The sequence below is a fragment of the Thiobacter subterraneus genome, assembly GCF_055379455.1.
On record NZ_AP042402.1, the window covers coordinates 1,137,219 to 1,246,816 of the forward strand.

General features: G+C 67.9%; 109 protein-coding genes, 1 tRNA gene and 1 pseudogene (2 of these 111 cut by a window edge). 32 read left to right on the plus strand and 79 right to left on the minus strand.

The window, feature by feature from the left end; genetic code table 11:
* Positions 1-902, plus strand: partial view of a penicillin-binding protein 1C gene (pbpC, locus tag ACZ42P_RS05680; RefSeq protein ID WP_464899112.1) — the 3' portion only. Its footprint begins 1,450 nt before the window's first position; 902 of the gene's 2,352 nt are visible here — the last part of the coding sequence; its start codon lies beyond the left edge, outside the window; the stop codon is at positions 900-902.
* A gap of 101 nt (positions 903-1,003) precedes the next feature.
* On the opposite strand, the gene ACZ42P_RS05685 is transcribed toward pbpC, so the two are convergent.
* Positions 1,004-1,351, minus strand: a complete 348-nt coding sequence (locus ACZ42P_RS05685; RefSeq protein WP_464899113.1) for a DUF3135 domain-containing protein — start codon at positions 1,349-1,351, stop codon at positions 1,004-1,006.
* Between the two features lie 194 nt (positions 1,352-1,545).
* Complete coding sequence (locus ACZ42P_RS05690) at positions 1,546-2,721, minus strand: GNAT family N-acetyltransferase (protein ID WP_464899114.1); 1,176 nt, start codon at positions 2,719-2,721, stop codon at positions 1,546-1,548.
* Between the two features lie 55 nt (positions 2,722-2,776).
* Between ACZ42P_RS05690 and sucC the strand changes: the two genes are divergently transcribed.
* Positions 2,777-3,943: an ADP-forming succinate--CoA ligase subunit beta gene (sucC, locus tag ACZ42P_RS05695; RefSeq protein WP_464899115.1), complete on the plus strand. Its 1,167-nt coding sequence runs from the start codon at positions 2,777-2,779 to the stop codon at positions 3,941-3,943.
* On the opposite strand, the gene ACZ42P_RS05700 is transcribed toward sucC, so the two are convergent.
* The gene (locus ACZ42P_RS05700) at positions 3,933-6,227 is read right to left on the minus strand and encodes a Tex family protein (protein ID WP_464899116.1); all 2,295 of its coding nucleotides are present in this window, start codon (positions 6,225-6,227) and stop codon (positions 3,933-3,935) included. The two genes, sucC and ACZ42P_RS05700, sit on opposite strands and share 11 nt — an antisense overlap.
* A 92-nt stretch (positions 6,228-6,319) precedes the next feature.
* On the minus strand, positions 6,320-7,624 hold the full coding sequence (locus ACZ42P_RS05705; RefSeq protein ID WP_464899117.1) for an MFS transporter: 1,305 nt from the start codon (positions 7,622-7,624) through the stop codon (positions 6,320-6,322).
* Between the two features lie 272 nt (positions 7,625-7,896).
* Here ACZ42P_RS05705 and ACZ42P_RS05710 point away from each other — a divergent pair, with 272 nt between their 5' ends.
* The 4 genes from ACZ42P_RS05710 to ACZ42P_RS05725 are packed head-to-tail and all read left to right on the plus strand — an operon-like array spanning position 7,897 to position 12,187.
* Complete coding sequence (locus ACZ42P_RS05710; RefSeq protein ID WP_464899118.1) at positions 7,897-9,102, plus strand: efflux RND transporter periplasmic adaptor subunit; 1,206 nt, start codon at positions 7,897-7,899, stop codon at positions 9,100-9,102.
* Positions 9,103-9,155: 53 nt separating this feature from the next.
* Entirely contained in the window at positions 9,156-9,851 is a 696-nt protein-coding gene (locus ACZ42P_RS05715; RefSeq protein WP_464899119.1) for an ABC transporter ATP-binding protein, read from the plus strand.
* Between the two features lie 3 nt (positions 9,852-9,854).
* On the plus strand, positions 9,855-11,009 hold the full coding sequence (locus tag ACZ42P_RS05720) for an ABC transporter permease (protein ID WP_464899120.1): 1,155 nt from the start codon (positions 9,855-9,857) through the stop codon (positions 11,007-11,009).
* Positions 11,009-12,187, plus strand: a complete 1,179-nt coding sequence (locus ACZ42P_RS05725; protein WP_464899121.1) for an ABC transporter permease — start codon at positions 11,009-11,011, stop codon at positions 12,185-12,187. The genes ACZ42P_RS05720 and ACZ42P_RS05725 overlap by 1 nt, the downstream gene beginning before the upstream one ends.
* A gap of 1 nt (position 12,188) precedes the next feature.
* Here ACZ42P_RS05725 and ACZ42P_RS05730 read toward each other — a convergent pair whose 3' ends face one another.
* Entirely contained in the window at positions 12,189-12,527 is a 339-nt protein-coding gene (locus ACZ42P_RS05730) for a hypothetical protein (protein ID WP_464899122.1), read from the minus strand.
* Entirely contained in the window at positions 12,514-12,876 is a 363-nt protein-coding gene (locus ACZ42P_RS05735; protein WP_464899123.1) for a hypothetical protein, read from the minus strand. The genes ACZ42P_RS05730 and ACZ42P_RS05735 overlap by 14 nt, the downstream gene beginning before the upstream one ends.
* Positions 12,877-13,022: 146 nt before the next feature.
* Between ACZ42P_RS05735 and ACZ42P_RS05740 the strand changes: the two genes are divergently transcribed.
* Complete coding sequence (locus ACZ42P_RS05740) at positions 13,023-13,283, plus strand: hypothetical protein (protein ID WP_464899124.1); 261 nt, start codon at positions 13,023-13,025, stop codon at positions 13,281-13,283.
* Between the two features lie 28 nt (positions 13,284-13,311).
* On the opposite strand, the gene ACZ42P_RS05745 is transcribed toward ACZ42P_RS05740, so the two are convergent.
* The 7 genes from ACZ42P_RS05745 to ACZ42P_RS05775 all read right to left on the minus strand — a co-directional run bounded on the left by ACZ42P_RS05745 (position 13,312) and on the right by ACZ42P_RS05775 (position 18,035).
* A complete protein-coding gene (locus tag ACZ42P_RS05745) occupies positions 13,312-14,277 on the minus strand; it encodes a PDC sensor domain-containing protein (protein WP_464899125.1) in 966 nt (321 codons plus the stop codon).
* A 351-nt stretch (positions 14,278-14,628) separates the two neighbouring features.
* Complete coding sequence (locus ACZ42P_RS05750) at positions 14,629-15,003, minus strand: TusE/DsrC/DsvC family sulfur relay protein (RefSeq protein WP_464899126.1); 375 nt, start codon at positions 15,001-15,003, stop codon at positions 14,629-14,631.
* Between the two features lie 238 nt (positions 15,004-15,241).
* Positions 15,242-15,799 (minus strand): YecA/YgfB family protein, encoded by a 558-nt coding sequence (locus tag ACZ42P_RS05755; protein ID WP_464899127.1) that lies wholly within the window; start codon positions 15,797-15,799, stop codon positions 15,242-15,244.
* A gap of 55 nt (positions 15,800-15,854) precedes the next feature.
* A complete protein-coding gene (locus tag ACZ42P_RS05760; protein ID WP_464899128.1) occupies positions 15,855-16,631 on the minus strand; it encodes a bifunctional DNA primase/polymerase in 777 nt (258 codons plus the stop codon).
* Positions 16,632-16,700: 69 nt separating this feature from the next.
* Positions 16,701-17,162 (minus strand): YbhB/YbcL family Raf kinase inhibitor-like protein, encoded by a 462-nt coding sequence (locus ACZ42P_RS05765; protein ID WP_464899129.1) that lies wholly within the window; start codon positions 17,160-17,162, stop codon positions 16,701-16,703.
* A 45-nt stretch (positions 17,163-17,207) separates the two neighbouring features.
* Positions 17,208-17,687, minus strand: a complete 480-nt coding sequence (locus ACZ42P_RS05770) for a DUF2934 domain-containing protein (RefSeq protein ID WP_464899130.1) — start codon at positions 17,685-17,687, stop codon at positions 17,208-17,210.
* A 93-nt stretch (positions 17,688-17,780) separates the two neighbouring features.
* Complete coding sequence (locus tag ACZ42P_RS05775) at positions 17,781-18,035, minus strand: GIY-YIG nuclease family protein (RefSeq protein WP_464899131.1); 255 nt, start codon at positions 18,033-18,035, stop codon at positions 17,781-17,783.
* 112 nt (positions 18,036-18,147) lie between these two features.
* Here ACZ42P_RS05775 and ACZ42P_RS05780 point away from each other — a divergent pair, with 112 nt between their 5' ends.
* The 3 genes from ACZ42P_RS05780 (at position 18,148) to ACZ42P_RS05790 (ending at position 21,060) form a co-directional block, all read left to right on the plus strand.
* Positions 18,148-18,498: an OB-fold nucleic acid binding domain-containing protein gene (locus ACZ42P_RS05780; protein WP_464899132.1), complete on the plus strand. Its 351-nt coding sequence runs from the start codon at positions 18,148-18,150 to the stop codon at positions 18,496-18,498.
* A gap of 28 nt (positions 18,499-18,526) precedes the next feature.
* On the plus strand, positions 18,527-19,339 hold the full coding sequence (locus ACZ42P_RS05785; RefSeq protein ID WP_464899133.1) for an ABC transporter ATP-binding protein: 813 nt from the start codon (positions 18,527-18,529) through the stop codon (positions 19,337-19,339).
* A gap of 95 nt (positions 19,340-19,434) precedes the next feature.
* Positions 19,435-21,060 (plus strand): methyl-accepting chemotaxis protein, encoded by a 1,626-nt coding sequence (locus ACZ42P_RS05790; protein WP_464899134.1) that lies wholly within the window; start codon positions 19,435-19,437, stop codon positions 21,058-21,060.
* Positions 21,061-21,292: 232 nt separating this feature from the next.
* Here ACZ42P_RS05790 and ACZ42P_RS05795 read toward each other — a convergent pair whose 3' ends face one another.
* The 6 genes from ACZ42P_RS05795 to ACZ42P_RS05820 all read right to left on the minus strand — a co-directional run bounded on the left by ACZ42P_RS05795 (position 21,293) and on the right by ACZ42P_RS05820 (position 26,724).
* Positions 21,293-21,742: a universal stress protein gene (locus ACZ42P_RS05795; protein ID WP_464899135.1), complete on the minus strand. Its 450-nt coding sequence runs from the start codon at positions 21,740-21,742 to the stop codon at positions 21,293-21,295.
* Between the two features lie 9 nt (positions 21,743-21,751).
* Positions 21,752-22,219, minus strand: coding sequence for an outer membrane lipoprotein (locus ACZ42P_RS05800; RefSeq protein ID WP_464899136.1), 468 nt, complete (start codon positions 22,217-22,219; stop codon positions 21,752-21,754).
* An 80-nt stretch (positions 22,220-22,299) separates the two neighbouring features.
* Complete coding sequence (locus ACZ42P_RS05805; protein WP_464899137.1) at positions 22,300-23,913, minus strand: peptide chain release factor 3; 1,614 nt, start codon at positions 23,911-23,913, stop codon at positions 22,300-22,302.
* A 118-nt stretch (positions 23,914-24,031) separates the two neighbouring features.
* The gene (locus ACZ42P_RS05810; protein ID WP_464899138.1) at positions 24,032-25,657 is read right to left on the minus strand and encodes a diguanylate cyclase domain-containing protein; all 1,626 of its coding nucleotides are present in this window, start codon (positions 25,655-25,657) and stop codon (positions 24,032-24,034) included.
* Between the two features lie 71 nt (positions 25,658-25,728).
* Positions 25,729-26,451 (minus strand): hypothetical protein, encoded by a 723-nt coding sequence (locus ACZ42P_RS05815; RefSeq protein ID WP_464899139.1) that lies wholly within the window; start codon positions 26,449-26,451, stop codon positions 25,729-25,731.
* Between the two features lie 9 nt (positions 26,452-26,460).
* Entirely contained in the window at positions 26,461-26,724 is a 264-nt protein-coding gene (locus tag ACZ42P_RS05820; RefSeq protein ID WP_464899140.1) for a type II toxin-antitoxin system HicA family toxin, read from the minus strand.
* Between the two features lie 268 nt (positions 26,725-26,992).
* Here ACZ42P_RS05820 and ACZ42P_RS05825 point away from each other — a divergent pair, with 268 nt between their 5' ends.
* Positions 26,993-27,694, plus strand: a complete 702-nt coding sequence (locus ACZ42P_RS05825; protein WP_464899141.1) for a flagellar brake protein — start codon at positions 26,993-26,995, stop codon at positions 27,692-27,694.
* Positions 27,695-27,713: 19 nt separating this feature from the next.
* On the opposite strand, the gene ACZ42P_RS05830 is transcribed toward ACZ42P_RS05825, so the two are convergent.
* The 20 genes from ACZ42P_RS05830 to tssJ form a co-directional block, all read right to left on the minus strand.
* Positions 27,714-27,787 (minus strand) — tRNA-Ile (locus ACZ42P_RS05830).
* 82 nt (positions 27,788-27,869) lie between these two features.
* Complete coding sequence (tssA, locus tag ACZ42P_RS05835) at positions 27,870-28,955, minus strand: type VI secretion system protein TssA (protein WP_464899142.1); 1,086 nt, start codon at positions 28,953-28,955, stop codon at positions 27,870-27,872.
* A 108-nt stretch (positions 28,956-29,063) separates the two neighbouring features.
* The gene (locus ACZ42P_RS05840) at positions 29,064-29,333 is read right to left on the minus strand and encodes a PAAR domain-containing protein (protein WP_464899143.1); all 270 of its coding nucleotides are present in this window, start codon (positions 29,331-29,333) and stop codon (positions 29,064-29,066) included.
* Entirely contained in the window at positions 29,330-30,727 is a 1,398-nt protein-coding gene (locus ACZ42P_RS05845; protein WP_464899144.1) for a hypothetical protein, read from the minus strand. Before ACZ42P_RS05845 ends, ACZ42P_RS05840 begins: the two co-directional genes overlap by 4 nt.
* 37 nt (positions 30,728-30,764) lie before the next feature.
* Positions 30,765-32,894, minus strand: coding sequence for a T6SS phospholipase effector Tle1-like catalytic domain-containing protein (locus tag ACZ42P_RS05850; RefSeq protein WP_464899145.1), 2,130 nt, complete (start codon positions 32,892-32,894; stop codon positions 30,765-30,767).
* On the minus strand, positions 32,891-33,601 hold the full coding sequence (locus tag ACZ42P_RS05855; RefSeq protein ID WP_464899146.1) for a DUF3304 domain-containing protein: 711 nt from the start codon (positions 33,599-33,601) through the stop codon (positions 32,891-32,893). The genes ACZ42P_RS05850 and ACZ42P_RS05855 overlap by 4 nt, the downstream gene beginning before the upstream one ends.
* Positions 33,598-35,103, minus strand: coding sequence for a T6SS immunity protein Tli4 family protein (locus ACZ42P_RS05860; RefSeq protein WP_464899147.1), 1,506 nt, complete (start codon positions 35,101-35,103; stop codon positions 33,598-33,600). Before ACZ42P_RS05860 ends, ACZ42P_RS05855 begins: the two co-directional genes overlap by 4 nt.
* Positions 35,104-35,137: 34 nt before the next feature.
* Positions 35,138-35,560, minus strand: coding sequence for a hypothetical protein (locus tag ACZ42P_RS05865; protein ID WP_464899148.1), 423 nt, complete (start codon positions 35,558-35,560; stop codon positions 35,138-35,140).
* Positions 35,557-36,267 (minus strand): DUF3304 domain-containing protein, encoded by a 711-nt coding sequence (locus ACZ42P_RS05870; protein WP_464899149.1) that lies wholly within the window; start codon positions 36,265-36,267, stop codon positions 35,557-35,559. Before ACZ42P_RS05870 ends, ACZ42P_RS05865 begins: the two co-directional genes overlap by 4 nt.
* Before the next feature lie 28 nt (positions 36,268-36,295).
* Positions 36,296-37,768 (minus strand): T6SS immunity protein Tli4 family protein, encoded by a 1,473-nt coding sequence (locus tag ACZ42P_RS05875; RefSeq protein WP_464899150.1) that lies wholly within the window; start codon positions 37,766-37,768, stop codon positions 36,296-36,298.
* A gap of 34 nt (positions 37,769-37,802) precedes the next feature.
* Positions 37,803-38,225: a hypothetical protein gene (locus tag ACZ42P_RS05880; protein WP_464899148.1), complete on the minus strand. Its 423-nt coding sequence runs from the start codon at positions 38,223-38,225 to the stop codon at positions 37,803-37,805.
* The gene (locus tag ACZ42P_RS05885) at positions 38,222-38,932 is read right to left on the minus strand and encodes a DUF3304 domain-containing protein (protein ID WP_464899151.1); all 711 of its coding nucleotides are present in this window, start codon (positions 38,930-38,932) and stop codon (positions 38,222-38,224) included. Before ACZ42P_RS05885 ends, ACZ42P_RS05880 begins: the two co-directional genes overlap by 4 nt.
* Positions 38,929-39,693 (minus strand): DUF4123 domain-containing protein, encoded by a 765-nt coding sequence (locus tag ACZ42P_RS05890; protein WP_464899152.1) that lies wholly within the window; start codon positions 39,691-39,693, stop codon positions 38,929-38,931. Before ACZ42P_RS05890 ends, ACZ42P_RS05885 begins: the two co-directional genes overlap by 4 nt.
* 3 nt (positions 39,694-39,696) lie before the next feature.
* A complete protein-coding gene (locus tag ACZ42P_RS05895) occupies positions 39,697-42,153 on the minus strand; it encodes a type VI secretion system Vgr family protein (protein WP_464899153.1) in 2,457 nt (818 codons plus the stop codon).
* A 7-nt stretch (positions 42,154-42,160) separates the two neighbouring features.
* Positions 42,161-43,174, minus strand: coding sequence for a type VI secretion system baseplate subunit TssG (tssG, locus tag ACZ42P_RS05900; RefSeq protein ID WP_464899154.1), 1,014 nt, complete (start codon positions 43,172-43,174; stop codon positions 42,161-42,163).
* The gene (tssF, locus tag ACZ42P_RS05905; RefSeq protein WP_464899372.1) at positions 43,138-44,997 is read right to left on the minus strand and encodes a type VI secretion system baseplate subunit TssF; all 1,860 of its coding nucleotides are present in this window, start codon (positions 44,995-44,997) and stop codon (positions 43,138-43,140) included. Before tssF ends, tssG begins: the two co-directional genes overlap by 37 nt.
* Position 44,998: 1 nt before the next feature.
* Positions 44,999-45,487, minus strand: a complete 489-nt coding sequence (tssE, locus tag ACZ42P_RS05910) for a type VI secretion system baseplate subunit TssE (protein WP_464899155.1) — start codon at positions 45,485-45,487, stop codon at positions 44,999-45,001.
* Positions 45,488-45,495: 8 nt separating this feature from the next.
* A complete protein-coding gene (gene icmH / locus ACZ42P_RS05915) occupies positions 45,496-46,239 on the minus strand; it encodes a type IVB secretion system protein IcmH/DotU (RefSeq protein WP_464899156.1) in 744 nt (247 codons plus the stop codon).
* Between the two features lie 21 nt (positions 46,240-46,260).
* Positions 46,261-47,610: a type VI secretion system baseplate subunit TssK gene (gene tssK, locus ACZ42P_RS05920; protein ID WP_464899157.1), complete on the minus strand. Its 1,350-nt coding sequence runs from the start codon at positions 47,608-47,610 to the stop codon at positions 46,261-46,263.
* Positions 47,611-47,612: 2 nt separating this feature from the next.
* Positions 47,613-48,338 carry a type VI secretion system lipoprotein TssJ gene (tssJ, locus tag ACZ42P_RS05925; protein ID WP_464899158.1) on the minus strand — a complete coding sequence of 242 codons (726 nt, stop codon included), beginning with the start codon at positions 48,336-48,338 and terminating at the stop codon, positions 47,613-47,615.
* 121 nt (positions 48,339-48,459) lie between these two features.
* On the opposite strand from tssJ, the gene ACZ42P_RS05930 reads away from it, so the two are divergent.
* The 3 genes from ACZ42P_RS05930 to tssH are packed head-to-tail and all read left to right on the plus strand — an operon-like array spanning position 48,460 to position 52,714.
* Entirely contained in the window at positions 48,460-49,326 is an 867-nt protein-coding gene (locus ACZ42P_RS05930; RefSeq protein WP_464899159.1) for a hypothetical protein, read from the plus strand.
* The gene (locus ACZ42P_RS05935; RefSeq protein ID WP_464899160.1) at positions 49,323-50,093 is read left to right on the plus strand and encodes a M15 family metallopeptidase; all 771 of its coding nucleotides are present in this window, start codon (positions 49,323-49,325) and stop codon (positions 50,091-50,093) included. The genes ACZ42P_RS05930 and ACZ42P_RS05935 overlap by 4 nt, the downstream gene beginning before the upstream one ends.
* Positions 50,094-50,098: 5 nt before the next feature.
* A complete protein-coding gene (gene tssH, locus ACZ42P_RS05940; RefSeq protein ID WP_464899161.1) occupies positions 50,099-52,714 on the plus strand; it encodes a type VI secretion system ATPase TssH in 2,616 nt (871 codons plus the stop codon).
* 72 nt (positions 52,715-52,786) lie between these two features.
* On the opposite strand, the pseudogene rpoD reads toward tssH, so the two are convergent.
* The 3 genes and pseudogenes from rpoD to ACZ42P_RS05955 form a co-directional block, all read right to left on the minus strand.
* A pseudogene (rpoD, locus tag ACZ42P_RS05945) lies at positions 52,787-54,670 on the minus strand (RNA polymerase sigma factor RpoD); the annotation flags it as partial.
* Positions 54,671-54,751: 81 nt separating this feature from the next.
* The gene (dnaG, locus tag ACZ42P_RS05950) at positions 54,752-56,500 is read right to left on the minus strand and encodes a DNA primase (RefSeq protein ID WP_464899162.1); all 1,749 of its coding nucleotides are present in this window, start codon (positions 56,498-56,500) and stop codon (positions 54,752-54,754) included.
* Between the two features lie 50 nt (positions 56,501-56,550).
* Positions 56,551-56,997, minus strand: a complete 447-nt coding sequence (locus ACZ42P_RS05955) for a GatB/YqeY domain-containing protein (protein ID WP_464899163.1) — start codon at positions 56,995-56,997, stop codon at positions 56,551-56,553.
* A 175-nt stretch (positions 56,998-57,172) separates the two neighbouring features.
* Between ACZ42P_RS05955 and ACZ42P_RS05960 the strand changes: the two genes are divergently transcribed.
* Both ACZ42P_RS05960 and ACZ42P_RS05965 read left to right on the plus strand, forming a co-directional pair.
* Positions 57,173-58,492, plus strand: a complete 1,320-nt coding sequence (locus ACZ42P_RS05960) for a GGDEF domain-containing protein (RefSeq protein WP_464899164.1) — start codon at positions 57,173-57,175, stop codon at positions 58,490-58,492.
* Positions 58,489-59,334 (plus strand): PhnD/SsuA/transferrin family substrate-binding protein, encoded by an 846-nt coding sequence (locus ACZ42P_RS05965; RefSeq protein ID WP_464899165.1) that lies wholly within the window; start codon positions 58,489-58,491, stop codon positions 59,332-59,334. Before ACZ42P_RS05960 ends, ACZ42P_RS05965 begins: the two co-directional genes overlap by 4 nt.
* 77 nt (positions 59,335-59,411) lie before the next feature.
* Here the strand turns inward: ACZ42P_RS05965 and rpsU are convergent, their stop codons facing one another.
* Positions 59,412-59,624 (minus strand): 30S ribosomal protein S21, encoded by a 213-nt coding sequence (rpsU, locus tag ACZ42P_RS05970; protein WP_347307970.1) that lies wholly within the window; start codon positions 59,622-59,624, stop codon positions 59,412-59,414.
* Positions 59,625-59,713: 89 nt separating this feature from the next.
* On the opposite strand from rpsU, the gene tsaD reads away from it, so the two are divergent.
* Positions 59,714-60,727, plus strand: a complete 1,014-nt coding sequence (tsaD, locus tag ACZ42P_RS05975; protein WP_464899166.1) for a tRNA (adenosine(37)-N6)-threonylcarbamoyltransferase complex transferase subunit TsaD — start codon at positions 59,714-59,716, stop codon at positions 60,725-60,727.
* Here the strand turns inward: tsaD and ACZ42P_RS05980 are convergent.
* The gene (locus ACZ42P_RS05980) at positions 60,724-61,518 is read right to left on the minus strand and encodes a hypothetical protein (protein WP_464899167.1); all 795 of its coding nucleotides are present in this window, start codon (positions 61,516-61,518) and stop codon (positions 60,724-60,726) included. The two genes, tsaD and ACZ42P_RS05980, sit on opposite strands and share 4 nt — an antisense overlap.
* A 15-nt stretch (positions 61,519-61,533) precedes the next feature.
* A complete protein-coding gene (gene plsY, locus ACZ42P_RS05985; RefSeq protein WP_464899168.1) occupies positions 61,534-62,160 on the minus strand; it encodes a glycerol-3-phosphate 1-O-acyltransferase PlsY in 627 nt (208 codons plus the stop codon).
* A gap of 50 nt (positions 62,161-62,210) precedes the next feature.
* Between plsY and ACZ42P_RS05990 the strand changes: the two genes are divergently transcribed.
* Both ACZ42P_RS05990 and ACZ42P_RS05995 read left to right on the plus strand, forming a co-directional pair.
* The gene (locus ACZ42P_RS05990; RefSeq protein ID WP_464899169.1) at positions 62,211-62,573 is read left to right on the plus strand and encodes a dihydroneopterin aldolase; all 363 of its coding nucleotides are present in this window, start codon (positions 62,211-62,213) and stop codon (positions 62,571-62,573) included.
* Between the two features lie 7 nt (positions 62,574-62,580).
* The gene (locus ACZ42P_RS05995; protein WP_464899170.1) at positions 62,581-63,303 is read left to right on the plus strand and encodes a sulfite exporter TauE/SafE family protein; all 723 of its coding nucleotides are present in this window, start codon (positions 62,581-62,583) and stop codon (positions 63,301-63,303) included.
* A 9-nt stretch (positions 63,304-63,312) separates the two neighbouring features.
* Here ACZ42P_RS05995 and xerD read toward each other — a convergent pair whose 3' ends face one another.
* The 7 genes from xerD to rpsP form a co-directional block, all read right to left on the minus strand.
* Positions 63,313-64,236: a site-specific tyrosine recombinase XerD gene (gene xerD, locus ACZ42P_RS06000; RefSeq protein WP_464899171.1), complete on the minus strand. Its 924-nt coding sequence runs from the start codon at positions 64,234-64,236 to the stop codon at positions 63,313-63,315.
* Positions 64,217-64,690, minus strand: coding sequence for a methylated-DNA--[protein]-cysteine S-methyltransferase (locus ACZ42P_RS06005; RefSeq protein WP_464899172.1), 474 nt, complete (start codon positions 64,688-64,690; stop codon positions 64,217-64,219). Before ACZ42P_RS06005 ends, xerD begins: the two co-directional genes overlap by 20 nt.
* Positions 64,687-66,120, minus strand: a complete 1,434-nt coding sequence (locus tag ACZ42P_RS06010; RefSeq protein ID WP_464899173.1) for a hypothetical protein — start codon at positions 66,118-66,120, stop codon at positions 64,687-64,689. The genes ACZ42P_RS06005 and ACZ42P_RS06010 overlap by 4 nt, the downstream gene beginning before the upstream one ends.
* Positions 66,121-66,221: 101 nt before the next feature.
* Positions 66,222-66,602 (minus strand): 50S ribosomal protein L19, encoded by a 381-nt coding sequence (rplS, locus tag ACZ42P_RS06015; protein ID WP_464899174.1) that lies wholly within the window; start codon positions 66,600-66,602, stop codon positions 66,222-66,224.
* Between the two features lie 58 nt (positions 66,603-66,660).
* On the minus strand, positions 66,661-67,443 hold the full coding sequence (gene trmD / locus ACZ42P_RS06020; protein WP_464899373.1) for a tRNA (guanosine(37)-N1)-methyltransferase TrmD: 783 nt from the start codon (positions 67,441-67,443) through the stop codon (positions 66,661-66,663).
* Positions 67,439-67,918: a ribosome maturation factor RimM gene (rimM, locus tag ACZ42P_RS06025; protein ID WP_464899175.1), complete on the minus strand. Its 480-nt coding sequence runs from the start codon at positions 67,916-67,918 to the stop codon at positions 67,439-67,441. Before rimM ends, trmD begins: the two co-directional genes overlap by 5 nt.
* A 16-nt stretch (positions 67,919-67,934) precedes the next feature.
* On the minus strand, positions 67,935-68,174 hold the full coding sequence (rpsP, locus tag ACZ42P_RS06030; protein ID WP_464899176.1) for a 30S ribosomal protein S16: 240 nt from the start codon (positions 68,172-68,174) through the stop codon (positions 67,935-67,937).
* Positions 68,175-68,321: 147 nt separating this feature from the next.
* Here rpsP and mobA point away from each other — a divergent pair, with 147 nt between their 5' ends.
* A complete protein-coding gene (gene mobA, locus ACZ42P_RS06035; RefSeq protein ID WP_464899177.1) occupies positions 68,322-68,927 on the plus strand; it encodes a molybdenum cofactor guanylyltransferase MobA in 606 nt (201 codons plus the stop codon).
* Between the two features lies 1 nt (position 68,928).
* Here mobA and ACZ42P_RS06040 read toward each other — a convergent pair whose 3' ends face one another.
* The 8 genes from ACZ42P_RS06040 to aceB form a co-directional block, all read right to left on the minus strand.
* The gene (locus ACZ42P_RS06040; RefSeq protein ID WP_464899178.1) at positions 68,929-70,134 is read right to left on the minus strand and encodes an acetate/propionate family kinase; all 1,206 of its coding nucleotides are present in this window, start codon (positions 70,132-70,134) and stop codon (positions 68,929-68,931) included.
* Positions 70,135-70,147: 13 nt separating this feature from the next.
* Entirely contained in the window at positions 70,148-72,526 is a 2,379-nt protein-coding gene (locus ACZ42P_RS06045; RefSeq protein WP_464899179.1) for a phosphoketolase family protein, read from the minus strand.
* Between the two features lie 100 nt (positions 72,527-72,626).
* On the minus strand, positions 72,627-73,859 hold the full coding sequence (glcF, locus tag ACZ42P_RS06050) for a glycolate oxidase subunit GlcF (RefSeq protein ID WP_464899180.1): 1,233 nt from the start codon (positions 73,857-73,859) through the stop codon (positions 72,627-72,629).
* A gap of 52 nt (positions 73,860-73,911) precedes the next feature.
* Positions 73,912-75,018 carry a glycolate oxidase subunit GlcE gene (gene glcE / locus ACZ42P_RS06055; protein ID WP_464899181.1) on the minus strand — a complete coding sequence of 369 codons (1,107 nt, stop codon included), beginning with the start codon at positions 75,016-75,018 and terminating at the stop codon, positions 73,912-73,914.
* A gap of 46 nt (positions 75,019-75,064) precedes the next feature.
* A complete protein-coding gene (locus tag ACZ42P_RS06060; RefSeq protein ID WP_464899182.1) occupies positions 75,065-76,648 on the minus strand; it encodes an FAD-linked oxidase C-terminal domain-containing protein in 1,584 nt (527 codons plus the stop codon).
* Complete coding sequence (locus tag ACZ42P_RS06065; RefSeq protein ID WP_464899183.1) at positions 76,590-77,897, minus strand: four-carbon acid sugar kinase family protein; 1,308 nt, start codon at positions 77,895-77,897, stop codon at positions 76,590-76,592. Before ACZ42P_RS06065 ends, ACZ42P_RS06060 begins: the two co-directional genes overlap by 59 nt.
* A gap of 67 nt (positions 77,898-77,964) precedes the next feature.
* Positions 77,965-80,181, minus strand: coding sequence for a phosphoketolase family protein (locus tag ACZ42P_RS06070; RefSeq protein WP_464899184.1), 2,217 nt, complete (start codon positions 80,179-80,181; stop codon positions 77,965-77,967).
* A gap of 124 nt (positions 80,182-80,305) precedes the next feature.
* Entirely contained in the window at positions 80,306-81,913 is a 1,608-nt protein-coding gene (aceB, locus tag ACZ42P_RS06075; RefSeq protein WP_464899185.1) for a malate synthase A, read from the minus strand.
* A gap of 237 nt (positions 81,914-82,150) precedes the next feature.
* On the opposite strand from aceB, the gene ACZ42P_RS06080 reads away from it, so the two are divergent.
* Together ACZ42P_RS06080 and ACZ42P_RS06085 are read left to right on the plus strand one after the other, a co-directional pair.
* Positions 82,151-83,527, plus strand: coding sequence for a cation:proton antiporter (locus ACZ42P_RS06080; RefSeq protein WP_464899186.1), 1,377 nt, complete (start codon positions 82,151-82,153; stop codon positions 83,525-83,527).
* Positions 83,528-83,737: 210 nt separating this feature from the next.
* The gene (locus ACZ42P_RS06085; RefSeq protein WP_464899187.1) at positions 83,738-85,102 is read left to right on the plus strand and encodes a TrpB-like pyridoxal phosphate-dependent enzyme; all 1,365 of its coding nucleotides are present in this window, start codon (positions 83,738-83,740) and stop codon (positions 85,100-85,102) included.
* Between the two features lie 104 nt (positions 85,103-85,206).
* Here ACZ42P_RS06085 and ACZ42P_RS06090 read toward each other — a convergent pair whose 3' ends face one another.
* Entirely contained in the window at positions 85,207-85,695 is a 489-nt protein-coding gene (locus ACZ42P_RS06090) for a redoxin family protein (RefSeq protein ID WP_464899188.1), read from the minus strand.
* A 131-nt stretch (positions 85,696-85,826) separates the two neighbouring features.
* Here ACZ42P_RS06090 and ACZ42P_RS06095 point away from each other — a divergent pair, with 131 nt between their 5' ends.
* Positions 85,827-86,957: a hypothetical protein gene (locus ACZ42P_RS06095; RefSeq protein WP_464899189.1), complete on the plus strand. Its 1,131-nt coding sequence runs from the start codon at positions 85,827-85,829 to the stop codon at positions 86,955-86,957.
* A 6-nt stretch (positions 86,958-86,963) separates the two neighbouring features.
* Here the strand turns inward: ACZ42P_RS06095 and ACZ42P_RS06100 are convergent, their stop codons facing one another.
* From ACZ42P_RS06100 to ACZ42P_RS06155, 12 genes are all read right to left on the minus strand, one after another.
* Positions 86,964-87,776 (minus strand): NYN domain-containing protein, encoded by an 813-nt coding sequence (locus ACZ42P_RS06100; protein WP_464899190.1) that lies wholly within the window; start codon positions 87,774-87,776, stop codon positions 86,964-86,966.
* A 71-nt stretch (positions 87,777-87,847) separates the two neighbouring features.
* Entirely contained in the window at positions 87,848-88,318 is a 471-nt protein-coding gene (locus ACZ42P_RS06105; protein WP_464899191.1) for a hypothetical protein, read from the minus strand.
* 4 nt (positions 88,319-88,322) lie between these two features.
* The gene (locus tag ACZ42P_RS06110) at positions 88,323-88,529 is read right to left on the minus strand and encodes a hypothetical protein (protein ID WP_464899192.1); all 207 of its coding nucleotides are present in this window, start codon (positions 88,527-88,529) and stop codon (positions 88,323-88,325) included.
* Between the two features lie 43 nt (positions 88,530-88,572).
* Entirely contained in the window at positions 88,573-89,568 is a 996-nt protein-coding gene (locus tag ACZ42P_RS06115; RefSeq protein ID WP_464899193.1) for an NAD(P)H-dependent glycerol-3-phosphate dehydrogenase, read from the minus strand.
* A 7-nt stretch (positions 89,569-89,575) separates the two neighbouring features.
* A complete protein-coding gene (locus ACZ42P_RS06120) occupies positions 89,576-90,022 on the minus strand; it encodes an SH3 domain-containing protein (RefSeq protein WP_464899194.1) in 447 nt (148 codons plus the stop codon).
* A 1-nt stretch (position 90,023) separates the two neighbouring features.
* Positions 90,024-90,488, minus strand: a complete 465-nt coding sequence (gene secB, locus ACZ42P_RS06125) for a protein-export chaperone SecB (protein WP_464899195.1) — start codon at positions 90,486-90,488, stop codon at positions 90,024-90,026.
* Positions 90,489-90,566: 78 nt separating this feature from the next.
* Positions 90,567-90,824: a glutaredoxin 3 gene (grxC, locus tag ACZ42P_RS06130; RefSeq protein ID WP_464899196.1), complete on the minus strand. Its 258-nt coding sequence runs from the start codon at positions 90,822-90,824 to the stop codon at positions 90,567-90,569.
* Position 90,825: 1 nt separating this feature from the next.
* Positions 90,826-91,230 carry a rhodanese-like domain-containing protein gene (locus tag ACZ42P_RS06135; protein WP_464899197.1) on the minus strand — a complete coding sequence of 135 codons (405 nt, stop codon included), beginning with the start codon at positions 91,228-91,230 and terminating at the stop codon, positions 90,826-90,828.
* A gap of 40 nt (positions 91,231-91,270) precedes the next feature.
* Positions 91,271-91,489 (minus strand): YgaP family membrane protein, encoded by a 219-nt coding sequence (locus ACZ42P_RS06140; protein WP_464899198.1) that lies wholly within the window; start codon positions 91,487-91,489, stop codon positions 91,271-91,273.
* The gene (locus ACZ42P_RS06145) at positions 91,486-94,713 is read right to left on the minus strand and encodes an efflux RND transporter permease subunit (RefSeq protein ID WP_464899199.1); all 3,228 of its coding nucleotides are present in this window, start codon (positions 94,711-94,713) and stop codon (positions 91,486-91,488) included. Before ACZ42P_RS06145 ends, ACZ42P_RS06140 begins: the two co-directional genes overlap by 4 nt.
* Before the next feature lie 52 nt (positions 94,714-94,765).
* Positions 94,766-95,806: an efflux RND transporter periplasmic adaptor subunit gene (locus tag ACZ42P_RS06150; RefSeq protein WP_464899200.1), complete on the minus strand. Its 1,041-nt coding sequence runs from the start codon at positions 95,804-95,806 to the stop codon at positions 94,766-94,768.
* A gap of 219 nt (positions 95,807-96,025) precedes the next feature.
* On the minus strand, positions 96,026-96,361 hold the full coding sequence (locus ACZ42P_RS06155; RefSeq protein ID WP_464899201.1) for an ArsR/SmtB family transcription factor: 336 nt from the start codon (positions 96,359-96,361) through the stop codon (positions 96,026-96,028).
* 147 nt (positions 96,362-96,508) lie between these two features.
* Between ACZ42P_RS06155 and gpmI the strand changes: the two genes are divergently transcribed.
* From gpmI to ACZ42P_RS06180, 5 genes are all read left to right on the plus strand, one after another.
* Positions 96,509-98,056, plus strand: coding sequence for a 2,3-bisphosphoglycerate-independent phosphoglycerate mutase (gene gpmI / locus ACZ42P_RS06160; RefSeq protein WP_464899202.1), 1,548 nt, complete (start codon positions 96,509-96,511; stop codon positions 98,054-98,056).
* Positions 98,053-99,252 carry a murein hydrolase activator EnvC family protein gene (locus ACZ42P_RS06165; protein WP_464899203.1) on the plus strand — a complete coding sequence of 400 codons (1,200 nt, stop codon included), beginning with the start codon at positions 98,053-98,055 and terminating at the stop codon, positions 99,250-99,252. The genes gpmI and ACZ42P_RS06165 overlap by 4 nt, the downstream gene beginning before the upstream one ends.
* Before the next feature lie 46 nt (positions 99,253-99,298).
* On the plus strand, positions 99,299-100,690 hold the full coding sequence (locus ACZ42P_RS06170; protein WP_464899204.1) for a S41 family peptidase: 1,392 nt from the start codon (positions 99,299-99,301) through the stop codon (positions 100,688-100,690).
* A gap of 68 nt (positions 100,691-100,758) precedes the next feature.
* Complete coding sequence (locus tag ACZ42P_RS06175) at positions 100,759-101,154, plus strand: hypothetical protein (protein ID WP_464899205.1); 396 nt, start codon at positions 100,759-100,761, stop codon at positions 101,152-101,154.
* Between the two features lie 10 nt (positions 101,155-101,164).
* Entirely contained in the window at positions 101,165-101,914 is a 750-nt protein-coding gene (locus ACZ42P_RS06180) for a HesA/MoeB/ThiF family protein (protein ID WP_464899206.1), read from the plus strand.
* 3 nt (positions 101,915-101,917) lie between these two features.
* Here ACZ42P_RS06180 and ACZ42P_RS06185 read toward each other — a convergent pair whose 3' ends face one another.
* From ACZ42P_RS06185 to ACZ42P_RS06205, 5 genes are all read right to left on the minus strand, one after another.
* Entirely contained in the window at positions 101,918-102,049 is a 132-nt protein-coding gene (locus tag ACZ42P_RS06185; RefSeq protein ID WP_464899207.1) for a hypothetical protein, read from the minus strand.
* A gap of 97 nt (positions 102,050-102,146) precedes the next feature.
* A complete protein-coding gene (gene slmA, locus ACZ42P_RS06190; protein WP_464899208.1) occupies positions 102,147-102,728 on the minus strand; it encodes a nucleoid occlusion factor SlmA in 582 nt (193 codons plus the stop codon).
* A gap of 21 nt (positions 102,729-102,749) precedes the next feature.
* Positions 102,750-103,391: a pyrimidine 5'-nucleotidase gene (locus tag ACZ42P_RS06195; protein WP_464899209.1), complete on the minus strand. Its 642-nt coding sequence runs from the start codon at positions 103,389-103,391 to the stop codon at positions 102,750-102,752.
* The gene (gene argB / locus ACZ42P_RS06200; RefSeq protein WP_464899210.1) at positions 103,391-104,278 is read right to left on the minus strand and encodes an acetylglutamate kinase; all 888 of its coding nucleotides are present in this window, start codon (positions 104,276-104,278) and stop codon (positions 103,391-103,393) included. Before argB ends, ACZ42P_RS06195 begins: the two co-directional genes overlap by 1 nt.
* 110 nt (positions 104,279-104,388) lie before the next feature.
* Positions 104,389-104,820: an Hsp20/alpha crystallin family protein gene (locus tag ACZ42P_RS06205; protein ID WP_464899211.1), complete on the minus strand. Its 432-nt coding sequence runs from the start codon at positions 104,818-104,820 to the stop codon at positions 104,389-104,391.
* A gap of 164 nt (positions 104,821-104,984) precedes the next feature.
* On the opposite strand from ACZ42P_RS06205, the gene ACZ42P_RS06210 reads away from it, so the two are divergent.
* From ACZ42P_RS06210 to ACZ42P_RS06220, 3 genes are read left to right on the plus strand one after another with little or no spacing between them, the layout of a single operon-like run.
* Complete coding sequence (locus ACZ42P_RS06210; RefSeq protein ID WP_464899212.1) at positions 104,985-106,226, plus strand: glycosyltransferase family 4 protein; 1,242 nt, start codon at positions 104,985-104,987, stop codon at positions 106,224-106,226.
* Complete coding sequence (locus ACZ42P_RS06215; RefSeq protein WP_464899213.1) at positions 106,180-106,713, plus strand: phosphatase PAP2 family protein; 534 nt, start codon at positions 106,180-106,182, stop codon at positions 106,711-106,713. Before ACZ42P_RS06210 ends, ACZ42P_RS06215 begins: the two co-directional genes overlap by 47 nt.
* A gap of 6 nt (positions 106,714-106,719) precedes the next feature.
* Positions 106,720-107,949, plus strand: a complete 1,230-nt coding sequence (locus tag ACZ42P_RS06220) for a glycosyltransferase (protein ID WP_464899214.1) — start codon at positions 106,720-106,722, stop codon at positions 107,947-107,949.
* On the opposite strand, the gene ACZ42P_RS06225 is transcribed toward ACZ42P_RS06220, so the two are convergent.
* A complete protein-coding gene (locus ACZ42P_RS06225) occupies positions 107,894-108,724 on the minus strand; it encodes a zinc dependent phospholipase C family protein (protein ID WP_464899215.1) in 831 nt (276 codons plus the stop codon). The genes ACZ42P_RS06220 and ACZ42P_RS06225 overlap by 56 nt on opposite strands.
* Positions 108,725-108,837: 113 nt before the next feature.
* Between ACZ42P_RS06225 and ACZ42P_RS06230 the strand changes: the two genes are divergently transcribed.
* On the plus strand, positions 108,838-109,598 hold the 5' portion of the coding sequence (locus tag ACZ42P_RS06230) for a carbohydrate kinase family protein (protein ID WP_464899216.1). Its footprint extends 178 nt past the window's final position; only the first 761 of its 939 coding nucleotides appear in the window; its start codon is at positions 108,838-108,840; its stop codon lies beyond the right edge, outside the window.

Genomic DNA, 109,598 nt, shown 5'->3' on the forward strand with positions numbered 1-109,598 from the left:
GCGCCGCCTTCATCGTGCGCGACATTCTGGAAAGGGGCGGTCCCGGCGCGCGGGCCGCCCCTGCCACGCCCGGCCCGCAGCGGGGCATCGCCTGGAAGACGGGCACCAGCTTTGGCTTCCGCGATGCCTGGGCCATTGGCGTGAGCAACCGCTACACCGTCGGCGTCTGGGTGGGACGTCCGGATGGCACGCCCAATCCCGGTTTCTTCGGCGCCAACCTGGCCGCGCCCCTGCTCGTGGACGTGTTCGCCCTGTTGCCCGAAGAAGGGCGCGGCGCGCCGCGCACGCCCCCTGCCCAGGTGACGCAGGAAATCATCTGTTGGCCCCTGGGTGGACGCCACCCGGCGGACGATGCCCTGTGTCCCGTCAAGCGCACGGCCTGGATACTGAACGGCGTGGCACCGCCCACTTTTCCGGACCCCTTGCGCCCGGGGCCGCTGCGCTACGACTACACCGTGGAGGCAGCGAGCGGCCTGCGCGTGCTACCCGAGTGCGCGCGGGGCAGGACGGAGATCCGGGAAGCGGTGCGCTGGCCGACGCTGCTCGAACCCTGGCTGGAGGCCAGTCTGCAGCAAACGGTCCGGCTGCCCCCCTGGGCCCCGGGCTGCCGGGGCCGCGAACCTTTGCCGGCCCGCATCAGGATCCTCGGCCTCAATGACCGCAGCGTGATCCAGCAGGCCCCAGGCGCCAGGCCGCCGGTGGTGCGGCTCACGCTGCGCGGCACGATGGGCCCGGTGTACTGGATCGTCAATGGCCGCGTGGTGGGCCACGGCAGCAGCAGCCAGACCCTGCAATTCGCCACGCCCGGCCGTTACGACATCACTGCGCTGGACCCGGCGGGGCACTACGACCGGATCAGTGTCAGCGTGCGGGGAACGGGGCTTGATGCGCCGGACAGCTGACCGGCCTTGAGGCAGGATCCGCGGCGGCGACGGTCACGGCAGACGGGAATCGATGGCGCCGCGATCCCGGGGCGGCGCTGCACACACCGCAACGGGCACCGTCAGGCATCGCGCGGGGGCTTGAGGGGTACCACGCTGGCGCCCGCGGCGGGTGTCGCGGCATTCGGGCCGGACAGAAGCTTGAGCGACCAGAGAAAGCCGCGGTCGCCATAGACCAGTTCCCACATCATGTTGGAGAGCTTGATGCAGGCCTGCATGGGATTTTCGCAGCGGGCGCGCTCCATGTCGATGCGCCACTGGAAACGCTCGAGCCGCTGGCGGATGTGGGGGGGCGCCTCGCTGATGAAGGCCTCGATGACCTGCCGCCGGCGTGCATCGAAGGCGGCGGGGTCCGTTTTCGCGAGCTGCATCCACTCGTCGAAATCAAAGCGGGAATCGCCCTGGCTCATGGCTCGCTCTCCGTGAACATGGCCGCGCCGGGCACGACCATGCGTCGGATTATGCAACACGGCGCGCGCAAAAATCCACGATGATGGACCTGGGTACGGGACACCTTGCCAAGATTTCATGAAACGCCCTGCCGCGCCAGATCGCCCATGGGTCGGCGCAAGCGCTTCCTGCGGCGGGCCGAGGCACGGTCCAGTCATTCCGGACGCGTATCCGGCGGCGCTTCGGGCGGCGCCGAACGAAAGGGCGAATGTCCCTCGAGCTCATTGACGTAATCCGCCACACCTTCCGCCTCGCGGGTGAGGAACCGCGCCACGGCGTCGCGGAAGGAGGCGTCGGCGATCCAGTGTGCCGACCAGGTGGTGACGGGCAAAAGTCCCCGGGCCAGCTTGTGCTCACCCTGGGCGCCCCCCTCGAAGCGGGACAGCCGCTGGGCGATGCAGAACTCGATGCCCTGGTAATAGCAGGTCTCGAAATGCAGACCGGGCAGGAAGCGCAGACTGCCCCAGTAGCGTCCGTAGAGCGTCTGGCCGTCAAACAGGTTGAGGGCGCTGGCGATGGGCACGCCATCCTGGTGGGCAATGACCAGCAGACAGTGCTGCTTGAGAAGCCGCCCCAGTTCCAGGAAGAAATCCAGATTGAGATAGGGTGCGCTGCCGTGTTCCCGATAGGTGTTCCGGTAACAGCGTTCGAAGAAATGCCAGTCCGCCTCGCGGATGTCGGCACCCGTGCGCCACTCGAAAGACACACCCGCCTCCTGCACGCGCCGGCGTTCCTGGCGGATCTTCTTGCGCTTTTCCCGGGAAAGGGCCGCCAGGAACTCCTCGAAACTTGCGTAGCCCGCGTTGTGCCAGTGGAACTGCACCCCGCGTCGCAACAGCAGCCCGGCGCGCGCCAGTTCCTGCGCCTCGGCCTGCGTGGGGAACAGGCAGTGCCACGATGACACGCCCAGCTCACGGGCCAGGGCGAGCGCCCCCTCGATCAGAACCTGGCGCCAGGCCGCTTCGCCCAGCAGGCGCCTGCCCGTCACCGGCGTGAAGGGCACCGCGCCCAGGAGCTTGGGATAGTAACGGCCGCCGTGGCGCGCGTAGGCCTCCGCCCAGCTCCAGTCGAACACGAATTCCCCGCGGGAATGATGCTTGAGGTAGAGGGGAGCCGCGGCCCGCAGCTCACCCCCTTCGCGCAGGACCAGATGCCAGGGCAGCCAGCCCGTTGCCCCACCCACGCAGCCGGTGGTCTCCAGGGCGTGCAGGAAGGCATGGCGCAGGAAAGGCTGGTCACCGGCGAGGCGGTCCCACTGGCCGGCATCTACCTCCGCCAGGGCGTGCACCACCTCGAGCCGGGATGCCTTCGCGCCGGCTTCCTTATTCACGGGATTTCCTCCAGAATTTCGCTTCCTTCTGCATTCCCCGACTCCGGAATCCACCATGAATCTCCACGAATACCAGGCCAAGGAACTGCTGCGGGAGTATGCCATCCCCACCCCGCGCGGTGTGGTGATCGAAAATACCCTGCATGCCGAAGTGGCCACCAATGAACTGGGCGGCAGCCGCTGGGTGGTCAAGGCCCAGATCCATGCCGGCGGGCGCGGCAAGGCCGGGGGCGTGCGCATCGTGAATTCCGTGGACGAACTGCGCCGCGTGGCGGATGAGCTGCTGGGGCGGCCGCTGGTCACCTACCAGAATGCACCCCACGGCCAGCCGGTTTCCCGGGTGCTGGTGGAGGAAACGCTCGCCGTGGCGCGCGAGCTGTATCTGTCGCTGCTGGTGGACCGGGAAAGCGAGCGCGTGGCGGTGGTGGCGTCCAGCGCGGGGGGCATGGACATCGAGGAAGTGGCCCGCACCACACCCGAGCGTATTCTGCGCGAGCTGTGCGATCCGCTGCTGGGCCTGCAGGATTTCCAGTGCCGCGCGCTGGCCTTCGCCCTGGGTCTCAGCGGCGCCCAGGTGGGTGAGATGACGCGGCTTCTGCGCAATGCCTATCGCCTGTTCGTCAGCAACGATCTGTCCCTGCTGGAAATCAATCCGCTGGTGGTGACCGAAGATGGCAGGCTGGTCGCGCTGGACTGCAAGATCGGCGTGGACGACAACGCCCTGTGGCGGCGGCCGCGCCTCGCCGATCTGCGCGACGTGAGCCAGGACGACCCCAAGGAAGCCGCGGCCCATGCGGTGGGTCTCAACTACATCGCCCTGGACGGCAACATCGGCTGCATGGTGAACGGCGCGGGACTGGCCATGGCCACCATGGACCTCATCAAGCTGCACGGCGGCGCGCCTGCCAACTTCCTCGACGTGGGGGGCGGCGCCACGGCGGAAACCGTGGCCAAGGCCTTCAAGATCATTCTCTCCGACCCCAAGGTGAAGGCCATCCTGGTCAACATCTTCGGCGGCATCATGCGCTGCGACGTGATCGCCGAGGGCATCATCCAGGCGGTGCGCGAGGTGGGCGTCACGGTGCCGGTGGTGGTGCGTCTGGAAGGCACCAACGTGGATCTGGGACGCAACATGCTGGCCCAGTCGGGCCTGAAGATCCTCTCCGCGCCCAGCCTCACCGAAGCCGCCAAGCTGGCGGTGGCGGCCGCCGCTAGCGCCTGAGTTTGGCCAGGGCGGCCGCCATGGCACCCTGGGGCGCGGGCGGGCGCTGCGCGGGCCGGGTGCCGCGCGGGCGGCCCTGCGCGCTGCCGACGGTCGCTTCAGCCTCGTCCTCCAGCCGCATGGTGAGGGCAATGCGCCGCCGCGGCAGATCCACCTCCAGCACCTTCACCTTCACCACGTCGCCCGCCTTCACCACCTCACGCGGGTCTTTCACGAAACGCCGGGACAGGGCCGACACGTGCACGAGTCCGTCCTGGTGCACACCGATGTCCACGAAGGCCCCGAAGTTGGTGACGTTGGTGACCACGCCTTCCAGCACCATGCCCGGCGCCAGGTCGGTCAGGGTTTCCACCCCCTCCTTGAAGCGGGCGGTGCGGAATTCCGGCCGGGGATCGCGGCCCGGCTTTTCCAGCTCGCGCAGGATGTCCTGCACCGTGGGCAGGCCGAACCGCTCATCGGTGTATTTTTCGGCTTGCAGGCTCTTGAGCAGCCGGGCATTGCCCACCACCTCGCGCAGGCTTTTGCCCAGGTCGGCGAGGATGCGCTGCACCACGGGATAGGCCTCCGGATGCACCGCGGAGGCATCCAGGGGATCGTCGCCGTTCATGATGCGCAGAAAGCCCGCCGCCTGTTCGAAGGTCTTCTCCCCGAGGCGCGGCACGTTCATCAGTTCCCGACGGTTGCGGAAGGCCCCGTGGGCGTCGCGCCAGGCCACGAGCTGGGTCGCCAGGCTCTGGTTCAGCCCCGAGATGCGCGCCAGAAGCGGCACCGAGGCCGTGTTGAGGTCCACGCCCACGGCGTTCACGCAGTCCTCCACCACGGCATCCAGGGCGCGCGCCAGCCGCGTCTGGGACACGTCGTGCTGATACTGGCCGACACCGATGGACTTGGGATCGATCTTCACCAGCTCCGCCAGCGGGTCCTGCAGGCGGCGCGCGATGGACACCGCGCCCCGCAGGGAAACATCGAGATCGGGAAATTCCCGTGCCGCGAATTCGGAGGCGGAATACACGGAAGCACCGGCCTCCGACACCATCACCCGGGTGAGCCCCAGTTCCGGATGACGGCGGATGAGGTCCGCCACGAGGCGCTCGGTCTCCCGGGAGGCCGTGCCATTGCCGATGGCGATGAGTTCGATGCCATGGCGGCGGGCCATCTGCGCCAGGGTGGCGATGGCACCGTCCCAGTCGCGCCGGGGCTCGTGGGGGTAGATGGTGGCGGTTTCCAGGAGCTTGCCCGTGCCATCCACCGCCGCCACCTTCACACCCGTGCGCAGCCCCGGATCGAGCCCGATGGTGGGCCTGGGGCCGGCGGGGGCGGCGAGCAGCAGATCCCTGAGATTGCTGGCGAAGACGCGGATGGCCTCCTCCTCCGCGCGTTCACGCAGCGCATTCATCAACTCCAGTTCCAGATGCAGCGAAATCTTCACCTTCCACGCCCAGCGCACCGTCTCGGCCAGCCAGCGGTCCGCCGGCCGGCCCTGGTCGCGGATGCCGAAGCGCGCGGCGATGCGCGCCTCGCAGGGATGGGGCACCGGCGGCCCGTGGGGATCGAGCTCGGCATCGAGCACCAGGGCCAGCTGCAGCACGCCCTCGTTGCGGCCGCGGAACAGGGCCAGCGCTCGATGGGAGGGAATGCGTGCGATGGCCTCGGCGAAGTCGAAATAGTCACGGAACTTGGCACCCGCCTCCTCCCTGCCGGCCACCACGGTGGCCTTCAGCACACCGTGTTGTTCCAGATAGCCACGCAGGTTGCCCAGGAGCTCGGCGTCTTCCGCGAAACGTTCCATGAGGATCTGGCGCGCGCCCTCCAGCACGGCCCTGCCATCGGCGAAGCCGGCCTCGGGATTGAGGAATTTCTGTGCCTCCGCTTCCGGATCGAGACCGGGATCCGTGAGCAGGGCTTCGGCCAGGGGCCCAAGCCCCGCCTCGCGGGCGATCTGGGCCTTGGTGCGCCGCTTGGGCCTGTAGGGCAGATACAGGTCTTCCAGCCGCTGCTTGGTGTCGGCCTGGGCGATCTCGGCCTCCAGTTCCGGCGTGAGCTTGCCCTGCTCCCGGATGCTGGACAGGATGGCCTCGCGGCGGGCTTCGAGCGCGCGCAGATAGGCGAGCCGCTCTTCCAGGAATCTCAGCTGGGTGTCATCCAGGCCGCCGGTGGCTTCCTTGCGGTAGCGGGCGATGAAGGGCACCGTCGCGCCGTCGTCGAGCAGGGCGATGGCGGCGGCCACCTGCTGGGGTTTGACGTCGAGTTCCCGGGCGATGCGCTGTTCGATGGCTGGCAGCATGATGGGAGAGTGAACGGAACAGAAAGGCGCTGATTGTGGCCAGCGGGCCGGCGCTTGAGCAAGCGCCGTGCCTTGTGCTACCGGCCCCGTCCTCAGCCCGCCCGCAGCGCCGCGCGCCGCCCGCGTTTCACGTCCACGCCGGCGAGGACGGCAAGCCCCATCAGGAAATACACGCCCACGCCCAGCATGGCGGCACGATGGTTGCCCCCGCTCACCCACGTGGCAATACCGTAGGTGAGCGGGCCGAAGATGGACGCAAGCTTCACCGCGAATCCCCACAGCCCGAAGAATTCCGCACGCCGGCCGGCGGGGGAGAGCAGCCCCACCAGGGCACGTCCCGCCGACTGGCTCGCGCCCATGGCCAGCCCCGCCACGTTGGCCGCCAGCCAGAACTGCACCGGCCCCTGCGCGCCATGGGCGAGCCCCACCATGAAGAGCCACGCGAGCAGGGTGAGGGCCACCGCCGCCACGTGGCCGATGCGATCCTGCAGCCAGCCGAACAGGAGCGCCCCGATGGCCGCCGTGATATTGACCACGAACACGAGCCCGATGGTCTCGCGCACGGAAAAGCCCATCACCTGCTGGGCATAGATGGCGGCCAGCGCAATCACGGCCTGGATGCCCGCCTGATAGAACAGCGTGCACAGCAGGAAACGGAACAGATCGCGAAAGGCGCGCGCCTCGCGCAGGGTGTGGGCGAGGCGCAGGAAGGCCTCCCGCACGGGCTGCCCGCGCACGAGGTGCGGCTGCGGCCGCGCCCGCTCGCGCAGCCACAGGAAAGTGGGCAGGCTGGCCAGTGCGAACAGGGCCGCGGTGATGAGCAGGGTCACTGGCACGGCTTCGCGCGTGTTCAGGCCGCGGGCCTCCGCCCAACCCAGGTAGGCAAGGGAGGTGGCCAGACTGGTCAACCCCCCCAGGTAACCCAGGCTCCAGCCCCAGGCGGACACGCGGCCGATGGCTCGGGGGCGCGCCAGCTCCGGCAGGAAGGCGGCAATCAGGTTCTCGCCGGTGCCGTAGAAGAAATTCGACAGCACGACGAACGCCACCGCCAGCGCAAGACTGCCGGGGCCGGCCAGGCCCAGGCCCGCGGTGAACAGCACGCAGCCCAGCGTGGCCAGGCGCAGCAGTTTCTTCTTCGCTGCCCAGGCATCGGCATAGGCGCCCACCAGCGGCGCGCTCAGCACGATCAGGGCATAGGAGACCGACAGCGCCAGCGTCCAGAGGAAGGTGGCCCAGGGGGCATTCCCCGCCACCACCGCGACGAAGTAGGCGTTGAACACCGCGGTGATGACCACCGTGGTGTAACCGGAATTGGCGAAATCGTAGAGCGCCCACGCCCACACCTCGCGTGGTGTCACACCGGGATTGAGAAGACGGGCGAGGGGCGGGCGGGCCATGCGCGGCAAGCATACTCCAGGGCCGGGCAGGCAGCCATGGACAAACCGAGCCGTCCCCGCCGCGCCATCACAGGCGCAGGCGACGCCTGCCCCGCGGCCGGTGGGTCGGGCCCGCGACCCTGCCGGTCGCGCGGTCACCCGGTTGCCCGCCACCGGGGGGCCGTGCCGGCAAGGCGGGCACCACGCGTCCGGACCATTGCCTCAACCCTGCCGTGGTTTACCAGGCCGGCTGGACCCGTTACTCTCGCGTCTGCTTACCTCTGTCCCCTACCATGGCAAACCCCGATCTCTCCCGTCTCAAACTGTCCCGCGAGGTACCACCGCCGCGCCGCCGGCGCTGGCCCCTGCTCCTGGGCCTGCTGGTGCTGGCCGCGGCACCCCTGGCCTGGTGGTTCACCGCCCAGCGGGAAATTCCCGTGGAGACCACCCATGTGACCCTGGCCTGGCCGTCCCAGGCGCTCGCCCTCATCAATGCCACGGGCTACGTCACCGCGGCACGCAAGGCATCGGTGGCGTCCAAGGCGTCCGGCCGGTTGGAATGGCTGGGCGTGACCGAGGGCAGCCGGGTGCGTGCCGGCGAGGTGATCGCCCGTCTGGAAAATGCCGATGTCACCGCCCAGGTGCGGCAGGCCGAAGCCAACGTGCGGGTGGCCGAGGGTCAGCGGGAACAGGCTGCCGCCGAATGGCGCGACGCTTCCCGTGCCCTGGCCCGCGCACGGGAATTGTTCGCCCGCCGTTTCATTGCCGAGTCCGGCCTCGACGCCGCCGTGGCCCGCGAGGACAAGGCGCGCGCCGCCCTCGCCTCCGCCGAGGGGGCACTGGCCGCGGCCCGCGCGGCCCTGGCCAACGCGCGCGTGCTGCTCACCTACACCGAAATCCGCGCGCCCTTCGACGGTGTCGTGCTCACCAAGCATGCCAACGTGGGCGATGTGATCACCCCCTTCACCTCGGCCCTGGAAACCAAGGGGGCGGTGGTGACACTGGCCGACATGTCCACCCTGGAAGTGGAGGCCGACGTGTCGGAATCCAGCCTGCACGCAGTGAAAGTGGGCCAGCCCTGCGAGATCCAGCTCGACGCCATCCCCGATGTGCGCTTCCCGGGACGGGTGGCGCGCATCGTGCCCACGGTGGACCGCACCAAGGCCACGGTCCTGGTCAAGGTGGCCTTCGATCGGCTAGACGAGCGCGTGCTGCCGGACATGGCCGCCCGGGTGGCCTTCCTGTCGCGCCCCTTAAGCGAGCAGGAAAGGCAGCCGCGGCCTGCCCTGCCCGCGGCGGCGGTGGTGCGGCGCGACGGGATCCCCGTGGTGATGCGCGTCGAGCAGGGCCGCGCGCGCCAGGTGCCGGTCACGCTGGGGGAGCCGCTGGGCGATCTGGTGGTCATCGAAGGGGGCCTCGCGCCCGGTGACACGGTGGTGCTGAAGCCAGGCACCCTGCGCGACGGCAGCCGCGTCCGCTCCCCGGAAAAGGGCCGATGAGCAAGCCCGGGACCGCATCCGCGCCCGCCCCGTCTGCGGGGCAGACGCACGCCATGTCTGACGGGAACACGCCCCTGGTGGTCATCCGGGCGTTGCGCAAATCCTATCGCCGCGGCGCGCAGGTGGTGCCGGTGCTGGAGGACATCAGCTTCGACATCGCGCAGGGGGAATTTCTGGGTCTCATGGGACCCTCGGGTTCGGGCAAGACCACCCTGCTCAATCTCATTGCCGGCATCGACAAGCCGGATTCGGGCAGCATCGAAGTCGCCGGCATCGACATCACCCGCCTCGACGAGGAAGCTCTCGCCGCCTGGCGCGCGCGCCATGTGGGCTTCATCTTCCAGTTCTACAACCTGATGCCGGTGCTCACCGCACTGGAGAACGTGGAACTCCCGCTGACCCTGACCGGCCTGTCGCGGCGCGAGCGGCGGGAGCGCGCCGCGCTCGCCCTGTCCATGGTGGGACTGGCCGACCGCATGGACCACTATCCCGGCCAGCTCTCGGGCGGGCAGCAGCAGCGGGTGGCCATCGCCCGCGCCATCATCACCGATCCCACCCTGATCGTGGCGGACGAGCCCACGGGCGATCTCGACCGCCATTCCGGGGAGGAAATCCTGGATCTGCTGGAACGCCTCAACCAGGAACTCGGCAAGACCATCGTCATGGTCACCCACGACCCCAAGGCGGCGGAGCGGGCGCACCGCCTGCGGCATCTGGACAAGGGCGTGCTCACCGACGACCCGGCGTAAGCCATGCTGCTGAAACTCATCGTCAAGAACGCCTTCCGCCACCGTCTGCGGACCGGGCTCACCCTGCTGGGCGTGACGGTGGCGGTGCTGGCCTTCGGGCTTTTGCAGGCCGTGGTGGGCGCCTGGTATGCGGCGGCGGATGCCACCTCCCGCACGCGGCTGGTCACCCGCAATGCCATCTCCCTGGTGTTTCCCCTGCCCCTTTCCTACATGCAGAAGATACGCGCCGTGCCCGGCGTGACCCAGGTCTCCCATTCCAACTGGTTCGGCGGGGTCTATGTGAGCGAGCGCAACTTCTTTCCCCAGTTCGCGGTGGATGCCCAAAGCTATTTCCAGCTCTATCCGGAATTCCTGGTGGAACCCGGCGAGATGCAGGCCTTCCTGCGGGACCGGCAGGGGGCGGTGGTGGGACGCAGGCTCGCCCAGCGTTTCGGCTGGCGCCTGGGTGATACGTTGAGCCTGCGCGGCACCATCTGGCCCGGCACCTGGCGCTTCACCATCCGCGGCATCTACCGGGGCGCGGAGGCCGGCACCGACGAGGGACTGTTCTTCTTCCACTGGCGCTATCTCAACGAAACCGCCCAGCGCAACTATCCCCGGCGCGCCAATACGGTGGGTGTCTTCATCCTGGGTATCGACGACGCCAGCCGTGGAGCGGCAATTTCCAGCGCGGTGGACGCCCTGTTCCGCAACTCCCTGGCCGAAACCCGCACCGAGACCGAGAAGGCCTTCCAGCTTTCCTTCGTGTCCATGACCGAGGCCATTCTGCTTGCCATCCAGGCGGTGTCTTACGTGGTGATCGCAATCATCCTGGCGGTGATGGCCAACACCATGGCCATGACGGCGCGGGAACGCCTGGCCGAATACGCCACCCTCAAGGCCCTGGGCTTCGGCCCCGGCTTCGTGCGCCTCCTGGTCTATGGCGAGTCGCTGGCCATCGCCCTCCTGGGCGGCGCGCTGGGCATGCTCTTGAGCTTTCCCGCCGCCGAGGCCTTCGGCGCGCAGCTCGCCAGCCTGTTTCCGGTCTTCTCCATCCGGCCTGAGACCCTGGGGCTGCAGGCTCTGGCGGCCCTGCTGGTGGGGCTGATCGCCGCGCTGGTGCCGGCGGAGAAAGGCGCGCGTGTAAACATCGTGGCCGGCCTGCGGAGCGTTGCCTGATGAGCCTGCTCACCGGCGTGCCCCTGTCCTACGTGGTGCGCAATCTCGCCACGCGCCGTGCCACCACCCTGCTCACGGCAGGCGGCATGGCGCTGGTGGTGTTCGTGTTCGCCACCGTGCTCATGCTGAGCGAGGGCCTGCGCACGGCGCTGGTGCAAAGCGGCTCCGCCGACAACGCCGTGGTGATCCGGCGTGGCGCCCAGACCGAAGTGCAAAGCGGGGTGGAACGCAGTCAGGCCGCCGTCATCGAGAGCCAGCCGGAGGTGGCATTGGATGGCCAGGGGCGCCCCCTCGCCTCACGCGAGATCGTGGTGCTCATCAGCCTGCCCAAGCGGGATTCGGGTGGTCCCGCCAACGTCACCATCCGCGGCGTGGGCGCCCAGGGCGCGGCCCTGCGGCCCCAGGTCAGGCTCACCGCCGGCCGCCTGTTTCGCCCGGGTGCCTCCGAAGTCATCGCCGGCCGCAGCGTGGCGGGACGCTTCCAGGGTGCCGGCTTGGGGGAGACGCTGCGCTTCGGTCAGCGGGAATGGCGTGTGGTGGGCCTGTTCGATGCCGGCGGCAGTGCCTTCGATTCCGAGATCTGGGGCGATGCCGAGCAACTCATGCAGGCCTTCCGGCGCCCGGTATATTCCTCGGTGATCGTGCGTCTCAGGGATGCCCAGGCCTTCGACACCTTTCAGGCACGGCTTGCCGCCGATCCCCGGCTCACGGTGGAGACCAAACGGGAGACACGCTTCTACGCCGATCAGTCGGAGACGCTGGCGCGCTTCATCGAAATCCTGGGGCTCGCCCTGGCGGTGATTTTTTCCGTGGGCGCCACCATCGGCGCCATGATCACCATGTATGCGGCCGTGGCCAACCGCACACAGGAGATCGGCACGCTGCGCGCCCTGGGTTTCACGCGCCGACGCATCCTCACCGCCTTTCTCGCGGAGTCGCTGCTGCTTTCCCTGGCAGGCGGCGCGGTGGGCGTGCTGGCGGCGTCTTTCATGCAGCTCTTCAGCCTGTCCACCATGAACTGGCAGACCTTCTCCGAAATCGCCTTTGGGTTCCGCCTCACGCCGGGCATCGTCGCCGCGTCCCTGGGTTTTGCCCTGGCGATGGGAGTGGTGGGCGGCTTTCTGCCGGCCCTGCGCGCGGCACGCCTGAACATCGTGGACGCCCTGCGCGCGGCGTGAGTCAGCGGCCCCAGGCGGCGCGTACCCCGGCCTCGGCCTCTTGCACCCGCCGGGCGGCCGCAGCCAGTGCCTCACGCCGGCTCTGCACCTCGCGCTCCGCCGCCTGCCGAGCCGCGCGCGCCTCCTCGAGGACCCGGGCAAGCCCCTCCTCGCGGCGGCGGGCCTCGGCGAGGTCCTGCTCCGCCAGCCCCAGCAGCCGCTCGGCCTCACGCTGCTCCTTACGCGCCATCTCCAGCCGCATCTGGGCAGCACGCGCGCCCGTCTCCGACAGCGGACGCTCCGCCCAGGCCAAGGGCGGCAGGCACAGCGCCACGATCAGCCACCACTCAATGCGCGCCATAGCCAAAAGCCCCCTGCCACTGTCCCTGCTGATAGTCGATGCTGAGCCAGTCCGGCGTGTAGGCCGCGGCGTGGTGGACCGCGATCTCTTCCAGGGGCGGCGGTCCGTCGGCGACCCGGGCTCCGCAGGCCTTCGCCACCACCGGCCGGAAACGGGCGTAGAGCTTGCCCTGCACGCATACTGCATCGCCATTTTCCAGGGGACGGAAGCGCACCGCTTTGCGGATGAGACAGCTGAAATAAAGCTCCATCTCCGCCACCAGGGGCGCATCGAGACGCTTCAGCGCCGCCTCGGCGCGGGGCGAAAGATGCACGGCGACAGACTTGCCTTCGATCAGGACAGAAGCCATGGCGTACTCCACCGGGGATCAGGGAGCCCAGATTATCGCCACGCCCAAGGCTCAAGTGTCAACGGCCGGGCATTGCCGGACGTTGTTGGCTGGTGTGTCCGGGCCGTTTTCCCGGACATGTCCCAACTCAACGAAAGGAGGACACCATGCGCAAATCGCTCACCCTGCTGCTCGCTGCCGGCGCCCTCGTCAGCCTGGGGGCACTGGCCGCCAATCCCCATCACGCCACGCCCGCCAGCCCGGCGACACCGGCCATGCCTGCGTCCCATGACATGGGCCGGCCCGCCGAGCCACCCAAGGCCACGCCCGCCATCCCGGCCGAGCCCGCCATGCCCGCACCCCACGAGGACAAGGGCAAGCACAAGGGGGCCGACAAAGGCAGGAAACGGGTTCACGAGGACCGCTGACCCTCCCCACCGCGCAACGCGCGGTCCCTCACGGGCTCGTGACGCTGCCCAGCCAGAAGGCCTCATCCATGCGCAGGAATTCGTCGTAGGGAATGTAATGGGAACCGTCGCAGGAGAAGGTGAGGCCGACGATGCCGTTGAACAGATTGAGCGTGCCTGAACGCAGATAGAACATCTCGTCCATGAAACGCAGCGCCTTGAGCTGCTCCAGCACCGGCCGGATGGCTTCCCGTGGCACCACCGTGCCCGGGGGATAAGGGCGGCGCGGGTAGGCGAGACAACTATCGGGTAAGACCAGGGCATCGATGTCCAGAAGCCGGTAGCGATAGGGGTCGTCGAACACCCATACCACCGCCCGGCTGCTGGAGAAATGCAGGATCACGTGGAACACGCCGTGATCCACCATGAGTTCCTCCACCACCGCCAGCACGGTGTCGATCCTGCGGTCCATTTCGCTTTCGGCACGGGTCTGGTGGAAGACGGTGCCGCGAATGGAAGGGTCGCCCTTGATCTGGCGCCAGTAGCGCGGCTCCTCGTAGAGCTCCCGGGTGAGGGGCAGGTCGTGGAGAAAGAAGTCCGCCCCCACGAAGCCCAGTACCATGCCCGACTCGTTGCGCACGATCTGGATCGCGGTGAGGGCCGGCCGCTTCTCGCGCAGGCTGATGTAGGCCTGGGACAGGCGGAAGCCTTCCGCCGGTACCGCTTCCCGCAGATAGGGCCGCTCCGAGCGGTCGCGTCCGTAGTCCGCCTCGACGATGCCCTCATGGCCCACGTTGTCGCTGATCTGCACGCCGTGCACGTCCAGGGCATAGAGATACTTGCAGTGGGGAACGCGCGGCAGCATCGCCTGCAGCACGGCGTCCAGCTCCCCACGCCGCGGCCAGACCCGCGCAGCGGCACGCGCCACCTCGCGCAGCGGCGCCTCCAGCAGGGCCTTCAGCTCGCGCCGTTGTTCGGCAATGCTCTGTTGCAGGGTTTCCTTGGGAGGATGCATGGATGGGAGGATACCGCCACCGTGTGACGGATTAAATCGCGGCAGGCGCTTCGATGGCGACCGGCGGGCGGTTCGATCATCCCCTCGCGGCTAAAGCCGCTCCCACAGGGCTCGCGTCCCCGGGGGCTCAAGCCGCGCCTCGACCCCCTCCCCCTCGACGGGGGAGGGTCGGGGTGGTGGGAGGCGCTTCGGTGGCGACCGGGGGCAGTGCGATCATCCCCTCGCGGCTAAAGCCGCTCCCACAGGGCTCGCGCCCCCGGGGGCTCAAGCCGCGCCCCGACCCCCTCCCCCTCGACGGGGGAGGGTCGGGGTGGTGGGAGGCGCTTCAGCGGCGACTCTCCACGCACCCCTTCAGGCGACGCTGCCGAAGCCCGGATCGCGGGCGATGAAGGGCGCCCGGATGCCCGCCAGGCGGCAACCCTGGGCGACCGGTCCGCCGGGGAAGATCTCGTAGAGGTAGCGGATGCCGCCGCGGGCATGGAAAGCCTCCTCCAGCGCGTCATGCAGGTCGCGCAGGTGGATCGGCAGGCCGGCCTCCTCATGGCGGCAAAACCAGTCCCGCAGGGCCTGGATCACCTCCCAGTGGTCATCGGTGAGCGTGAGGCCCTCGGCGCGGGCCGCCCGTTCGGCCTGCGCCCGGCTCCAGTCGGGGGACATGAGGGAAGCGTCGGGATCGCGAGGGATGTCCGGCTTGCTGCCGGACGTGACGGAGAACGTGCCAAGCATGGTGTAACCCTCCTCGTTGGTCACGGAAAAGGGGCCGCTCCGGCGGGGCGGCGCAATGCCGCCCGTCTGCCCGCGGCCGCCCCTTTCAACCTAGTCCGCGCATGACCTCGCTTCAACCCGGATTTTCCATGGGAAGGCACCCCACGCGCGCAGGCACGCAGGGCCTCCATGGCCCCCTGCTTGTGCACTGACTCGATGCGCACCACGGGCCTGCCCCGGTCCGATGGGCAAGCCGGGTTCACGCCGGCTCGCGCGGCGTTTCCCGCCAGAACCCATACACCGCCTGGGCCGCCAGGGGCAGGGCCTGGCACAGACGCGTGTGCCGGCTGCCGCCATCGGGAACCAGCCGGGCGAGGCGGAAGATCACGTCCAGCGGTTCCTGCAAGGTCTCGCGCGCGGCGCGTGTCCAGTGCTCCCGGAACAATTGGGTGCCGGCGATGAAGCCCTCGCACCAGGCACGGGGATCGATGTGCACGGCGCCGCCGCTGGCCCGCACGTATTCCAGGACCGGGCGGAACGCCCCAATGGCCAGGCCGTGCTCGATGTCCCGGTAGAGGGCGAGGGCGAGGCCCAGCATGTCCTGTGCCTGCTCGCCGCTTTCGAACACCGGTTCGTCGAATACCAGGCGGATCCATTCCTCCGGTGCCAGGCCTTCCGGCCCACACACGCCGGCGGTGAGAAAGCCGTGGGCGCGCGACACGCCCATGGCGTCCGGGCCGCAGGCGCGGGAACGCAGGAAGTGTTCGAGACGGGCGAGTTCCGCCGTATCCAGGGGGCGGGAAGGTGCGGGCAGCATGCTGGCAGCTTGCGCCCGCGGCACGCGGGCGTCAAGCCGCGCGACACCGACCGCCTCAGCCGGCGCCCGCCTCTCTTTCGTGCAGGCGGGTGATGCTGGCCACGGTGCGCAGCACCTCCTCGTCCGACAGGGGCGGCTGGCAGCGACTGCGGTTCCAGCACAAAAGGAGTTCGGCGACCACGTCCGGATCCACGCCGTGCCAGAGCAGATGGCCCGCCAGCGATGCCAGGGTGCTGTTGCGCCGCCCCTCCGGCACGCCGCGCGCGACGAGTTCCCGCCAGTAGGCGAGGGGGTGGCCCGTGCGCGGCGCCGCACCCGGCAGCAGCCAGCGCGGCAGGGGCGCCAGCCCGCACGCCCCGGGCGCGTGGCCGGCACGCCAGGTGTAGCGTCGCCCCGAGGGGTGCAGCGACGGCGGCGCGACGATGAGGCCGCCGTCGCCGCGGAGATCGATGCCCGGCGCGAGCCCCGCGCGGTTGCGCACCTCGCCACCCGGATGGGCGAAATAGAGATGCCGTCCGCGGCCGCCCGAGATCGCCTCCACGGTCACCGGCAGGGGCCCATGCTCCCGTTCCAGACGGGCGAGACTCTGTTCGCCGTCATGGGAGGGATCCACGTCCAGCACCACCAGCCCCGACAGGGCACCGGTGACGATGCCCACGTTGGCATCGGGCCAGCGTGTAAACCACTCCCGCACCTCGGCGGGCGTGGGCCGGGTCTGCTGATACGCCTGCCAGGCGACGAGCGGGCGCTTCTCCCGCGCGCGCACCGGTACCACCGACCAGCCGCGGGCAAGGTAGTCCAGCGCCGCATCGAGACAGGAAGACGCCCTCATCCTGGTCCGGGGCGGATCATTCACCGGGGCTTGCGCCAAGCCGTGGACAGCCGTGCCCGCGGGCCCGGCCTAGCCGCGCCGCTCGTAGGTGCCCATGAGGACGGCTTCGGCCAGCACGTGTCCGGACATGGCACGCTCCAGCTGGGCCTTGCTGGCGGCGCCCATTTCCGGCAGCCGCGTGTCCAGGGCATAAAGTTTGAAGAAATAGCGGTGCCGGCCGATGGGCGGACAGGGTCCGCCGTAGCGCGTGCGCCGGAAGTCGTTGATCCCGGCGCTGGCCCCGGCGGGCACCGCCGCCCCCTCCGGCAGTTCCGTGATCGCCGGCGGCAGGTTGTAGAGCACCCAGTGCACCCACACCATGCGCGGTGCGGCCGGGTCCGGCGCATCCGGATCATCGACGATGAGCACCAGGCTGCGGGTGCCGGCCGGCACCTCGCTCCACGCCAGCGGGGGCGATACATCGCGGCCGTCACAGGTGTAGCCGGCGGGGATCTCGCCGCCGTGGACAAAGGCAGGTGAGGTGAGCTTCATGGCGGTACCTTGCACGTTGGCAGAATCGGGCCCGGGAGGCCGGCTTCAGCGGAAGCGGGCCGCCACGCGATCCAGGGCCTTGCGCAGATCCTCCCAGGCCTGCTCGGCGCCGCTTTTGAGATCCTCCCAGGCGCCCTCGGCGCGTGCGCGGATCTCCTCCAGCCGGCCCCGCAGCCGGTTGCGCAGCACTTCCAGGGCTTCCAGCTCCTTCTCGAATTCGCTCCGGAGCTCCAGTTTGGCGAGACTGGCCTGGACCCTGAGGGCCTCGATGCGGGCCTCCAGCTCCCTCAGTTCGTTCTCCAGCTGGATCTGGAAACGCTGCTTCGCGCTCAGCGATTCGGGCAGCCTGCCGCTGGCGAGCATGCGGTCGATTTCCGCTTCGGCCTCGAGCCAGTCCTGTACCGGATCGCCCCCGACGAAGCCACGCCGCTCCGCGCGGAAATACGCGGCCTCGGCGATCATGCGAAAGCGTTCCTCGGGCGTCACCTGCAGGGGGGTCGATGATTTGGATTTCGGATCGGACATGGTGCCCTCCTGGGCAAGGGGTCAAAGGACTCGGTGTGCCGCGCGGCACCCGTGTCTCAGTCTAGACCAAGATCGTGAACGGGGCGGGAGGCCTCAGGGCGAACCAGCGATCAGGCGCCGCTTGGCCGCCGGCGGCAGGCGCTTGATGGCCCGTTCCCGGCGCAGGGCCGCACTGCGGTCGGCAGCCGGCTCCTGATAGACCAGCGTCACGGGCAGCCGGCCGCGGGTGTAGCGGGCGCCGCGCCCCGCGTTGTGGGCGGCCAGGCGCGCACCCAGGTCGGTGGTGATGCCCGTATAGAGGCTGCCGTCGCGGCAGCGCAGCACATAGACGATCCAGCGGCGTTCCATGACGGGGCGCGGCGGCGCGGGGTTCGGCTACGTCATGGCGCACCGGGGCCTGCCGGCGCGCCGCTCGGCGCGGTTATACTTGCGTCCTCGGCTCCCCCGAAGAAGACCAACCATGCCCAACCCCCCTGTGCGCCTCATATCTGCCCTGGCGGCAGTCGTGCTCGCCGCCTGCACGGCGGTCACGCCCATTGGCGAAATCCTCGCCCATCCCCGCGACTATGCGGAAAAGACCGTCAAGGTGCAGGGCGAGGTGAAGAGCGTATTTTCCCTGATCTTCGTCAAATACTTCACGCTGGACGACGGCACCGGCACCATCACCGTGGTCACCGAGCGGCCGCTGCCCGCCCGGGGCGAACGACTGGAAGTAACGGGCACGGTGAAGGAAGCCTTTTCCCTGGGGGACCAGACCCTCACCCTGATCATCGAAAACGCCCCCGCCCCGCGGGGCAGCGGCCCGCAATAGCGGCTGCCGTCTTGCGAAGAAGCTGGCCATGGACCGCACCGATCCCGTCATCGAAATCACGGACCTGCATTTTTCCTACAACGACAATGCCATCCTGAAAGGCATCGACCTCGCGGTGCCCCGGGGCAAGGTGTGCGCCATCCTGGGCGCGTCCGGCTGTGGCAAGACCACCCTGCTGCGCCAGATCGGCGGCCAGCTGCGCCCCCACCGCGGGCAGGTCAGGGTGGCCGGGCAGATCGTGCACGAGCTGGACAACGACGCCCTCTACCGGCTGCGGCGCAAGATGGGCATGATGTTCCAGGCAGGGGGGCTGTTTTCCGATCTCACCGTGTTCGACAACATCGCCTTCCCCCTGCGGGAGCACACCGACCTGCCGGAGCGCATGATCCGCGATCTGGTCCTCATGAAGCTGGACGCGGTGGGACTGCGGGGCGCCCGTGACCTCTACCCCAGCGAACTGTCCGGCGGCATGGCGCGCCGGGTGGCGCTCGCCCGCGCCATCGCCATGGATCCCGAGATCCTCATCTACGACGAGCCTTTCGCGGGGCTGGACCCCATTTCCCTCAATGTCATCGCCAACCTGATCCGCAAGCTCAACGACGCCCTGGGCGTCACCTCCATCGTGGTCACCTACGACGTGAGCGAATCCCTCAAGGTGGTGGATTACATCTACCTGATTCTGGAGGGCAAAATCGCGGCCGCCGGGCCCACGGCAGAGATGGTGGCGTCCCCGGATCCCTTCGTGCAGCAGTTCCTCCACGCCAAGCCTGAAGGGCCCGTGCCCTTCCATTTTCCCGGCGTCCCCTACCGAACCGCCCTGGGCCTGCCCGCCGGGGCCTGAAGCCTTTTTACCCCTCAAGTTTTTCTCCCCGCCGCCGTCATTGTTACAGAAAAATTAACGGCAGATGCCGCCCCGGCAGTACAAAGGAGAAAAGCATGCGCAACAACCAGCCCGTCACCCAGCGTGAATACCCGGTCCGGCCGGACTGCTCCATCGTCAGCCACACCGACCTCAAGGGCCGCATCACCTATGTGAACGACGACTTCGTCGAGTACTCGGGCTTCACCCGGGAAGAGCTGATCGGCCAGCCCCACAACATCATTCGCCATCCGGACATGCCGGAGGAAGCGTTCCGTGACCTTTGGGCGACCCTCAAGTCTGGACGCGCCTGGCAGGGCATGGTCAAGAACCGGCGCAAGAACGGCGACCACTACTGGGTGAAGGCCACCGCCACCCCCCTGCCGGACGGCAGCGGCTACATGAGCGTGCGGCTGCAGCCCACGCGGGAGGAGGTGGCCGAAGCAGAAGCCCTCTATGCCCGCATGCGGGCCGGAGAGGGATTCCGCCTCGACGGGGGGCGGGTCATTCCGCCCGGTGTCCGGGGCTGGCTGACCCGGGTCTCCCGCAGACTTGCCGATATCCGCCTGTCCACCCGCATCGCCCTGTTGGGGCTGGCCGGTGTCGCCATGAGTGTGGTGGTGGCGGTCCAGGCGCGCGGAAACCCCCTGTTCTTCGAGATCGCGGCGGCCGGCGCCCTGCTCTTCGTCGGCCTTGCCTTCGATACCTGGCGGCGGGCGAGCCTGGGGCTCAAAAAGGCGGTGGAGGTGGCGGACGAGGTTGCACGTGGGCAGTTGCGCCTCTCCATCCCCAACCTGGGGAACAACGAGGTGGGTGTGCTCATGGACAGGCTGCAGCAGATGCGCAACCGCCTCTACGAGCTCGCCTTCGAGATGCGCCATGGGGCCATCCGCATGACCCTGGCCGCCGCCGGGACCGAGGAGTCCGCCCATGCCGTGGCCAACGACGCGGCGAGCACCTCGGAAGCCACCTCGGCCATGGCCGCCACGGTGGAGGAACTGTCGGTGTCCATGGATCATGTGGAAGCCAATGCCAACGATGCCAGAAGCGCGGCGGAACAGGCCGGACGGGCGGCGGAGAATGGCGCCCGGGTGGTGCACGAGGCAGCGCAGGAAATCGCCCGCATCGCCGACACCGTGCGCCAGGCGTCGAGGGGCATCGCGGAGCTGGAAGCCATTTCCGGCGAGATCGGCGCCATCGTCAACACCATCAAGGAAATCGCCGACCAGACCAATCTTCTGGCCCTCAACGCCGCCATCGAGGCGGCGCGCGCCGGTGAACAGGGGCGTGGCTTCGCGGTGGTGGCCGACGAAGTGCGCAAACTCGCCGAACGCACCGCCCAGTCCACCGTGGAAATCGGCCGCATGGTGGAACGCATCCAGTCCCAGACCCGGGCCGCCACGAGCCAAATGGGCGCGGGCGTGAAGCTGGTGGAAGACGGGGTGACGGTGGCCAATCAGGCGGGAGACGCGGTGGCAGCCATCCGCCAGCAGACTGACGCGGTGCTCGCCGCCATCACGGAAATCGGCGCCGCCCTAAAAGAACAGGCGGAAGCCACGCGGGATGTGGCGCGCACGGTGGAGCGGGTCGCCCAGGCTTCCGAAAGCACCGCCAGTGCAGCCGCTCAATCAGCCCGGACCAGCCAGGAAATGGGCGAAGTGGCCGAGCGCCTGGCGGAGCTCACCGCCCAGTTCCGCACCTGAACGCGCCGGCCGCCATGCCCCGCCCGGGAGACATCCCGGCAGCGGCCTTGCGCAACGGCCTGCGGGCTGCCAGACCCTGAACCCGGGCAGCGGGCCTGCGCCCTCTTTTCATTGGGGGGAAGGCTTCACGATGGAACGAACACCAGCCCCTTGCGGGCCCCGGCCTTGACTATAAAGTAAAGACCTGACCCCAAGGGGCCTCAACGGAGATTCCCAAGGGGGGTTCCTGAACCTACTGCCTGCCACGCACCAGGAGCACCGGCCGGGTGGCCACGCGCACGATGCCCTCGGCCACGCTGCCCAGCAGCAGGTGCGACAGGCCGCGGCGGCCGTGGGTGCCGGCGACGATGAGGTCAGCGGGCCAGGCTTCCGCCTCGGCGACGATGGCCTCCGAAACGCGCTGGCCGGCGGTGGTGATCTCCAGCAGCCTGGTATCCCCTTCCAGCCCCGCCGCCTTGACGCGCTGCGCCAGCCGGTCGAGCAACGCCTGCCCGCCCTTGGCCATGGCTTCCCAGAGAGGTTGGGGATCGATCCATTGGCCTTCCCAGTCCCAGATCACCTCATCCACGGCGTGCACCAGGCGCAGGCGTGAACCGAGCGCGGCAGCAAGCCCCATGGCTTCCTCCAGCGCCCGCTCCGAGGTGGGGCTGCCATCCACGGCGACCAGGATGTGCTGATACATGAGGCCTCCTCAACGCGGCACGACGCGGGCCGTCTCGCCGCTGCCTTCGATGCGCACGGCCATGCCCGGCTTGAGACGCGCATCCACGGGCTGGACGATGGTCACGCTGCCGCCCGTGGTCATCTGCACCGTGACGCGCTGGGCGTCCTTCTTCTTCATCTTGCTTTCCACCACCGTGCCCGCCGCGGCGCCCGCCGCGGCACCGATGACGGTGGCCGCGGTGCTGCCGCGCCCCTCGCCGATTTGTGAGCCCAGCAGGCCACCGGCCACGGCACCGGCGACGGTGCCGATACCGAACTTGTAGTCCTCGTCCACCTTGATCAGCTCGATCTGGGTGATCTTGCCATTGCGTTCCGTCTGGACGCTGGCGCTGCCGCCCGTCTCGCCGTATTTCGGCCCGCCGAGCTGGGGCATGTCGGCACAGCCGGCAACGAGCATCACGGTGCCAAGCCAGACGATTGCCTTGGGATATTTCATGGTGTCCTCCTGTGGCCGGGGCCGGCGGATCCGGCCCCTCGCTTCACTTTAGACAGCGACGGCGGGGAGAACAAGGCGCTTCAGGCGAGGCGCTCGCCGTGTTCCCGCGTGGCATGGAAACCCACGCGGGGCCACTTCTCCATCAGGATGTTGAGGTTGTAGCGGTTGGTGGCCAGATACACGGGATTGCCGTCCACGTCGGTGGCCATGCGGGCAGACTGTTCCTTCTCGAACTCGCGGCGCGTGGCCTCGTCGGGAAAGGTCAGCCAGCGCGCCGTGTAAATGTCCGCCGGCTCGTAAACTGCGTCCACCTTGTATTCGGCCTGCAGTCGCGCCGCCACCACCTCGAACTGGAGCTGGCCCACGGCGCCCAGCAGCAGGTCGCCGCCGGTCATGGGCTGGAAGACCTGGATGGCGCCCTCCTCGCCCAGCTCCTTCAGGCCCTTCTGCAGCTGCTTGGACTTCAGGGGGTCACGGGGGCGGGCACGGCGGAAGAGTTCCGGTGCGAACCAGGGAATGCCCTTGAACTGGAGCGCTTCCCCCTCGGTGAGGGTGTCGCCGATCTGGAGCTGGCCGTGGTTGTGGATGCCGATGATGTCGCCGGCCACGCCGTCCTCCATGTGCATGCGCTCGTTGGCCATGAAGGTGAGCGCGTTGGCGAGCTTCATCTCGCGCTTCAGGCGCATGTGCTGCACCTTCATGCCGGGCTGGTAGCGGCCGGAGCAGATGCGGAAGAAGGCGATGCGGTCCCGGTGTTTGGGATCCATGTTGGCCTGGATCTTGAACACGAAGCCGGTAAAGGCCGGCTCCGCCGGATGCACCAGGCGGCTGCCCCCGTCGCGCGGCTGGGGTGGTGGCGCCCACTCCACCAGCGCCTGCAGGATTTCCTGCACGCCGAAGTTGTTGATGCCGGAGCCGAAGAACACCGGCGTCTGCCGCCCGGCGAGGAAGGCCGCAAGGTCGAAGGGCGGGCTGGCGCCCCGGATCAGTTCCACGTCCTCGCGCAGGCGCGCCACCTCGTCCGGGAAGGCCGCATCCAGCGCGGGATTGTCGAGTCCCTCGATGATCTGCTGGTCTGCACCCCTGCGCTCCCCGCCCGGCGCGAAACGCAGCAGGCGTTCGTGCTGCAAATGCCACACGCCGCGGAAATGCTTGCCCATGCCAATGGGCCAGGTAACGGGCGCGCAGTCGATTTTCAGCACCGACTCGATTTCCTCGATCAGCCCGACCGGCTCGCGCACCTCCCGGTCGAGCTTGTTGATGAAGGTGATGATGGGCGTATTGCGCAGGCGGCATACCTCCAGGAGCTTGATGGTCTGCGCTTCCACGCCCTTGGCGGCGTCGATCACCATTACCGCCGCATCCACCGCGGTGAGCACGCGGTAGGTGTCCTCGGAGAAATCCTCGTGACCGGGGGTGTCCAGCAGGTTGATCACGTGGCCGGCGTATTCGAACTGCATCACCGAGCTGGTGACGGAAATGCCGCGCTGCTTCTCCACTTCCATCCAGTCGGAGGTGGCATGGCGGCTGCTCTTCCTGGCCTTCACGGTGCCCGCCATCTGGATGGCGCCGCCGAACAGCAGCAGTTTTTCCGTGAGCGTGGTCTTGCCCGCGTCCGGGTGGGAGATGATGGCGAAGGTGCGGCGGCGCGCCACGTCGCGCAGGAGTTCGGGAGGGAAGGTTGTATCGTTCATTGCGGCAAGGCTGACAGGCACCCCGCGCACACGACGTACCGGCGCGCAGAGGCATAAAGAAAAACCGCCGGCAGGCATGACCGGCGGCTGCGGGATTATACCGCGTCACGCGGCCGGATCACCCCTCGGGCCCACGCTTCGCCCGGTACATGTCGGCATCGGCGTGGCGCAGGAGCTCGTCCGGATCCGAGCCGTCCAGGGGGAAGCAGGCCACGCCGATGCTGGCACGCACCCGGGCCTGCTGGCAGCCGAGGGCGAAGGGTTCGTCGAAACAGCCCTCGATGCGTGCGAACAGGGCCTCCAGGTCGGCGCCGGGCGCCACACCCGGAAAAATGCCCACGAACTCGTCGCCACCGTAGCGGCACAGGGTGTCGCTTTCCCGCAGCACCCCGCGCACCCGCCGCGCCACCTCGGCCAGCAGGGCATCGCCCACCTGATGGCCGCATTCGTCGTTCACCGCCTTGAAGCCGTCGAGGTCGAACAGGACCACGGAAAAGCCCTGGCCGGTGCGCCGGCCCAGCGCCACCGCCTGCTGCAGGCGATCCATGAGCACCAGCCGGTTGGGCAGCCCCGTCAGGGCATCGTGATGGGCGAGGTCCCAAAGCTTCTGCTGAAGCTGTTCGGTTTCGGTCACGTCCAGCACCGTGCCCACCATGCGCCGCACGAACCCCTGGGCATCCCGCTGCGCCAGCCCCTGCTCACGCAGGTAACGGACGCTGCCATCGGGCAACAGTATCCGGTGCACCACGGTCTGGGCTTCGCCGCTGGCGAGCGCGTTCGCCACCGTCTGCTGCACTTTTTTCCGGTCGTCGGGGTGCACCCGGGACAGAAACGTCTCGAAGGTCTGCTCGCTTCCCACGGGCACGCCGAACAGCCGGTACACCTCATCGGACCAGACAAGCCGCCCGCTCTCGATGTCCCATTCCCAGTGGCCCATGCGGCCGATGCGCTGCGCTTCGCGCAACAGATCGGCGGTCTGCTGCAGGGCGCGCGTGCGTTCGGCCACCTGTTCCTCCAGGGAGTCGCTCAGGGCCCGCAGCTTGGCCTCGGTGGCGGCATGGGCGGCGAGCTCGTCCAAAAGCCGCGCGCGGTCGCGCCGGCTGCTGCGGACCACCACTGCACCGGTGGCCAGGGTGAGCACCCCCGCCAGGAGTCCCATTGCGCCGAGCCCGGCGACGATGGCGTGGTAGTGTGCCCGCAGCCGCTCGATGGCGTCCCGGTTCCGCTGCGCGTAGAAGCGGAGCAATTCGTCCGTGCGCACCAGGACCTGCTCCTGGCGGGGCACGGCTTCGCTCAGGAGCAGCTCGCGCGCCGCGTCCACCTGCCCCGCTTCATCCAGCGCCAGGATGCGGTCCACGATCACCCCCACGTCCCGGGTCAGCGTGCGAACAGAGGCAAGAATCACCCTCTCCTCCGCCTCCCGGGCATTAGCTTCCACTTCGCCACGGGCGGTCATGAAACGGCTGGCGATGAGGTGTACCTGCTGCCGGTACTCATCCCGCCGGAAGGGGTCGGTCTCGACGAGCAGCATGTTGAGGCGCAGCATGCGTTCCCGCACCGCCAGCCGCATTTCGTGGATGAGTGTCAGGCGCTGCTGCTGCTCGTCCACGATGGCCCGCACCTCCTCCCGGAGACTCTCCAGGCTGTACAGGGCCGTGCCGGTAATGACGGCCAGCAGCAGGAGTTCCAGGGCAAAGGCCAGTCTTAGCCAGCGGAGAAAACTGCGGTGGGCGGGGTCGGTCATGGGCGAGCGTTGCGGCTTCTTCTGCTCTCCCCCGGATTTACGGCAGCGTCAGTCCGGACTTGAGTCCTTTCCTACCAGGGCACGCCCAGCCAGGCGGCCCGCAGGGCGGCCAGCCGCTCCGCAAGCTGGTGGCGTGCGATGCGATGCAGCCGGCCATGCTGCCGGAACAGGATGTCCCCATTTGCGGCAGGGAGGAATTCTACGCCTGCCTCGGCAAGCTGCCGGCGCAGGGCTTCCAGCGTTGGATCGGCCACGTTCCGGTCCGAAAGCAGGCGCAGCGTTTCCCCCACTGCCGCAAGATCGCAGCGCCCCGTCGCGGCGGCGATGAGCCCAAGAGCACGCTCCAGGGGCGCCACGGGGGCATGGGGATGGGCCCGGGGCGGTCCCAGCTTCCGGCGCAACAGCCGCCCCACCTGCGCGCCATACTGCCGGCCGGCACGCTCCGACTCGAACAGCATCATGGGCACATGGGCGGCGCGGACACCCTCTGCGTCACCGTGTTCCACGGCCCACAGCGCCAGAAGGGCGAATACCTGTGCTTCGGATCCCCCGTCCGCCGCCGCAGCGAGCCGACCATCCTGGTGCGCCGCGAGATCCGCGGCCAGATCGGCCGCCGGCGGCGCGATCGCCCACAGGGCGCGCGCCAGCGGGGTGGTCGGCGCCCGGCCACGCAGTTCCTCCCAGTGGCGCGCACACAGGTCCACCAGGGCCTGCTGCAGCCGATGCCGGCGCGGTTCGGGCAAGCGCCCGGCCAGACGCCTGGCCTCCTCCGCAATGGTGGCCAGACTGGTCATGCGCGCGTCTCAGTCCGACGGGCCACGGATGCCGGCCCGGGTCAGGAACTCGCGCACCGCCTTGATGTGATCGCGGGTCAACACGCTGCTGTGATGCGGATGATGCAGGAAACCCTCGGCACCGTTGAGCACCACCTTGAAACGCGCACCGTGGGCGGGTTCCACCCTGGCACCGAGGTGATGGAGCAGGGACTCCACCTCCCGCCAGTGAATGTTGCCGCTCACGGGATCATGAAACAGGGCCTTGAGCAGTTGGTCGTGCTTGTGACTCATGTCGGGGCTCCTTCGGGGTCGAACATGGTTGAGCTTGACGTAACTGGTTGACACCGCCTCCTTGCCTGCATTCCCGGTGGGCGGCGGCCGCCGCTGCGGTCCCGCGGGGGTTCCCTCCCTCTCTCAGAGGGAGAGGGGGAATGTCAGGCATTTGCGCAATTCGCAATAATTTCACTATAGCCCAGCCCTGTCGCGGCCTGCCCGTGTCAGGGCCCGTTAATTTCGCCACACTGGCTGCCTATACTGAAACCTGGGTCCCGCCAACGCCATGACTGACGCGCAAAACAAACCAGGCTTCGTGGTGAAGCCCTTTGGCTTCGACGACATGCACCTCGCGGTGGGTGACCGTGTGCTGCTGGAAACTCACGCAGCCGTCGCCGGCCGCCATTACGGCACGCTGGTGGGCTATGCACCGGGGGAGAGCGTGCTGGTGCGCACACCCGTCGAGAATGGACTGCCCGTGCCCTATGCCGACGGCCAGCCCCTCACTGCACGCGCCTTCACCGGGGTGGGTGTGTTCGCCTTCGAAACCGCGATCCAGCGCATCTGCACCTCGCCCTTCCACTACCTGCATCTGGTCTTTCCCGATCGTGTACGCGGCGCGCGCATTCGCGCCACGGAGCGGGTGCGTGTGACCCTGCCCACGGAGATCACACTGGGCACGCAAAGACTGCCGGCGGTGATCACCGACCTCGGTGTGGGGGGCGCCATGCTGGAGTGCGCCAGGCGCCTGGAACCCGGCACCTCCCTGCTGGTGCGTGTGGCCTTTTCCCTGGAGCCGTTGCAGATCCAGGCCGCTTTCGACGCGCGCGCCCGCGTGCAGCGGGTGGTGGAACGTCCCCATCCCGGGCAAGCGCTGCCCCTCACCGACCACGGCCTTGCCTTCGAACGCCTCACCCTGGGCCAAAAGGTGATGCTGCAGAATTTCGTCTATCACCACCTGCTGCAGGATCACCGGCTGCGGGTGTGAAACGGGACGTTGGGAAGAGTGGGCCCGCTGGGACTCGAACCCAGGACCAAAGGATTATGAGTCCTCTGCTCTGACCGACTGAGCTACAGGCCCGAAATAACGGAACTGGCCGGGTGACCCGGCCAGTCATGAGACGCGCCATTCTATGCGTTGCGGGGCGGCGTGCGCAACGCACCTAGCCAGCGTCGCGGATGTCGAGCAGCTCGCGCAGCTGGTTGAGTGTGGCCTCATCCTTGATAACCGACGCCAGCCAGGTTTCCAGGGGCATCTCCGCCCAACGCGCGGCGCGCTCCGCCAACAGGGCCACCGGGCTGTGGGGTTCGTGGGTGCGGAAATAGCGGGCCACGGCGCGCAGGGCCGCCACGGCCTCGTCTCGGCTGGCAGGTTCCGTGCCCGTGCGGGCGGATGGGACGACGGGAACATCATTCACGTGCGCCGACATGGTCGTTTCCCCATTTCGGATGGAGACGGCAGGCGCGGCAGCCCCGGTCGCACCGTCTCCCAGTTGCATGAGCAGCCGCTCCACCACGGCGCCACAGTCCTGCACCGCTTCGCGCAGCCCCTTCAGCGACGGCCCCTGGGCGCCGAAGCGTTCGTCCACGTGGCCCTCCAGCACGGAGAGGGCTGTGCCCGCCTCGGCGATTTCCCCGCGCAGCCTGCGATAGAAATCCAGCCCGGACAGGCGCGCCGCGCGGTCGAAGGCCTCCCCCGAAAGCTTGCCGCCCTCGATGGCCCGCTGGCGTGCTTCCGGGTCCTTGAGCCCCAGGTTCTCCACCTGGCGCGATTCGTTCCAGTGCAGCCACCCGTAGGCACCCGCCTCAGGCCGCGTGAGGGGGAGCGTGCGCACCACTTCGGCAAGCTGGTGATTGAGCCATTCCAGTTTGCCACTGCGTTCGTCCAGATCCTCCGGGTCGAAGGCGGGATAGGCAAACTCCCAGAAATCCGTGATGAGGCCATCCATGAGCCGCAGGCCCAGGGTGAGCCCCGGGAAACCGTTGAGACGGGCCTGTGCCTCCGCATACCATGCCGCCACCTGCAAATCCTTGCTGCGCTCCCTGAGCAGGCGTTCGCACAGCGACGCCACACGCGGCCAGTCGGCGACCTTGAGCGGCGCCTGCCACTCGCCGCGGTCGAGACTGGCATCGTCCTCCCGGCGTGCCTCGCGAATCTCGTCTAGCTCCGGCGCGAAACGCAGGTCGTCGCCGGCAATGTATTCGCCGGGAATGGGGGCGAGCAGGGCTTCGAGCAACTCTGTGTCCACCTTCGTGTCCTCCTCGCAGTCCGTGTGTTCAGACCGGGGTGTCCGCGGCGGGCAATACCGTCGCGTCTTCCATTGGTTTCCCGCCCATCGTCAGGGAATGTGGGGACGTCATCCGTCGTGTCTTTCCAGACCGCCCAGGCTGGAGACGAGCACGGCGCCGCAACTGGTGCGATGACCTTCCAGCGCCACGGGCACGCCGTCGATGAGCCAGCCGGGATCGCCTTCCACGATCACGCAATTGCCATGCCCGGGGCGCGGGCAGGTGCAGCGGTCACCCATGCGCGCCACGGGCCGGCCCATGACGTCCAGCGTACTGCTGGCGCTCACCACCACTCCGCCATGGCTGGTGGCATCTCCCAGCCGGATCACGCGTTTCATGTTTCCTCCTCCTGAGCGGGCAGCGCGAGCGACAGCGCCACGCCCCCCTCATCGCCGAACTCCGCACACAGCGCCGGCAAACGCTGCGCCGCCGCACGCGCCACCGTGACGGCCAGCATGCCCATGGATCCCGCCCGGGCGGTCAGCCCGACGCAGTCGTTCCAGTTGGTGGCCTCATCGATGGGATGCAGATCGACACCGAAATGGGCGAGCGCAGCCCCAAGGGCGGCAAGCCGGGTGCCCGCCTCTTCCACCCGCCCGGCGTTGTGCACCAGCCAACCCCACGGCCCGGACACGTGTGCGCTTGCCGCTGCGGGTGTCCCGTCATGGGCAAAGGGGGGCTCGATCAAGCCGGCGTTGATCTGCGCTTCTTCCAGCATTTGCTGCAGCCGCTGGCTCAGGCGCAGCATCCGCTCCCGCGCCACCGGCTCCGACGCAACGGCGGCCCGCCGGATACGGGCCAGCACCGGCAGCCGGGCCAGCGGCTGGCTGGGCAATGCAGCCTCCGGGGCAACGGCCTCATCGTTCCCAACGGGATGGCGCACCCAGAAGGGGACGAAGGGATCCTCCTCCCCTGCCATGCTGCCGGGTGCCGTCTTGAGCGTGGCAAGTTCGGGGTGGGTCACGAGCAGCGCCATCAGCAGGGGCTGGTTCACCCCGGCCTGCGCCGTCTCCGGGTCCGGTCCGGGCGGCAGTGCATCCACTGCCAGAACGACGGCCCCCGGAGAATCGGGGGCCGCCTCGAACAGGGCGATGACACTGTCGGCGGCACTGTCTCCCGCCGGCAGAAACCGCATTGGCGCGCCGGCTTCGTCCAGGGTCAGGCCCAGCTCCCCGGCGACACGGGCGCGTGCCTGCGCCAGTTGCGCGATGATGGTCTCCCCGCCCACCGCGCGCGGTGGCACCACGTGAACGGGCAGACCGATGGCATCCGGCGCCCAGGTGAACATCCAACGCAGCGCGTGTTCCAGCAGGAGCTGCCAGGTGTCAGCGCCGGCAGACGGCACGGCAAGCCGGGCCACGCCGTACACATCCGGGATCACGTTCCGCAATGCTTCTCCACCTGCCCACACCAGGCCACGGCAGTCACAGCCGAAGCGCCGCGCACGCAAGGCCTGCTGGTGGGCTTCCCGCGCCGCGGCGAGGGCGGCCTGCCGCTCGGCCTCGAGGGCCTTACGTCGTGCGTCCTCGGCGCGCTGCCGGCGCACCCGGCGCACATGCCGCCAGCCCCACCACGTTCCCGCCGCAAGCAATGGCGGCAGCCCGTGCAGGGCAAGCAGCGATGCCGGCGCAAGGCGGGTGAAATCGGGGGCGAGCACGAACCACAACAGCGCGAGCCAGGCACCGGTCGCAGCAGCCAGCAGAAGCACGCCCCGAATGACCCGCGCCGTCACTGCGGCACTCCCTTCGGACAGGAATGCATCGGTGCACTCAGCCCACCACGTCCGGCGCCACGGTGCCGGGGAAGGTGCCCTGGGCCACCTGTCGGCTGAGGTCCGGGGCCTGTGTCAGGCGCGCGTCATCCGGGCCGGAATAGATGCGCCGCAGGCGCAAATAGCCACCCCCCACCGAGAAGGGCTCGCGTCCCCGGGTGATCATGGGGGGCACACGATAGCCGGCCTTGCGGTAGGCCTGCACCAGCTCGTAGTGCGGATGGTGAATCAGAAACCTGCGCCGGCACTCCGGATCATTGAAGCACAACCAGCCAAAGAACCCCTCCCACCACCCAAAATAAGACTCGATCTTCCGCAGCGCGTCTTCCCACTCCTCGGCCTCGTAGGTCCTGGGGTTGACCTTGAACCAGGCCCGGGAATCGTGGACGTAATCGTCGAAAAGACGGACGATGGCCGCCGGCAGCCGCAGCGGTTCATCCCAGTCCCTGAGCAGCAGCTCCCATTCCGAAGCCCGTTCCCAGTCAATCTCGCGGGAAGTGTTCAGACGGGCTAACATGGCGAAGGGGTTGATAGGTGGACAAGACGACATGACTGACGGCAGCGAGTCATCCCGTTTTGCTTCTTGATGCAGTTGGCGCCATTCTTCGAAGAGCCTCAGCTCCTCGGCGAATTCCAGGTCGGCGCTCAGGAGATCGTTGCGATCCTCCTGGGTGGCGCGTTTGGTACTGGCGAGGTTTCTCAGACCTGTTCCATGCCGCAGCCGGCGCCAGCGAATGGACAGGCGCATTTGCTCACGCATGATTTCCCTGAGCGTGCCCTCCCGCGTGCGGCAGGCTGTCAGATAGGCGTTGAAGGCGGTGATGGTTTCCCGTGCAATCCGGAAACGCTCGTGGGCAGCCGTGCGCGCCCGCTCCAGTTTGAGGGGCATGCCCGAGAGACGGGCTTCCCGGTACATGACGGCCAGGGGGATGCGGGAGAGCAGGTCTGCCCCGTTGGCATCCACGCCGCGCCCCTGCTCCCCCGGACGGTAGCCCCCGCCCACATCCGAATGCACGCCGGGAAAGACGATCTCCTCCGCGCGCGCAGGCAGACGCCCCTCCCAGCTGATGGAATCCAGGGGAAAGGAACGCCGCACCTCATGGGCGGCCACCAGATGCAGGGTGCGTCCCACCTCGGGCGGAATGCGCAGCAGCTCATTGTGGGCCCAGGCGCCATGGCCGTCCCCCGCGACGGTGCTGGCGGCCAGGCCCACGGAGGCCACGGTGTCGAACAGGCCCAGAAAGTCGAAGGTGACCGGAAAGCTACCGAGGGACAGCCCCCCACGCCGCAGCCGCTGCGCATCCAGCTGGCACAGGCGCAGGAACCAGTTGGCAAAGGCGCGCGCCGCGGCCGCGCCCCGGGAGAAACCCACCACGCTCACGTAAATGCGCCCCACCCTGCCCGGATCGATCTTTTTGGGCTGCCCCGTCACCGGGTCCGGGATGTGGTGGCGAATGGACTCATGCAGCCGGCCCAGCAGTTTGTAAAGATGCCCTGCTGTGTTGACAAAGTCACCCTTTCCCAAATAGTAGTCACTGAACTGAGGCGGTGCCTTGAGGCTATCGGGGCTCAGATCAAGCCATACGCTCAGATCGCGAATTTCTTCCGGGGTGATCAGGGTCTGCCGGTGGAAGTAGCGGTTGACCGCATTGATGGCCTGGCACAGGGCCCAGACGAGGCGGCGCTCGCCCCAGCGCCCGAATGCCGCCCCTGCGGTGCGGTCCCACCCCTCCCCGGAATCCCCCATCTCCTCGAAGGGCGTGCCCACACCGGGAATGTAGATGCGGAAGAAGTTGGGATAGCGCGCCTCGTCGGGCCAGCGGATGTCAAACCGCAGCAGCTCCCGCGGCGCAATGGTCTGGCCCGGATAGGCATCGAACAACCGGGCCACATTGCTGTGGCTGCGATCCTGCCTCTCCTCGCTCACCGCATAGTTGTTGCGCGTGCCGTCGAAGAAAAACCCCAAAAACAGATTCTCCGTGCAGGATTCCCGAAAATCACACACAGGCGGGTGCTCCCGGAGTTCGAATGGGCTGAGATCATCCAGCTGCTTTTTCGTAAAAAACGCCTCTTTCAGGCTGGGCTCCGTTGCACTGAAATCAAGGGGCACCGCCAGCCTCGCTCTCATGGCCGCTTCTCCTCCAGCTGCTTGATCCGTTGCCTGGTCCGCTCGGCTGCCGTCGCAAAATTGCGCTTCAGCTTCGCGGCGTACGCGGGATCATCCGGGCCCGTGAAACCGTGCAGCGTATCGGGGCGCCGTTTCTGGTCTTCCTGCCAGGCCTCTCGGATCTCCTTCTCCGTCAGCTCCTTTGCCCCACTTTCGAACAAGGCCAGCTCGGCTTTGAGCTCATCCATCTCCTGCTGCCACAGCTTGCGCCTGTAGGCGAGGCTGGGCTGGGGCCAGTGCTTGAGCCGTCCCGGCCAGTCCACATGCCCCGGGTCCACATCACTCACCACCACCTCCACATCATCACCCCCGTAAAACACCGCCCACAGCATCCCCACCCGGCCCCCCGCATAAGGCGGCAGCTCAAACTCCCGCTCCGTGCGGGGCACGGCCTCCGAGCCTTCATACCAGTAATACCGCAGCCGCACCTTGATCCCCGGCCGCCACTGCCTGGGCAGCTTGTAGCAGCACATGGTCCCACCCGCTTCATAGGGCGCCAGCCCCGGTCCCCCTGCCGGGACTTTGGTTTCCGGGTGGATGAACAGAAACGATCCCAGCTCCTGCTCCGTGTAGTTGATCGCCGACACCGGCACCGCCACTTCGTCATCGGGCACGGAACAGCCCGCCAAGCACCCCAGCACCACCCCCACCACCCAGCCGCGCCTCATAGGCTTGCTCCTTTTCCGGTAAGACGCGTCAGCACCGCCTCCACCAGCCCCCGCCGCCCGGCCGGGGGCACGCAGGCCGAGCAGCCGGCCGTGATCGAGGAAAGGACTGGCAAAGTCCGCAAGCAGGGGGGAGAGGTCCATGGGCGCCTCGTTCGAGGCGGCCATTGTCTATGACAACGGGTTATGATGCAAGCATGATGATTGCAGCTGGCGCCTGGCCATTCCCGGCTCAGCCTTGCGGGGGATCGTCCCCGTAGTCCACCAGCTGCCAGGTGACCTCGACGGGGGTGTCTTCCGTGCCGCCCAATAGCCCCCCTGAGCCCCGGCGCGGGGCGGCTGGCCAGGCCATAGGGCATGGGGGCGCCGCGGGGGATGAAGCGGCGGCGGGGGTTGAGGCTGACGTCTTCGTTCAGGCACTGCCACAGGCCGCTTTCGGGGCAGAGGGCACAGCTGGTGACCCGGGTGCCCAGGGGCAGGCGCGGCGGCGGGGTGGCGGCCGCGCCCTTGCCGGGCCCCGTGGGCCGCAGGCGGATGGAATTGACGATGGCGTCGAACAGGCGGATGGCCTGCTCGTCGGTGAGGGAGGGGGGGACGTGACGGGCCCATTTGTCCACCTTGCGCGCATCGCCGGTGGCGAATTCCAAATGGATCTGGGGCCGCCAGATGGAGCGGGGCTCACCCAGCGCCTCCCAGACGAAGTGATGGGTGGAGTAACCCTGCCCCGTGGGCAGGGTTTCGAGCACCTCCTGTCCGGCAAATGGTCCCACCATCCGCTCTCCCTTGCGCAGCATGCCGATGTGGCTGGCGGCCCAGGCCAGGGCGGCAGGAAAGGGCTTGCTGATGCGGGACAGCAGCGGGGGATCCAGCTTTTCCCCATTGGTGCGTGCATACACGGTGATCAGCACATCCGGCCAGCGGGGGATGCGGAAGCTGATGCCTGCCCGCTCGTAGTGGAACTCATCGCCGGCATCGGCGATGAAGCCCTCCTCGAGGCAGAAGCCCGGCTCGGTGGGGATTTCCTCCGGCAGGCGGTAGCGCAGCTTGGGGAGGAGTTTGGTTTCCAGGCGGGCAAGCACGGAGTCGATTTTCTTCTCGTTGAACGCCGTTTCCGACATGGAATACAACATGCCCTTGTCCAGTCGGTAGGCTTCGAAACCGAAGGTGGTTAACGTGATAAGGGGCTTGTTGAGCTTGAACACCCGCGCATGGGGAAAGGGACGGCGGGACTCGACTAGGCTAAATTCTTCTTCGTGCTTGCCCGCCCGAAGCTTGGCCTCCCGCTCGGCCATGCGCTGCTCGAACAGGGCGGGACCACCGCCCAGCCGCTCGCTTCGGATCTCTCCGAACATGTACTCGTAGCTTTGGCCGCTCACCACGGCCTCCTGGGGCACGTCGATGAGAAAGCGCCCAAAACAGACGGTGCGCATGCCGGTCATGTCATCAGCGCCCCAGGCGAGGGGGCCGAGGAGGCAGAGGACGAGCCAGCAGAGCCATCGGGACATGGGAAGCGCTCCTTCTTCGATTGGGGCAGTTCAGTCACGGGTGTGCCCTGCGCCACCAGGCGGGCGATGCAGTAGCAGACGTCGTTCCACAGCCCAGGCAAAGAACATAGACGCGGAAGAAGTTGGGATAGCGCGCCCCGTCGGGCCAGCGGATGTCAAACCGCAGCAGCTCCCGCGGCGCAATGGTCTGGCCCGGATAGGCATCGAACAGCCGGGCCACATTGCTGTGGCTGCGATCCTGCCTCTCCTCGCTCACCGCATAGTTGTTGCGCGTGCCGTCGAAGAAAAACCCCAAAAACAGATTCTCCGTGCAGGATTCCCGAAAATCACACACAGGCGGGTGCTCGCGCAGTTCGAAGCGGCCGAGAGTTTTATCGTCCTCTTTCGTGAAAAAAGCTTCCTTCAAGCTGGGATCCGCCGCGCTGAAGGGCAGGGGCTTCGCCAGTGTCGCTCTCATGGCCGCTTCTCCTCCACCTGCTTGATCCGTTGCCTGGTCCGCTCGGCTGCCGTCGCAAAATTGCGCTTCAGCTTCGCGGCGTACGCGGGATCATCCGGGCCCGTGAAACCGTGCAGCGTATCGGGGCGCCGTTTCTGGTCACCCTCCCACGCCTCCCGTATTTCTTCCTCCGTCAGGCCGCGCGCCCCGCTTTCGAAATCCGCCAGATCCCGTTTCAGCCGGTCCATCTCCTGCTGCCACAGCTTGCGCCTGTAGGCGAGGCTGGGCTGGGGCCAGTGCTTGAGCCGTCCCGGCCAGTCCACATGCCCCGGGTCCACATCACTCACCACCACCTCCACATCATCACCCCCGTAAAACACCGCCCACAGCATCCCCACCCGGCCCCCCGCATAAGGCGGCAGCTCAAACTCCCGCTCCGTGTCGGGCACATTTTCCGAGCCGTAGTACCAGTAGTACCGCAGCCGCACCTTGATCCCCGGCCGCCACTGCCTGGGCAGCTTGTAGCAGCACATGGTCCCACCCGCTTCATAGGGCGCCAGCCCCGGTCCCCCTGCCGGGATTTTGGTTTCCGGGTGGATGAACAGAAACGATCCCAGCTCCTGCTCCGTGTAGTTGATCGCCGACACCGGCACCGCCACTTCGTCATCGGGCACGGAACAGCCCGCCAAGCACCCCAGCACCACCCCCACCACCCAGCCGCGCCTCATAGGCTTGCTCCTTTTCCGGTAAGACGCGTCAGCACCGCCTCCACCAGCCCCCGCCGCCCGGCCGGGGGCACGCAAGCCGAGCAGCCGGCCGTGATCGAGGAAAGGACTGGCAAAGTCCGCAAGCAGGGGGAGAGGTCCATGGGCGCCTCGTTCGAGGCGGCCATTGTCTATGACAACGGGTTATGATGCAAGCATGATGATTGCAGCTGGCGCCTGGCCATTCCCGGCTCAGCCTTGCGGGGGATCGTCCCCGTAGTCCACCAGCTGCCAGGTGACCTCGACGGGGGTGTCTTCCGTGCCGCCCAATAGCCCCCCTGAGCCCCGGCGCGGGGCGGCTGGCCAGGCCATAGGGCATGGGGGCGCCGCGGGGGATGAAGCGGCGGCGGGGGTTGAGGCTGACGTCTTCGTTCAGGCACTGCCACAGGCCGCTTTCGGGGCAGAGGGCGCGGCTGGTGACCCGGGTGCCCAGGGGCAGGCGCGGCGGCGGGGTGGCGGCCGCGCCCTTGCCGGGCCCCGTGGGCCGCAGGCGGATGGAATTGACGATGGCGTCGAACAGGCGGATGGCCTGCTCGTCGGTGAGGGAGGGGGGGACGTGACGGGCCCATTTGTCCACCTTGCGCGCATCGCCGGTGGCGAATTCCAAATGGATCTGGGGCCGCCAGATGGAGCGGGGCTCACCCAGCGCCTCCCAGACGAAGTGATGGGTGGAGTAACCCTGCCCCGTGGGCAGGGTTTCGAGCACCTCCTGTCCGGCAAATGGTCCCACCATCCGCTCTCCCTTGCGCAGCATGCCGATGTGGCTGGCGGCCCAGGCCAGGGCGGCAGGAAAGGGCTTGCTGATGCGGGACAGCAGCGGGGGATCCAGCTTTTCCCCATTGGTGCGTGCATACACGGTGATCAGCACATCCGGCCAGCGGGGGATGCGGAAGCTGATGCCTGCCCGCTCGTAGTGGAACTCATCGCCGGCATCGGCGATGAAGCCCTCCTCGAGGCAGAAGCCCGGCTCGGTGGGGATTTCCTCCGGCAGGCGGTAGCGCAGCTTGGGGAGGAGTTTGGTTTCCAGAGCCTGGAGCACCGAGTCGATTCCGCTGGCGCTGACGCCATTTACCGCGGTCGAATACAACATACCCTTGTCCAGGCGGTAGCCCTCGAAGCCGAAACTGCGCAATGTGCTGAGTTGGCTCGTGAGTTTGAAGAGCCTGGCCTGCGGAAAAAGCCGCCGCGTCTCGACCAGAGCAAAATCGTCCTCCGGCTTCCTTTTGCGTAACAGCGCCTCCCGCTCGGCCATGCGCTGCTCGAACAGGGCGGGGCCACCGCCCAGCCGCTCGCTTCGGATCTCTCCGAACATGTACTCGTAGCTTTGGCCGCTCACCACGGCCTCCTGGGGCACGTCGATGAGAAAGCGCCCAAAACAGACGGTGCGCATGCCGGTCATGTCATCAGCGCCCCAGGCGAGGGGGCCGAGGAGGCAGAGGACGAGCCAGCAGAGCCATCGGAACATGGGAAGCGCTCCTTCTTCGATTGGGGCAGTTCAGTCACGGGTGTGCCCTGCGCCACCAGGCGGGCGATGCAGTAGCAGACGTCGTTCCACAGCCCAGGCAAAGAACATAGACGCGGAAGAAGTTGGGATAGCGCGCCCCGTCGGGCCAGCGGATGTCAAACCGCAGCAGCTCCCGCGGCGCAATGGTCTGGCCCGGATAGGCATCGAACAGCCGGGCCACATTGCTGTGGCTGCGATCCTGCCTCTCCTCGCTCACCGCATAGTTGTTGCGCGTGCCGTCGAAGAAAAACCCCAAAAACAGATTCTCCGTGCAGGATTCCCGAAAATCACACACAGGCGGGTGCTCGCGCAGTTCGAAGCGGCCGAGAGTTTTATCGTCCTCTTTCGTGAAAAAAGCTTCCTTCAAGCTGGGATCCGCCGCGCTGAAGGGCAGGGGCTTCGCCAGTGTCGCTCTCATGGCCGCTTCTCCTCCACCTGCTTGATCCGTTGCCTGGTCCGCTCGGCTGCCGTCGCAAAATTGCGCTTCAGCTTCGCGGCGTACGCGGGATCATCCGGGCCGGTGAAACCTTGTAGCGCATCCGGGCGTCGCTTCTGGTCTTCCTGCCAGGCCTCTCGGATCTCCTTTTCCGTCAGCTCCTTTGCCCCACTTTCGAACAAGGCCAGCTCGGCTTTGAGCTCATCCATCTCCTGCTGCCACAGCTTGCGCCTGTAGGCGAGGCTGGGCTGGGGCCAGTGCTTGAGCCGTCCCGGCCAGTCCACATGCCCCGGGTCCACATCACTCACCACCACCTCCACATCATCACCCCCGTAAAACACCGCCCACAGCATCCCCACCCGGCCCCCCGCATAAGGCGGCAGCTCAAACTCCCGCTCCGTGTCGGGCACATTTTCCGAGCCGTAGTACCAGTAGTACCGCAGCCGCACCTTGATCCCCGGCCGCCACTGCCTGGGCAGCTTGTAGCAGCACATGGTCCCACCCGCTTCATAGGGCGCCAGCCCCGGTCCCCCTGCCGGGATTTTGGTTTCCGGGTGGATGAACAGAAACGATCCCAGCTCCTGCTCCGTGTAGTTGATCGCCGACACCGGCACCGCCACCTCGTCATCGGGCACGGAACAGCCCGCCAGGCACCCCAGCACCACCCCCACCACCCAGCCGCGTGTCATAGGCTTGCTCCTTTTCCGGTAAGACGCGTCAGCACCGCCTCCACCCGCCCCCGCCGCCCGGCCGGGGGAAGTCCCGTGGCTTCCTGCAGAGCGGCCACCACTGCCCCCCATGCCCGGGACGGGGGAATCGTGTGAGGGACGCCAAGCTGCGCCAGCCATTCGTCTGCTTCGGCGTCCGCCAACAGGCGCTGCACCTGTTCCTCCCGCAGACCCGGTTGCTCCGCCGGCGGCACCCCGCGGCCCCGCCATGGCAGGGGCGACCAGCCGCCCTGCCGGTCGAGATGATGGAGAGCCGTGACGGGCCCCAGAAACGCTGCGCGCTGGTCGTCGTCCATACAGGCAAGCACGTCGGGCAGCCGGCGGCTGTCGGCAAAGCGCAGATGCAGTGCCATGCCATCGACCCTGACCACACACCAGCGGGACAACCGGGCGGCCTGCGCGGCTAGGGTTTCCGTCGTGATGAATGCGCTCAACATCGGATAACCCTCGCTGTCGCGCACCAGCGCCTCAATAGCGTCTCCTGCCGCCGCCACGTCCACCAGGAGGGGCGAGACCGCCAGCGCCTGCCGCCCCCTCCAGCCCGCGTGCTCGAACAGCAGCGCCCGCACGGAGGGAGCCGTCTCCCGGGCCCATGCCGCCCATTTCGGCCGGAACGCAGCATCCACCAGCAAATGGAAGCGGGCGCCGGGGGGGCGCTGCGCCATCGACTGCCGCCACGCGGACCAGAACGACGGCCCATAGGGATCAATCAGGAATTCCATGCGTCACGCTTCCAGCCGGACGAAGGGCCGGCCCGACGCCAAAGCCTTTTTCAGACACTCCACACACAGCTGCGCCGGCAGGGGCGGCAACGCCAGGGGCTCCCCCGCCGGGCCGGTGAAGACATGTTTGCCCGCATGCTGGGTGTGGCTGCCGGTAGTCTGGCTGGTGATGCCGTTCGGCCCCAGGGTCATGCCGGCCCCTTCGGCCACCAGGGTGATCTTCGGTGCCTGCAGGAGAATTTCCTCCAGGGCGCTGAGATTGACGTCGCTGGCCGAGAGGATGATGACATCATCCCCCTGCGCCTCGATGCGGAGCTTGCCGGCGGCGGCGACGAGGGTGAGGCCCAGGCGCCGGGCGAAGAGGGAGATGGCCTCTTTGGCCCGCACGGCCAGGCGCCGGCCCAGGCTCAGGTTGGCATCCTGCTGGGCGACGAGGTCCAGCTGACCCGCCGCCAGGTTCATGTCCGCCGGTGTAGCCAGGGCCATGCCCCCGGGGCTGCTCGCCGCGATCAGCGGCTGACCCCCGCCCTGGCCTTCGGGGGCGGTGTTGGAGCCCCCCTCCCACTGGCGCAGGGCGTCGTGGAGGCGGTCCTGCAGGCTGGTGTCGGTCTCCCCGGCCCGGTGGGCCTGGGCCTCGCGGGCGAGCGCCCGGGTGAGCGCCGCGGCGGCCTCGAGTTCGGCCAGGAGTCCCGCCCGGGCGAGCTGAGGCCCCTGGCCCCGGGGCTGGGCCTCGGTGGACAGCAGCAACCCCCGCCCGGCCCGGAGGGCGCCACTGGCATCGGTGCGCAGCTCGAAGCCCTCGCCCCGGGGGGTGCCTTCTCCCTCCCGCCGGGGGTGGATGAGCCAGCCCTGTTCCAGACTGGTGGCCCCATGGTCGGTGGCCAGCCGCACCCGCAGCTGGCCGGTGGTGTCGTCGAAGAGGAGTTCACTGGCCCCGCCGCCCCGGTATTCCCGGCTCACCATGCCCGAGAGGGTCTTGTGGGCAGGCAGACTGCCCTGGTGGCTGAAACGGGGCGGGGGCTGGCGGCCGTTGTGCAGCACCCCCACCACCACCGGCCGGTCGATGTCGCCTTCCAGGAAGTCCACCAGCACTTCCTGCCCCACCCGGGGCAGGCTCTGCCAGCCATAGCCGGCCCCGGCCGCGGGGACGGCCACCCGCACCCAGGTGGAGGCGGTCTCGTCGCGCAGGCCATGGCCGTCTTCGGGCCGCTGCCAGTGGAAACAGATGCGCACCCGGCCCAGGGCATCGGTGTAGATCTCCTCCCCCGGCGGGCCCACCACGGTGGCAGTCTGGGGCCCCCGGCTGGTGGGCTTGGCGTGGGACGGCCCATACTCGGGCACCGCCGCCGTGCCCGCAGGCAGACAGCTGGCCTGCAGGTCATACAGGGGGGTGTCCTCGGCCGTGAGGTTGTTGCGGGCGGCAATCTTCAGCGCCGTGACCAGGAAGCGGCCCGCCTGGACGGGGTGGTCCAGCAGATCGAAGTGCACGCCCACCCCCAGGGCGCGCACGTGGCCGCGGGCGGTAAAGCGCCGGGCAGCGGCCTCACGCGCGGCCTGGCGCAGCCGGGCATAGCGGGCAAGCTCGGCGGCATCGCCATAGTAGAGGGTCTGGGGGTCGTAGGCTTCCAGGTGGGCTTCGATGGGCCGCGCCCGCAGGCTGTCCGCCTCACCCTGGAGGCGGGCCACCTGTTTGTATTCGAAACTCGCCAGGCGACTGGTGCCGCTTTGTACGCGCTGGTCCTCCCAAAAGCCGGTGAGGCCGTCTTCGGTCTCGGCGGCATCCTGGCGGTGAAAGCGCACACCCCCCAGGTGGGGCAGCACCGCCTCGTCGTCGAACAGAATGAGGGTGTGGCGGGGAATCTCGCCGGTGGTGTCGAAGCGGTAGGTGGTGCGGATGCCTTCTTCCCGCAGCAGGCGGTCGAGGAAGGCCAGGTCGCTTTCCCGGTACTGGAGGCAATAGGAGCGCCGGGGGTAGGAGCCGGTGAGTCGGTCTTCCAGGGTGAAACAGGCACCGATCAGGGGCTGGGCCCGGTGTTCGGCCAGCACCGCCGCGACGATCTCGGGCACGCTGCGGTCCTGGAACACCCGGCTGCCCCAGCGCTGGCCGGTAAACGCCAGGGCAGGCTCCACCACCAGACGGTAGCGCCCGAAGCCGCCGTCGCTGCCCAGCCGGCCGGCTTCGGTGATGAGGCCGCACAGGGGGCGGTGGCGGCCGTCGGGCAGCAGGATGTCCACCCCCAGGGCCTGGCCCAGCCAGGCTTCGGTCTCAAGCCCCGCATCGGGGCTGAGGCAATGGAGCTCATAGCGATAGCCCCGGTTGAAGGCTTCAAAGCCTGCCAGCCGCTCGATGACAAGCCCACCCGGGGCGATGCCCATCCCCGGGCCGCAACGCAGGCCGAGCAGCCGGCCGTGATCGAGGAAAGGACTGGCAAAGTCCGCAAGCAGGGAGGAGAGGTCCATGGGCGTGTCAGCTTTGCAGGGCGAAGCGCATGTCCGCGGCGTCCCGTTCGGCAGGGCGTGTGTGGAGCCAGCAGTTGTAGCCGAGGCGACAGCCCGGCGCCGCACTTGCGTCGAGCACCGGCGCCGGGATCGCGTCGCGTCTCAGGATCAGCACCACCTCGCAGGCGAGGACGGCACCCACGCAGAAATGCACGAGCTCCCGCAAGGCCACCGCACCACGGCTGCCTGGGGTGAGATCGGCAAAGCGCGCTCCGTCCAGCGGCCCCAGGTGCATGCGCAGGGTGTTCTGGCGGTCCCAGACGCGCTCTCCACACACTGCATCTTGCCCCAGTTGGCAGTTGGCACGGCCCAGCCGACTCTGCTCCACGGCACCCAGGTGCTGCCAGGTGCCGACGAACTGCTCGATGCGCACGGCCACGCCAAAATAGCCGCGAATCAGGGCGGCAAGGTTCTCTGCGGACACGGGTCTTTGCGCCAGCAGACCTGCGTAAAAGGCGAACAGGTTGGGCGGCACACCCGCCGAGCCGGCATGCAGCCGCTGCTGCAGGGCCGACAGACCCACGCCCACCAGGTCCATGAGGTTGCGCGTGAAGCCACCCTGCCCGCCTGCTTCGTAGGTCGCGTGGAAGCGGTATTTTTGCCATGCGTGGTAGAAGAGGGTGATGGCACGGTGGGAGAACACATCGAGGAAGGCATGGGCGGCTTCGTCGCGGTGTTGCTGCCGCCGTTCGATGAGGAGCTCCGTGTAGCTGGTGGGAAGCGTGCCGGAGGGACCCGTGAGCCCCATGAAACCCACGGTGAGGTGGAGGGAGTCCTGCTCTGGTGTGGATTCGACCTCGATGATCTCGCTGGCGGGAAACGCAAGAGAGGCGGGCGTGCGGAAGCGCACATTGGCAGGCACGCCCTGCACACCCTGCGCCCGCGCCAGCAGATGCACGGCCTGGGGAAAGCGGAAGCGGAAGCCTTCCTGCCGCAGCTCGGCAATCAGATCACGATGGCTTGCCCTGCCCGTGCCGGCCATTGGGCGATCTCCCGTCCCTGTTGTTTGGAATGCAGATGCAGGCGGGTAAAGCTGTTCGCGCTGCAGTAGAGGGCGAAGAAACGCTCCAGCACGCTGCCGAACAGATAGGTGCCCGCTCCCACGAAGGCGTTCTCGTCCAGGCTGAGGGTGATGTCCATCCCCCGCACGAAGCCTGCGAAATGGGGGCCCGAGACCCGCGCCACCCCCGGCCGTGCCTCCACTGCGACGATGCCCTGGATCTGGCGTTTGCCACTCTGGTCACGGCCCAGGTCGTACAGGCTCAACATTTCCCGCAAGGCCTCGCCTCCGTCCGCCACCAGGGACAGATGGTTGAGCGCGAGATGGGAGATGAGCCGCCAGTAGAGTCCGCGCTTGGCCGGCGGGCGCAGCGTGGGCGCAGGCTTGCGCAGCGCGCGCACCCGGTTCACCACCGTATTGCCGGGCAGGGTGAAATCCGCGTGGCTGCCGGCTGCGCTGCCCCCGAAGGGAATTTGTTCCGGCAGGTCGCGGTTGCTGCAGGTGAGTTCCAGGGACAGCACCTCGGTGGCCGGACGCGTGGGGCGAAAGTTGAGGTCGGTGAACACGATCTCCACTTCCGTTCCCCGGTCGTTTTCCCGCGGTGAAGGCTCACGGGTGGCGTACCAGAATGCGCCGTCCTGCGCCGATGCACTGCCGTGGCAGACCGAGTAAAAGGGCGGCACCCGCCGTGCGCTTTCCATGGCCTCGGTTTTCTCCACGGCCGTGACCGCATCGATGGCGATCACTTCGTAGGCCAGGGGCCGCCGCCCGTCCGGGACCACCGGGTAGCTGGTGCGGTGATGGGTGAGGCGTACCGGTTCCGCCGGCTGGCGGAACAGGTTGATGGCGGGCGTGCAGCCCAGCCGCAGGTTGGCGGCGTTCAGGCTCTGCATGAGGCGGACGTGTCGCTCCCCGTCCCCGTAGCCGGACAGGAAGATGCGGATGCGCAGCTCGGTGCCCAGGACCTGCCCGGCGGCACGTTCCAGGTCCAGCAGGTCCACGAACAGGAATTTCTCCGGGCAGGCGAAATATTCCGTGAGCAGCGGGTAGCCCGGGAAAGACCGGTCATCGTAGTCCAGCATGCCGTCTTCCGGCGCGAAGCCCACGGGCGCGATGGCTTCCGCCGGCAGGCGTGTGGTGCGGCCTGGATCGTCGGCTGCGTCGCCCACGTGTATCGCAAGCGTGCGGGTGAGCAACAGCTCGTAGAGCAGGTGCATGAGGCCGGGCTCGCCATCGAGGAAGAAGCGCAGCTGAGTGAGCCCGACGACATGGACGGGCAAGCCTCCCTGGGTACGGAAATCCAGTGTCAGCGCGGCGGCGGCCGCCGGGGCGAGACGGCGCAGGTGTTCCGAGGCCTGGACGTGTTCCAGACGCGCCGAATGCAGGGTGAGCGGATAGAGGTCCACCGGATAGCAGGTGCGGAAGCGGCAGGCGATGCCGCCCACCGGCGGCGAGAGCACCTGCTGGTGGCGCGGCAGGTGATAGCGTCCGCCCACCTGGGGGGCGGCGGCATCCATCTCGAACTGCAGGATCGTCCAGGAGGGAAACGGCCGCGTGTAATGGGGATACAGGATTTGCAGGAAGGCCTCGCCGATTTCTGGAAACTCGTCGTCCAGCTTGCGCTGCACGCGGGCGGCGAGGAACGCGAAGGCTTCGATCATGCGCTCCACGTGGGGATCTTCGCACTGGTCCCCTTCCAGCAGCAGACGGCGCGCGATCTTGGGGTAGCGGCGGGCGAACTCCCCGCCCAGCTGACGCAGGGCGGCGAGTTCACGCTCGTAGTAGGGAAGCAGTGCCTCCAGCATGTCAGCCACGCTCCCTCAACCGGCAACGCTTGGAAGACAGCTCCAGCGTGGCATCGAAACTCACGGGTGGCCGATGGGGATGCACGCGCAGCACCGCATCCACCCGGAAGCGCAGCAGGCGCTCCAGCCCCTGGGGCGCCTCGAGGCTGACACGCACCTGGGACAGGCGCGGTTCGTGGCGTTCGATGGCACGCCGGATGTAGTCACGCAGACGGGCACGATCATCCGGATTGAGCAGGCTCAGGCTGCTGAGATCGGGAATGCCGAAACTCAGCACGGAGTCCCGTGCCTGGGGATAAGCCTCGATGTCCACGCCCGGATCGACGCAACGGGCGTTGAGCAGCACTTCCAGATCCCGCGCCACCGCGCGCTTGAAACCGGCGAGATCGGTATGAACGTTTCCGGCTTCCCCTTCCCGGCGCGGCGCGTCGTCCAGCAGTCGGTCCAGGACGGAAGGCATGAGCAGCGCCTGGCGAGTCGTGGGCAGCATCGCCTGGGTCACTCCGGTTTGTTGGGCACCGTGAGGGCTGACGTGGCCGTGGGCCGGCCCTGGGCCTGCAGCCGGGCGAGCTCGCTCACCCGGTCCTCCAGCAGCCAGGTGTAAACGAGGAACACCGTCGCCACGACGCCCGCCAGCAGGGCGTAGAACAGCCACAGGGGCAACTCGTGGCGCACGTACTGCTGGAAACGGTGGGGCAGTTTCCAGTTGGGCGCGAACTCGGCGCGTCCGCCCCGGGCATTGGTGATCTCCTGGCCGATGCGGGTGATGAGATAGTCGAGCTTCTCCCGGCCCTCCAGCAGATACTTGCCCTGGAAACCCAGCAGCAGGCAGGTCTGGAAGACTTCCAGCGTTTCCAGATTGGCCACCGGGTCCAGACGCAGCGCTTCCAGCCGGTCGAAGAAGCGCTCGCCCGCCAGGTGTTCCCCAAACAGGCGCAGCTGCAGGGGCGCACGCTCCCATTCATCGCGCAGCGGAAAATCCGAACCGAGGATGATCTCGTCCATCACGGCGCAGATGGCGTACTTGGCGTCCTGGATCGCCTGGGCCGGCTTGCCGAAGTTGCGTGCGTTGTGCTCGAAGTCCTCCAGCGCCCGTTCCACGCGCTGGGTGAACTCCACGGCACTGGCCGGGCCGTTGCCGTTGCGCAGCAGGAACAGGAGATAGATGGCGTCCTCGAGCATTTCCTTGAGGGTGGGCACCCGGCCGGGCAGGGTCAGGGGCGGGGCAGTGAGTGCGTTCATCAAGACTCCTCGGCAAAAGGCTTAGCGGAAGGCCGCCAGCAGTTCCAGCTTCATCTCGGGCAGCGCCTGCGGCACATACAGGCAGATGCTGCGGGCCTTGAGCATGCGTTCGTAGATCGCGCCATGGGGTTCCAGCGCGAAGTAGTGGTTGCCCACGCGCACCGGCAGCGCCACCGGGGTCTGCGTGGCGTACGCAAGCTTTACGCCGGGCAGCGCGGAATTGAGGATTTTCTCGACGTCGTCCGGCGCCCCCACCTTGAGCTTGGCCGGCAGGGTTTCCATGACCTCGGCAGTGGGCATGTCGGTGCTGACCGAGAGGTAGAAATCGGCGTTCTCCAGCAGACGCTCGCTTTCCAGGCGCCCCACGTAAAAGGACGGTTTGGTGTTGAGCAGGGGAATCACCGCATAGCGGCTGGAGATCACGGTTTCCAGTAGCTCCCGGATCAGGCCGTCCAGCTCGGCGAAGGTGGTGCCCAAGGCTTCGTGCCGGTAGAGAGGCAGGTCGTTGAGCCCCAGGTTGGAGGAGAAAGTGAGCAGCTCACCACCCAGCTGGGCCAGCGCCAGATAGAGCTGCTCCGGGTGGCTGCGGGGATGGCGCAGGAGGTGGTTGAGCAGCGGGAAGCTGCGGTTCACCGTGTGCAGCAGCCAGAACGAAGCGATGTCCGATGTGCCGTATTCCACCACGCTCTTGACCCGTTCCCGGTGTGCCGCGGTGAGTGCCTGGCTCTTCACCAGCAGAATGTCCAGCAGGCGGCGCAGCATGAGCTCAAGCCACGGCGCAGCGCCGATCTCCACCAGGGGCGGCAGGTAGCGCTCGTCCTGCTCCCAGTTGCCGGTGGCATTGCGCACCAGCCGCGCAATGGGCAGCGCCTGATGACCGTCACGGTTCTCCTCTTCCAGCAGGAGGCAGGTATTGGCACGCAGGGCCGTGATCTCCGCTTCCAGGGCGTGGGTGTGGAGGTCCGCCACCCGTGTGGTGTCCATCACGTAGCGGGGCGGCCGCGGGCTCGTCCCGCCGCCTGTACCGGCGTTGCCACCAAAGGCATTGAGAAGGGGCAGGCAGGCATAGACCGTGGTCTCCACCCCCACCTGGGGCAGGCTATCCAGCTGGCGGGCTGGCGGCAGAGGCTCCGTGCCCGGGGCGTCGATCACGGTGCCGTCGGCAAACACCAGCTCCAGCCGGTTGAGGCGCAACAGACCGGCCTGCAGGGCATCCGCGTCCAACTCGACACGGCGCACGCCCCAGGGATGGGCGTGGGTCAGGCGCATGCACTCCGCCAGCCGTCCCTCGAAATAGAGTTCCTGCTGCTGGAAATGCTGGGGGCGCAGGAACATTCCCTCGCCCCACAGGATGCGGTTGACCTGGGGCATGGTCAGGAGCGGGGCGTGGAAGCCGTCTGGGACTTGGCCGGCGCGGGCGCGCCCGTGGTCTTGGGAACCTTGGGCCGGCTTCGTGCCGGCTTCCTGGAATTGGTTGGGACCGGTGCTTCCATTTTGCCGGGCTTGGCCCCGGCCTCCGGCTGCGCCGGTGCGTTGTTTGCCGCCACCACCGGTTCGCAGTCGAGGGGAGCATTGGCGGGCTGGCCGGGAATCGGCGCCGGCTGGGGACGGAGGAGACTCAGGTAGCAGTCCCTGGCGCGAAAGGCGAGCCCGTCCCGGCGCACCGCGTCGGCCTCCACCAGGTAGCGCCAGTAATGGGGATGGGGCCGGCGGAAGAACGCCACCACGCCCAGGTAGCGCGTGTCCTCGCGCAGTGTCTGGCTGCTGGTGTGGGTGGCACCCGGCACCAGGACCACTTCGGTTTTCTCCAGCAGATCCGTCCCCAGCAGCTCGCTTTCACTGCGGCCCGAGGCCAGGGTATCGAAAGTGAGTTTGGAAAATTCGGCGGGTGCCTTGAGCTGGTAGAGACGCACCACCACCGAAAGCGGTGCGCCGCTGGCATCGCGGTTCACTACCGGATCCGCTTCGCCCTGAATTTGATAGCTCTTGGAGGTGCTGGCACAGCCAGCGAGCAGTCCGGCCAGGAGCAGGGCGGCCGCACGGAACAGCCCCGGACGGGCCCGCTGGCACGACAGGCGCACATTTCGCTGAAGCTTCATGGAATCGCTTTCCGACTAGCAAAGGGTTGAGACGGGGACATCGTTCCTGAACAGGGGAACTTGGTCACCGGCGGCAGATGATATACCATTGTGCTACGACAATGGAATATCCGGTATGCCGATGTCCCCGTTGCCGCGAGGGCGCACGCCCCGCGCCCTTCGCCTTCTCGACCCGCCGGTGCCGGCCTGTCTGCGCCTGTTGTTGGGGCCGGCTGCGCTGGTCTTCACGGCCTGCAGCCACACGTCACCCGCCACGCCGGTGGCCACTGCCGGGCCACCTGCTTCCCCCGCCGAGAACGAAGTCTGGCTGCCACTGCCGCGTGAAGACGCCCTCACACGCCTGCGCCATCCGCCTGCCTCGGGTCCCCTCAAACCCCGGCCGTTGCCGCCGGATCCCGCGGCACCGGGCGTGGTGGAGTGGAAACTCACGCCCCCTGTCACCTCCTACGTGGAATGCGGCACAGCACGCGTGACGGAGCCTGGACTCAGGCAGCGGGAACTGCCCCTGGCCAGGGATTTCCAGCAGTTTCGCCAGCGTATCCGCGGTGTCGACTACACCGTCTGGCGGAGCATGCAGCTCACCGTGCTCACCCGCATCGAGATCCTGCCCCCGCTGGATGGGCAAAGCGGCACCCGGCTGCGGCTCACGCCGCGTTTCGAGCTGTCCCGGGAACGGCTGGTGACCGGCGCGGGAGAGAAACCGCGCCTGTCCCGGGACACCATCCAATTCGCCGCCGGGGAGGTCGCGGCCTTTGCCCATGCGCCCCAGCCCTGTCGCTCCACCGGACGTCTGGAACAGGAACTGCGTCAGCTGCTGGCCGCCCTGGCCCAGGCCCCGCAGCCCCTGCCGGGAACAGCCGCGCCAGGCAAGGCCACGCGCCGCACGCCACGGCCGCCCCTGCGGGCAGCCAGGCGTGTGGCCGACCGCGCGCCCAAGGCCCCAGCGGGCCCCCGGCCCAGGCTGGCGCGCCTGGGAGAACAGTCATGACGCCAGCGGCCCTGCTCGCCCTGATGACCGTGCTGGCGGGCCTGCTCGCCGGCCTCAGCTGGCTGGCCTGGCGCTATTTCCTGATGCCGCCGGCACCACCCGTCCGGCCGGCCCCTGCGCGGCTTGCCTCATCCCGCTTGCGCGGCCGGGCCGGCTGGCTGGCCCAGCCCGCCTTCCCGCTCGCTCTGGTCTGCGCCGCCCTGGGCATTGGCGCCGCGGGGCTTCTGGGCCGGCACATGGATTTCGCGCCCGCCTCCCTGGCGTCCTTCTCCCAGGGCGAGCACATCCGCCATGCCCTGCGCCCGGAAAGCCTGGTGCCACCTCCGCCGCTGCCGCCTTCGGTATTCGTGGGGACGGAACGGCCGGAGCTGGCAGCAGCCGACCGCGACTGGAACAAGCTCGACCCTGTCTTCCTGCGCCAGGTGCTGGTGCTGCTGGCCCGGCTCGAGGCGCGGGGCTATGGCTTCACGCTGCTGGAAGGCTGGCGCAGTCCCGAGCGCCAGGAATCCCTGGCCCAGGCGGGGCCCCACGTGACCCAGGCGCGCGCCATGCAAAGCCGCCACCAGTTCGGGCTCGCGGCCGACCTCGCGCCCCTGCGCGATGGGCGGGTGGTGATCTCCGAACGCGACCCCTGGGCCTGGCAGGCCTATCAGGCGCTGGGCGAGGAAGCCGAAGCTCTGGGTCTGACCTGGGGCGGCCGCTGGAACCTGCGCGACTACGGACACGTGGAAGCGCCCATCCTCTCACCCCGAACCGGATCTTCGTGAACCCCATGTCCACCGATCTCAAGGCCCTGATTGCCAAGCTCAACCCCGTCACCCGCCAGGCCATGGAGGCGGCGGCGAATCTCGCTCATGCGCGCACCCACTTCGAGGTGGACGTGGAACACGTGCTCCTCGGTCTGCTGGAACACGAAGACAGCGACCTGGCGCTGATCCTGCGCAGCCTGAAGGTTGACCGCACCGACCTGGAACGGGATCTGGAGCAGGCCCTGGCGACGCTGCGTACGGGCAACCATCGCCACCCGGTGCTCTCCCCCATCCTGCCGCGCTGGCTGGAATCGGCCTGGCTCAAGGCCAGCGTGGAGTTTGGCGTCGATACGCTGCGCAGCGTCCATCTCCTGCTGGCGCTCCTGGAAGACGAGGAGGTGGCGCGCCACGTGAACGGCGCCGTGACGCGTCTCACGAAGCTGCCCGTGGCAGGCCTGCGCGCCCGCCTGCCGGGCATCCTGCGCAGTTCGCGGGAGGGCGCGGCCGCTCCCACCGCGGAAGTGCCGGAGCCGGCCACGGCTGCGCCGACCCCGGCCCTGGAACGCTACACCGTCGATCTCACGGCGCTGGCCCGTGCCGGCCAGATCGATCCCGTGCTGGGGCGGGACGAAGAAATCCGCCAGATGATCGACATCCTGCTGCGCCGGCGCCAGAACAACCCCATCCTCACCGGCGAGCCGGGCGTGGGCAAGACCGCCGTGGTGGAAGGACTGGCGCTGCGCATCGCCCGCGGTGAGGTGCCTCCGCCCCTGCGCGACGTGTGCCTGCGCAGCCTGGACCTGGGGCTGTTGCAGGCGGGGGCCAGCGTCAAGGGCGAGTTCGAAAACCGCCTGCGCGCGGTGATGGCCGAGGTGAAGGCGAGTCTTGCGCCCGTCATCCTGTTCATCGACGAGGCCCACACCCTGATCGGCGCGGGTGGCCAGGCGGGCCAGAACGATGCCGCCAATCTTCTCAAACCCGCGCTGGCGCGGGGCGAGTTGCGCACCATCGCCGCCACCACCTGGTCCGAGTACAAGAAATATTTCGAAAAAGACGCCGCCCTCGCGCGCCGGTTCCAGGTGGTGACAATCGAGGAACCGGACGAAGAGAGCGCCGTGCACATTCTGCGTGGCCTGGCACCCAGGCTGGAACGGCATCACGGCGTGGTCATCCTGGACGAGGCCGTGGTGGAGGCCGTAAAACTTTCCAGCCGCTACCTAACCGGGCGGCAGCTGCCGGACAAGGCCATTGGCGTGCTGGACACCGCCTGCGCCCGTGTCGCGTTGTCCCGGGCTGCCCTGCCGCCTGCGCTGGAGCACATCGGGTGCCTCATCGAGAACACCCGGCGGGAACGGGAAGCCCTGGCGCGCGAAGGGGATGCGGCCCATGGCCCGCGCCTCGAGGCGCTGGCCGCGCGGCAAGAACAACTGGTGGCGGAACGCTCGCGCCTCGAGGCAGCCTGCGCCCAGCAGCGCGAGCTGGTGGCGGAGATCGACCGCCTGCGCAGCACACTCGCCCAGGCACCGGGCCCGGAGCCGGCCCAGCGCGCCCGGCTGGAGGCGTGCCGGCGCAGCCTGCGCGCCCTGCACCGGGACCTGCCCCTGGTGTACGACTGCGTGGACGGTTCCACCGTCGCCGAGGTCGTCTCGGCCTGGACGGGCATTCCCCTGGGCCGCATGGTGAGTGACGAGCTGGAGACCGTGCGCCGCCTGCAATCCCTGCTCGAGGAACGGGTGGTGGGACAATCCCATGCCCTAGCCACCATCGCCCGCCGCATCGCCATCGCCAAGGCCCGTCTGGAAGACCCCACCAGGCCGCTGGGTGTGTTCCTGCTGGTGGGGCCCTCCGGCGTGGGCAAGACCGAAACCGCACTGGCCCTGGCCGACGTTCTCTACGGTGGGGAGCGCAATCTCATCACCATCAACATGTCCGAATACCAGGAAGCCCACAGCGTCTCCGGCCTCAAGGGCTCGCCGCCGGGTTACGTGGGCTATGGCGAAGGTGGGGTGCTCACCGAGGCGGTGCGCCGGCGTCCCTACAGCGTGGTGCTGCTGGACGAAGTGGAAAAGGCCCACCCCGACGTGCTGGAGCTGTTCTTTCAGGTCTTCGACAAGGGCGTGCTGGAGGACGGCGAAGGCCGGGCGGTGGACTTCCGCAACACCATCATCCTGCTCACCTCCAACGTGGGCAGCGAGCGCATCATGCAGGCGGTGGCCCACGGCGTGCGGGTGGATGGGGTAAGCCGCGCGCCCACGCCCGAGGACCTGATCGACCTCCTGCGGCCCGAACTGCAGCGGGTGTTCAAACCGGCGTTTCTCGGGCGCCTGTCCGTGGTGCCCTACTACCCCATCGGCGAGGACGTGATGCGGCGCATCGTCACCCTCAAGCTGGAACGCATCGCGGCGCGGGTGCGGGACAGCCACGGTGCCCGCCTGCGCTACGATCCGGCGCTGGTGGACATGATCGTGGCCCGCTGCAACGAGGTGGACAGTGGGGCGCGCAACGCCGATGCCATCATCGCCGACACGGTGCTTGCCCGTCTGTCCGACGAAATCCTGGCCCGGCTGGCCGCCGGCGAAGGGGTGCGCGCCCTGCACCTCAGGCTCAGACGCGGCAGGCTGTCGGTGCGGGTGCAGTGAGCCCCATGACGAAAAAGCCGGCAGTGCCGGCTTTTTCGTTGACCACCGCGGCCCAGGCCGCGCCCGCCTGGTTCAGTCGTTGTCGAGGAAGGTGCGCAGACGCTCGGCGCGGCTGGGATGACGCAGCTTGCGCAGCGCCTTGGCCTCGATCTGGCGGATGCGCTCGCGGGTGACGTCGAACTGCTTGCCCACCTCTTCCAGCGTGTGGTCGGTGTTCATCTCGATGCCGAAACGCATGCGCAGCACCTTGGCCTCGCGCGGGGTGAGGGATTCCAGCACCTCGCGCGTGGCTTCGCGCAGACTGGCGTAAACCGCCGCATCCACCGGCTGCATGGTGGAGACATCCTCGATGAAATCCCCCAGATGGGAATCCTCGTCGTCGCCGATGGGCGTCTCCATGGAAATGGGTTCCTTGGAGATCTTGAGGATCTTGCGGATCTTCTCCTCGGGCATTTCCATCTTCTTCGCCAGCAGGGCGGGATCGGGCTCCTGGCCGGTTTCCTGCAGGATCTGGCGCGAGATGCGGTTCATCTTGTTGATGGTCTCGATCATGTGCACCGGGATCCGGATGGTGCGCGCCTGATCCGCGATGGAACGGGTGATGGCCTGGCGGATCCACCAGGTGGCGTAGGTGGAGAACTTGTAGCCACGCCGGTATTCGAACTTGTCCACCGCCTTCATGAGGCCGATGTTGCCCTCCTGGATCAGGTCCAGGAACTGCAGGCCGCGGTTGGTGTATTTCTTGGCGATGGAGATCACCAGGCGCAGGTTGGCCTCGATCATCTCGCGCTTGGCGCGGCGGGCCTTGGCCTCGCCGGTGGACATCTGGCGCGAGATTTCCTTCAGGTCCTTGATGGGGATGCCCACCTTGGCCTGCACCGCGATCAGCTTCTCCTGCTGGTCGAGAATGTCGTGCTGGTAGCGCGCCAGCTGTTCCACGTAGGGCTTGCGCGCACGCATTTCCTGCGCCAGCCAGTCGCGGTTCACCTCATTGCCCGGGAAGGACTTGATGAAGTGGGCGCGCGGCATGCCACACTTGTTCACACACAGGTCCATGATGGCACGCTCGTAGGTGCGCACTTCCTCCACCAGCCTGCGCACGCTGTCACACAGATTCTCGATCTGCTTGGCGGTGAAGCGGATGCCCATGAGCTCGTTGGAAATCTGCTCCTGCAGTTTCTTGTAGCTCTTGCTGTCGGGCCCGTTCTTCTCCAGCGCCCGGATCATCTTGTTGTACAGCTGGCGGATGGTGGCGAAGCGTTCCAGGGCATCGGCCTTGAGCTGCAGCAGGCTGGCCGACTGCACGCCGCCGGACTCTTCCTCGTCCTCTTCCACCTCGTCGGCTTCCATGGAGGCCTCGTCCGCCTCGGCCATTTCCTCGCTGACTTCCTCCATGTGGTTGGGGTCGATCAAACCATCCACCAGCTCGTCGATGCGCATTTCGTCGCGCTCGACCTTCTCCGCCAGCGCCAGGATCTCGGCGATGGTGGTGGGACAGGCGGAAATCGCCTGGATCATGTGCTTCAGGCCGTCCTCGATGCGCTTGGCGATCTCGATCTCGCCTTCCCGCGTGAGCAGCTCCACCGAGCCCATCTCGCGCATGTACATGCGCACCGGGTCGGTGGTGCGGCCGAATTCGGAATCCACGGTGGACAGGGCCTGCTCGGCCTCCTCCACCACGTCTTCGTCCGCCACCGCCGGGGTGCTCTCGGTCATGAGCAGGGTCTCGGCATCGGGCGCCTCGTCGAAGACGTTGATGCCCATGTCGTTGATCATGGCCACGATGCTCTCGATCTGCTCGGCATCGAGCATGTCGTCCGGCAGGTGGTCATTGATCTCGGCATAGGTGAGGTAGCCGCGCTCCTTGCCCAGGACGATCAGATTCTTCAGGCGCACGCGCCGATCGTCGAGCTCGTTGGATTTGGTGTCCTGCTTGTCGTGTTCGCTTGCCATGTCTGCCTGAATCCGGGTTAGGTTTGTCACTGCGCCGAAAAAACCGCGTATTGTAGCCGATTTTCGGCTGTTCGCCCACAGCCTTTAGGTGCGGCGCATCGCCGCAAGTTCCCGGAGCAAAAGCTGTTTTTGCTCCGGGGTGAGCCCCTGGCTGCGTTCCAGGGCGAGCAGCCGGTCGATGCGCCGGCGCCGCGCGGCCTCGTCGATGCGCGCCAGGGCGTCGGCGAACTCCTGCTCCAGATCGAAGCCCTCGTCGAGCAGCAGGGCTTCGGCGGCCACCTCCTCCAGCAGCCGGCCGGCTTCTGAATCCCGGAAAGCCTCCAGCAGCTGGGCGCCGGTGACCACATGGGGGTTGGCCGTGAGATATGCAAGCACCTCACCCACCAGCCTGCCTTCCCCATCCTCGGCGAAATCCGCCTCCCAGGTCACCCCCCGCCCCAGAGCGGGCCGCGCAAGCAGCAGGCGCAAAAGCTGGCGGTTGCGCGACGGCGCCCGGCGCACGCGCGGCGCGCCACGGCTTGGCGCCCCTTCCCCAGCGCCTTGCCCCCGGGGGGCGGCAGGCAGAAGCGCCGCCAGTTCCTCCGGACTCAGTCCCGCCAGCTCCGCGAGACGCTTGCGCAGCAACAGGGCCAGGGCCGGTGCCTGGACCTGCTCGATCAAGGGGCGCGCCTCCCGGATCAGACGGGCGCGCCCTTCCTCGCTCTGGACGTCGTTGCGCGCCGCGAGCTCGCGCAACAGGAACTGGCTCAGGGGCAGGGCCTGGGCGAGCTGGGCCTCGAAGGCCTGCCGTCCCTGGGCGCGGATGAAACTGTCCGGATCTTCCCCCTCCGGCAGGAACAGGAAGGACAGCGCCGCGCCGTCGGTGAGGGCGGGCAGGCTGTTTTCCAGGGCACGCCAGGCAGCGCGCCGCCCCGCCTCATCGGCATCGAAACAGAACACGATGCGGTCGGCCAGCCGCAACAGCCGCTGCACGTGATGGGGCGTGGTGGCCGTGCCCAGGGTGGCCACGGCATATTCCACGCCATGCTGGGCCAGGGCCACCACGTCCATGTAGCCCTCCACCACCAGCACCCGTCCCGCATCGCGGATCGCGCGGCGCGCCTGGGCGAGGCCATAGAGCTCATGCCCCTTCTGGAACAGGGGCGTCTCCGGCGAATTGAGATATTTGGGCTCGCCCTCCCCGAGCACCCGGCCGCCGAAGCCAATGACGTTGCCCCGCTGATCCAGAATGGGAAACATGATGCGATCCCGGAAGCGGTCATACCGCCGCCCCCCCTCGGAATCGATCACCAGCCCCGCTTCCGCCAGCACCGGGGACGCGGCATAGTCGGGAAACACCGCCGCCAGGTTTTGCCAGCCCTCCGGCGCGTAGCCGATGCCGAAGCGCGCGGCGATCTCGCCCGACAGGCCGCGCCGCTTGAGGTAGTCGATGGCCCGGGGCGAGGCCTTGAGCTGCTGCCGGTAGTAATGCAGGGCCTGGGTGAGCACCCCACGCATGGCGGCGAAGCGCTCGCCGCCCGCAGCGGGGCCGCCGGCACGCGTTTCTTGCGGCACGGTCAGGCCGAGCATTTGCGCGAGCTGCTCCACCGCCTCGGGAAACCCGATGCCCTGGTATTCCATGAGAAAACCGATGGCCGTGCCGTGGGCGCCGCAGCCGAAGCAGTGATAGAACTGCTTGCTGGGGCTGACGGTGAAGGAAGGCGTCTTCTCCTTGTGGAAGGGGCAGCAGGCACTGTAGTTGGCCCCTGCCTTCCTGAGGGGCACGTAACGCCCCACCACCTCCACGATATCGACGCGCTGCAGCAGCTCCTGGATGAAGGACTGGGGAATCATGAGCCGCCGGAAAGCCTGGGGGCGGCCGGCGCCGGCCGTGCCACGTGGGTCTAGGCGGACAGACGCGCCTTGACCAGCGCGGAAACCCTGCCCATGTCGGCGCGGCCGGCGAGCTTCGGACGCACCAGATTCATCACCTTGCCCATGTCGGCCACGGCCCTGGCGCCGGTTTCGGCGATGGCCGCGTCGATGATGGCTTCCACCTCCGCGTCCGACAGGGGCTGGGGGAGATAGGCCTTGAGCACCTCGATCTCGAATTTCTCGGCGTCGGCCAGATCCTGCCGGCCGCCCTTCTCGTACTGGGCGATGGATTCCCGGCGCTGCTTGATCATTTTTTCCACCACGGCGATCACCTGGGCATCGTCCAGGCTGACCCGCTCATCCACTTCCCGCTGCTTGATGGCCGCCAGCAGCAGCCGCAGGGCGGACAGGCGCGCGCTGTCTTTGGCGCGCATGGCCTGTTTCATGTCTTCGGTGATACGGTCCTTGAGGCTCATGGCGACCCCGTCTGGATGGCAAGTGGTTGACGGAAAAGACCCTTTTGCGGGAGAGGCACGAACGGCAGCCCCCGAATGTTAGCACCGGGCCCCTGCTTTTGAAACGCATCCTTAAGAAATCCCCCGGCAGGCCGTTGTTTTCTACTGCCCCGCGTGGCGGGGCGCTGGGCACCCCATGCGAAGATTCCTCCTTTCCGGACTGCGGCTCAAACTGGTGGCCATCACCCTGGCCGCGGTGGTGCTCGCCTTCACCGTCCTGGGCGGCTGGCGGGCGGCCCAGGAAAAGCAACGCCTGGAGGCGGACATCGCCCGCTCGGGACAGGAGCGGGCGGCCCTCCTTGCCGAGGCCGTGGCCAACCTGGTGGTGGGCTATGACTACTCCAACATGGAGTCTTTGGCCGAACGCATCGTGCGCCAGGCGGACGTGCACCAGGTGGTGATTCGTGACCGCCATGGCAAGACCATGGTGCTGCGCAACCGCCCCACCCTGCCGGACGACCCCATGCTCACCTTCAAGGTGCCGGTCCTGTTCGGCGGGAATCCAGTGGGTGAGGTGGAGCTCGCCGTCTCCCTGGCCCGTCTCGACCAGGAAATAGCCCGCCTGTATCGCGACGTGCTGCTGGAGCAGCTCCTGTTCGCCCTGTTCCTGGGGCTCGTCATATACCTCGGCGCCTCGCGCCTGATCGTGCGCCCGGTGACCCGCCTGAGCCGCCACATGCAGGCCGTGGCCGACCAGCCGGAGGCGGCGCCCCTTCCGGAGCCGGGCAGCCACGACGAGATCGGGGAACTCGCCCGGGTCTTCAACCAGCTCCAGACCCGCGTGCGCGAGACCCAGCAGCGTCTGCGGGAGAAGATCGACCTGGCCGGCACGGCGCTGATGAAGACCAACGAGCAGTTGCAGGCCCGCACCCAGGAGCTGGAAGAGCGCACCCGCGAGCTGGAGAAGGCCCTGGCCCTGGTGGAGAAACTGGCCGTTACCGACAGCCTCACCGAACTCAGGAACCGCCGCTATTTCGACGACAGCCTGGCCGCCGCCTTCGCCCGCGCCCAGCGCTTCGGGGAAACGGTCTGCCTGGTGCTGGCCGACGTGGACCATTTCAAGCACATCAATGACAGCCACGGCCACGCTGCGGGCGATGCCGTGCTGCAGGCACTGGCCTCCCTTTTTCGCAACCGGGTGCGTGATACCGACGTGGTGGCCCGCCTGGGCGGAGACGAGTTCGCCTTTCTGCTCTACCGCACCCCGCTGCAGGAAGCCCGGGTGTTCTGCGATGACCTGCTCCAGCTCGTGGCGGGATTGCGCTTCGGTTTCCAGGGACAGCCGCTGGAAGTGAGCCTGTCCATCGGCTATGCCTGCAGCGACCGCCAGACCCACAGCGTGGAAGCCCTCTACGGCGCCGCCGACGAGGCCCTCTACGAAGCCAAGCGCCGCGGCCGGGCCCAGGCCGTGGGCTATCCCTTCACCGCCCCAACCATCCAGGAGGCCAGCCCGTGAAGCATTCAGCCAGGACCCGCCTGCCCCGCTTCGTCCTCGCTTTCGTACTCGCCCTGGCGGTCGGGCCGAGCCGTGCCGCCGAACCCGAAACCCTCTATCTGGGTTCCGTGGCCATGGACACGCCCGCGGAAATGGTGCGCCGGCTCACGCCCCTGGCGGACTATCTCAGTCGCCGCACCGGTCTGCGCATCGAGTTCCGGGCCTCCCCGGACCTGGGTTCCGCCGTGAAGGAGCTGGGGCGCGACTTCACCCAGATCGCCTACCTCACGCCGGTGGCCTATCTGGAGGCACGGGAGCAGTACAACGCTCAGCCCCTGGTGGCGCCCCTCACCCGCGGCAAGTCCACCTTCACCCTGGTGATCGCCGCCCGTGCCGACAGTCCCTACCGCCGCACGGCGGATCTGCGTGGCAAGCGCTTCGCCTTTGGCGACCCCAAGGCGCTGCTGCAGCGCGCGGTGATGGTGGAAAGCGGCATCCGCCTGGAGGAATTCGGCGGCTACGAATTCCTGCGGCACTACGACAACATCGCCAAGGCGGTGCTCAACCGGGATTTCGACGCCGGCATTCTCAAGGACACTGTCTTCGAGGAATACGAGCCGCGCGGTCTGCGCCGCCTGTATACCTCGCCGCCCCTGCCCTCCTACCTGTTCGCCGTGAGCGAGCGGCTGCCGCCGGCCACCGTGGCCAGGCTGCGGCAAGCCTTCCTCGAACTCAAGGCGGACAATCCCCAGCACAGGGCCATCCTGCGCGAGCTGGATGCCAACTACGAGGGCTTCGAGCCGGTGCAAGACCGGGATTACGACCTCATCCGGCGCATGATCGCACCCTTCCGGACGCAGTGAGAAAAAAACGCGCTGGAGATGATCCCCAGCGCGTTTTTCGTGTGACCCGACCGGCCGGACACCGCCCGGCCAAGGCGTCAGTAAAGTTTGGGCGGCAGCATCTGGCTGCGCAGCCGCTTGTAGTGGCGCTTGATCGCTGCTGCCATCTTGCGCTTGCGCTCGGCCGTGGGCTTTTCGTAATACTCGCGGGCGCGCAGCTCCGTGAGCAGGCCGCTCTTCTCGATGGTGCGCTTGAAGCGGCGCAGGGCCACGTCAAAGGGCTCGTTTTCTTTCACACGTACGACAGGCATCAAACCACCTCGGCTGGAATTCGGTAAAACCGCAATGCTAGCAACAAACGGGGCGCCAGACAAGGCGCGCCGGGGTACAATCCGCCCCCATGCGCGTACTGGGCATCGAGACCTCCTGCGACGAGACCGGCCTGGCCGTCTATGACACGGCCCGCGGCCTGCTCGCCCACGCCCTGCACTCCCAGGTGCGCATGCACGAGGAGTACGGCGGCGTGGTGCCGGAGCTTGCCTCCCGCGACCACATCCGGCGCGTGCTGCCGCTCGCCCGCCAGGTGCTGGACCGGGCCGGGCTCGCCCCCGCCGACCTGGACGCCATTGCCTACACGGAGGGCCCGGGCCTGGCCGGGGCGCTGCTGGTGGGGGCCGCAGTGGCCTGCGGCCTGGGCTTCGCCCTGAACCGCCCGGTGGTGGGCGTGCACCATCTGGAGGGCCACCTGCTCGCCCCGCTCCTGGAACCCGAGCCGCCGGATTTTCCCTTCGTCGCCCTGCTGGTCTCCGGCGGTCACACCCAGCTCATGGCCGTGGAGGGCGTGGGCCGCTACCGGCTTTTGGGTGAGACCCTGGACGATGCGGCGGGAGAAGCCTTCGACAAGACCGCCAAGCTCCTGGGTCTGGGCTATCCCGGCGGGCCGGCGCTGGCCCGGCTGGCCGCGCAGGGGCAGCCGGGGCGGATCCGCCTGCCCCGCCCCATGCTCCACAGCGGCGATCTGGACTTCAGTTTCAGCGGGCTCAAGACGGCGGTACTGCAATGGACCCGCGACCACGTGCTGGATGACGTCCTGCGCGCGGATCTCGCCGCGGAAGTGCAGGAAGCCATCACGGAAGTGCTCGCCAGCAAGGCCCTGGCAGCGCTGGCAGCCACCGGCATGGAACGCCTGGTGGTGGCAGGCGGCGTGGGGGCCAATGCCCGCCTGCGGGAACGGCTGGGTGCCGCAGTGCAGGAAGCCGGCGTGCGGGTGTTTTATCCGCGGCTGGAGTTCTGCACCGACAACGGCGCCATGATCGCCTTCGCCGGTGCCATGCGGCTTGCCGAAGCCCGGCGGGGCTATGGCTTCGGCGTGCGTCCGCGCTGGGATCTGGCGAGCCTGCAGCCCCCCGCCTAGGGGCGGCCGTGGAGGCGGCCCACCCATTCCAGGAGCCAGCTGCTGCCGGTGAGCCGCGCCACCTCGTCCGGATAGAAGATGACGGCGTAGATGACACCCAACAGGAGCAGCAGCAGGAGGTGGCCGAACAGCCCCTCCGGCTTGAGCACCCCCCAATAGCGCATGGCGAGGAACATGAGATCCTTCTTGTGCTCGGACATGCGCCGGTAGCGCCGGAACCACGCCACCACCACGTACACCCCGTAGCCCCCCGCCAGCGCCACGAACACCGCCCGGAACACGCCGAACATGTCCATGGTGCCTCCGAGCACGCGGTGGTATATCAGGGACAGCCAGCCCATGACGAAGGCGGCGGCCACTGCGATCAGGACGTTGGCGATGAGCCGGCGCCGCTCCCGCGCCAGGTCCCGCTGACGCTGCAGGAAGAAGCCGTCGATTTCCTGCTTGAGATATTCCACCTTGTCCTGCACCAGGCTGGCGATCTCCTGCCGGGCCAGGGCGATGCGTGCATCCAGCGTGGCCCCCAGCCGCTCCGCCGCATAGTCCACCAGTTCCTTCACGTCGGTCTTGGTGAACTGGCGCTGGTTGTGGAGTTCCTCCGAGATTTTCTCCAGCTTGCTGTCCACCTCGCGACTGGCGCCCAGGACGATTTCGCGCAGTTCCCGGCTGGCAAGGGCAATGCCTGTCTGCAGGGTGTCGCCCAGTTTCTCGCCGGCCCTGTCGATGGCATGCTCCGCGACCTTTTCCAGGCTCTCGCGGGCATAGTCCATTTCCTTCTCGAACCAGGCCATGGTGGACTTAGGCGCTCATTCCGGCGGCATGTCCTGGGGGCGCGGCGCGGGCTTGCCGAAGCCCGCCTCCTCGCCCCGCAGCAGCTTGCGGATGTTGCTGCGGTGACGCCACACGAGCAGCACCGAAAGCAGGATCACCATGCCCACGAAGACGGGAGGCACCCAGAGAGCCGCGTAGAGGGGGGCGAGCAGCGCCGCCACCAGGGCAGACAGGGAGGAGATGCGAAACATGGCGAAGGTGAGCAGCCAGGTGGCCGCCACGCTCAAGCCGAGCCAGCCATTCACGGCCAGCAGGACACCGAAGGCAGTGGCCACCCCCTTGCCGCCGCGGAAGCCGAAGAAAACCGGAAACAGATGCCCGAGGAAGACCGCGATGCCCGCGCCCGCCACCACGGTCGCCGGCAGTTCCCAGGCCGGGCCGTAGTTTAGCGCCACGGCCATCACCAGCCAGCCCTTGACGGCATCGCCGACGAGGGTCAGCAGGGCGGCGGCACGCCGTCCGGTGCGCAGCACGTTGGTGGCACCGGGATTGCCCGAACCGTAGGAACGGGGATCCGGCAGCCCGAACAGGCGGCTGACGATGACGGCGAAGGACAGGGAACCTACCAGGTAGGCGCCCAGGAGCAAGGCTATCGGGGCCATGACAAAACCGGCTAAAATGCGGGACTTTTTGATTTTACTTTAGTTTTCCCGTGGACATCATCTTCCTGCACGACTTCCGGCTGGAGCTTCTGATCGGCATCTATCCCTGGGAGCGCCACATGCCCCAGACGGTGCAGATCGACCTGGACATCGGCCTGCCTTCCAGCCGCGCGGGAGAAACCGACCGCATCGACGACACCATTGACTACGGGGCTGTCGTGGCGCGCCTGAGGGAAAGCCTCGCCCAGCGCCATTTCGATTTGCTGGAAGCCCTGGCGGAGCACATCGCCCACATCGTGCGCCACGAGTTCGGTGCGCCCTGGGTGCGAGTCACCGTCACCAAGCTGGGCATGCTCAAAGACATCCGCCGCGTGGGCCTCACCATCGAACGGGGCACCCGCCCTGCTTGCTGATCCAGCCGTGGAATACGCCTTCGCCGCCGCCATCCTGCTCGCGGCCTATTTCGTGCGCGGCATTTCCGGCTTCGGCTCCGGCTTGGTCGCCGTGCCGCTGTTGGCACTGACCTTCCCCCTCACCCAGGTGGTGCCCTTCATGCTGCTCATGGATCTCACCGCCTCGGCCATCCTGGGCCAGGCCAATCGCCGCCTGGTGCGCTGGGGCGAGCTGACCCCCCTCGCGCCGGGCAGCGTGATCGGCGTGGTGCTGGGTGCCACCCTGCTGCTCGCCCTGGACCGGCAGGCGCTGCTCACCACCCTGGGGCTCTTGGTCATCCTGTTCGCCCTGCGCAGTCTGCTCGCCCTGCAGGACGGCCGGCCCATCTCGCGGCTTTGGGCATTCCCGGCAAGCTTCATTGGCGGCACGGTGAGCGCCCTGTTCGGCACCGGCGGGCCACCCTACGTGATCTACCTGAGCCATCGCCTGCGCGACAAGTCGGCATTCCGCGCCACCACCTCGGCGCTGTTTTTGCTGGAAGGTGCCCTGCGCGCTCTGGTGTTCGCCGCCAGCGGCCTGATCCAGCCCCGGGTGCTTGCAGGCTACGTGCTTGCCCTCCCGCTCATGGGGCTGGGGCTTTGGGCCGGCAGCCGGGTGCATGTGGGATTGAGCAATGCCCAGATGATGCGCGTCATCGGCGGCCTGCTGCTCTTGAGCGGTTTCGCCCTGCTCTGGAAGGCCGGCCACTGACCGGGCTGCCTAGCCGCGGGGATGATGGCGCGCATGGAGCTGCTTCATGCGCTCCCGTGCCACGTGGGTGTAGATCTGGGTGGTGGAAATGTCGGCGTGTCCCAGCAGCATTTGCACCACGCGCAGGTCGGCGCCGTGGTTGAGCAGATGGGTGGCGAAGGCATGGCGCAGGGTGTGGGGCGACAGCGGCCGCTGAATGCCCGCGCGGCGGGCGTAACGCTTGATGAGCGTCCAGAACATCTGGCGCGTCATGGGGCCGCCGCGCGCAGTGACGAACACCGCATCCGATGCCTGCTGTCCCAGCAGTGCTCCCCGCGCGCCCCCCAGGTAGCGCGTGAGCCAGTCGGCCGCCACCTCGCCCAGGGGCACCAGCCGCTCCTTCGAGCCCTTGCCCATGACCCGCACCACACCGGCCTCCAGACTGAGCTCATTGAGTCTCAGTCCCACCAGCTCGCTCACGCGCAGGCCGGTGGCGTAGAGGGTTTCGAGCATGGCGCGGTCGCGCAGGCCGAGGGGGGTGGTGACATCCGGCGCCGCCAGGAGCGCTTCCACTTCCGCCTCGCTCAGACTCTTGGGCAGGGCGCGCGGCAGCCGGGGCCGCTCCACCTGCAGGGTGGGATCGGCCTGGATGCGTCCCTGACGCAGGAGATATTGGTAGAAACGGCGCACGCTGGAGAGCAGCCGGCCGGTGCTGCTGGCCTTCATGTGGGGCGCCTGATCGGCCAGGAAGGCGAGCAGCTCGGCGCGGTGCAGAGTCTCCAGGCTGCCGCCGCGGTCCGCCAGCCAGGCGGCCAGCTTGGCCAGGTCCCGCCGGTAGGCGGCGAGCGTGTTGCGGGAAAGCCCTTCCTCCAGCCACAGGCTGTCGCAGAATTCGTCCAGCACCGCCTCGGTGGCGGCGGATTCCGCAATGGGTTCAGGCCGCGCCGCGCTCATGGCGCAACAGCCACGCCTTGATGGCGAGGGCGGAGCCGCCGGTGCGGTTCATGAAACCGCCGGGGCCGGCGCGCGCCACCACCCGGTGACAGGGAATCACCAGGGGAATCGGATTGGCGCCACAGGCCTGCCCCACGGCCCGGGCGCTGGAACCCAATGCCTGCGCCAGCGCCCCATAGGTGGTGACGCAGCCCACGGGCAGGCGCGCCAGCGCCTGCCATACCCGGCGCTGGAAGGGCGTGCCGCCCGGGTCCACGGGCAGGTCGAACACGTGGCGGGCATCCCGCAGATAGGCCCCGATCTCCTCCGCCACGCGCGCCGCGAAAGGGTCCTGCGGGGAAACGAGGGGGGTGTCGTGGGCCAGAAAGTCGATGGCAGTGAGCCGCTGCCCCCGGGTACGAATGCCAAGGGTGCCAAAGGGGGCGGCGATCACGGCCTGATAGTCCCCGCTCATGGCGCGCGCTTTCCGCTGCGCTTGCCGGCGGGCGCACGGGGCGGCGCGCCGGCGGGCGGTTTGCCCGCGGGCGCGCGCTGGCTGGCCATGCGCTGCTGGAAAGTCAGTGCTTCCTCACGCAGGCCGGCCCGTTCCAGGTTCGCCGCCGCGCTGCGCACGGCCTGGGCGGTGATGGCATCCGGTGTGGCAGGATCCGCGGCCAGGGCCGCCTGCACCGCGTAATCCGCGGCCAGATCGAAACGGCCGGCCTGTTCCCCATAGCGGGCGGCCGCGAGCCAGCCCAGCCGCCGCCGGCCCTCGGGCAGCTCCTCGGCGGCGGCCGCGGCGAAGCGCATGCCCTCCTCCACGTTCGACGGTCCATCCCCCCAGGGATGGTGCGCCAGGAGCTGCACCGCCGTCTCCGTGCGCCCCGCCTCCACCAGGGAAGCGAACAGGCGCCGGCGGGCCGTCTCACGGGTGGCCGGCTGGGCCCCCGCCTGGGCGAGATAGGCATAGACGGCGCGCGCCTCCAGGGCCTCGACGGGCGCGAGGCCCGCCGCCACCGCGAGCCAGGAGGCATCGTCCCCCTGAAGGAGCTGGGCGCGGTTGCCCGTGGCCTCGCCCAGCGCGAGGTAGGCCTGCCAGAGCTCGGGCAGAAGCCTATGCCACCCTGCTGCCACCTGCCGCTCCAGAGCATCCAGACGTAGGGCGGCATCACCCCGGCGTTGCGCGGCATCCGCCAGCACACGCAGCCAGTCGAGGGCGGCGGGCTGGCCGGCGAGCGCGGCCTGGGCGCGGCTTTGCGCAGTCTCGGGCGGAAGGAGCCCGGCCGCCAGGGCCAGGGCGGTCGCCGTGGCCCCATTGGGGTCCAGGTCCCGTGCCCAGGTGAGGGCCTCCACGGCCCGGCCTTCCGCCAGCAGGCCGTCCACGAACTCCGCCGCCACCTCCCGCGCCAGGGGCGCAAAGTCCTGCTGGTAGCGCAGCATGGCCCGGTAGGCTTCCTCCGGACGGTGGTCGGCGAGCCAGGAACGGATCACCAGCCGCCGGGCCCACTGGTGATTCTCGAAGGAAAGGGGAAAGCGCCACAAAAGCTCGGCCAGCCGCACCCGGGCCGCGCGGCCCTGGCCGCGCTCCAGATGGGCCCAGGCGGCATGACCCAGGGCCTTCTGGCGCAGCTCGTCGGGGACGCCGGCCGGCAGGGCCGCCACCCGCTGCAGCAGGGCGTCGGGCTGGTTGGTCAGGGACAGGAGGGTGAGACGCAGGGATTCCCACTGCGCCCAGCCCGGTGCGCGGGCATCGGCCGGCTGGTCACGTTCCACCCGGGCCAGCGCCAACCGGGGCAGGCCGTTTTGCAGCAACTGTTGGGCCGTGGCCAGGGAATCGGCCGGCGCCGCCGGGGAAACCAGCAAAAGGAGGCAGGCCAGGACGCGGCGCGAGAGGAGCATTGCCATCCGGGCCATTCTAAGCCGGGCGAGGCACGGGCGCAAAAGACAACGGGCGCCCGCGGCGCCCGTGGTCCCCTGCCGCGCGCCCGGCGCGCTGGATACCGCCCTTACTCGGCAGCCGCCTCGCGGTTCTTGGCGGAGAGCTTTTCCTTGATGCGCGCCGACTTGCCGGAACGCTCGCGCAGGTAGTAGAGCTTGGCCCGCGCCACGTCGCCCTTGCGCTTGACCTCGATGGCGGCCACCGCCGGCGAGTAGGTCTGGAAGGTGCGCTCCACGCCTTCGCCCGAGGAGATCTTGCGCACGATGAAGGAGGAATTGAGGCCGCGGTTGCGCTTGGCGATCACCACGCCCTCGAAGGCCTGCAGGCGCTCCCGGTTGCCTTCCTTCACCTTCACCTGCACCACCACGGTGTCGCCCGGGGCGAAATCGGGAATGGTCTTGCCCAGGCGGGCGATTTCTTCCGCTTCGATCTGCTGGATGAGGTTCATGCTCTTGCTCCTTGTTTCCTGTTCCGTATTTCCCGACCGCGTCTCCCGGCGTCCGCCTTCAGGCGTCCCCGTCGATGGCGCGTTCCCGTTGCAATTCCTGCCAAAGCCGCGCTTCCTCCGGGCTCAGGGGATGCTCCCTGAGCCAGCGGGCGAACAGGTCCGGCCGCCGCTCCCAGGTGCGCAGCATGGCTTCCTTCAACCGCCACAGCCGGATGCGTTCGTGATGCCCGGACAGCAGCACCGGCGGCACCGGCATGCCCCGATACACCTCCGGCCGGGTGTAATGGGGATGATCCAGCAGTCCGTGCACGAAGGACTCCTGCTGCACCGAGTCCGCATCCCCCACTGCGCCCGGCAGCTGGCGCACCACCGCGTCGATCAGCACCATGGCCGCCAGCTCGCCGCCCGACAGCACGTAATCACCGATGGACAGCTCTTCGTCCACCTGGCGCTGGATGAGGCGTTCATCCACGCCCTCGTAGCGCCCGCACAGCAGGATCAGGCCGGGCTCCCCCGCAAGCGCCACCACCCGCCGGTGATCCAGCACCGCGCCCTGGGGCGAGAGGTAGATCACCCGGCTGTGGGCAATGCCCGCGTCCCGCTGGGCGTCCCGGGCCGCCTCGATGGCCGCCTCCAGCGGCTCGGCCAGCATCACCATGCCCGGTCCGCCGCCGTAGGGCCGGTCGTCCACCGTCCGGTAGGCATCCGTGGTGAAATCCCGGGGATTCCACAGATGCAGGCGGTACAGCCCCTGCTCCAGGGCGCGGGCGGTAATCCCCTGCTTCGCCACCGCATCGAACATGGGCGGGAACAGGGTGACCACGTCGAAACGCGGTTTAATAGTCCACCCCCCAGTCCACGCGGATGATGCCCTCCGCCAGGTCCACGTCCAGGATCACCTGGCGGATGAAGGGGATCAACCGTTCCCGCTCCCCCTGCACCACCAGCACGTCGTTGGCGCCGGTTTCCATCAGTTCCCGCACGGTGCCCAGGCTTGTGCCTTCGGTGTTGACCACCGTGAGGCCGATCAGATCGACCCAGTAGTATTCGTCCTCACCGGTGCTGGGCAACGCCCCGCGCGGCACCACCACCCATTGCCCCTTGAGGCGCGCCGCCTGGTCCCGGTCGTCGATGCCCGCAAGCTTGGCCAGCACCTGCGCGCCATGCACCCTGCTCTGCACCACCTCGTGCTCGGCATAGGGGGCCTCCCTGCCGAGCCACCAGCGCCCGTAACGGGTCAGGCTGGCGGGCGTTTCCGTGTAGGGATGGACCTTGATCCATCCCAGCACGCCGAACGGGCCGGTCACCCGGCCCATCACCACCCACTTCTCGTCAGGCGGCGTTCTTGATGAGTTTGGCAACGGTGTCGCTGAGCTTGGCGCCCACGCTTTGCCAGTAGGCCACCCGCTCCTTGTCGATGCGCAGGGACTCGGTGCCTTCGGGCGCGACGGGGTTGTAGAACCCCACGCGCTCGATGAAATTGCCGTCGCGGCGGCGCCGGGAATCGGTGACCACCACGTTGTAAAAGGGGCGCTTCTTCGCACCGCCCCGGGAAAGTCGGATCACTACCATATCGTTTTCGCCTGGATGGGGAACGGAAAAGAGCGGGATTCTAGGGGGTTTTCCGTTTTCCCGCAAGCGCTTGGCCCAAGCCCGCCGGGCGCGGGCCCGTCCCCGGCGGGACGGTTGGGTGAGACCGGGATGGGATATAGTGGCGCCATGAGCGATACGACCATGCCTCCCATCACCGGCCTCATTCTCGCCGGGGGTGAAGGGCGCCGCATGGGCGGCCAGGACAAGGGACTCGTGCTGCTGCGCGGCCGCCCCCTCGCGGAGTGGGTGCTCACACGGATCCGGCCCCAGGTGAGTGAGGTGCTCATTTCCGCCAACCGCAACCTGGAGGCCTACGCCGCCCTGGGCCACCCCGTGCTCAGGGACCGCACCGAGGGTTTCGTGGGCCCCCTGGCGGGCATCGCCCGCGGTCTGCTGGAAACCCGCCATCCTTTCCTCCTCGCGGTGCCCTGTGACACACCCTTTCTGCCGGACGACCTGGTGGCGCGCCTGTATGCCGCCCTGGTGCGCGAACAAGCGGAGCTGGCGGTGCCCCTCGCAGCGGGACGCACCCAGCATGCCGTCTGCCTCATGCGCACGGAGGTGGGCGCCAGTCTCGCCGCCTATCTGGCGCGGGGCGGGCGCAAGGTGCAGGACTGGCAGGCGGGACTGAAACGCGCAGTGGTGGATTTCGGCGACGAGGCGGCCTTCTTCGTCAACATCAACCGGCCGGAGCAGCTTGCGGCCCTGGAAGGACGGCCCCGCCCGGACTGATTCAGCCGCGCCGGTCCAGCAGGGCGCGCACCTCCCGGGCGATGTGCAGCTCCTCGTTGGTGCGGATCACCAGCAGGGTCACGGGTGCACCCGCCTGACTGATGACGGCCACTTCTCCGGCGGCAGACTCATTGGCCGCCGCGTCGAGGACGATGCCCAGCCCTTCCAGCCCCGCGCAGGCCGCCGCGCGCACCGGCGCGGCGTTCTCGCCCACCCCCGCGGTGAACACCACCGCATCCACCCGGCCCAGCACGGCACAATAGGCGCCGATGTACTTGCGAATGCGGTAGGCGTACACCTCCACGGCAAGCTGCGCTGCCCCGTCGCCGGCTTCTGCCCGGGCCAGGATCTCCCGCATGTCGTTGACCCCCGTCAGGCCCTTCAGGCCGCACTCGTGATTGAGGGCGTAATCGAGTCCCTCCCAGCCCATGCCGGTGACGCGCTCCATGTGCAGGGGCAGCGCCGGATCCAGATCGCCGCTGCGGGTACCCATCACCAACCCTTCCAGGGGCGTGAAGCCCATGGAGGTGTCCACCGAACGGCCGGCGCGAATGGCGCAGGCGGAGGCGCCGTTGCCCAGATGCAGGGTGATCAGGTTGAGGGCATCGAGAGGCCGCCCCAGGTGGGCCGCCGCCCGCTGCGCCACGTATTCATGGGACAGACCATGGAAGCCATAGCGCCGCACCTGGTGCCGGCAGTACCAGTCCTCCGGTACGGCATAACGGTAGGCATGGGGGGGCAGGGTGTGATGGAAGGCCGTGTCGAAGGCCGCCACCTGGGGCACGGCGGGCCAGGCCTCGCCGGCCAGCCGGATCCCCAGCAGATTGGCGGGATTGTGCAGGGGGGCCAGCACCGCGAGGGCCTCGATCTCCGCCTGCACTTGGGGCTCGATGCGCACCGCGCCATGGAAGCGTTCGCCGCCGTGGACCACCCGGTGGCCGATGGCCATCAGGGGATGGGCCGCCCCGCCGTCCAGGGCGGCGCGCATGTGGGCAAAGGCTTCCCGGTGGGTGGGCGCGGCCACGTCGTGTTCCATGCGGCTGGTCACGCCCGCGCCGTTATAGCGCAGATGCCGGTGATGGGGCTTCTCCTCGCCGATGCGCTCCACGATGCCCTCGGCCAGCAGGGCTTCGCTGTCGCCATGGAACAGACGGTACTTGAGGGAGGAGCTGCCGCAGTTGAGCACCAGGATCGCGTGTCCTGTCATGGCGTCACATCCGTCAACCCGGCCAGTGCCAGTCTGCGATTTCCGGGGCGTCCACCCCATGTTCCAGGGCGTACTGCCGGTGGGCGAACTGCAGGTCGCGCATGCGTTGCTTGACGTGGGCGCCGGTCACCGCCAGGCGCGGCACACGGTCGATGACATCGATCACCAGGCTGAAGCGGTCGATCTCGTTGAGCATGGCCAGTTCCAGTGGGGTGTTGATGCTGCCCTTCTCCTTGTAGCCCCGCACGTGCAGATTGGGATGGTTGCGGCGGCGGTAGGCCAGGCGGTGGATGAGCCAGGGATAACCGTGGAAGTTGAAGATGATGGGCTTGTCCGTGGTGAACAGGCTGTCGAAGTCCCGGTCGCTCAAACCGTGGGGATGCTCCGTGCGGGGCGTGAGGGTGAACAGGTCCACCACGTTCACGAAGCGGATGGATAGATCCGGGAAATGTTCCCGCAGCAGCGCCGTGGCGGCCAGGGCCTCCTGGGTGGGAATGTCGCCGCAGGAAGCCATCACCACCTCCGGCTCGGCGCCGGCATCGGTGCTCGCCCACTCCCAGATGCCAATACCCTGGGCGCAATGGCGGATGGCGGCATCCGCATCCAGATACTGCAGGTGCTTCTGCTTGTCGGCAACGATGACATTGATGCGATTGGTGGTCTGCAGACAGTGGTGCGCCACGGCCAGCAGGCAGTTGGCGTCGGGCGGCAGATAGATGCGCACCACCTGCGGGCTCTTGGTCACCACCACATCGAGAAACCCCGGATCCTGATGGGTGAAGCCGTTGTGGTCCTGACGCCAGACGGTGGAAGTGATGAGCAGGTTGAGCGAGGACACCGGCGCGCGCCAGGGCAGATCGGCGGCGATGTCCAGCCACTTGGCGTGCTGGTTGAACATGGAATCGATGACATGGGCAAAGGCTTCGTAGGTGGACAGCAAGCCATGCCGCCCGGTAAGCAGGTAGCCCTCCAGCCAGCCCTCCAGGGTGTGCTCGGAAAGCATCTCCATCACCCGGCCGTCCGGTGCCAGCTCCCCGCCGTCCCCATCCTCCGGGCGCAGTTCCAGCCACATCTTCTTGGCCGCCTCGAAGACTGCGTCCAGCCGGTTGGAGCGGGTCTCGTCCGGGCCGAACAGGCGAAAGTTGTCCGGGTTCGCACGCATCACGTCGCGCAGGAAGGCCCCCAGGGGGCGTGTGGTCTCCGCGCGCACTCCGCCGGGACGGGGCACCGTCACGCTGTACGCGCGCAGGTCCGGCAGGCGCAGCACCCGGCGCAGTCGGCCGCCGTTGGCATGGGGATTGGCGCTCATGCGCCGCTCGCCCCGGGGCGCCAGGGCCTTGAGCTCCGCACGCAGGCGGCCCTGACCGTCGAACAGCTCCTCCGGCCGATAGCTCCGAAGCCAGCTCTCCAGTTGGGCCAGCCGTTCCGGGTGCTCGCGCACGCCGGTCAAGGGCACCTGGTGTGCGCGCCAGTAGCCTTCCACGCGATGGCCGTCCACCGCCCGCGGGCCGGTCCAGCCCTTGGGGCTGCGCAGCACCAGCATGGGCCAGCGCGGCCGCGTCACGGGTCCGCCTGCGCGCGCCTCGTGTTGGATCGCGCGGATCTCCAGCACACAGCGTTCCAGGGCCACCGCCATGGCGCGGTGCATGGTCATGGGGTCGTCCCCCTCCACAAAATGGGGCGTCCAGCCGTAACCCGTGAGCAGCGCCGCCAGTTCCCCGTGGCTGATGCGGGCGAGCACGGTGGGATTGTCGATCTTGTAGCCGTTGAGGTGAAGCAGGGGCAGCACCGCCCCGTCGCGCACCGGATTCAGGAACTTGTTGCCATGCCACGCGGTGGCCAGGGGCCCGGTCTCCGCCTCGCCGTCCCCCACGGCCACCGCCACCAACAGGTCCGGATTGTCGAAGGCCGCACCGAAGGCATGGGACAGGCTGTAACCCAGCTCGCCCCCTTCGTGGATGGAGCCCGGCATCTCCGGTGTGCAGTGGCTGCCCACCCCGCCTGGAAAGGAAAACGCGCGGAACAGGCGGCGCAGGCCCTCCTCGTCCTCGGACCGGTCCGAATACAGTTCGGAATAGGTGCCCTCCAGATAGACCGGCGCCAGCACCCCGGGCGCGCCGTGCCCGGGGCCGGCGAGGAAGATGGCGTTGAGGTCGTATTTGAGGATGAGGCGGTTGAGGTGCACATACATGAAGGCAAGCCCCGGGCTCGATCCCCAATGCCCCAGCAGCCGCTCCTTGACGTGCTCGGGTCGCAGGGGCTCGCGCAGCAAAGGATTGTCGCGCAGGTAGATCATGCCCGCGGCGAGATAGTTGCAGGCACGCCAGTAGGCATCGAGCCTCGCGAGCTCGGCATCCGAAGGTGGCGAAACGTCAGGCATCGGGCTGGACATGGAAACCTCCGGGAAGAAAGGGAAAGCCTACGGCAGCCGGCTGACGGCACGATGACAGCCTGACTTCAAGAATAGGCGGGCGGCCGGTGGCAGGCCAGCTTCAGGCAATGAGCTCGTCGAGCAGTTCCACCCAGTGGCTCACGGGCAGGCGTGTGCCACTTTGCAGATGCAGGAGGCAGCCAATGTTGGCGGTGACGATGCGTGCCGGGTGGCCGCTTTCCAGCGCCGCCACCTTGCGCGCCAGCAGTTGTTGCGACAAGGCCTTCTGCAGGATGGAGTAGGTCCCCGCCGAGCCGCAGCACAAATGGCCCTCGGGTGCCGGCGCGAGTTTCACGCCCGCGCCTTCAAGAATGCGTTCCAGCAGTCCCCTCAGCTTTTGTCCATGCTGCAGGGTACAGGGGGTGTGGACCGCGACGGCACCCACCTGCTCCGCCTTGCTCCCCTTGACCAGGGGGGCCAGGCGCTCCGCCTCCCCCAGCACCACCTCGGAGACATCGCAGGTGAGCGCCGAGATGCGGCGCGCCCGCTCGGCATAGCGTGGATCGTCACGCAGGTAGTGGCCGTAGTCGCGCACCATCACGCCACAGCCACTGGCGGTCATGACGATGGCCTCCACACCCGCTTCCACGTGGGGCCACCAGGCATCGATGTTGGCGCGCATGTAATCCCGCGCCTCGTCCTGGGCATTGAGATGGAAGGAGAGTGCGCCGCAGCAGCCGGCTTCCGGTGCCTCCACCAGGCTGATGCCCAGCCGGTCCAGCACCCGCGCGGCGGCGGCGTTGATGTTGGGTGCCAGTGCCGGTTGCACGCAGCCCGCCAGCACCAGCATGCGCCGGGCACGGCGCGCGGCCGGCCAGGCGCCGGCAGGCCGCGGCTCGGGAATCTGCCGCCTCAGGGAGGCAGGCAGCAGGGGACGCAGGCTGCGCCCCAGGGTGAGCAGCGGGGCGAAGCGGCGCCGCTTGGCCAGCACGTAACGCAGCAGGCGCCGTTCCATGCGTGCGGCGGGACTGCGCCCCACCCGTTGTTCCGCCAGATGGCGGCCGATGTCCAGCAGCCTGCCGTAGGCCACGCCCGAGGGGCAGGTGGTCTCGCAGGCGCGGCAGGTCAGGCAGCGGTCCAGATGCAGCAGCGTCTTTTCCGAGGCCGGCTCGCCCTCCAGCATGCGTTTCATGAGATAGATGCGCCCGCGGGGACTGTCCAGCTCGTCGCCCAACAGCTGGTAGGTGGGACAGGTGGCCAGGCAGAAACCGCAGTGCACACAGGTGCGCAGGATGCGGTCGGCCTCCCGGCCTTCCGGCGTGTCGCGGATGAAATCGGCGAGCTGGGTCTGCATGGTCGTCCTGGTTTACCGGTGCCCGGGCTGCGGCGCGGCGCAAGGCGCGCGCTCAGAATTCCCCATACATGCGCCCCGGGTTGAGGATGCCATGGGGATCGAAGGCCTGCTTGACCCGCTTGTGCAGGGCGAGCAGGGGCGCAGGCAGCGGCGTGAACACCGGGCCTTCCTTGCGCGGGGCGCGAAACAGGGTGGCATGTCCGCCCGCGGCGCGGGCGGCGGCGCGCACCGTGGCGGCATCGGCATCGGTGAACACCCAGCGCAGCGCACCGCCCCATTCCACGAGCTGCTTGCCCGGCAGATCCAGGGGTCGGGTGGAAGGCAGGGAGATGCGCCAGAGGGGACGCGCATCGCGGAAGAAATTGGCGCTGTGTTCGCGGATGCCGCGCCAGAAGGCCTCCCCCGCCGCCAGCACCTGCCCGCCCAGTCGCGCCTGCGCGGCGCGCACCGCGGCCTGCGCCCCCGACAGGCGCACCGTGAGCACGTGATCGTGATAGCAGGTGGCGGAAATGGGCAGGGGTTCGCCGGCCCAGCGGTTCATGGCGACCAGGGCCGCGTCCGCGTCCATCTCCAGCTGCAGCGTGACCTCCGCCGCAGGCCGTGGCAACACCTTGAGGGAGACTTCCAGGATCAGGCCCAGGGTGCCCAGGGAGCCCGTCACCAGACGGGAGACGTCATAACCGGCGACGTTCTTCATCACCTGCCCGCCGAAGCGCAGGATATCGCCGCGCCCGTCCATGAGCACCACCCCCAGCACGAAGTCGCGCACCGCGCCGGTATAGGGCCGGCGCGGACCCGACAGCCCCGCCGCGACACAACCGCCCAGGGTGGCGCGGGGGCCGAAATGGGGGGGCTCGAAGGCCAGCATCTGGTTGCGCGCCGCCAGCACCGCCTCGATCTCGGAGAGCGGCGTGCCCGCGCGCGCGGTGATCACCAGTTCCTCCGGCGCGTAATCCACCACGCCCGTGTAGCGGGTGGTATCCAGCACCTCCCCCCGCGGCACGCCGCCGTAGAAGTCCTTGGAGCCGGAACCGCGGATGCGCACCGGCCGCCGCCGCTTCGCGGCCTGCCGGATGGCTTCGGAGAATTGCTCGCGCAGGTCGTTCACCTCAGCTTCGACCCTTTCCCACCCGGAGGACGTCCCACTGCTGCCTGCCATCCGGGTCCCTGGCCCACGATTTCTGTGCACTTCCCGGTGCCATGCGTCAAAACCTTGGAATGTCCGGAAACTTGAGCTGCCCGCCATGGACGTGCATGGCGCCGAATTCGGCGCAGCGGTGCAGGGTGGGCACGGCCTTGCCCGGATTGAGCAACCCCCGGGCATCCCAGGCCTGCTTGATGGCATGGAACAGCGCGAGCTCCCGGGACTGGAACTGCACGCACATCTGGTCGATCTTCTCGACGCCGACGCCATGCTCGCCGGTGATGGTGCCGCCCGCTTCTACGCAGGCTTCCAGGATTCTGGCCCCGAAGGCTTCCGCGCGCGCGAGCTCGCCCGGCTTGTTGGCATCGTAGAGGATGAGGGGGTGGAGATTGCCGTCGCCGGCGTGGAAGACATTGGCCACCGCCAGCCCGTACTCCCGCGACAGGGCCGCAATCCGTGCCAGCACCTCGGGCAGGCGTTTGCGGGGAATGGTGCCGTCCATGCAGTAGTAGTCGGGGGAGATGCGCCCCACGGCGGGGAAGGCGGCCTTGCGTCCCGCCCACAGGCGCAGCCGCTCCGCCTCGTCCCGGGCCTCGCGCAGGCGGGTGGCGCCGGCCGCCGCCAAAATTTCGCGCACCTTCGCCATTTCCTCCGCCACTTCGGCCTCAGTGCCGTCCAGCTCGCACAAGAGGATGGCCTCCACGTCCAGGGGATAGCCGGCATGCACGAAATCCTCCGCGGCGTGGATGGCCGGCCGGTCCATCATTTCCAGGCCGGCGGGAATGATGCCCGCGGCGATGATGGCCCCCACCGCCGCGCCGGCCCGTTCCACGTCGTCGAAGCCGGCCATGATCACCCGGGCACGCTCGGGCCGGGGCAAAAGCTTCACCGTGACCTGGGTGATCACGCCCAGCATGCCCTCGCTGCCGGTCATCAGGGCGAGAAAGTCGTAACCCGGTGCATCCAGCGCCTCGGAGCCGATCTCCAGCACTTCGCCCTCGATGGTGATCACGCGCAGGGCCAGGATGTTGTGCACCGTGAGTCCGTATTTCAGGCAATGCACGCCGCCGGAGTTCTCCGCCACGTTGCCGCCGATGGAACAGGCGATCTGGCTGGAAGGGTCCGGGGCATAGTAGAGACCGTAGGGGGCGACCGCTTCCGAGATGGCCAGATTGCGCACCCCGGGCTCCACGCGTGCGAGGCGGGCCAGGGGATCGATGTGGAGGATGCGGTTGAAGCGGGCCAGGGAGAGCAGCACGCCCTCCTCGTGGGGCAGGGCGCCGCCCGACAGGCCGGTGCCCGAACCACGCGCCACCACCGGCACGCCTTCCTCGTGGCAGGCGCGCAGGATTTGCCGCACCTGTTCTTCCGTCTCGGGGATGGCCACCATCATGGGCAGCCGCCGGAAGGCCGTGAGGCCGTCGGTCTCGTAGGGCGCCACATCCTCCCGCTCGGTGAGCAGCGCCCCGGGCGGCAGGATCTCGCGCAGGCGCTTGTGGATGCGGTCGGATTTCACGGCACGGGACTTTCGGCAGGCCACACAAGGAACCCGGGGAAACCGCCGCCTCCCCGGTGTGCCCTGCGTTTTAGGAAGCGGTTCGCAAGCGATTGTACACTGTGGCCAGCCCCTGCTCGTCGCCCACATTGCCCGGGAAGATCACCACAGGAATGTCCGGCAAATGGGGATGGTCGGGCGGCGTGAGCACCACCGAGCAGCCCGGCAGGATCTGGCCGACGATGCGCGCGGCGGCAAGTTTCAGGCCCTTGGACAGCATGTCGTTGGAAGTGATGCCCCCCTTGCTCACGATGTAGCCGATGGTGGGCGGCAGGCGGTGCACCACGGCCATGAGAAAATCCGAGACCTGCTCCCCGAAGCGCAGGCGCGCCGCAGTGTCCGGAAACTGGCGCTCGGTGCGCGAGGTATAGACCACCGGCGTGGCACCCGTGCCATGGGCCCGGGTCACCTGCGCCACCACCTGCTCCAGCAGGGTGTCGTGGCGCTCCGGCAGCAGGTTCACGTCCACTTCCACCGGCACGATGCCCGGCTGACGCAGGAGCGCCTGCAGCTGCTCGGTGGTCTTCTTCACGTGGGAGCCCACCACCACGATGCCCGGCCGGCCGGGCTTCACGTAGGTACCCATGCGCTCCGGGGGCACCGGCTGCGGCGGCAGGCGGGTGAGCGCGGTGAGCCAGCTTGCCGCGCTGCGGAACAGGAAGCGCTTGCCGTGTTCCACCGCGGCGAGCACTTCATCGGCGAACATGTTGAGGTCTTCCTGGCGCTCGGCATCCACCACACAGCAGGCATTGTCGTTGAGCGCCATGAGCTTGTCGTAGGTGGCACCGGTGCGGATCTCCTCCAGGGGGAAATGCACCACCTCATCGGCGCGGATGCGGCCGTGGGTTTTTTCCTCCACGTAGGCCGGCAGGTAACTGTGCTGGTAGCCGAACACCGAATCCCGGGCGAACTCCGTCTCGTGGGCCGGCACTGCCTTGTCCCCCACGCGCACGTAATGGATGCCGCGCACCGTGAAGCGCCCGCCCTCGAAGAAGGCGGGAATCAGGAAATGGGCGTCGAAGGGCCCCAGCACCCGCGCCATCACATCCGTCTCGACGGGATAGTGGCCGCGCAGGGTGGAATCGGAACGGGACACGTAAAGCACGGGACGCTCGAAGCCTGCCAGCACCTCTTTCAGGTTGTGACACACCTCCCAGGTGACCGCCGCCGCCTGCTCCGCATCCATGGCGCGGGTGTTGGTGAGGATGAAGAAAATGGGCGAGGCATCCCCGAGTCCCAGGCGCAGAGTGTCCGCATCCCAGCGCGTGAGCAGCAGGCAGCTGTGCACGGTCTGGGAACCGGTGGGGTCGTCGTCCAGAACGATGATCTTTGGTTGCATGTCGGTTCACCACCCGAAGCCAGGAGGCCCGGGGAAAAAGCGTTCGCCTGCCGCCGCGGCGCTTGGTTCAGCCCAGCAGCTCCACCGCCCGCCTGGCCATCGCCTCCCCATTCAGGCTGTTGAAGTCCAGCAGCTGGTCGGGGCCGGCGGCCGTCTCGCCGCGTTTCCAGCAGTATACGTCACGCATCATGGCGGCGCTGCGCAGCAGCAGAGGCTCCAGCATGGCACCCGGCCCGCCGGAAACCCCCAGCAGCACATCGCCGTGGAACAGCTCGTCGAAGCGTTCCCGGCTCATGAACACACCGTCGGGCTGGGCCACCGTCTCCCAGGCCACATCGGTGGGGCGGTACAGCCGGCGGGGATTGACCACGGCCACGATGCGCGAGCCGATGCCCTGCTCCTTCAGTCTGCGCGCGGCCTCGAACACAGGCAGCAGCACCATGTCGCCGGTGACAGCGAACACCACCATGCCCCGCCCCGGGGTTTCCTGCAGCACGATGGCACCTTCCTCGACCGCCCGCCGCCCCTGTTCCAGGGTCGTGCGCACCGGCAGCGGCGATTTGGAGGCCGTGATGATGATGCCCTTGTTGTATTGGTTCAGCGCCCATTCGTAGCAGACCTGGATCATGTTGGCGTCCACCGGGAACAGGGGATAGACGTTGCCGTTGCGCATCATGGCGGCGAAATAGGCTTCGATCTCCGGCCGCTGGTGGGTCCAGCCGTTGCGCCCCTGCTCCAGCGCCCCGGCGGTGAACAGGGCCACCGCCGCCGGCGTGCGGCGCCGCAGCTCGGCCATGGCCTGGGTCACGGTCTGCCAGATGGGCAGGCCGTTGATGGCGAAGGATTCATAGGAGCACCACAGGGCGCGCCCGCCGAACAGGGCGATCGCCGCCGCGAGTCCCGCACAGGCATCCTCGTTGAGGGGTTCGTACACCTGGCCGGCCGGCCCCTGGAAGTAGAGGTCGTCCTGGGTGGGATGGCGGATGATCAGGGCCTTGTTGATGTTGGCCATGCCCGAGGCCTCGTTGCCGTCGGCATTGGTGACGATGAACCGGGCATCTTTCTTCCCCACCGCGGCCACCAACTCGCCGAAGGCGGTGGTGGGCACCTTGTTTTCGCTGCCGGGTTTGGTCTCGTGCAGGGGCAGCTTGCCCAGGGCCGGCAGCTTCAGCTCGAACTCGGTCACCACGGTCTTCACCGCCGGGCCGCCACCCGCATGGCGGAAGTTTTCCCGCACCACCCGCCAGGCCTGGGGCGGCAGCGCCCGGCGCTGAAGCGCGCTCTTCACGTCCTCGCTCTCCAGCGTGTGGTGTGCGTAGAGATTGTGGGATTTGGCGCCCAGGGCATGCACGCCCGCGCCCTTGAGCTGCTTGACGATGAGCGCGGTCATCTCGCCGTTCATGGCGTAGTCCGCCGCCACCTTGGCGGCACGCAGCAGAAAGCCCACGAATTCCAGCCGGCGCTGCCAGGAGAACTTGGTGCTGTCCACGTATTCCCCCGGCTGGTTGGCGTCGTCGAAGTCCTTGGCGTTGACGATATAGACATGCCGGAAGCCGTGGGCATGCCAGTAGTCCAGCATGCGCTCGTTGTCCCAGGTGGAACACATGCTGTGATGTTCCTGGGAATAGCCGTTCCAGATCAGGATGGGCAGGAAGTTGGTGATGTCCGGGTAGGCGGTGTTGAAGTGCTGGAAGGCACTCATGATGTAGGGTTCACCCAAACCGCCGTCGCCGATGGTCACGGGGAACAGCTTGTCCCGGTGCAGGTAGGCGCCGGCCAGCGCGAAGTGCTGGCCCTGGCCAAGGGGGCCGGCGGGCGCCAGCAACCCCGGAATGGCACCCGAGAGATGCCCCAGCAGACCGTGCATCTCGCGGAAGCGCGCGCGCATGTCCGCCACCGTCCTGATCCCCATTTCCTCCAGCGAGGTGTCGAGGAACATGGCGCTGTAAAAGCCGGGCGCGTGATGACCCACCTCGGTGACGATGTTGGTATGTCCCAGCATCACCATGGCGGCGTAGGCTTCGGCGGAACTGGCGAAGCCGCCGGGATGGCCGGAGGACTTGGACCCGGTCACCTGCAGGGTGAGGTAGCGCAGCGCATCCGCCGCAAGCAGGGTCTGGTACACCGCGTGGGGGTCGTTGGGATCGGTGACGGCGGGCACGCCCTCCCCCAGCACGGGCCGGGCGGCAAAGGTGTCCAGGTCAGGCAGGGTGTCGGCGAAATACTGGATGCCCTGGCAGAAGGCGGGGATCTGGTCGCCCGCGGGCGAGTGGGCAGCGCGCATGGTGTTCTCCCGGTTGTTTCACATTGCAAAATCACGATTTGCGTTGTGAAAATGATAACAGCCGACCGGCAAAAGTCAACGCGCGCCCCACGGGCGCGCGGGCGGGAAAGGCGGCGCGCAGGAATCAGTCGAGGTGGTCGTAACAGCGCAGGGTGAGGAATTCCTCGAAGCGGTCGTCCTCCAGCAGCTCCAGGTAAAGCCGGGCGGCGAGCTCGAAGCGGCCGGCAGCGAAGCGCGCTTCGCCCAGGCTGGCACGGATGCGATCCAGGGCCTCCGGCATCAGGGACCGGACGAGATCCAGGGTGATCTTTTCCCCGTCCTGGAAACGTCCCAGAGGGCTTCTGATCCAGTGCCACAGCTGGGCCCGGGAAATTTCCGCCGTGGCGGCGTCCTCCATCAGGTGATGGATGGGCACCGCCCCGTGGCCGGCCAGCCAGGCGCCCATGTAGTGCACGGGCACCTCGATGTTGGTGAGCAGGCCGTGGCGGGTGATGGGCCCCTGGGGCCCGAAGGCCAGCAGGTCCGCGGCGCTCACGTTGACGTCGTCGCGCTGGCGCCGGATCTGGTTGGGCTGGGGCATGAGGCGGTCGAATACCTCGCGCGCCACCGGCACCAGCCCCGGATGGGCGACCCAGGTGCCGTCGTGGCCGTCGATGGCCTCGCGCTCCTTGTCGTGGCGCACCTTGGCCAGGGCCGCCTCGTTGGCGGCGGGGTCGTCCCGGATGGGAATCTGCGCCGCCATGCCACCCATGGCATGGGCGCCCCGGCGGTGGCAGGTCTTCACCGTGAGCAGGGAATAGGCGCGCATGAAGGGAACGGTCATAGTGATGAGGGCGCGATCGGCCAGGATGAAGCCGGGCCGTCTCCGGTATTTCTTGATGACGCTGAAGATGTAGTCCCAGCGCCCGCAGTTGAGGCCCGCGCTGTGCGCCCGCAGCTCGTTGAGGATCTCGTCCATCTCGAAGGCGGCGGGCAGGGTCTCGATGAGCACCGTGGCCTTGATGGCGCCCCGGGGCAGCTCCAGCGTGGCCTCGGCGAAATCGAACACGTCCTTCCACAGCCGCGCCTCCAGATGGCTCTCCAGCTTGGGCAGGTAGAAGCAGGGGGTCCTGCCCTGGGCCAGCAGGGGTTTCGCGTTGTGGAACAGAAACAGTCCGAAGTCGAACAGGCTGGCGGAAATGGGGGCCCCGTCCACGGTGACGTGCTTCTCCACCAGATGCCAGCCCCGCGGGCGCACGAACAGCAGGGCGGGCTGCGGCCCCAGCCGGTATTCCCGCCCTTCCGGGCTCACGTACTCGATGCGGCCGGCCACCGCATCCCGCATGTTGACCTGCCCCTGCATGACGTTGGCCCAGGTGGGCGCGAGGGCGTCCTCGAAGTCCGCCATGAAAACCTTTGCGCCGGAATTGAGGGCGTTGATCACCATCTTGCGGTCGCCCGCGGGGCCCGTGATCTCCACCCGCCGGTCGGCCAGCCAGTCCGGCAGGGGTTCCACGCTCCACTCTGCCTCCCGCAGCGGGGCCGTCTCCGGCAGGAAGTCGGGATCCTCCCCCGCATCGAAGCGGGCCTGCCGCTCGGCGCGGGCATTGAGCAGCGCCTCGCGCCGGGTCTCGAAACGGCGGTGCAGGGCTTCCAGGAAATCCAGGGCGCCTTCGGTGAGGATGTCCTGCCACGGCTCGGCGCGGGCGCCCGTGAGCTCGATGCCGGTGGTGGGTTGCGCGTGTCGTTGCATGGGGCCTCCTTGGTTCCTTGTCCCAATATAGGCCACGTCATCCACCCCGCGCTGATATAATCCCGCATGGTCCATTGGGCCGGCGCATGCTTGGGGTCCCCGCCGGGGCACCGCCAATGCAGGGGGCCATGGAGGCCCTGCGTGCCTCCGCGGCGATCGCGCGCCCTCCCGCGCCCTGACGGACGATCCAGAACAACGACGCAACTTTCGACCATCTGACCCTTGCCACAGCACACCATGCACCCTACACCCCGCCGACGCCCTTGCCGCACCCTGGCCCTGCTCGTGGGACTGGCCACCCTGCTGCCCCATACCGCGCTGGCCGCGGGCAGCAGTGCCACCGCCCTGCACCTCGCCTGGATCGCCCTGCTGCTCATGAGTGCCAAGCTTTCCAGCCTGGTGGAACGCTTTGGCCAGCCCGCCGTGGTGGGTGAGCTGCTGGCCGGCATCCTCCTCGGCAACCTGGCGTTGGTGGGCATCACCGGGCTGGAGGCCGCACGCCACGACGAGGTGCTCAAGTTTCTGGCGGAGTTCGGGGTGATCGTCCTGCTGTTCCAGATCGGCCTGGAATCCGACGTGCACACCATGCGCAAGGTGGGCTGGCGCGCCTTCCTGGTGGCCTGCGTGGGGGTGGCCGCCCCCTTCGCCCTGGGTGTGTTGCTGGGACCCTATCTGTTCCCGGACATGGATTTCAACGGCCATCTGTTCCTGGGCGCCACCCTCACCGCCACCAGCGTGGGCGTGACCGCGCGCGTGTTCAAGGACATGAATGCCCTCAAGTCGCCGGAGGCGCAGATCGTGCTGGGGGCGGCAGTGATCGACGACGTGATCGGTCTGATCATCCTGGCGGTGGTGTCGGGCATCGTCACCACGGGCAGCGTAAGCCTGCTGGACGTGGGCTGGATCATCCTCAAGGCCATCCTGTTCCTGGCCGGAGCGGTGATCATCGGCCAGCGCCTCGCCCCCCTCATGAGCCGCGGCTTCGCCCGCATCCACACCGGGGTGGGCATGAAATTCGCCGTGGCCATCAGTACCTGCCTGGTGCTGGCCTGGCTGGCGGCCGAGATCGGACTGGCCCCCATCGTCGGCGCCTTCGCCGCGGGCCTGGTTCTGGACGAGGTGATCTTCCGGGATTACGACCAGCTTGAAGTGGTGCCGGAGGTGCGGGCCGCCCTGGATGGTGCGCCCCAGGACGTGCACCAGCGCGTATCCCGCGTGCTGGAAAAACATGCGCGCCACCATCTGGAAAGTCTCACCATACCGGTGGCCAATCTGTTCGTGCCCCTCTTTTTCGTCTACACGGGCATGCAGGTGGATCTCACCACCCTCGCCGACTGGCATACCCTGCTCGTGGCGCTGGCGGTCACCGGCATCGCCTTCGCGGGCAAGCTGGTGTCAGGCCTGGCGGCAGGCAAGGCCAACCGCTGGCTGGTGGGGTGGGGCATGGCCCCGCGGGGCGAGGTGGGCCTCATCTTCGCCGTGGTGGGCAGCCAGCTGGGCGTGGTCTCGAAGGAGGAATTCTCGGTGGTGGTGATCATGGTCATGCTCACCACCCTGCTCACCCCCATGATCCTGGCGCTCCTCATCCGGCGCCAGCAGCGGCGCGCGTCTTAGGGAATCCCCCCTTCGCCGCGCATGCGCCGGGGCCGGGCCTCCACGGCCCGCTTTCGCACCTGGGCGGCGGGCCGGGCCGCCTGCAACCAGGGCCCATCAAAGCGTCGGGGACCGTTGCCTGAGGGGGCCGGCCCGGGCGTCTCTCTTGACTGCAGCGTCCGATGGGGCAACGATTCCCCATCCATCACACCCGGCAGGGGAGACAACACCATGGCCCAAACACGCATCGTCCTCGACGAATCCGAAATTCCCACCCATTGGTACAACATTGCGGCCGACCTGCCCAGCCCGCCGGCGCCGCCGCTGGGTCCGGACGGCCAGCCGGTCACGCCGGACAAGATGCTGGCGATCTTCCCCGGCCCGATCCTGGAACAGGAGATGTCCAGTGAACGCTGGATCCCGATTCCGGAGGACGTGCGCAGGATCTACGCGCTGTGGCGGCCCAGCCCCCTGTATCGGGCCCAACGGCTGGAGGCGATGCTCGGCACGCCGGCCCGGATCTTCTACAAGTACGAGGGCGTTTCGCCGGCCGGCTCCCACAAGCCCAATTCCGCAGTGGCACAGGCCTACCTGAACAAGATCGCCGGCACGAAGCGGCTGGTGACCGAGACCGGTGCCGGCCAGTGGGGTTCGTCCCTGGCACTGGCCGGCCAGATGTTCGGGCTGCCGGTGCGCATCTTCATGGTCAAGGTGAGTTACGAGCAGAAGCCCTATCGGCGCCTGATGATGCAGACCTGGGGCGGCGAGGTGGTGGCCAGCCCCAGCACGCTCACGAAGGCCGGTCGCGACATCCTGGAAAAGGATCCCAACAATCCCGGCAGCCTGGGTATCGCCATCTCGGAGGCGGTGGAGGAGGCGGTGACCATTCCCGGCACCAAATACGCGCTGGGTTCGGTGCTGAATCACGTGGTGCTGCACCAGACCGTCATCGGCCTGGAGGCAAAGAAGCAGTTCGAGAAGATCGGCCTCTATCCCGACATGATCTTCGCACCCTGCGGCGGCGGCTCCAATTTCGGCGGTGCGGCCTTCCCCTTCCTCGCCGACAAGGCGGCCGGAGACAAACGCGCCGAGAAGTTGCGCTGTGTCGCGGTGGAACCCGCCTCCTGCCCCACCCTCACCAAGGGCGTGTATGCCTATGATTTCGGCGATGCGACCGGCTACACACCGCTGATGAAGATGTACACCCTCGGCCACGACTTCATGCCCCCGGGCATCCACGCCGGCGGTCTGCGCTACCACGGCGACTCGCCGCTGGTTTCCCAGCTCTACCACGAGAAGCTGATCGAGGCGGTGGCCGTGCCGCAACTGGCAACCTTCGAGGCCGGCGTGATGTTCGCCCGCGCCGAGGGCATCATTCCGGCCCCCGAGTCCTGCCACGGCATCCGTGCCACGATCGACGAGGCCCTGCGCTGTAAGCAGACCGGCGAACCCAAGGTGCTGTTCTTCAACCTCTCCGGCCACGGTCATTTCGACATGAGCGCCTATGAGAGCTACTTCGCCGGCAAGCTGGAGGATTTCGAATATCCGGCGGAAGCGGTGCAGGCCGCCCTCGCCCGTCTGCCCAAGGTGGCCTAGCACATCCTCGGTTTCGGAGGCCGTGGGAGCGGTCGGTGGCCGCAACCCGGGCCGCCGGGCGGGGTGGCCCGCGCCGGGCCCCGCAGCGGTTTTGCGCCGGCCGGTTACAGCCGGTCGAGCTGGGCCAGCATGGTCTCGGCGTCCGACACCTCGAACTTGCCCGGCGCTTCCACGTTGAGGGCCTTCACCACGCCATCTTCCACCAGCATGGAGAAGCGCTGGCAGCGGATGCCCATGCCCCGCTCCCGCAGATCCAGCTCCAGGCCCATGGCCCGGCAGAAATCCGCATTGCCGTCGGCAAGCATGCGCACCTTGCCCTCGGCGCCCTGCTCCCTGCCCCAGGCACCCATCACGAAGGCGTCGTTCACGGACAGGCAGACGATCTCGTCGATGCCCTTGGCCTTGAGCCGGTCCGCCAGGGAAACATAGCCGGGCAGGTGCTTGGCGGAACAGGTGGGTGTGAACGCCCCGGGCAGACCAAAGAGCACCACGCGGCGGCCGCGGGTGAAGGCACTCACCTGCACGGGCTGGGGGCCCTCCGGGGTCATTTCGAACAGGGTGGCTTCCGGAAGCTTGTCACCGGGCTGGATCATGATCGTCTCCTCGCACAAAAACCGGGGCCGGTCAGTGTAGCAAACGCCCATTCCGGCAAAAACCGCGACGCCGTCGGTGGCAAGCAGCAGGCATCCCTCCGGTATAATCGGGTCCTTTCCCGATGGCCGCCATGGAACTCACCCAGGAAGACGCCTTCTGCCTGAACGTGCTGCTCGCCGCCGGCGTTCAGGCGGTGCGCATCGACACTTCCACCATGACCGTGCACGCCCTCACGGAAAAGGGCGAGGCCAAGGTCAAGCTGCATCCCAACACCCGCGAGGAAGCCTATCTCAAGCTGGTGAAGCAGACCCTGGCCGAGCATGCCCTGGACTCGCCCGAAGGCTACCCGGTGTATTTGCGCCGCTGGACGCGCATGGGCCAGATGCGCGACGAAAACCTGGAACCCCTGCTCAAGCTGGGTGAGCCGGAAGCCGTGGTGGCGGTGGTCAATGCGCCCGGCCTCACCGACGAGATCGCCCGCCGGGCCTGGTGGGCCATGCCCACCATCGAGAACGCCCGCTGCATGCTGGAAAAGGAAGCGGTGGCGCGGGGGACCATGGGGCCCATCCTGGCGGAATTCCTGGTGGAACACCTGCCGTTCGAGGAGAACGTGGTGGCCATCATGGACACCGTGCGTGCCCTGCTGTGGTTCGACCTGGTGGACGAGGCGGCGCAGAACAAGCTCTGGGCGCGGGGCAAGCAGCATGGCGCCTACTACATCGCCTTCCTGGAGCAACGGCCGGACCGCTTGCCCCAGCAGAAGCCCGCGCGCTGCGATTACGACACGGTGCACGCGCGGCTGGCGCCGCTGATCGGGGCGGGCAACCCCTACGCCACGCAGCTCGACCGCCTGCTGTCCGGCCCCGGCCAGACCTTCCTCGCCGCGGTGGAGGAAGCCATGCAGCGGCCCGGCACCCATGAGATCGTCAGTGCCCTGCTCAACAGCCTGCGCAGCTATTTCGCCGCCATCAGCCTGGCGGAGGACCGGCCGCGCGAGATGCCGGAGCTGGCCGCCCGCGCCGAGGCGCTGCTCACCGAAGCCGATGCGCCCGCCCCCCTCCGGGAACTGGTGGCGACCGTGCCGGCGCTGCAACCGGAAATCACCGCCATGCTCACCCTTGCGGGCGTCAACGAGTGGGTGGCCTACAACATCCTGCGCCGGACCACCGCCGTCAACGCCCTGCTGCGCAACAAGCTCGCGCCCGTGTTCGAGCCCATCGCGCGGCAGATGCTGATCCTGCGCCAGCTGCCGGGTCGGTGACGTGCCTCACCCCGGCAGACGCAGCATGTACTGGCCGGTCTTTTCGTCCCGCGTCACCGCAAGCAGCTTGCGGGCCTGGGCGTCCTCCACCATCTCGCCGAAGGAGCGGTAGCCGTAGAAGGCCTCGTTGAAGCCGGGCTTGCGCCGCTTCATGGCCTGCTTCACCAGCGAGCCCCACAGCTTCTCTTCGCCGCCCCGCTCGGCGGCCAGGGCCTCCACGGTCTCCACCAGGAAATCCAGGGCTTCCTGACGCCGGTCCTCCTCGGGCTTGGCGCTGGCGGCTTTCTCGCCGGCAGGCGTCTTCTGCGCCTTGGAACGGCTGCGTTTCTTCTTGGCCTCCTGCTCGCGCACCAGGTCGTCGTAGAAGATGAATTCGTCGCAGTTGGCGGCGAGCAGGTCGGAGGTGGCGGCCTTGACGCCGATGCCGATCACGTATTTGTTGTTCTCGCGCAGCTTGGAGACCAGGGGCGAGAAATCCGAATCGCCGCTGATGATGACGAAGGTGTCCACGTGGGGCTTGGTGTAGCAGAGATCCAGCGCATCCACCACCAGACGGATGTCCGCCGAATTCTTGCCGGACTGGCGCACGTGGGGGATTTCCACCAGCTCGAAGGCGGCCTCGTGCATGGGCGCTTTGAACTCCTTGTAGCGCTCCCAGTCGCAGTAGGCTTTCTTGACGACGATGGAGCCCTTGAGCAGCAGACGCTCCAGCACCTTGCGGATGTCGAACTGGGCGTACTTGGCGTCGCGCACGCCCAGGGCGATGTTCTCGAAATCGCAGAACAGCGCCATGTTGGTGATTTCGGGTTGCGCAGGCATGGATGCTTTCCGGGAACGACAGGCTGTGGGTCAATGACCCCCGAACTCGCACGGCGAAGGGCGGCGCCCTGTCACGGCTGCTCGTCGCGGTAAATGAAAGGCGCAATGCCCGGGTGATACTGCATCACTTCGTTGAACCGCTCGAACACCCAGTCGCGGGCGGCGGGATTGGCCATGACTTCGTCCCGGCTCACGGCGCGGCCGCCGAGGGGCATGCCGCCCCAGGGACTGGCGCCGACGTCCTCGATGCGGCCCGCCACGCCGTTTTCCTGGGGCAGGCCGTGCACGAACACCCAGCATTCGCCTGCATCGTCATCGCGCCAGGGGCCGGTGATGAGCGCCAGCCACAGGTGGCGGTCGGTGTCGGAATGGCTGACGAAGGCCAACTCGAACTGCACCTCGCGCTGTTCGCCGTAGTGGATGGTGCCGCCGGAGACGGTATAGGGCCGGCCGCAGCCGCAGCGGCAGATCAGGGTTTCGCTGCCCGCCAGTTGCAGCGGATTGTCAAATGCCTGCGGGTCGTCGGAAACAGGGGTGTGCATGGCTTCACTTCGTGATGAGATTGATGATGCCTTCCACGTCCAGGCTCTCCTGACGCAGGTCCACCGGGCTTTCGCGGCATTCCAGGATCTCGCAGTGCAGATACATCTGGCGCAGGCGCCGCTCGGCCGATTCCCGGTCCCGGGCCTGGATGACGATGCGGTCCACCCGCTGCCCGCCCCGGGTGCGGATGGCGAACTCGAACTTGGTCATGGCGCCTCCCTGGCTGGCCCGCCGCCCATGGCCGGGGGCGGAATCAGGCGGAACGATACTCCGCTTTGGGCTCCCGGGAAAGCAGGTCCTCCACCGCCTGGCGGGGGGAGAGGCCCTCGAACATCACCCGGTAGACCTCCTGGGTGATGGGCATTTCGATCCCCAGCTCGCGCGCCTTGCGCAGCACCTCGGCGCAGGTGTGCACGCCTTCCGCCGTGTGGCCCAGTTCGCCCAGGATGGTGGCGAGATCGCGTCCCGCGGCGAGCTGCTTGCCCACGGTGCGGTTGCGCGACAGATCCCCGGTGCAGGTCAGGATGAGATCGCCCACGCCGGCCAGCCCCATGAAGGTTTCCAGCCGCCCGCCCAGACACAGGCCCAGCCGGGTCATTTCCGCGAGACCCCGGGTGATCAGGGCGGCGCGCGCGTTGTAGCCGAAACCCATGCCATCGGAGATGCCAGCGGCGATGGCCATGACGTTCTTCACCGCGCCCCCCAGCTCGACGCCGATGACATCGGTGGAGGAATAGACGCGCATGCGGTTGTGGTTGAGCGCCACCGCCGTGTGGCGCGCGAACTCCGGCTCGCGCGCGGCCAGGGTGAGCGCGCACGGCAGGCCCTGGGCCACTTCATGGGCGAAGCTCGGCCCGGACAGCACACCGCGCTCGAGGCCCCCCGGCAGTTCCTCCTCCGCCACCTGGTGCAGCAGCTTGGCCGTCTCCGGCTCGAAGCCCTTGGCGGCCCAAATCACCGGCACGGCGATGTCGCAGGCGGCAAGCTGACGCAAAGTGGCGCGGAAGCCGGCGGTGGGCACCACCACCAGCACCAGCTGGGCGCCGCCGATGGCGCGCGCCAGCTCCGGCTCCACGCGCACCGCCGGCGGCAGTTCGAAACCCGGCAGATAACGGTCGTTGCGCCGGGTGCGGGCGATCCCGGCGAGATGCGCGGCATCCCGCGACCACAGCGTGATCTCGTGGCCGCGCGCCAGGCTGATGGCGAGCGCACTGCCCCAGGCGCCGGCCCCGAGGATGGTGATCTTCATGCGTGCCTCACAGACCCCACAGCTGGTTCATCTGCACGTAACCGCCGAGACCGTCGCGATGCCGCACCCGCACCCAGCCATCGCCCGTGAATTCCACCAGTTCCAGGACCACGTCCTTTTCCGCCCGGAACACCACCGGCGCGGTAGCCTGGGGCGCCTGGCGCACCTCTGCCACGGGCGCGGTCACCAGCAGGGTGCGGCGCGCAGCCAGCTTGCCGGTTTCCACCCAGGCCAGGGCGCCAGTGGCGTCGCGCACCTTCACCCATTTGTCCAGGCTGACGATGATTTCCACCGGATAGTCGCGGGACAACAGATAGAGCTTGCGCGCCTGGGTGGAAGGGGCGTCGTAGAGAATGGCGGCGTCCACCGCCACGGAACGGTATTCCGCGGCCGCCGCGGGGCCAGCCAGCCCCAGGGCGAGCGCCCACAGCACCAGCCGGAAACCGTGGGTCATGTCAGTTGGGCGCGCCCCCGGCCTGGGCGGCCGCTGCCTGGGCCGCCTGCATGCGCTGGGCGTAGATCGCCTCGAAATTCACCGGGTTGAGGTAGAGCGGCATGAAGCCCGCGCGGCCCACCGCGTCGGAAATGGTTTCGCGCACGTAGGGGAACAGCAGATTGGGACAGGTAATGCCCAGCACCAGCTCCACCTGCTCCTGCGGCACGCCGGCAATGCGGAAAATGCCGCCCTGGGTTGCCTCCACCAGGAACATGGTGCGTTCCCCCACCCTGGCCGAGACCGTGACGGTGAGCAGCACCTGGTAGACGTCCTCGGCAATCGGCCCACCCTGGGTGTTCATCTGCACATCGATCCCGGGCGCCTCGCGCTCCAGGAAAATTGCCGGCGCGTTGGGGACTTCCACCGAGAGATCCTTCACATAGATCTTTTCGATGGTGAAGACGGGTTGTTGTGGCTCGCTCATGGATACTCCCTGATGGTTGCGCCCGGAGGCTTTGGCGCCGGGCGAGCCGGCATTTTACACGCGCCCGCGCCGGGCCGCTCAGCGCGCCAGCAGGGGGTCGAGCTTGCCTTCCTGGTCCAGCGCCGACAGGTCGTCGAACCCCCCCACGTGATAATCGTCGATGTAGATCTGGGGCACGGTGCGGCGGCCGGTGCGGGCCATCATTTCCTCGCGCCGGGCCGGGTCGAGGTCGACGCGGATCTTTTCGATCTGGGTCACGCCTTTGCGGTTGAGCAGTTTCTCCGCCATGTTGCAGTAGGGGCAGACGGCGGTGCAGTACATGACGACTTTGGCCATTTCATTTCTCCACGGGCAGGTTGGCAGCCTCCCAGGCGATCATGCCGCCCGCGAGGTTATACACGTTCTGAAAGCCATTCCGGGCCAGGATGCCGCACGCCCCTGCGGAACGGTGACCACTGCGGCAGGCAACGATGATGGGCCTGTCCCTGAACTTGTCCAGCTCGTTCAGCCGGCGCGCCAGTTCCCCCAGGGGAATGTGGCGTGCGCGCGGAATGTGACCCTGGCTGAACTCGGCAGGTTCACGCACGTCCAGCACCAGCGCGTCCTCATGGTTCATCTTGAGCACCGCCTCCTGGGGCTCCACCTGCCGACCGCGCCCTCCACGCAACAGGGGCCAGATGAGCATCAACCCGCTCACCACCGCCACCGCGATGAGCAGGAAATTCTGACGAACGAATTCCACGGTTTTCTCCCATCACGGGGGCCATGCGCCCCCGTGTCCCTTACGCGCACTCGCCCTCTTTGACGCCCAGCGCCTTCAGGATGTTGTCCATGGGGCAAAACTTGGTGAAACCACTCTGGAACAGGTTCAGGCCCACGAAGGCGGTGAACCACAGCCAGCTCAGCTTCGTCATGTCCACCTGCCCGCTGAAGTGGGCGAGGGCCAGGGACAGCATGATGAAGAAACCGGCAATGACACGAACCCAGCGATTGACCGTCATTTCACTTCTCCTTGGTTGATGGGGGATTTCCGATACAGCAACACGTAATAGAGCACCGGGATGACCACCAGCGTCAGCAGCGTGGACACGAACACCCCGAAGATGAGGGCGATGGCCAGGCCGTTGAAGATGGGGTCGTCCAGGATGAAGAAGGCGCCCAGCATGGCGGCAAGCCCGGTGAGGATGATGGGTTTGGCCCGCGTCGTGCCCGACAGGATCACCGCCTTCTGCAGGTCCATGCCCTGGGCCACGTGCATGTTGACGAAGTCCACCAGCAGGATGGAATTGCGCACGATGATGCCGGCGAGCGCGATCATGCCGATCATGGACGTGGCGGTGAACTGGGCGCCCAGCAGGGCGTGCCCGGGCATGACGCCGATGATGGTGAGGGGAATGGGTGCCATGATGATGAGGGGCACCAAGTAGGAGCCAAACTGGGCCACCACCAGCAGATAGATCAGCACCAGGCCCACCGCATAGGCGATGCCCATGTCGCGGAAGGTCTCGTAGGTCACCTGCCACTCGCCATCCCATTTCACGGCGAACCCGGCATAGGGGTCAGGCGGCTGCCGGATGAAATAATGCGCGAGCTCGCCCCCCTCCGGCAGCTTGAGCCCGGTCAGCGCAGACTTGATGGCAAACAGGCCGTAGAGGGGGCTGTCCGTGCCGCCGATCATGTCGCCCACCACGTACACCACGGGCAGCAGATCCTTGTGGTAGATCACCTTCTCCCGCTCGGTGGGCACGACCTCCACCAGTTCCGACAGGGGCACCAGCGTGCCATCGCGGGCGCGCACGCTCAGTTTTAAGAGCTCGTCCAGGCTGTGCTGGCGTTCGGGGGCCAGGGTTACCCGCACCGGGATCTCGAACTTGGAATCGCCGGTGTGGATGGGCGTCACATCCTCGCCCGCCAGTCCCATCTTCATCACCGTAACCACGTCTTCCTGGGCCACCCCCTTGAGCGCGGCCTTGCTCTGCAGCACGCGCAGCACCAGCTTGGGCGCATCCTCGTCCACGCTGTCGTCGATGCTGGTGATATCCGGCGTCTTCTCGAAGGCGGCGCGCACGCGCTTGGCCACCGCCATCTGCCCGTTGTAGTCCGGGCCATAGACTTCCGCCACGATGGGCGAGAGCACCGGCGGGCCCGGCGGCACTTCCACGATCTTCACGTTGGCGCCATGCCGGGCGGCGATCTTCTGGATCTCCGCATGCACGCTGGTGGCAATCTCGTGGGACTTGCGGCTGCGCTTGTGTTTGTCCTGCAGGTTGACCTGGATGTCCCCCACCTCGGGACCGGCGCGCAGATAGTACTGGCGCACCAGACCATTGAAGTTGATGGGCGACGCCGTCCCGGCGTAGGCCTGGTAGTCGGTCACCTCCGGCACGGTGGCAAGATAGGCGCCCAGCTCGTGCAGCACGCGCGCCGTCTGCTCCACGGGCGTGCCCACCGGCATGTCCACCACCACCTGGAATTCCGACTTGTTGTCGAAAGGCAGCATCTTGAGGATGACGATCTTGAACACCGCCAGCGACACCGAGAGCACGATCGCCACCACCACGCCGATGAACAGGCGGCGCCGCCGCGGCGCGCCCGCCGCGCCGTTCAAGAAGGGCGTGATCCTCTGCTCGAACCACCGGGAGAAGCGGGTTTCCAGGGGGCTCGGTCCATGGTGGGCGGGTTTGTGTCCCCCCAGCACCTTGAGCGTGAGCCAGGGCGTGATCACGAACGCCACCGCCAGGGAGATCAGCATGCCGATGCTGGCGTTGATGGGGATGGGACTCATGTAGGGGCCCATGAGGCCGGTGACGAAGGCCATGGGCAGCAGGGCGGCGATCACGGTGAGCGTGGCCAGGATGGTGGGCCCGCCCACCTCGTCTACCGCCTCCGGAATCACCTCCAGCCAGCTCTTGTCCGGCTCCAGCAGGCGCCGGCGGTGGATGTTTTCCACCACCACGATGGCATCGTCCACCAGGATGCCGATGGAGAAGATGAGCGCGAACAGGGACACCCGGTTCAGGGTGAAGCCCCAGGCCCAGGAGGCAAACAGCGTGGTCGCCAGGGTGAGCAGCACGGCCACACCCACGATCAAGGCCTCGCGCCGCCCCAGTGCGAAGAACACCAGGGCGACCACGAAAGCCGTGGCGAACAGCAGCTTGCCGATGAGCTGTTTGGACTTGTCGTTGGCGGTGACGCCGTAGTTGCGGGTCACCGTCACCTGCACGCCGTCCGGGATCACGGTGCCCTTGAGACTTTCCATGCGGGCGATCACCTTGTCGGCGATGTCCACCGCGTTCTCGCCCGGTTTCTTGGACACCGCGATGGTCACCGCGGGATACTCGCCCGCGACCCGGATGCCCTTGTCCGCCGCCGCGGGGCCGGTGCCCAGCCACACGTAGCGGCTGGGCAGATCCGGTCCATCCACCACGGTGGCCACGTCCTCCAGGAACACCGGCTTGCCGTCGTGCACGCCCACCACCAGGCTCTTCACGTCCCGCGCGCTGGACAGGAAGGTGCCGGTCTGCACCAGCACTTCCTGGTTGTTGGAAATCAGCGTGCCGGAGGGCTGGGAGGCATTGCTCAGCTTGAGCGCATCGCGGATGTCCTGGGCGGACACCTGGTGGGCGTTCATGCGCTCCGCATCCATGATCACGCGCACGGTGTGCCCGGGACCGCCGATGGTCTTCACCTCGCGCGTGCCCGGAATGCGCTTGAGCTCGATTTCCGTGGCATGGGCCACCTTGGCCAGGTCGAAGGCCGCACGCTGGGGATCGTCGGTCCACAGGGTGAGGCTGACGATGGGCACATCGTCGATGCCCACCGGCTTGATGATGGGTTCACCCACGCCCAGATTGGGAGAGACCCAGTCGCGGTTGGCCTGGATGGTGTCGTAGAGGCGCACCAGGGCGGCGATGCGGTCCTCGCCCACCTTGTACTGCACGGTGAGGATGGCCAGGCCCGGCCGCGATACGGAATAGACGTGGTCGATGCCGGAAATCTGGGACAGCACCTGTTCCGCCGGCGTGGCCACCAGGCTTTCCACGTCCCGGGCCGACGCGCCCGGGAAGGGAATGAACACGTTGGCCATGGTCACATTGATCTGGGGCTCCTCCTCGCGGGGCGTGACCAGGATGGCGAACAGGCCCAAAAGCGCCGCCATCAGGGCGATGAGGGGCGTCAGCTGGGAGGTGAGGAAAGTTTTGGCGATGCGTCCGGAGATGCCCATGGTCGAAGCCGTCAGCGGTTGGCGAGAGGCCGGGAGAAACGACGCGGGCCGGTCACGGCTTGCGGCCCGCGGATTTCAGATAAATGCCCGCCTGCACCGGGTCCAGCGCCACCTTCTCGCCGGGCATGAGACCGGCCAGCACCTCCACCTCGCCCTCGCCCGCCGGCTCGCCCACGCGGATCTGGCGCAGGGTGAGGCGCTCCCGGTCGTCCACCACATAGACCGCGGTCAGCTCGCTTCGGCGCAGCACGGCCTGGGCCGGCACCAGCAGCTTGCGGGCGCGGCCCACCGCGAAATGGGCGCGCGCGAACATGCCGGGATAGATCTCGCGGGAATCGGGCGGCAGGTTCAGACGCACACGCGTGGTGTGGGTGCGCACGTCGGCCGCCGGCAGGATGGTGATTTGGGTGGCCTTCACCCACTTGCGGATGGCCGGGATTTCCACCGTGGCGCGTGACAGCGCGCGCACTGCCGGCACCTTGTATTCCGGCACCGAGACTTCCACCCGCAGATCCTTGGGATCGAAACCGGTCATGATGGGCTTGCCCGGCAGCGCCATCTCGCCCAGCTCCACGTGACGGGCCGACACGACGCCGCTGTAGGGGGCCACCAGGGTGGCGAAGCGCCGGGTGGCCCCCGCCGCGCCCGCGCCGGCCAGGGCCGCCGAAGCCTGGGCCTGGGCCGCGCGGTAGTCCGCCAGGGCCTTGTCCAGCGCCGCCTGGCTGATGAATTTCTGCTCGAACAGCTGGCGCGCCCGCTCGTAATTGGCCCGGGCGTTCTCCATTAGGGCGCGCGCCTGCGCCACCTGCGCCTCACTGCCCGCCGCCTGCGCGCCCACCACGCTCTCATCGATGCGGGCGATCACCTGGCCCTGCTTGACGTAGTCGCCCACGTCGAAATTGAGCTCGACGATGCGCCCGGTGATCTGCGCGGCCACGGTGGACTGCTTGACCGCCTCCACGATGCCCTCGGCGACATAGGTTTCGTCCACCTCACGGAACTCCACCTTTCCCACCGGGAAGGGCAGCGCGGCATGCGCGGCGAGGGGCAGGCACAGCAGGAAAAACAGGGCTGTCGAGAGGCGCATGGGCATGGGCACTCCAAAAGCTTAAATATTAGCAGGTGCTAATATTTGGTCAAAGGGGTGGGCTTCAAGCCGGATCGCCCATCGAAACGCCGGCCTCACGCGCAGCCGCAAGGCCTCCCTGGCCGCCTGCATCCGTGGTGACTCGATGCAAACCACAGGCATGCGCAGGCCCCACGGACGATCCCGGTTCAAGCGGCACGGGCCCGTTGCCGGGCCCGTATCGCTTCATTTCGCGAAACCGCAAAAGACGTCGCGCATCATGCTGATGAGCTTGAGGGTGCGCGTGTCCCCCACCCGGTAATACACCCGGTTGGCGTCCTTGCGCGTGCGCAGCACACCCTTGTCGCGCAGGATGGCCAGGTGCTGGGAAATGTTGCTCTGGGACGTGCCCACCGCATCCACGATCTCCTGCACCGAGATTTCCCGGTCCCCCAGCACGCACAGGATCTTCAGGCGCAGCGGGTGGGACATGGCCTTCATGGCGCGGGAGGCCTGCTCGATGTGCTCGTCCTTGTCGATCAGTTCCACATGCTCCAGGTTGAAGGGCGGTGATGCCGTCATGCCGTCTCACTCCACGTCGAAAATGGCAGCGGGCGCAGGCGCCCGCGCCGAAACCCAGGGAACCATGCCAGTGCGCTCATTATCAAAATATACTAAAATAATGCAACCTTTTCGGCAGACAATCCAGAAAAATCCCATCTTCTGCGCATGAAAGTCACCCCCGTCCTCCTCGTCATCCTCGATGGTTTCGGCTGCCGCGCCAATGGTGCCGACAATGCCATTTTCCAGGCCAAAAAGCCCAACTGGGAGCGTTTCTGGATTCATCACCCCCACACCCTGATCCACGCCTCGGAAGCCGAGGTGGGTCTGCCCGCAGGCCAGATGGGCAACTCCGAGGTGGGCCATCTGAACCTGGGCGCCGGGCGGGTGGTGTACCAGGAATTCACCCGCATCAACCGCGCCATCGATTCCGGCCACTTCTTCGACAATCCCGCCCTGGTCAACGCCGTGGAGACCGCCAAGCGCGGCGACCGTGCCCTGCACATCCTGGGACTGCTCTCGGAAGGCGGGGTGCACAGCCACGAGCGGCACATCCATGCCATGCTGGAACTGGCTGCCCGGCGCGGGCTGGCCAAAGTCTTCCTGCACGTGTTCACCGATGGCCGCGACACCCCGCCCAAGAGTGCCGGGCCCTCGGTCATGAAGCTGGAGCAGAAGATCCGCGAGCTCGGGACCGGCCGCATCGCCTCCCTCATCGGCCGCTACTATCCCATGGACCGCGACCGGCGCTGGCAGCGCATCAAGGCCGCCTACGACCTGCTCACCCAAGGCAAGGCGGAATACGTGGCCCACAGCGCCCTGGAAGGGCTGCAGATGGCCTACGACCGCGGCGAAACCGACGAATTCGTGAAGGCCACCGCCATCGTCCCGGAAGGCAGCCAGCCGGTGCGCATGGAGGACGGCGACGTGGTGGTGTTCATGAACTTCCGCTCCGACCGCGCGCGCCAGCTCACCCGCACCTTCGTCGAGGACGGCTTCGATGGCTTCGAGCGGGAATACCGGCCACGTCTGGCCGCCATCGTGACCCTCACCGGCTACAGCGACGATTTCGACGTGCCGGTGGCCTTCCCGCCGGAACAGCTGCGCAACGGCTTCGGCGAGTACATTGCCAGCCTGGGGCTCAAGCAGCTGCGCATCGCCGAAACCGAGAAATATGCCCACGTCACCTTCTTCTTCAATGGCGGCGAAGAGAAGGTCTATCCCGGCGAGGACCGCATCCTGGTGCCCTCGCCGGACGTGCCCACCTATGACCTGAAGCCGGAGATGAGCGCGCCGGAAGTCACCGACCGGCTGGTCGCCGCCATCCAGAGCGGCAAATACGATGCCATCATCTGCAACTACGCCAACGCGGACATGGTGGGCCACACCGGGAACCTGGGTGCCGCCATCAAGGCCATCGAGACCATCGACACCTGCCTGGGCAGGGTGGTGGAAGCCCAGCTCGCGCGGGGCGGCGAGGTGCTCATCACCGCCGACCATGGCAATGCCGAGCGCATGCTGGACGAAACCACGCGCCAGGCCCACACCGCCCACACCATGAGCCTGGTGCCCTTGATCTACATCGGCCACCGCCGCGCCCGCCTCGCCGACACCGGCGCCCTGGAGGACGTGGCGCCCACCCTGCTCAGGATGATGGGCCTGCCCCAGCCCTCCGAGATGACGGGGCATCCCCTGATCGAGTTCCTGGACGCATGAGGCAGGTGGCGCGTCTGTGCGCCTCCTTTGTGCTGCTCGCCGCCGTGCTGGGTTCGGCCCACGGGGCGGAATCGCCCGCCGACAGGACGCGCGAGCTAAAGGCCCTGAAAAGCCGCATCGACCAGCTCAAGCGGGAAATCGAAAACGCCGAGGGCAGCAAGGCCGATGTGCTGGACGAACTGCGCCAGTCCGAGCGGGCCATCAGCGAGCTGAACCGTCGCCTGCACGCCCTCGGCGAGGAGCTGGCCCAGGCCAACCGCGAGCTAGCCGCCAGCCGGCGCCAGGCGGCGGAGCTTGCGGCACGGATCGAAGCCCAACGTGACCAGCTCGCCCGGCTCCTGGTGGAACAGTACACAAGCGGCGGCCAGGACGGCCTGCGCCTGCTGTTCAACCAGCAGGATCCCAATCAGATCGCCCGTGACCTGGAATACCTGGACCACATCGTCCGCGCCCGCAGCGAGCGCATCGCAGCGCTGCGGGCCGATCTCGCCGCAGCCGAGGCCCTGGAACGCGAGACCCGGGAGAAAAGCCAGACCCTCGCCCGCCTGGAGGCGGAACAGCGCGCCCAGCGCCTGGAGCTGGAACGGGAGGCAGCCCGGCGCCGCGCCGCCCTGGCGCGCCTCGACCAGGCAATCGGCGCGCGCCGGCGCCAGGTGGAGCGCCTGCAGCAGGACGAGAAGCGGCTGACCCGCCTGATCGAGAAGCTCACCCGCGCCATGGCCGCCCGCCCCCGGCCGGCCCCCCCACGCGGCGACAAGGGGGCCGCCCCGGGCGGGCCGCCCGCCACCGGGGACGGCGAGTTCGCGCGGCTCAAGGGCCGCCTGAAGCTCCCGGTGAGCGGAGAGCTCGCCAACCGCTTCGGCGAGGCGCGTGCCGAGACCGGCCTGCGCTGGAAGGGGCTGTTCATTCGCGCGCCGGAGGGCAGCCCGGTCAGGGCCCTGGCCGCCGGCCGGGTGGTGTTCGCGGACTGGCTGCGCGGCTTCGGCAACCTGCTCATCCTCGATCATGGTGACGGCTACATGAGCCTGTACGGCCACAACCAGTCCCTCTACAAGCAGGTGGGGGAAGCGGTGGCGGCAGGCGAGGTGGTGAGCGCCGTCGGGGACAGCGGCGGCCAGGGAGAAAGCGGTTTATACTTCGAGGTTCGTTTCCGGGGCACACCCGTGGACCCCCTGCAATGGGCCGCGGGGCGCTGACCGGGCCGGAACGGATCATGACCACGAGCCGGGAGTCCAACTGAACATGCGCGGCAAACTGCACCATCTGGTTCTCATCGCCTTCGGCATCCTGATCGGGGTGGCGGTGGGTCTGCACTATTCGGCCATCGCCGACAAGGATGCCCCCGGGCCGCTGCCGGTGGAGGAGCTGCGCACCTTCGCCGAGGTGTTCGGCAAGATCAAGAGCGACTACGTGGAGCCGGTCGAGGACAAGAAACTCATCACCTCGGCCATCAACGGCATGCTCTCGGGCCTCGACCCCCACTCCGCCTATCTGGACGCCGACGCCTTCAAGGATCTGCAGGTCTCCACCCAGGGGCAGTTCGGCGGGCTGGGTATCGAGGTCGGCATGGAAGACGGCTTCGTCAAGGTGATCTCCCCCATCGAGGACACCCCCGCGTTCCAGGCCGGAATCAAGGCCGGCGATCTGATCATCAAGCTCGACGACACGCCGGTGAAGGGCATGTCCCTCAACGACGCGGTCAAACGCATGCGCGGCAAGCCCGGCACGCGCATCACCCTCACCATCCTGCGCAAGGGTGAGTCCAAGCCCATCGTGGTCACCCTCACGCGCGCGGTGATCCAGATCAAGAGCGTGAAGTGGAAGTTGATGGAACCGGGCTATGGCCTGGTGCGCATCACCCAGTTCCAGGACCACACGGGTGAGGATCTGGTCAAGGCGCTGGAAAACCTCGGCAAGCAGAACAACAAGGAAGCCCTCAAGGGCCTGGTGCTGGATCTGCGCAACAATCCGGGCGGCCTGCTCAACAGCGCGGTGGCGGTGTCCGCGGCCTTCCTGCCCAGGGACGTGCTGGTGGTCTATACCGACGGCCGCACCGAGGACGCCAAGATGCGCCTCACGGCCAGCCGGGAGTTCTACCTGCGCCCCAACCAGGACGACTACCTGAAAAACCTGCCAGGCTGGGTCAAGAACGTGCCCATGATCGTACTGGTCAACGGCGGCTCGGCTTCCGCGTCCGAAATCGTGGCAGGCGCCCTGCAGGACCACAAGCGCGCCATCATCCTCGGCACCCAAAGCTTCGGCAAGGGCTCGGTGCAGACCATCCTGCCCCTGGGCAACGGTACCGCCATCAAGCTCACCACGGCGCGCTACTACACGCCCAGCGGCACCTCCATCCAGGCCAAGGGCATCACCCCGGACATCGTGGTGGAGGATGCCACCATCAGCGAGACCGACAAGCAGGCGCTCAACGTGCGTGAAGCGGATCTGGAGCGGCATCTCGCCAACGACAAGGAGCCGGAACCCAAGGCGGCGCCCATCAAGCTCCAGCCGCCCAAGCCCGAGAAAGGCAAAGAGGAAAAATCCGAGGCGGGGGACATCGCGCCCAAGAACGACTACCAGCTCAATCAGGCGGTCAACCTGCTCAAGGGCATCCAGATCCTGCAGCGGCGCTGACGCCCGGCTTGCAAAAGACCTCCACCACGCTATGCTTGATTGGGCGAGCGATGCGTGGAGATTCCCTCATGCAGGCAGGCGACATCTTCAAGACCCGCCAGCTGGTATTTTCCCAGATCCCGCCGGGGCAGGCGGAGGAGGCGGCCAGGCTGCTGGACGGCCTGCCCCACCTCGTCGTCCTGGAAAAGGTCGACTCGCGCACCCTGCTGGTGCGCTACCGGCTGCCCAACTACACCCTGGAGAAAGTGGAACGGGCCCTCAGCGCCGAGGGTTTCCACCTGGACAACAGTATCCTGAGCAAGATCCGGCGCGCCCTGGTGTATTACTGCGAAGCCATCCAGTGCGAAAACCTCGCGCCCCCGCCGCGCGACCGGCTGTCCAAGGAAATCTTCGCCGAAGTCTGGCAGAACCACCCCCACGGCGACCGGGACGACACGCCCGAGGAATGGCGCAGCTACCGTTGACGCGCCTGCCATGAACGACGAGCAGCTGCTGCGCTACAGCCGCCATATCCTGCTGGACGAGCTGGGCATCGAAGGCCAGAGCCGCCTGCTCGACGCCCATGCCCTGGTGATCGGCGCCGGCGGCCTAGGTTCCCCCGTGGTGCTGTACCTGGCCGCCGCCGGCGTGGGACGCCTCACGGTGTGTGACGGCGATGCCGTGGACCTCACCAATCTGCAGCGCCAGATCGCCCACGACAGCGCAGCCATCGGCCGCAACAAGGCGGCATCGGCGGCGGCCAGCGCCCGCCGCATCAATCCGGAAGTCGAAGTGGAAGCCGTGAGCCGGCGCGTGAATGGGGCGGATCTCCAAGGGCTGGTGGCCCGGGCCCAGGTGGTGGTGGATGCCAGCGACAATTTCGCCACCCGTCACGCGGTGAACCGCGCCTGTGTGGCTGCGGCGAAACCCCTGGTTTCAGGCGCGGCCGTGCGCTTCGACGGTCAGGTGGCGGTATTCGACGTGCGCCGCAGCGACGCGCCCTGCTACCACTGCCTGTTCCCGGAAGGCGGGCAGCCGGACGAGATGCGCTGCGCGGAGAATGGCGTGTTCGCGCCCCTGGTGGGCATCATCGGCACCATCCAGGCGGCGGAAGCCCTCAAGCTGCTGGCCGGCATCGGCACCCCCCTGAGCGGCCGCCTGCTACTCCTCAACGCCCTGGACATGAGCTGGCGCAGCATCCGTGTGCCGCGCGATCCGGCCTGTCCAGTGTGTGGCGGGCGCTGACGGTCAGCGGGCGGCCACCAGTGCCGCCGGCTGGGCGGCCCGGGCCTCGCCCAGCCCGGCCCAGACGATGACGATCCCCACGAGCAGCACGGACAGCCAGGTGGCAGGCTTGATGGCAACGGCTTTGGCACCCATGGCGCTTCCTCCTCGAACGGTTCCGACGGAGGAAATAGCGACCCTGTTGGAGCACCCTTGAGCCCCCGCCGCCCACGCCGACCGTAACGGGGTACGGTCAGAGGCCGGCCAGGAGGAAACGCTTCTGGCTGTCCAGCTGGTCGAGGGGGGAGCGTCTGAAGCCGCTCTTGGCAAACTGGTGCCAGCGGCCGATGATGAAGGCGATGAGCAGATTGGCCACCGCGCCGGCGTCCAGGTCACCATGGATCTCACCCTGGGTGGCGGCCACCCGCAGGCACTGGCGCAGGGTGGCTTCGATGCGGTCCACCAGCTGGTTGATACGGGCCTGCAGGCGCTCGTTTTCGTGCACCAGGGCATCGCCGATGAGCACCCGCGACATGCCCGGGTTCTTCAGGGCGAAGCCCAGACACAGGGTGAGGATGGCATCCAGCTGGGCCACGCCCCGCTGCTCCTCGGCGAGGATCTTGTTGATCAGCCCGAACAGGGTGGACTCGATGAACTCGATCAGGCCCTCGAACATCTGAGCCTTGCTGGCGAAGTGGCGGTAGAGGGCCGCTTCCGAGAGATCGAGGCGCGCCGCGAGCGCGGCGGTGGTGATTTTTTCCGGCTGGGGATTTTGCAGCATTTCCGCCAGCGTCTGCAGGATCTGTTCCTTTCTCTGGCCTGGTTTGGCAGGCATGGCCCCTCCCCTGAGTGCGCGCTATAGCTTATTGAGCAGGCGCGGCAGTTGCAACACCGAACGCACGCTGGCATCCACGAAGGGCGGGGTCTGGCGGCTGCGCGTCACCCACACGGTCTTCATGCCCAGCTGCCGCGCGGTGCGCAGGTTGTCCAGACTGTCCTCCACCATGATGCAGCGGGCAGGCGCCACGCGCAGGGCGCGCAGCACGTGCAGGAATCCCCGCAGCCGGGGCTTGGGATTGAGGCGGGTGTGCTCGATGCTGAACACGGCGTCGAACACATCGAGAATGCCCAGCGCACGCAGCACGGCGCGGGAATAATGGGCCGGTGAATTGGAAAACACCACCTTGCGCCCCGGCAGGCGACGCAGCATGTGGCGCAGGCCGCGCTGGAATACCAGCATGGCGTGCAGTTCCGGGAACTGGTGGGTGTGCCACAGGAAATGGTGCGGATCGGTGCCGTGATGGCGCACGAGCCCCAGAAGCGTCGCCCCGTAGCGCTGCCAGTAATGCTGGCGCAGGGCGTTGGCCCCGGCCTCGTCCAGGCCGAGATGCTCCATGAGATACCGGGTCATGGCGCGGTTGATGTGGGGAAAGATGTGGGGACTGGCGTCGTGCAGGGTGTTGTCCAGGTCGAACACCCAGACCGGCGCCGCGCCCATCAGGAGCGCTTGATCAGGGTGCCCACACCCTCGCTGGTGAGGATCTCCAGCAGCAGGGCGTGCTCCACGCGGCCGTCGATGATGTGACTGGCCTTGACGCCGTTGCGCACGGCCTCCAGCGCGCAGTTCACCTTGGGCAGCATGCCGCCGGAAATGGTGCCGTCCGCGATCAGGGCGTGCACCTGTTCCGCATCCAGTTCGGTGAGCAGCCTGCCTTCCTTGTCCAGCACGCCCGGTGTGTTGGTCATGAGGATCAGCTTCTCGGCGCGGAGGGTTTCCGCCAGCTTGCCTGCCACCAGGTCGGCATTGATGTTGTAGGCGGCGCCGTCCTCGCCCACGCCGATGGGCGCGATGACGGGAATGAAATCCTGGCTGTCGAGCAGGGCCACCAGGGCCGGGTCGATGGCAGCCACTTCCCCCACCTGACCGATGTCCACGAACTCGCCGGCCTTCTCCTGACTGGGCAGGCGCATGCGCCGGGCGCGGATCATCCAGCCGTCCTTGCCGGTGAGCCCCACGGCCTTGCCGCCATGGCGGTTGATGAGGGTGACGATGCTCTTGTTCACCAGCCCGCCCAGCACCATCTCCACCACGTCCATGGTTTCCGCATCGGTCACGCGCATGCCCTGGATGAACTCGCTCTGCTTGCCGATGCGCTTGAGCATCTCGCCGATCTGCGGCCCGCCGCCGTGCACGATGACCGGGTTCATGCCCACCAGCTTGAGCAGCACCACGTCGCGGGCGAAGCTCTCCTTGAGCCGCTCCTCCGTCATGGCGTTGCCGCCGTATTTGATGACGATGGTCTTGTCGAAGAAGCTCTGGATGAAGGGCAGGGCCTCGGACAGCAGTTCGGCCTTGGCGGCCGCGGCGGAAGGCGTGGCGGACATGGGTTGCCTCAGGTCGGATGGGATGCGGGCGCCATTCTACAGTGGGCGGCGCCCATGAAAAAGGGCGGCCCGGCTTGCGCCGGACCGCCCTCATCCCGGGAGATGCCGGGTCAGCTGATGGTCAGCCGCTTCGCGGTGCTCGCCGCCTTCTTGGGCAGCACCAGCTCCAGCACCCCGTCCGTGTACTTGGCCGTGGCGTTGGCCTCGTCGATGTCGGACCCCAGGCTGAAGGAACGCGCCACCCGTCCGTAGTAACGCTCGGAACGCAGCACCTTCTCGCCTTCCTTCTCCTCGGATTCCTTCTTGACTTCCGCGCTGATGGAGACGGTGTTGCCGTCGATGGAAACGTGGATGTCCTCCTTCTTCACACCGGGAATCTCCGCCTTGACGGTGTAGCCCTTGTCGTTTTCGGTGACATCCATCTTGATCTCGGGCGCCTTGGGCACGCCCTCCAGCGTCATGGGCCGCACCAGGAAGCCCTTGAAGAAATCATCGAACACGCTGTCCAGGTTGAACGGATCGTAACGGGTAATGTTGGCCATGGGAACTCTCCTTTTTGGTGAACGGTTTCCGGCACCCTGTTTGGGCCGGCTGCTGTCAATATGGGCGAGATTCGACGAATTTCAAGGGTAGGACGCGTCCCCGTCACGGGCCGGTCATGGTCCCGTCACCGGACTGTCGCACGGCAGGCGCACCATGGCAGGCCATGGACGGTCCTGTTTCCCGCGATGCCCCCCTGGCGCCGCCCGGCGCGCGGTCCCTCCATCTGACGCTGGTCACCGAAACCTATCCGCCGGAAATCAATGGCGTGGCCATGACCATCGGCCGGCTCGCGCAGGCATTGTGTCAGCGCGGCCACCGTGTCCAGCTGGTGCGCCCGCGGCAGGGCCCGGCGGACCAGGCGGGCACCGCCTCCATGCTGGAGGAAGTGCTCACCCCCGGGCTGCCCATTCCACGCTATGACGGCCTGCGCATGGGTCTGCCTTCGGGCGCCCGCCTCAGACGCCTGTGGCGCGCGCGGCGGCCTGACTTGGTGCACATCGTGACGGAGGGTCTCCTGGGATGGTCGGCCCTGAGCGCCGCCCGGGCGCTGGGACTGCCGGTCACTTCCAGCTTTCACACCAACTTCCACGCCTACAGCCGGCATTACGGGCTGGGATGGCTGGCAACCCCCATCGCGGCCTATCTGCGCGCCTTCCACAACCGCACCGATCTCACGCTGGTACCCACCGCTGCCATGCAGACCGGGCTGGCCGCGCTGGGCTTTAAGCGGCTGGAGGTGCTGGCGCGGGGCGTGGACACCAGCCTGTTCACGCCGACGCGACGCAGCGCTGCGCTGCGCGCCAGCTGGCACGCCGGCCCGGACACTCCGGTGGTGCTCTACGTGGGGCGTCTTGCCCCGGAGAAGAATCTCGGCCTGCTGTTTGCCGCCTATGGTGCCCTGCGCGCCCGCCGTCCCGACGCACGCCTGGTGCTGGTGGGAGACGGCCCGCTGCGGGAAACCCTTGCACGCACCCATCCCCAGGCCGTGTTCGCCGGGCCGCGCACGGGCGAGGATCTCGCCGCCCACTACGCCTCGGGCGACATCTTTCTGTTTCCCAGTCTCACCGAGACCTTCGGCAACGTCACCCTGGAGGCCATGGCCAGCGGCCTGGCGGTGGTGGCCTTCGACTATGCCGCCGCCCACGAACTCATCCAGCATGGGGAGAATGGTCTGCTCGCACCCTTCGCCTCCACGGAAGATTTCTGCGCGGCGGCGGCCACCCTCACCGATCCGGGCCAGGTGCGCGCCCTCGGTTTGGCGGCGCGCCGCCGTGCCACCGCCTTCGACTGGGCCCTCATCCACGACCGCTTCGAGACATTGGTTTACCAGGTGCTCGACCCACGGCAAAGGAGGCATCATGCAGCTCCCTACTCCCTCGGTTCTCGCGCGGCTGGCCGACTTTGACGCCCGCCTGTGCGTGTGTCTCAACCGCGCCGCCCGGCGTCGTCCGGTACGGCGCCTGTTCGGACTGGTGAGCCGTCTGGGTGATGGCGTGTTCTGGTACACGCTCATGGGCGTCCTGCTGTTCCTGCACGGGGAACAAGCGCTGCGGCCGGTGCTGCACATGGTCGCGGTCGGGCTGGCAGGGTTGCTCATCTACAAGCTGCTCAAGCAGCTCACCGGTCGCCCGCGACCCTGCGACCTGCATCCGACGGTGGAGCGCGGCACCGATCCCCTGGACCAGTTCAGCTTCCCCTCCGGCCATACCCTGCATGCAGTGGCCTTCACACTGGTGGCCCTGGCCTATTTCCCGGCCCTCGCGCCCCTGCTGGTGCCCTTCACGCTGCTGGTGGCCCTGTCCCGCGTGGTGCTCGGCCTGCACTATCCCACGGACGTGCTGGCGGGTGCCGCCATCGGCTATGGCGTCGCCACGTTCTCCTTTGCCCTGTGAGGCGCCATGCGCATCCTGATGGTCTCCGATGTCTATTTCCCGCGCATCAACGGCGTGTCCACGGCCATCATGATCCTGCGCCGGGAACTCGCCCGGGCCGGCCATGAAGTGACCCTGGTGGCGCCGGACTATGGTGCGTGTCACGTTGCCGGCGACGGCCCCGGCCCTCTCTACCGGGTCCGCTCCCGCAGCGTGTGGCGTGACCCGGAGGACCGCATGATGTCCTGGCGGGCGCTGATGGATCTCGCACCAGAACTCGCCCGGCGGGGCTTCGACCTCGTGCACGTGCACACGCCCTTCCTCGCCCATTACGCGGGGCTGGCCTATGCGCGCCGCCTGGGTGTACCGGTGGTGGAAACCTACCACACCCTGTTCGAGGAATACCTGTTCCATTACGTGCCCCTGGCACCCCGCGGGCTGATGCGTGGACTGACGCGCGCCTTTACGCGCATCCAGTGCGCCCGGGTGGACGGGCTGGTGGTGCCCTCCCGGGCCATGGGGGAACGTCTCGCGGAGTATGGTGTGACCACACGTACCGCGGTCATCCCCACGGGTCTGGATCTGGAGGATTTCGCCGGGGGCGACGGCGCACGCTTCCGGGCGTGGCTCGACATTCCGCCCCACCGGCCCGTGCTGCTCTACGTGGGTCGGGTGGCCCACGAGAAAAACATCGGCTTTCTGCTGGAAGTCCTGGCGCGGCTGCGGCAGCGCCTGCCGGAGGCCCTGCTGGTGATCGCGGGAGAGGGCCCCGCCCAGGAACATCTGCGGCGTCAGGCCGAAACCCTGGGGGTGGCGGCCCAGGTGCGTTTCGTGGGCTACCTGGACCGCAAGACGGCGCTTCTGGACTGCTACCGCGCGGCCGACGTGTTCGTGTTCGCCTCGCGCACCGAGACCCAGGGACTGGTCCTGCTGGAAGCCATGGCGCTGGGCGTGCCGGTGGTGGGGCTGGCGGTGATGGGCACGGCCGAAGTCCTGCGCGAGGGCGAGGGCGCCCTCATCGCCCGGGATGACGTAACGGATTTCGCCGACCGGGTGGAACGGTTGCTCAGGGATCCCGCGGCCCGCCGGGAACTGGCCGCGCGCGCCCGGGCCTATGCGCAGACCTGGAGCGCCCAGGAGATGACGGCGCGGCTCATCGGTTTCTATGCCGAGACCCTGGAGGCCAAAGCAGTCGCCGGCCTCAGCCGAACAGACTCGTCGGCAACGGCAACGGCCCGCGCAGAATCTCGCAGCTGAGCCCGGCCAAATACGCCGTGCGCGCCGGACAGGGCAGGTCGGCGCGCCAGTTGGGAACCTCGCCCCCCAGCAGGCGGTTGATCTCCGGCAGGCGTGCGCTGGTCTCCGCCACATAGTGGTCGCAGCGGCGCGCCACCTGGCGGTCCAGCAGGCGCGCGCCTGCACCCAGCGCCCGGTGCAGGTGGCTGCCGTAAAGCAGCCGGGTGGCCCGGGACAGACGCGCCACGCCCCGCGCCGCCTCGGCCGCGGGACAGCCGAAGTGTCGCGCCACGAAAGCGGCGGCCGGTCCGGCTCCGTCCCGCAGCACGGCATGGGGGTGGGCGAACAGCTGGCGCCCGAGATGGGCATCCATCACCCACTCCGACACGGCGTGGGTGAGCACGGGCAGCTTGAGCCACATCGCCTCGTGGGCGGGGACGAAATGGTTGTGCGCCACCACGTCCACGAACAGGTGACTGGCGTATCCCACGGCCAGTGCCCTTTCTTCGTCGTCTCTGGCGTGTTCCAGCAGACGCCGGGCGAACGTCCAGTCGTGGCTGTGAGCAAACGCGGGTACCGTGCGTTGTGCCACCAGGGCGAGGTCGGGCAGACAGGCGCCCGCGAGCAGCAGACGCGGCAGGCGCCGCACGGCGCGCCGCAGGCGGGGATCGGCCAGGGGCACGGCCCATACCAGGAGCTGGGCAAAGTAGAGATGGGTGGCGAGCCCCCACGCCAGCGCCTGCCCACTGTAGAGGGCCAGCGGCAGCAACCACCAGATCCAGGCAGGCCGATTCATGGCGCGCAGTGTCGGCGCCCCCGGCGAAGGAACGATGAAAAAGCCGTGATTTTTCCGTGACAGGGAATGCGCTACACTTGCCCCCTGCCACACCCAGCCACGCCCGAGACACGATGCGCACCCTGATCTGCGGCTCCCTCGCCTATGACCACATCATGGTGTTCCGCGACCGGTTCCGGAACCACATCCTGCCGGACAAGATCCACATCCTGAACGTCTCCTTCCTGGTGCCGGACATGCGCCGCGAGTTCGGCGGCTGTGCCGGCAACATCGCCTATAACCTGAAACTCCTGGGCGGTGAGCCGGTGATCATGGCGGCGGTGGGTGAGGACTTCGGTCCCTACCGGGAGCGCCTGGAAGCCCTGGGACTGGAGACCACCCACGTGCGGCTCATTCCGGGCACCTACACGGCCCAGGCCTTCATCACCACCGATCTCGACGACAACCAGATCACCGCCTTTCACCCCGGGGCGATGAACCATTCCCACGAAAACAGCGTGCGCGAGGCGCGCGACATCCGGCTCGGCATCGTCGCGCCGGACGGGCGGGAGGGCATGCTGCGCCATGCCCGGGACTTCCACGCGGCGGGCATTCCCTTCATCTTCGATCCGGGCCAGGCCATGCCCCTGTTCGACGGCCCGGAGCTGCTGCGTTTCGTGGAGCTGGCCGACTACGTCACCCTCAACGACTATGAGGCGGAGCTGATGCAGGAACGCACGGGCCTGCCGCTGGCGGCCCTGGCCGAGCGGGTGAAGGCCCTCGTCGTCACCCTGGGGGCCAAGGGCTCCCTCATCTTCGCCGATGGCGAACGCCTGGAAATCCCCTGTGTGCCGCCCCGCGCCGTGGTGGATCCGACCGGCTGCGGCGATGCCTA

Bases quoted from the DNA above. Each gene is read 5' to 3' on its own strand.
- ACZ42P_RS05685 (WP_464899113.1), bottom strand. From the start codon at position 1,351: ATGAGCCAGGGCGATTCCCGCTTTGATTTCGACGAGTGGATGCAGCTC.
- sucC (WP_464899115.1), top strand. From the start codon at position 2,777: ATGAATCTCCACGAATACCAGGCCAAGGAACTGCTGCGGGAGTATGCC.
- ACZ42P_RS05700 (WP_464899116.1), bottom strand. From the start codon at position 6,227: ATGCTGCCAGCCATCGAACAGCGCATCGCCCGGGAACTCGACGTCAAA.
- ACZ42P_RS05705 (WP_464899117.1), bottom strand. From the start codon at position 7,624: ATGGCCCGCCCGCCCCTCGCCCGTCTTCTCAATCCCGGTGTGACACCA.
- ACZ42P_RS05710 (WP_464899118.1), top strand. From the start codon at position 7,897: ATGGCAAACCCCGATCTCTCCCGTCTCAAACTGTCCCGCGAGGTACCA.
- ACZ42P_RS05715 (WP_464899119.1), top strand. From the start codon at position 9,156: ATGTCTGACGGGAACACGCCCCTGGTGGTCATCCGGGCGTTGCGCAAA.
- ACZ42P_RS05720 (WP_464899120.1), top strand. From the start codon at position 9,855: ATGCTGCTGAAACTCATCGTCAAGAACGCCTTCCGCCACCGTCTGCGG.
- ACZ42P_RS05725 (WP_464899121.1), top strand. From the start codon at position 11,009: ATGAGCCTGCTCACCGGCGTGCCCCTGTCCTACGTGGTGCGCAATCTC.
- ACZ42P_RS05730 (WP_464899122.1), bottom strand. From the start codon at position 12,527: ATGGCGCGCATTGAGTGGTGGCTGATCGTGGCGCTGTGCCTGCCGCCC.
- ACZ42P_RS05735 (WP_464899123.1), bottom strand. From the start codon at position 12,876: ATGGCTTCTGTCCTGATCGAAGGCAAGTCTGTCGCCGTGCATCTTTCG.
- ACZ42P_RS05740 (WP_464899124.1), top strand. From the start codon at position 13,023: ATGCGCAAATCGCTCACCCTGCTGCTCGCTGCCGGCGCCCTCGTCAGC.
- ACZ42P_RS05745 (WP_464899125.1), bottom strand. From the start codon at position 14,277: ATGCATCCTCCCAAGGAAACCCTGCAACAGAGCATTGCCGAACAACGG.
- ACZ42P_RS05750 (WP_464899126.1), bottom strand. From the start codon at position 15,003: ATGCTTGGCACGTTCTCCGTCACGTCCGGCAGCAAGCCGGACATCCCT.
- ACZ42P_RS05755 (WP_464899127.1), bottom strand. From the start codon at position 15,799: ATGCTGCCCGCACCTTCCCGCCCCCTGGATACGGCGGAACTCGCCCGT.
- ACZ42P_RS05760 (WP_464899128.1), bottom strand. From the start codon at position 16,631: ATGAGGGCGTCTTCCTGTCTCGATGCGGCGCTGGACTACCTTGCCCGC.
- ACZ42P_RS05765 (WP_464899129.1), bottom strand. From the start codon at position 17,162: ATGAAGCTCACCTCACCTGCCTTTGTCCACGGCGGCGAGATCCCCGCC.
- ACZ42P_RS05770 (WP_464899130.1), bottom strand. From the start codon at position 17,687: ATGTCCGATCCGAAATCCAAATCATCGACCCCCCTGCAGGTGACGCCC.
- ACZ42P_RS05775 (WP_464899131.1), bottom strand. From the start codon at position 18,035: ATGGAACGCCGCTGGATCGTCTATGTGCTGCGCTGCCGCGACGGCAGC.
- ACZ42P_RS05780 (WP_464899132.1), top strand. From the start codon at position 18,148: ATGCCCAACCCCCCTGTGCGCCTCATATCTGCCCTGGCGGCAGTCGTG.
- ACZ42P_RS05785 (WP_464899133.1), top strand. From the start codon at position 18,527: ATGGACCGCACCGATCCCGTCATCGAAATCACGGACCTGCATTTTTCC.
- ACZ42P_RS05790 (WP_464899134.1), top strand. From the start codon at position 19,435: ATGCGCAACAACCAGCCCGTCACCCAGCGTGAATACCCGGTCCGGCCG.
- ACZ42P_RS05795 (WP_464899135.1), bottom strand. From the start codon at position 21,742: ATGTATCAGCACATCCTGGTCGCCGTGGATGGCAGCCCCACCTCGGAG.
- ACZ42P_RS05800 (WP_464899136.1), bottom strand. From the start codon at position 22,219: ATGAAATATCCCAAGGCAATCGTCTGGCTTGGCACCGTGATGCTCGTT.
- ACZ42P_RS05805 (WP_464899137.1), bottom strand. From the start codon at position 23,913: ATGAACGATACAACCTTCCCTCCCGAACTCCTGCGCGACGTGGCGCGC.
- ACZ42P_RS05810 (WP_464899138.1), bottom strand. From the start codon at position 25,657: ATGACCGACCCCGCCCACCGCAGTTTTCTCCGCTGGCTAAGACTGGCC.
- ACZ42P_RS05815 (WP_464899139.1), bottom strand. From the start codon at position 26,451: ATGACCAGTCTGGCCACCATTGCGGAGGAGGCCAGGCGTCTGGCCGGG.
- ACZ42P_RS05820 (WP_464899140.1), bottom strand. From the start codon at position 26,724: ATGAGTCACAAGCACGACCAACTGCTCAAGGCCCTGTTTCATGATCCC.
- ACZ42P_RS05825 (WP_464899141.1), top strand. From the start codon at position 26,993: ATGACTGACGCGCAAAACAAACCAGGCTTCGTGGTGAAGCCCTTTGGC.
- ACZ42P_RS05840 (WP_464899143.1), bottom strand. From the start codon at position 29,333: ATGAAACGCGTGATCCGGCTGGGAGATGCCACCAGCCATGGCGGAGTG.
- ACZ42P_RS05850 (WP_464899145.1), bottom strand. From the start codon at position 32,894: ATGAGAGCGAGGCTGGCGGTGCCCCTTGATTTCAGTGCAACGGAGCCC.
- ACZ42P_RS05855 (WP_464899146.1), bottom strand. From the start codon at position 33,601: ATGAGGCGCGGCTGGGTGGTGGGGGTGGTGCTGGGGTGCTTGGCGGGC.
- ACZ42P_RS05860 (WP_464899147.1), bottom strand. From the start codon at position 35,103: ATGTCCCGATGGCTCTGCTGGCTCGTCCTCTGCCTCCTCGGCCCCCTC.
- ACZ42P_RS05865 (WP_464899148.1), bottom strand. From the start codon at position 35,560: ATGAGAGCGACACTGGCGAAGCCCCTGCCCTTCAGCGCGGCGGATCCC.
- ACZ42P_RS05870 (WP_464899149.1), bottom strand. From the start codon at position 36,267: ATGAGGCGCGGCTGGGTGGTGGGGGTGGTGCTGGGGTGCTTGGCGGGC.
- ACZ42P_RS05875 (WP_464899150.1), bottom strand. From the start codon at position 37,768: ATGTTCCGATGGCTCTGCTGGCTCGTCCTCTGCCTCCTCGGCCCCCTC.
- ACZ42P_RS05880 (WP_464899148.1), bottom strand. From the start codon at position 38,225: ATGAGAGCGACACTGGCGAAGCCCCTGCCCTTCAGCGCGGCGGATCCC.
- ACZ42P_RS05885 (WP_464899151.1), bottom strand. From the start codon at position 38,932: ATGACACGCGGCTGGGTGGTGGGGGTGGTGCTGGGGTGCCTGGCGGGC.
- ACZ42P_RS05890 (WP_464899152.1), bottom strand. From the start codon at position 39,693: ATGGAATTCCTGATTGATCCCTATGGGCCGTCGTTCTGGTCCGCGTGG.
- ACZ42P_RS05895 (WP_464899153.1), bottom strand. From the start codon at position 42,153: ATGGACCTCTCCTCCCTGCTTGCGGACTTTGCCAGTCCTTTCCTCGAT.
- tssG (WP_464899154.1), bottom strand. From the start codon at position 43,174: ATGGCCGGCACGGGCAGGGCAAGCCATCGTGATCTGATTGCCGAGCTG.
- tssF (WP_464899372.1), bottom strand. From the start codon at position 44,997: ATGCTGGAGGCACTGCTTCCCTACTACGAGCGTGAACTCGCCGCCCTG.
- tssE (WP_464899155.1), bottom strand. From the start codon at position 45,487: ATGCTGCCCACGACTCGCCAGGCGCTGCTCATGCCTTCCGTCCTGGAC.
- icmH (WP_464899156.1), bottom strand. From the start codon at position 46,239: ATGAACGCACTCACTGCCCCGCCCCTGACCCTGCCCGGCCGGGTGCCC.
- tssK (WP_464899157.1), bottom strand. From the start codon at position 47,610: ATGCCCCAGGTCAACCGCATCCTGTGGGGCGAGGGAATGTTCCTGCGC.
- tssJ (WP_464899158.1), bottom strand. From the start codon at position 48,338: ATGAAGCTTCAGCGAAATGTGCGCCTGTCGTGCCAGCGGGCCCGTCCG.
- ACZ42P_RS05930 (WP_464899159.1), top strand. From the start codon at position 48,460: ATGTCCCCGTTGCCGCGAGGGCGCACGCCCCGCGCCCTTCGCCTTCTC.
- ACZ42P_RS05935 (WP_464899160.1), top strand. From the start codon at position 49,323: ATGACGCCAGCGGCCCTGCTCGCCCTGATGACCGTGCTGGCGGGCCTG.
- tssH (WP_464899161.1), top strand. From the start codon at position 50,099: ATGTCCACCGATCTCAAGGCCCTGATTGCCAAGCTCAACCCCGTCACC.
- dnaG (WP_464899162.1), bottom strand. From the start codon at position 56,500: ATGATTCCCCAGTCCTTCATCCAGGAGCTGCTGCAGCGCGTCGATATC.
- ACZ42P_RS05955 (WP_464899163.1), bottom strand. From the start codon at position 56,997: ATGAGCCTCAAGGACCGTATCACCGAAGACATGAAACAGGCCATGCGC.
- ACZ42P_RS05960 (WP_464899164.1), top strand. From the start codon at position 57,173: ATGCGAAGATTCCTCCTTTCCGGACTGCGGCTCAAACTGGTGGCCATC.
- rpsU (WP_347307970.1), bottom strand. From the start codon at position 59,624: ATGCCTGTCGTACGTGTGAAAGAAAACGAGCCCTTTGACGTGGCCCTG.
- tsaD (WP_464899166.1), top strand. From the start codon at position 59,714: ATGCGCGTACTGGGCATCGAGACCTCCTGCGACGAGACCGGCCTGGCC.
- ACZ42P_RS05980 (WP_464899167.1), bottom strand. From the start codon at position 61,518: ATGGCCTGGTTCGAGAAGGAAATGGACTATGCCCGCGAGAGCCTGGAA.
- plsY (WP_464899168.1), bottom strand. From the start codon at position 62,160: ATGGCCCCGATAGCCTTGCTCCTGGGCGCCTACCTGGTAGGTTCCCTG.
- xerD (WP_464899171.1), bottom strand. From the start codon at position 64,236: ATGAGCGCGGCGCGGCCTGAACCCATTGCGGAATCCGCCGCCACCGAG.
- ACZ42P_RS06005 (WP_464899172.1), bottom strand. From the start codon at position 64,690: ATGAGCGGGGACTATCAGGCCGTGATCGCCGCCCCCTTTGGCACCCTT.
- ACZ42P_RS06010 (WP_464899173.1), bottom strand. From the start codon at position 66,120: ATGGCAATGCTCCTCTCGCGCCGCGTCCTGGCCTGCCTCCTTTTGCTG.
- rplS (WP_464899174.1), bottom strand. From the start codon at position 66,602: ATGAACCTCATCCAGCAGATCGAAGCGGAAGAAATCGCCCGCCTGGGC.
- rimM (WP_464899175.1), bottom strand. From the start codon at position 67,918: ATGGGCCGGGTGACCGGCCCGTTCGGCGTGCTGGGATGGATCAAGGTC.
- rpsP (WP_464899176.1), bottom strand. From the start codon at position 68,174: ATGGTAGTGATCCGACTTTCCCGGGGCGGTGCGAAGAAGCGCCCCTTT.
- mobA (WP_464899177.1), top strand. From the start codon at position 68,322: ATGAGCGATACGACCATGCCTCCCATCACCGGCCTCATTCTCGCCGGG.
- ACZ42P_RS06040 (WP_464899178.1), bottom strand. From the start codon at position 70,134: ATGACAGGACACGCGATCCTGGTGCTCAACTGCGGCAGCTCCTCCCTC.
- ACZ42P_RS06045 (WP_464899179.1), bottom strand. From the start codon at position 72,526: ATGTCCAGCCCGATGCCTGACGTTTCGCCACCTTCGGATGCCGAGCTC.
- glcF (WP_464899180.1), bottom strand. From the start codon at position 73,859: ATGCAGACCCAGCTCGCCGATTTCATCCGCGACACGCCGGAAGGCCGG.
- glcE (WP_464899181.1), bottom strand. From the start codon at position 75,018: ATGGCAGGCAGCAGTGGGACGTCCTCCGGGTGGGAAAGGGTCGAAGCT.
- ACZ42P_RS06060 (WP_464899182.1), bottom strand. From the start codon at position 76,648: ATGTGGGCGACGAGCAGGGGCTGGCCACAGTGTACAATCGCTTGCGAA.
- ACZ42P_RS06065 (WP_464899183.1), bottom strand. From the start codon at position 77,897: ATGCAACCAAAGATCATCGTTCTGGACGACGACCCCACCGGTTCCCAG.
- ACZ42P_RS06070 (WP_464899184.1), bottom strand. From the start codon at position 80,181: ATGCGCGCTGCCCACTCGCCCGCGGGCGACCAGATCCCCGCCTTCTGC.
- aceB (WP_464899185.1), bottom strand. From the start codon at position 81,913: ATGCAACGACACGCGCAACCCACCACCGGCATCGAGCTCACGGGCGCC.
- ACZ42P_RS06080 (WP_464899186.1), top strand. From the start codon at position 82,151: ATGCACCCTACACCCCGCCGACGCCCTTGCCGCACCCTGGCCCTGCTC.
- ACZ42P_RS06085 (WP_464899187.1), top strand. From the start codon at position 83,738: ATGGCCCAAACACGCATCGTCCTCGACGAATCCGAAATTCCCACCCAT.
- ACZ42P_RS06090 (WP_464899188.1), bottom strand. From the start codon at position 85,695: ATGATCCAGCCCGGTGACAAGCTTCCGGAAGCCACCCTGTTCGAAATG.
- ACZ42P_RS06095 (WP_464899189.1), top strand. From the start codon at position 85,827: ATGGAACTCACCCAGGAAGACGCCTTCTGCCTGAACGTGCTGCTCGCC.
- ACZ42P_RS06100 (WP_464899190.1), bottom strand. From the start codon at position 87,776: ATGCCTGCGCAACCCGAAATCACCAACATGGCGCTGTTCTGCGATTTC.
- ACZ42P_RS06105 (WP_464899191.1), bottom strand. From the start codon at position 88,318: ATGCACACCCCTGTTTCCGACGACCCGCAGGCATTTGACAATCCGCTG.
- ACZ42P_RS06110 (WP_464899192.1), bottom strand. From the start codon at position 88,529: ATGACCAAGTTCGAGTTCGCCATCCGCACCCGGGGCGGGCAGCGGGTG.
- ACZ42P_RS06115 (WP_464899193.1), bottom strand. From the start codon at position 89,568: ATGAAGATCACCATCCTCGGGGCCGGCGCCTGGGGCAGTGCGCTCGCC.
- ACZ42P_RS06120 (WP_464899194.1), bottom strand. From the start codon at position 90,022: ATGACCCACGGTTTCCGGCTGGTGCTGTGGGCGCTCGCCCTGGGGCTG.
- secB (WP_464899195.1), bottom strand. From the start codon at position 90,488: ATGAGCGAGCCACAACAACCCGTCTTCACCATCGAAAAGATCTATGTG.
- grxC (WP_464899196.1), bottom strand. From the start codon at position 90,824: ATGGCCAAAGTCGTCATGTACTGCACCGCCGTCTGCCCCTACTGCAAC.
- ACZ42P_RS06140 (WP_464899198.1), bottom strand. From the start codon at position 91,489: ATGACGGTCAATCGCTGGGTTCGTGTCATTGCCGGTTTCTTCATCATG.
- ACZ42P_RS06145 (WP_464899199.1), bottom strand. From the start codon at position 94,713: ATGGGCATCTCCGGACGCATCGCCAAAACTTTCCTCACCTCCCAGCTG.
- ACZ42P_RS06150 (WP_464899200.1), bottom strand. From the start codon at position 95,806: ATGCCCATGCGCCTCTCGACAGCCCTGTTTTTCCTGCTGTGCCTGCCC.
- ACZ42P_RS06155 (WP_464899201.1), bottom strand. From the start codon at position 96,361: ATGACGGCATCACCGCCCTTCAACCTGGAGCATGTGGAACTGATCGAC.
- gpmI (WP_464899202.1), top strand. From the start codon at position 96,509: ATGAAAGTCACCCCCGTCCTCCTCGTCATCCTCGATGGTTTCGGCTGC.
- ACZ42P_RS06165 (WP_464899203.1), top strand. From the start codon at position 98,053: ATGAGGCAGGTGGCGCGTCTGTGCGCCTCCTTTGTGCTGCTCGCCGCC.
- ACZ42P_RS06170 (WP_464899204.1), top strand. From the start codon at position 99,299: ATGCGCGGCAAACTGCACCATCTGGTTCTCATCGCCTTCGGCATCCTG.
- ACZ42P_RS06175 (WP_464899205.1), top strand. From the start codon at position 100,759: ATGCAGGCAGGCGACATCTTCAAGACCCGCCAGCTGGTATTTTCCCAG.
- ACZ42P_RS06180 (WP_464899206.1), top strand. From the start codon at position 101,165: ATGAACGACGAGCAGCTGCTGCGCTACAGCCGCCATATCCTGCTGGAC.
- ACZ42P_RS06185 (WP_464899207.1), bottom strand. From the start codon at position 102,049: ATGGGTGCCAAAGCCGTTGCCATCAAGCCTGCCACCTGGCTGTCCGTG.
- slmA (WP_464899208.1), bottom strand. From the start codon at position 102,728: ATGCCTGCCAAACCAGGCCAGAGAAAGGAACAGATCCTGCAGACGCTG.
- ACZ42P_RS06195 (WP_464899209.1), bottom strand. From the start codon at position 103,391: ATGGGCGCGGCGCCGGTCTGGGTGTTCGACCTGGACAACACCCTGCAC.
- argB (WP_464899210.1), bottom strand. From the start codon at position 104,278: ATGTCCGCCACGCCTTCCGCCGCGGCCGCCAAGGCCGAACTGCTGTCC.
- ACZ42P_RS06205 (WP_464899211.1), bottom strand. From the start codon at position 104,820: ATGGCCAACATTACCCGTTACGATCCGTTCAACCTGGACAGCGTGTTC.
- ACZ42P_RS06210 (WP_464899212.1), top strand. From the start codon at position 104,985: ATGGACGGTCCTGTTTCCCGCGATGCCCCCCTGGCGCCGCCCGGCGCG.
- ACZ42P_RS06215 (WP_464899213.1), top strand. From the start codon at position 106,180: ATGCAGCTCCCTACTCCCTCGGTTCTCGCGCGGCTGGCCGACTTTGAC.
- ACZ42P_RS06220 (WP_464899214.1), top strand. From the start codon at position 106,720: ATGCGCATCCTGATGGTCTCCGATGTCTATTTCCCGCGCATCAACGGC.
- ACZ42P_RS06225 (WP_464899215.1), bottom strand. From the start codon at position 108,724: ATGAATCGGCCTGCCTGGATCTGGTGGTTGCTGCCGCTGGCCCTCTAC.